The sequence below is a fragment of the Archangium violaceum genome (assembly GCF_016859125.1).
In the GTDB taxonomy this organism is placed as follows: domain Bacteria; phylum Myxococcota; class Myxococcia; order Myxococcales; family Myxococcaceae; genus Archangium; species Archangium violaceum_A.
Genome location: NZ_CP069338.1, coordinates 115,343 through 229,354, shown reverse-complemented (window position 1 = coordinate 229,354; position 114,012 = coordinate 115,343). Strand labels below are relative to the sequence as shown.

General features: G+C 68.6%; 97 protein-coding genes and 1 pseudogene (2 of these 98 only partly in view). 50 read left to right on the top strand and 48 right to left on the bottom strand.

The genetic code is table 11. From position 1 onward, the window contains the following. Together add and JQX13_RS00910 are read left to right on the top strand one after the other, a co-directional pair. Positions 1-66: the end of an adenosine deaminase gene (gene add, locus JQX13_RS00915; protein WP_203407190.1), read on the top strand. It extends 1,095 nt beyond the left edge of the window; only the last 66 of its 1,161 coding nucleotides appear in the window; its start codon lies off the left edge, out of view; its stop codon occupies positions 64-66. Positions 67-635: 569 nt separating this feature from the next. After that, the gene (locus JQX13_RS00910) at positions 636-1,091 is read left to right on the top strand and encodes a hypothetical protein (protein WP_203407189.1); all 456 of its coding nucleotides are present in this window, start codon (positions 636-638) and stop codon (positions 1,089-1,091) included. A 66-nt stretch (positions 1,092-1,157) separates the two neighbouring features. Here JQX13_RS00910 and glgC read toward each other — a convergent pair whose 3' ends face one another. Beyond that, positions 1,158-2,387 carry a glucose-1-phosphate adenylyltransferase gene (glgC, locus tag JQX13_RS00905; RefSeq protein WP_203407188.1) on the bottom strand — a complete coding sequence of 410 codons (1,230 nt, stop codon included), beginning with the start codon at positions 2,385-2,387 and terminating at the stop codon, positions 1,158-1,160. A gap of 132 nt (positions 2,388-2,519) precedes the next feature. Here glgC and JQX13_RS00900 point away from each other — a divergent pair, with 132 nt between their 5' ends. After that, positions 2,520-3,404, top strand: a complete 885-nt coding sequence (locus tag JQX13_RS00900; RefSeq protein ID WP_203407187.1) for a GGDEF domain-containing protein — start codon at positions 2,520-2,522, stop codon at positions 3,402-3,404. 141 nt (positions 3,405-3,545) lie between these two features. Here JQX13_RS00900 and JQX13_RS00895 read toward each other — a convergent pair whose 3' ends face one another. The 5 genes from JQX13_RS00895 to JQX13_RS00875 all read right to left on the bottom strand — a co-directional run bounded on the left by JQX13_RS00895 (position 3,546) and on the right by JQX13_RS00875 (position 12,534). Then, positions 3,546-4,574, bottom strand: a complete 1,029-nt coding sequence (locus JQX13_RS00895) for an NAD-dependent epimerase/dehydratase family protein (protein ID WP_203407186.1) — start codon at positions 4,572-4,574, stop codon at positions 3,546-3,548. Further along, positions 4,571-8,974 carry an AMP-binding protein gene (locus JQX13_RS00890; RefSeq protein WP_203407185.1) on the bottom strand — a complete coding sequence of 1,468 codons (4,404 nt, stop codon included), beginning with the start codon at positions 8,972-8,974 and terminating at the stop codon, positions 4,571-4,573. The genes JQX13_RS00895 and JQX13_RS00890 overlap by 4 nt, the downstream gene beginning before the upstream one ends. A gap of 19 nt (positions 8,975-8,993) precedes the next feature. Continuing rightward, a complete protein-coding gene (locus JQX13_RS00885) occupies positions 8,994-10,607 on the bottom strand; it encodes a lactate racemase domain-containing protein (RefSeq protein ID WP_203407184.1) in 1,614 nt (537 codons plus the stop codon). Between the two features lie 18 nt (positions 10,608-10,625). Then, positions 10,626-11,291, bottom strand: coding sequence for an HAD family hydrolase (locus JQX13_RS00880; protein WP_203407183.1), 666 nt, complete (start codon positions 11,289-11,291; stop codon positions 10,626-10,628). A 265-nt stretch (positions 11,292-11,556) separates the two neighbouring features. Beyond that, positions 11,557-12,534 (bottom strand): NAD-dependent epimerase/dehydratase family protein, encoded by a 978-nt coding sequence (locus tag JQX13_RS00875; RefSeq protein ID WP_203411817.1) that lies wholly within the window; start codon positions 12,532-12,534, stop codon positions 11,557-11,559. Between the two features lie 199 nt (positions 12,535-12,733). On the opposite strand from JQX13_RS00875, the gene JQX13_RS00870 reads away from it, so the two are divergent. The 6 genes from JQX13_RS00870 to hemH all read left to right on the top strand — a co-directional run bounded on the left by JQX13_RS00870 (position 12,734) and on the right by hemH (position 21,086). Next, positions 12,734-13,072 carry an SWIB/MDM2 domain-containing protein gene (locus JQX13_RS00870; RefSeq protein WP_203407182.1) on the top strand — a complete coding sequence of 113 codons (339 nt, stop codon included), beginning with the start codon at positions 12,734-12,736 and terminating at the stop codon, positions 13,070-13,072. Between the two features lie 199 nt (positions 13,073-13,271). Then, positions 13,272-16,319: a malto-oligosyltrehalose synthase gene (gene treY / locus JQX13_RS00865; protein ID WP_239014452.1), complete on the top strand. Its 3,048-nt coding sequence runs from the start codon at positions 13,272-13,274 to the stop codon at positions 16,317-16,319. After that, positions 16,316-18,454, top strand: coding sequence for a glycogen debranching protein GlgX (glgX, locus tag JQX13_RS00860; RefSeq protein ID WP_203407180.1), 2,139 nt, complete (start codon positions 16,316-16,318; stop codon positions 18,452-18,454). Before treY ends, glgX begins: the two co-directional genes overlap by 4 nt. A 102-nt stretch (positions 18,455-18,556) precedes the next feature. Next, positions 18,557-19,546, top strand: coding sequence for a TerC family protein (locus tag JQX13_RS00855; protein ID WP_203407179.1), 990 nt, complete (start codon positions 18,557-18,559; stop codon positions 19,544-19,546). Between the two features lie 61 nt (positions 19,547-19,607). Continuing rightward, positions 19,608-19,991 carry a Co2+/Mg2+ efflux protein ApaG gene (gene apaG / locus JQX13_RS00850; RefSeq protein ID WP_203407178.1) on the top strand — a complete coding sequence of 128 codons (384 nt, stop codon included), beginning with the start codon at positions 19,608-19,610 and terminating at the stop codon, positions 19,989-19,991. A gap of 6 nt (positions 19,992-19,997) precedes the next feature. Continuing rightward, positions 19,998-21,086, top strand: a complete 1,089-nt coding sequence (hemH, locus tag JQX13_RS00845) for a ferrochelatase (protein WP_203407177.1) — start codon at positions 19,998-20,000, stop codon at positions 21,084-21,086. Here hemH and JQX13_RS00840 read toward each other — a convergent pair. Together JQX13_RS00840 and JQX13_RS00835 are read right to left on the bottom strand one after the other, a co-directional pair. Continuing rightward, positions 21,031-22,020 carry a hypothetical protein gene (locus tag JQX13_RS00840; protein WP_203407176.1) on the bottom strand — a complete coding sequence of 330 codons (990 nt, stop codon included), beginning with the start codon at positions 22,018-22,020 and terminating at the stop codon, positions 21,031-21,033. The genes hemH and JQX13_RS00840 overlap by 56 nt on opposite strands. Positions 22,021-22,138: 118 nt before the next feature. Continuing rightward, entirely contained in the window at positions 22,139-23,080 is a 942-nt protein-coding gene (locus JQX13_RS00835; RefSeq protein WP_430384144.1) for an L-threonylcarbamoyladenylate synthase, read from the bottom strand. Positions 23,081-23,145: 65 nt separating this feature from the next. On the opposite strand from JQX13_RS00835, the gene JQX13_RS00830 reads away from it, so the two are divergent. Genes JQX13_RS00830 through JQX13_RS00810 form a run of 5 tightly spaced genes read left to right on the top strand, consistent with a single transcriptional unit; the run spans position 23,146 to position 29,009 of the window. After that, a complete protein-coding gene (locus tag JQX13_RS00830) occupies positions 23,146-24,576 on the top strand; it encodes a TIGR01777 family oxidoreductase (protein ID WP_203411816.1) in 1,431 nt (476 codons plus the stop codon). Continuing rightward, positions 24,573-25,505: an ABC transporter ATP-binding protein gene (locus JQX13_RS00825; RefSeq protein WP_203407174.1), complete on the top strand. Its 933-nt coding sequence runs from the start codon at positions 24,573-24,575 to the stop codon at positions 25,503-25,505. Before JQX13_RS00830 ends, JQX13_RS00825 begins: the two co-directional genes overlap by 4 nt. Beyond that, entirely contained in the window at positions 25,502-26,227 is a 726-nt protein-coding gene (locus tag JQX13_RS00820; RefSeq protein WP_239014451.1) for an ABC transporter permease, read from the top strand. The genes JQX13_RS00825 and JQX13_RS00820 overlap by 4 nt, the downstream gene beginning before the upstream one ends. Continuing rightward, positions 26,224-28,065, top strand: coding sequence for a Gldg family protein (locus JQX13_RS00815; protein ID WP_239014450.1), 1,842 nt, complete (start codon positions 26,224-26,226; stop codon positions 28,063-28,065). The genes JQX13_RS00820 and JQX13_RS00815 overlap by 4 nt, the downstream gene beginning before the upstream one ends. Next, positions 28,062-29,009, top strand: coding sequence for a hypothetical protein (locus JQX13_RS00810; RefSeq protein WP_203407173.1), 948 nt, complete (start codon positions 28,062-28,064; stop codon positions 29,007-29,009). The genes JQX13_RS00815 and JQX13_RS00810 overlap by 4 nt, the downstream gene beginning before the upstream one ends. A 26-nt stretch (positions 29,010-29,035) precedes the next feature. Here JQX13_RS00810 and JQX13_RS00805 read toward each other — a convergent pair whose 3' ends face one another. The 3 genes from JQX13_RS00805 to JQX13_RS00795 all read right to left on the bottom strand — a co-directional run bounded on the left by JQX13_RS00805 (position 29,036) and on the right by JQX13_RS00795 (position 31,633). Next, a complete protein-coding gene (locus JQX13_RS00805) occupies positions 29,036-29,773 on the bottom strand; it encodes a MerR family transcriptional regulator (RefSeq protein ID WP_203407172.1) in 738 nt (245 codons plus the stop codon). Between the two features lie 136 nt (positions 29,774-29,909). Further along, positions 29,910-30,317 (bottom strand): response regulator, encoded by a 408-nt coding sequence (locus JQX13_RS00800; protein ID WP_203407171.1) that lies wholly within the window; start codon positions 30,315-30,317, stop codon positions 29,910-29,912. Further along, the gene (locus tag JQX13_RS00795) at positions 30,314-31,633 is read right to left on the bottom strand and encodes a sensor histidine kinase (RefSeq protein WP_239014449.1); all 1,320 of its coding nucleotides are present in this window, start codon (positions 31,631-31,633) and stop codon (positions 30,314-30,316) included. The genes JQX13_RS00800 and JQX13_RS00795 overlap by 4 nt, the downstream gene beginning before the upstream one ends. 222 nt (positions 31,634-31,855) lie before the next feature. Here JQX13_RS00795 and JQX13_RS00790 point away from each other — a divergent pair, with 222 nt between their 5' ends. The 3 genes and pseudogenes from JQX13_RS00790 (at position 31,856) to sitI6 (JQX13_RS00780) (ending at position 34,669) form a co-directional block, all read left to right on the top strand. After that, positions 31,856-33,364, top strand: a complete 1,509-nt coding sequence (locus tag JQX13_RS00790) for an FAD-dependent oxidoreductase (protein WP_203407169.1) — start codon at positions 31,856-31,858, stop codon at positions 33,362-33,364. Positions 33,365-33,513: 149 nt separating this feature from the next. Beyond that, positions 33,514-33,924, top strand: a pseudogene (gene sitA6 / locus JQX13_RS00785) (SitA6 family polymorphic toxin lipoprotein); the annotation flags it as partial. Between the two features lie 22 nt (positions 33,925-33,946). Then, positions 33,947-34,669, top strand: a complete 723-nt coding sequence (gene sitI6 / locus JQX13_RS00780) for a SitI6 family double-CXXCG motif immunity protein (protein WP_203407167.1) — start codon at positions 33,947-33,949, stop codon at positions 34,667-34,669. Positions 34,670-34,881: 212 nt separating this feature from the next. On the opposite strand, the gene JQX13_RS00775 is transcribed toward sitI6 (JQX13_RS00780), so the two are convergent. After that, on the bottom strand, positions 34,882-36,555 hold the full coding sequence (locus tag JQX13_RS00775; RefSeq protein WP_239014448.1) for a family 43 glycosylhydrolase: 1,674 nt from the start codon (positions 36,553-36,555) through the stop codon (positions 34,882-34,884). A 380-nt stretch (positions 36,556-36,935) separates the two neighbouring features. Here JQX13_RS00775 and sitA6 (JQX13_RS00770) point away from each other — a divergent pair, with 380 nt between their 5' ends. Genes sitA6 (JQX13_RS00770) through JQX13_RS00760 form a run of 3 tightly spaced genes read left to right on the top strand, consistent with a single transcriptional unit; the run spans position 36,936 to position 39,157 of the window. Then, a complete protein-coding gene (gene sitA6 / locus JQX13_RS00770; RefSeq protein WP_239014447.1) occupies positions 36,936-37,658 on the top strand; it encodes a SitA6 family polymorphic toxin lipoprotein in 723 nt (240 codons plus the stop codon). Between the two features lie 12 nt (positions 37,659-37,670). Next, the gene (sitI6, locus tag JQX13_RS00765) at positions 37,671-38,387 is read left to right on the top strand and encodes a SitI6 family double-CXXCG motif immunity protein (protein WP_203407165.1); all 717 of its coding nucleotides are present in this window, start codon (positions 37,671-37,673) and stop codon (positions 38,385-38,387) included. A gap of 50 nt (positions 38,388-38,437) precedes the next feature. Next, complete coding sequence (locus JQX13_RS00760; RefSeq protein ID WP_203407164.1) at positions 38,438-39,157, top strand: DNA-3-methyladenine glycosylase family protein; 720 nt, start codon at positions 38,438-38,440, stop codon at positions 39,155-39,157. Between the two features lie 32 nt (positions 39,158-39,189). Here JQX13_RS00760 and JQX13_RS00755 read toward each other — a convergent pair whose 3' ends face one another. Further along, complete coding sequence (locus JQX13_RS00755; RefSeq protein WP_203407163.1) at positions 39,190-39,906, bottom strand: phosphoribosyltransferase; 717 nt, start codon at positions 39,904-39,906, stop codon at positions 39,190-39,192. A 149-nt stretch (positions 39,907-40,055) separates the two neighbouring features. Between JQX13_RS00755 and JQX13_RS00750 the strand changes: the two genes are divergently transcribed. Beyond that, complete coding sequence (locus tag JQX13_RS00750; protein ID WP_203407162.1) at positions 40,056-42,473, top strand: DEAD/DEAH box helicase; 2,418 nt, start codon at positions 40,056-40,058, stop codon at positions 42,471-42,473. A 12-nt stretch (positions 42,474-42,485) separates the two neighbouring features. Continuing rightward, a complete protein-coding gene (locus JQX13_RS00745; RefSeq protein WP_203407161.1) occupies positions 42,486-43,916 on the top strand; it encodes a ribonuclease H-like domain-containing protein in 1,431 nt (476 codons plus the stop codon). Between the two features lie 135 nt (positions 43,917-44,051). On the opposite strand, the gene JQX13_RS00740 is transcribed toward JQX13_RS00745, so the two are convergent. The 4 genes from JQX13_RS00740 to JQX13_RS00725 form a co-directional block, all read right to left on the bottom strand. Continuing rightward, positions 44,052-45,764 (bottom strand): glycoside hydrolase family 71/99-like protein, encoded by a 1,713-nt coding sequence (locus tag JQX13_RS00740; protein ID WP_203407160.1) that lies wholly within the window; start codon positions 45,762-45,764, stop codon positions 44,052-44,054. A 207-nt stretch (positions 45,765-45,971) separates the two neighbouring features. After that, a complete protein-coding gene (locus JQX13_RS00735; RefSeq protein WP_203407159.1) occupies positions 45,972-48,101 on the bottom strand; it encodes an FUSC family protein in 2,130 nt (709 codons plus the stop codon). A gap of 64 nt (positions 48,102-48,165) precedes the next feature. Then, complete coding sequence (locus tag JQX13_RS00730) at positions 48,166-49,065, bottom strand: dihydrodipicolinate synthase family protein (RefSeq protein ID WP_203407158.1); 900 nt, start codon at positions 49,063-49,065, stop codon at positions 48,166-48,168. A 1-nt stretch (position 49,066) separates the two neighbouring features. After that, positions 49,067-49,576, bottom strand: coding sequence for a cupin domain-containing protein (locus JQX13_RS00725; RefSeq protein WP_203407157.1), 510 nt, complete (start codon positions 49,574-49,576; stop codon positions 49,067-49,069). 83 nt (positions 49,577-49,659) lie between these two features. On the opposite strand from JQX13_RS00725, the gene JQX13_RS00720 reads away from it, so the two are divergent. After that, entirely contained in the window at positions 49,660-51,135 is a 1,476-nt protein-coding gene (locus JQX13_RS00720; protein WP_239014446.1) for a PLP-dependent aminotransferase family protein, read from the top strand. A 7-nt stretch (positions 51,136-51,142) separates the two neighbouring features. Here JQX13_RS00720 and JQX13_RS00715 read toward each other — a convergent pair whose 3' ends face one another. Further along, positions 51,143-52,408 (bottom strand): pyridoxal phosphate-dependent aminotransferase, encoded by a 1,266-nt coding sequence (locus tag JQX13_RS00715; protein ID WP_203407156.1) that lies wholly within the window; start codon positions 52,406-52,408, stop codon positions 51,143-51,145. 376 nt (positions 52,409-52,784) lie between these two features. Between JQX13_RS00715 and JQX13_RS00710 the strand changes: the two genes are divergently transcribed. Genes JQX13_RS00710 through JQX13_RS00700 form a run of 3 tightly spaced genes read left to right on the top strand, consistent with a single transcriptional unit; the run spans position 52,785 to position 56,851 of the window. Further along, positions 52,785-53,246 (top strand): response regulator, encoded by a 462-nt coding sequence (locus JQX13_RS00710; RefSeq protein ID WP_203407155.1) that lies wholly within the window; start codon positions 52,785-52,787, stop codon positions 53,244-53,246. A gap of 32 nt (positions 53,247-53,278) precedes the next feature. Continuing rightward, positions 53,279-54,787, top strand: a complete 1,509-nt coding sequence (locus JQX13_RS00705; protein WP_239014445.1) for a sensor histidine kinase — start codon at positions 53,279-53,281, stop codon at positions 54,785-54,787. Positions 54,788-54,799: 12 nt separating this feature from the next. Then, on the top strand, positions 54,800-56,851 hold the full coding sequence (locus JQX13_RS00700; RefSeq protein WP_203407154.1) for a PAS domain-containing sensor histidine kinase: 2,052 nt from the start codon (positions 54,800-54,802) through the stop codon (positions 56,849-56,851). A 465-nt stretch (positions 56,852-57,316) separates the two neighbouring features. Here the strand turns inward: JQX13_RS00700 and JQX13_RS00695 are convergent, their stop codons facing one another. Together JQX13_RS00695 and JQX13_RS00690 are read right to left on the bottom strand one after the other, a co-directional pair. Beyond that, entirely contained in the window at positions 57,317-58,363 is a 1,047-nt protein-coding gene (locus JQX13_RS00695; protein WP_203405123.1) for an ISAs1 family transposase, read from the bottom strand. Beyond that, complete coding sequence (locus JQX13_RS00690) at positions 58,330-58,629, bottom strand: hypothetical protein (protein ID WP_203407153.1); 300 nt, start codon at positions 58,627-58,629, stop codon at positions 58,330-58,332. The genes JQX13_RS00695 and JQX13_RS00690 overlap by 34 nt, the downstream gene beginning before the upstream one ends. A gap of 279 nt (positions 58,630-58,908) precedes the next feature. Between JQX13_RS00690 and JQX13_RS00685 the strand changes: the two genes are divergently transcribed. Then, on the top strand, positions 58,909-59,391 hold the full coding sequence (locus JQX13_RS00685) for a hypothetical protein (RefSeq protein ID WP_239014444.1): 483 nt from the start codon (positions 58,909-58,911) through the stop codon (positions 59,389-59,391). A 78-nt stretch (positions 59,392-59,469) separates the two neighbouring features. Continuing rightward, complete coding sequence (locus tag JQX13_RS00680) at positions 59,470-59,898, top strand: hypothetical protein (RefSeq protein ID WP_203407151.1); 429 nt, start codon at positions 59,470-59,472, stop codon at positions 59,896-59,898. 36 nt (positions 59,899-59,934) lie between these two features. On the opposite strand, the gene JQX13_RS00675 is transcribed toward JQX13_RS00680, so the two are convergent. The 5 genes from JQX13_RS00675 to JQX13_RS00655 are packed head-to-tail and all read right to left on the bottom strand — an operon-like array spanning position 59,935 to position 63,891. Continuing rightward, positions 59,935-60,834, bottom strand: coding sequence for an alpha/beta fold hydrolase (locus JQX13_RS00675; protein ID WP_203407150.1), 900 nt, complete (start codon positions 60,832-60,834; stop codon positions 59,935-59,937). Continuing rightward, positions 60,831-61,967, bottom strand: a complete 1,137-nt coding sequence (locus JQX13_RS00670) for an alpha/beta fold hydrolase (protein WP_239014443.1) — start codon at positions 61,965-61,967, stop codon at positions 60,831-60,833. Before JQX13_RS00670 ends, JQX13_RS00675 begins: the two co-directional genes overlap by 4 nt. Positions 61,968-62,004: 37 nt before the next feature. Continuing rightward, positions 62,005-62,601: a TetR/AcrR family transcriptional regulator gene (locus JQX13_RS00665; RefSeq protein ID WP_203407149.1), complete on the bottom strand. Its 597-nt coding sequence runs from the start codon at positions 62,599-62,601 to the stop codon at positions 62,005-62,007. A gap of 26 nt (positions 62,602-62,627) precedes the next feature. Next, positions 62,628-63,059 carry a hypothetical protein gene (locus tag JQX13_RS00660; protein ID WP_203407148.1) on the bottom strand — a complete coding sequence of 144 codons (432 nt, stop codon included), beginning with the start codon at positions 63,057-63,059 and terminating at the stop codon, positions 62,628-62,630. A 22-nt stretch (positions 63,060-63,081) separates the two neighbouring features. Further along, a complete protein-coding gene (locus JQX13_RS00655) occupies positions 63,082-63,891 on the bottom strand; it encodes a hypothetical protein (protein WP_203407147.1) in 810 nt (269 codons plus the stop codon). A gap of 217 nt (positions 63,892-64,108) precedes the next feature. On the opposite strand from JQX13_RS00655, the gene JQX13_RS00650 reads away from it, so the two are divergent. After that, on the top strand, positions 64,109-64,921 hold the full coding sequence (locus JQX13_RS00650) for a glutathione S-transferase family protein (protein ID WP_203407146.1): 813 nt from the start codon (positions 64,109-64,111) through the stop codon (positions 64,919-64,921). 12 nt (positions 64,922-64,933) lie between these two features. Here the strand turns inward: JQX13_RS00650 and chrA are convergent, their stop codons facing one another. Further along, positions 64,934-66,088 carry a chromate efflux transporter gene (gene chrA, locus JQX13_RS00645; protein ID WP_203407145.1) on the bottom strand — a complete coding sequence of 385 codons (1,155 nt, stop codon included), beginning with the start codon at positions 66,086-66,088 and terminating at the stop codon, positions 64,934-64,936. Continuing rightward, positions 66,085-66,528 (bottom strand): DoxX family protein, encoded by a 444-nt coding sequence (locus tag JQX13_RS00640; protein ID WP_239014442.1) that lies wholly within the window; start codon positions 66,526-66,528, stop codon positions 66,085-66,087. Before JQX13_RS00640 ends, chrA begins: the two co-directional genes overlap by 4 nt. A gap of 237 nt (positions 66,529-66,765) precedes the next feature. Between JQX13_RS00640 and JQX13_RS00635 the strand changes: the two genes are divergently transcribed. The 3 genes from JQX13_RS00635 to JQX13_RS00625 all read left to right on the top strand — a co-directional run bounded on the left by JQX13_RS00635 (position 66,766) and on the right by JQX13_RS00625 (position 71,679). Then, a complete protein-coding gene (locus JQX13_RS00635) occupies positions 66,766-68,862 on the top strand; it encodes a M13 family metallopeptidase (RefSeq protein ID WP_203407143.1) in 2,097 nt (698 codons plus the stop codon). Positions 68,863-68,959: 97 nt separating this feature from the next. Next, positions 68,960-71,188, top strand: coding sequence for a prolyl oligopeptidase family serine peptidase (locus tag JQX13_RS00630; protein WP_203407142.1), 2,229 nt, complete (start codon positions 68,960-68,962; stop codon positions 71,186-71,188). Between the two features lie 116 nt (positions 71,189-71,304). Beyond that, on the top strand, positions 71,305-71,679 hold the full coding sequence (locus JQX13_RS00625) for a hypothetical protein (protein ID WP_203407141.1): 375 nt from the start codon (positions 71,305-71,307) through the stop codon (positions 71,677-71,679). 63 nt (positions 71,680-71,742) lie between these two features. Here the strand turns inward: JQX13_RS00625 and dps are convergent, their stop codons facing one another. The 3 genes from dps to JQX13_RS00610 form a co-directional block, all read right to left on the bottom strand. Next, a complete protein-coding gene (dps, locus tag JQX13_RS00620; RefSeq protein WP_203407140.1) occupies positions 71,743-72,219 on the bottom strand; it encodes a DNA starvation/stationary phase protection protein Dps in 477 nt (158 codons plus the stop codon). Positions 72,220-72,336: 117 nt separating this feature from the next. Further along, positions 72,337-72,864: a carboxymuconolactone decarboxylase family protein gene (locus tag JQX13_RS00615; protein WP_203407139.1), complete on the bottom strand. Its 528-nt coding sequence runs from the start codon at positions 72,862-72,864 to the stop codon at positions 72,337-72,339. 6 nt (positions 72,865-72,870) lie between these two features. Next, entirely contained in the window at positions 72,871-73,425 is a 555-nt protein-coding gene (locus JQX13_RS00610) for a peroxiredoxin (protein ID WP_203407138.1), read from the bottom strand. Between the two features lie 225 nt (positions 73,426-73,650). On the opposite strand from JQX13_RS00610, the gene JQX13_RS00605 reads away from it, so the two are divergent. Continuing rightward, positions 73,651-75,231, top strand: a complete 1,581-nt coding sequence (locus JQX13_RS00605; RefSeq protein WP_203407137.1) for a sigma 54-interacting transcriptional regulator — start codon at positions 73,651-73,653, stop codon at positions 75,229-75,231. Between the two features lie 20 nt (positions 75,232-75,251). Then, positions 75,252-76,085 (top strand): DUF3014 domain-containing protein, encoded by an 834-nt coding sequence (locus JQX13_RS00600; protein WP_203407136.1) that lies wholly within the window; start codon positions 75,252-75,254, stop codon positions 76,083-76,085. 6 nt (positions 76,086-76,091) lie between these two features. On the opposite strand, the gene JQX13_RS00595 is transcribed toward JQX13_RS00600, so the two are convergent. Further along, positions 76,092-76,898: a GNAT family N-acetyltransferase gene (locus JQX13_RS00595; protein WP_203407135.1), complete on the bottom strand. Its 807-nt coding sequence runs from the start codon at positions 76,896-76,898 to the stop codon at positions 76,092-76,094. Between the two features lie 8 nt (positions 76,899-76,906). Next, positions 76,907-79,297, bottom strand: coding sequence for a transglycosylase SLT domain-containing protein (locus JQX13_RS00590; RefSeq protein WP_203407134.1), 2,391 nt, complete (start codon positions 79,295-79,297; stop codon positions 76,907-76,909). Between the two features lie 492 nt (positions 79,298-79,789). On the opposite strand from JQX13_RS00590, the gene JQX13_RS00585 reads away from it, so the two are divergent. Together JQX13_RS00585 and JQX13_RS00580 are read left to right on the top strand one after the other, a co-directional pair. Beyond that, on the top strand, positions 79,790-80,899 hold the full coding sequence (locus tag JQX13_RS00585) for an AAA family ATPase (RefSeq protein ID WP_203407133.1): 1,110 nt from the start codon (positions 79,790-79,792) through the stop codon (positions 80,897-80,899). Positions 80,900-80,983: 84 nt separating this feature from the next. Next, positions 80,984-82,063, top strand: coding sequence for a M24 family metallopeptidase (locus JQX13_RS00580; protein WP_203407132.1), 1,080 nt, complete (start codon positions 80,984-80,986; stop codon positions 82,061-82,063). A gap of 98 nt (positions 82,064-82,161) precedes the next feature. Here the strand turns inward: JQX13_RS00580 and galE are convergent, their stop codons facing one another. From galE to JQX13_RS00550, 6 genes are all read right to left on the bottom strand, one after another. Next, the gene (gene galE / locus JQX13_RS00575) at positions 82,162-83,133 is read right to left on the bottom strand and encodes a UDP-glucose 4-epimerase GalE (protein ID WP_203407131.1); all 972 of its coding nucleotides are present in this window, start codon (positions 83,131-83,133) and stop codon (positions 82,162-82,164) included. Next, complete coding sequence (locus JQX13_RS00570; RefSeq protein WP_203407130.1) at positions 83,060-85,411, bottom strand: family 1 glycosylhydrolase; 2,352 nt, start codon at positions 85,409-85,411, stop codon at positions 83,060-83,062. The genes galE and JQX13_RS00570 overlap by 74 nt, the downstream gene beginning before the upstream one ends. Continuing rightward, a complete protein-coding gene (gene glf, locus JQX13_RS00565; RefSeq protein WP_203407129.1) occupies positions 85,408-86,541 on the bottom strand; it encodes a UDP-galactopyranose mutase in 1,134 nt (377 codons plus the stop codon). Before glf ends, JQX13_RS00570 begins: the two co-directional genes overlap by 4 nt. A 41-nt stretch (positions 86,542-86,582) precedes the next feature. Beyond that, positions 86,583-87,776 (bottom strand): glycosyltransferase family 1 protein, encoded by a 1,194-nt coding sequence (locus JQX13_RS00560; protein ID WP_203407128.1) that lies wholly within the window; start codon positions 87,774-87,776, stop codon positions 86,583-86,585. Between the two features lie 124 nt (positions 87,777-87,900). Continuing rightward, a complete protein-coding gene (galK, locus tag JQX13_RS00555; protein WP_203407127.1) occupies positions 87,901-89,031 on the bottom strand; it encodes a galactokinase in 1,131 nt (376 codons plus the stop codon). An 18-nt stretch (positions 89,032-89,049) separates the two neighbouring features. Further along, a complete protein-coding gene (locus JQX13_RS00550) occupies positions 89,050-90,756 on the bottom strand; it encodes a glycoside hydrolase family 2 protein (protein WP_239014441.1) in 1,707 nt (568 codons plus the stop codon). Between the two features lie 493 nt (positions 90,757-91,249). Here JQX13_RS00550 and JQX13_RS00545 point away from each other — a divergent pair, with 493 nt between their 5' ends. Beyond that, a complete protein-coding gene (locus JQX13_RS00545) occupies positions 91,250-92,380 on the top strand; it encodes a UTP--glucose-1-phosphate uridylyltransferase (RefSeq protein WP_239014440.1) in 1,131 nt (376 codons plus the stop codon). A 34-nt stretch (positions 92,381-92,414) separates the two neighbouring features. On the opposite strand, the gene JQX13_RS00540 is transcribed toward JQX13_RS00545, so the two are convergent. Next, positions 92,415-93,143 (bottom strand): alpha/beta hydrolase, encoded by a 729-nt coding sequence (locus JQX13_RS00540; RefSeq protein ID WP_203407126.1) that lies wholly within the window; start codon positions 93,141-93,143, stop codon positions 92,415-92,417. A gap of 107 nt (positions 93,144-93,250) precedes the next feature. Between JQX13_RS00540 and JQX13_RS00535 the strand changes: the two genes are divergently transcribed. Next, the gene (locus tag JQX13_RS00535) at positions 93,251-94,147 is read left to right on the top strand and encodes a cyanophycinase (RefSeq protein WP_203407125.1); all 897 of its coding nucleotides are present in this window, start codon (positions 93,251-93,253) and stop codon (positions 94,145-94,147) included. A gap of 36 nt (positions 94,148-94,183) precedes the next feature. On the opposite strand, the gene JQX13_RS00530 is transcribed toward JQX13_RS00535, so the two are convergent. Beyond that, complete coding sequence (locus tag JQX13_RS00530; protein ID WP_203407124.1) at positions 94,184-94,369, bottom strand: hypothetical protein; 186 nt, start codon at positions 94,367-94,369, stop codon at positions 94,184-94,186. A 216-nt stretch (positions 94,370-94,585) separates the two neighbouring features. Between JQX13_RS00530 and JQX13_RS00525 the strand changes: the two genes are divergently transcribed. From JQX13_RS00525 to JQX13_RS00505, 5 genes are all read left to right on the top strand, one after another. Beyond that, on the top strand, positions 94,586-95,263 hold the full coding sequence (locus tag JQX13_RS00525; RefSeq protein WP_203407123.1) for a DUF2231 domain-containing protein: 678 nt from the start codon (positions 94,586-94,588) through the stop codon (positions 95,261-95,263). A 30-nt stretch (positions 95,264-95,293) separates the two neighbouring features. Further along, the gene (locus JQX13_RS00520) at positions 95,294-95,473 is read left to right on the top strand and encodes a hypothetical protein (RefSeq protein WP_203407122.1); all 180 of its coding nucleotides are present in this window, start codon (positions 95,294-95,296) and stop codon (positions 95,471-95,473) included. Positions 95,474-95,646: 173 nt separating this feature from the next. Next, complete coding sequence (locus JQX13_RS00515; protein WP_239014439.1) at positions 95,647-96,816, top strand: cyanophycin synthetase family protein; 1,170 nt, start codon at positions 95,647-95,649, stop codon at positions 96,814-96,816. 17 nt (positions 96,817-96,833) lie between these two features. Next, positions 96,834-97,949: an amidohydrolase family protein gene (locus JQX13_RS56060; protein WP_203407121.1), complete on the top strand. Its 1,116-nt coding sequence runs from the start codon at positions 96,834-96,836 to the stop codon at positions 97,947-97,949. Beyond that, positions 97,946-98,794 carry a cyanophycinase gene (locus JQX13_RS00505; RefSeq protein WP_203407120.1) on the top strand — a complete coding sequence of 283 codons (849 nt, stop codon included), beginning with the start codon at positions 97,946-97,948 and terminating at the stop codon, positions 98,792-98,794. Before JQX13_RS56060 ends, JQX13_RS00505 begins: the two co-directional genes overlap by 4 nt. 45 nt (positions 98,795-98,839) lie before the next feature. On the opposite strand, the gene JQX13_RS00500 is transcribed toward JQX13_RS00505, so the two are convergent. Further along, on the bottom strand, positions 98,840-99,841 hold the full coding sequence (locus tag JQX13_RS00500) for an SDR family oxidoreductase (RefSeq protein WP_203407119.1): 1,002 nt from the start codon (positions 99,839-99,841) through the stop codon (positions 98,840-98,842). A 203-nt stretch (positions 99,842-100,044) separates the two neighbouring features. Between JQX13_RS00500 and JQX13_RS00495 the strand changes: the two genes are divergently transcribed. Continuing rightward, positions 100,045-100,497 (top strand): hypothetical protein, encoded by a 453-nt coding sequence (locus JQX13_RS00495; protein WP_203407118.1) that lies wholly within the window; start codon positions 100,045-100,047, stop codon positions 100,495-100,497. Between the two features lie 218 nt (positions 100,498-100,715). After that, positions 100,716-101,639 carry a JmjC domain-containing protein gene (locus JQX13_RS00490; RefSeq protein ID WP_239014438.1) on the top strand — a complete coding sequence of 308 codons (924 nt, stop codon included), beginning with the start codon at positions 100,716-100,718 and terminating at the stop codon, positions 101,637-101,639. 87 nt (positions 101,640-101,726) lie between these two features. Here JQX13_RS00490 and JQX13_RS00485 read toward each other — a convergent pair whose 3' ends face one another. The 3 genes from JQX13_RS00485 to JQX13_RS00475 form a co-directional block, all read right to left on the bottom strand. Continuing rightward, on the bottom strand, positions 101,727-102,038 hold the full coding sequence (locus JQX13_RS00485) for a hypothetical protein (protein ID WP_203407117.1): 312 nt from the start codon (positions 102,036-102,038) through the stop codon (positions 101,727-101,729). Then, positions 102,035-102,793 carry an alpha/beta fold hydrolase gene (locus JQX13_RS00480; RefSeq protein WP_203407116.1) on the bottom strand — a complete coding sequence of 253 codons (759 nt, stop codon included), beginning with the start codon at positions 102,791-102,793 and terminating at the stop codon, positions 102,035-102,037. Before JQX13_RS00480 ends, JQX13_RS00485 begins: the two co-directional genes overlap by 4 nt. Positions 102,794-103,057: 264 nt before the next feature. Next, entirely contained in the window at positions 103,058-103,546 is a 489-nt protein-coding gene (locus tag JQX13_RS00475) for a hypothetical protein (RefSeq protein WP_203407115.1), read from the bottom strand. 186 nt (positions 103,547-103,732) lie between these two features. On the opposite strand from JQX13_RS00475, the gene JQX13_RS00470 reads away from it, so the two are divergent. Next, positions 103,733-105,400 (top strand): R3H domain-containing nucleic acid-binding protein, encoded by a 1,668-nt coding sequence (locus JQX13_RS00470; protein WP_203407114.1) that lies wholly within the window; start codon positions 103,733-103,735, stop codon positions 105,398-105,400. 39 nt (positions 105,401-105,439) lie between these two features. On the opposite strand, the gene JQX13_RS00465 is transcribed toward JQX13_RS00470, so the two are convergent. From JQX13_RS00465 to JQX13_RS00450, 4 genes are all read right to left on the bottom strand, one after another. Further along, the gene (locus JQX13_RS00465; protein WP_203407113.1) at positions 105,440-105,967 is read right to left on the bottom strand and encodes a BON domain-containing protein; all 528 of its coding nucleotides are present in this window, start codon (positions 105,965-105,967) and stop codon (positions 105,440-105,442) included. A gap of 84 nt (positions 105,968-106,051) precedes the next feature. After that, entirely contained in the window at positions 106,052-107,131 is a 1,080-nt protein-coding gene (locus tag JQX13_RS00460; protein WP_203407112.1) for a BON domain-containing protein, read from the bottom strand. A 175-nt stretch (positions 107,132-107,306) separates the two neighbouring features. Beyond that, on the bottom strand, positions 107,307-107,684 hold the full coding sequence (locus tag JQX13_RS00455; RefSeq protein ID WP_203407111.1) for a DUF2304 domain-containing protein: 378 nt from the start codon (positions 107,682-107,684) through the stop codon (positions 107,307-107,309). A 2-nt stretch (positions 107,685-107,686) separates the two neighbouring features. Next, positions 107,687-108,382, bottom strand: coding sequence for a glycosyltransferase family 2 protein (locus tag JQX13_RS00450; RefSeq protein ID WP_203407110.1), 696 nt, complete (start codon positions 108,380-108,382; stop codon positions 107,687-107,689). Between the two features lie 92 nt (positions 108,383-108,474). Here JQX13_RS00450 and JQX13_RS00445 point away from each other — a divergent pair, with 92 nt between their 5' ends. The 4 genes from JQX13_RS00445 to JQX13_RS00430 form a co-directional block, all read left to right on the top strand. Next, the gene (locus JQX13_RS00445; RefSeq protein WP_203407109.1) at positions 108,475-110,286 is read left to right on the top strand and encodes a hypothetical protein; all 1,812 of its coding nucleotides are present in this window, start codon (positions 108,475-108,477) and stop codon (positions 110,284-110,286) included. 72 nt (positions 110,287-110,358) lie between these two features. Then, complete coding sequence (locus tag JQX13_RS00440) at positions 110,359-111,999, top strand: AMP-binding protein (protein ID WP_203407108.1); 1,641 nt, start codon at positions 110,359-110,361, stop codon at positions 111,997-111,999. Positions 112,000-112,036: 37 nt separating this feature from the next. Beyond that, entirely contained in the window at positions 112,037-112,630 is a 594-nt protein-coding gene (locus JQX13_RS00435; RefSeq protein ID WP_203407107.1) for a DUF2378 family protein, read from the top strand. A gap of 145 nt (positions 112,631-112,775) precedes the next feature. Next, positions 112,776-114,012: the 5' portion of a hypothetical protein gene (locus tag JQX13_RS00430; RefSeq protein WP_203407106.1), read on the top strand. 26 nt of this gene lie beyond the right edge of the window; only the first 1,237 of its 1,263 coding nucleotides appear in the window; the start codon lies at positions 112,776-112,778; its stop codon lies beyond the right edge, outside the window.

Here is a 114,012-nt window from a genome sequence, read left to right as displayed (position 1 = left end):
CAGGAGATCGCCCGGACGCTGGCGGACTTCGAGAAGCGGCCGCAGGCGGTGAAGCAGTCGGCCTGAGCCGCATGTCTCAAGGCGCGGGGGGCTGGCCGGTGGCGCGCGCGTCGGCCGCGCCCTCCACCCAGATGCGGCCGCCGTGGTGCTCGACGATGTCCCGGGCTCGCGGAACCGCTCCGGGTGCTGGACCTGGGTGAGCGCGTACTCGAGCATCTTCTCGCCTTCCCTCCGTCGCCCCGGCATGGAATCCGACCGTGCGTGGCCCACCTGTCCGGGCCACCCTCCGCCAGGCATCCAGCACCCGGTCGAGATCCTCCGGGCACACGAGCCGGTGGGGACGAAGCCCCGTGTCTTCCACTCCTCCAGGGAGTGGCCCAGGGCGCGCAGGAGGGGGAGGAGGGCTCAGGCCCGCGGCCTACAAGTCCATTGGCCCGGTGGTGGCCTCGCAGGTGGAGGCCGGCATCGTCCGGGAGGTGGCGCGGATGGCCCCGCTGATGACCTTCGAGGCCCGAGAGGGGTGGGGGGAGCGTCAATTCTCTGGCGCTCCGCCCCTCGTCCGGGTGGAATCCGCTGGCGCGTGGGCCCCTGGGCTCGCGACTGCTCTTCATCCACCTACGACAGGGGAAACGCACATGGAGAATCGTCCTGAGGACTTCCCGGGCATGCCGGGACCAACGAACACGGCCGCGGCCCGGGAGGCTGTGTCCATGCCAGCCATCCTGCTGATGGTGACGGGGGCCCTGGGCCTGGTGGGAGCGTTGATCGGACTGGTTTCGTCGGGGATGGGAGGCGGGGACATTCCTCCCGAGCTGTTCGAGGCCAATCCGCAGATGGAGCAGTTCCGCCCGTGGCTGGAGCGCTCGCGGTCCTTCGGGGCCTTTGGAAACGTGATCACCCTGGCGCTGAGCGGCGTGACGTTCTTCGGTGGCCTGAAGATGAAGAACCTGGAGAACTTCGGCCTGGCCATGGCCGCCTCCATCATCGCCATCCTCCCCTGCTTCGGGCCGTGCTGCTGCATCGGCATCCCGGTGGGAATCTGGTCGCTGGTGGTCATCAACAAGCCGGAAGTGAAGTCGGCCTTCCGCTGAGCGGACGTCCCCTCGATGGCCAGGGCGGCCCGGAGCACTCGGCTCGGGGCCTCCCGGAGGGGTGGCTCAGGCGACCTTCATCCCCTTGGGGATGACGACCACGCCACCCGGCGTGACGTGGAAGCGGCGCCGGTCCTCTTCCAGGTCGTACCCGATGGTCATCCCGGGGGGGATTTCCACGTTCTTGTCGATGATGGCGCGGCGGATGCGGCAGCGCCGCCCGATGGTGACGTTCTCGAAGAGGATGGAGTCCTGCACCTCGGAGAACGAGTTGACGCGCACCTTGGGTGAGAGCACCGAGCGGTGCACGTGGCCGCCGGAGATGATGCAGCCCTCGCTCACCAGCGAGTCCGTGGAGTGGCCCACCCGGTGGTTCTCCCGGTCGGCGAAGACGAACTTGGCCGGCGGGAAGTTGTTGGGCTGGGTGTAGATGGGCCAGCGGTCATTGTAGAGGTTGAAGATGGGGTCCACCTCCACCAGGTCCATGTTGGACTGGTAGTAGGTGTCGATGTTCCCCACGTCCCGCCAGTAGCCGCGCTCCTTCTCCTCCTGGCCGACGACGACGTTGCGCGCGAAGTCGTACACGTACACCGGCTCGCGCTTGTACAGCTCGCTGATGATGGACTTGCCGAAATCATGGGCGCTCGACTCGTCCGCGGCGTCGCGCACCACCTCCTTCACCAGCAGGTCGGTGGAGAAGAGGTAGTTGCCCATGGAGGCCAGGCACATCTTCGGGTTGCCGGGCATGGGCGGGGGATTCTTGGGCTTCTCCACGAAGCCCTTCATCCGTCCGTCCGGGCCCACGTCGATGATGCCGAAGTCCTTGCCCTCCTCGATGGGCACGGGGATGGCCGCCACGGTGCAGGTCGCCTTCCGGTCGATGTGGAAGTCCAGCATCTGCTGGCAGTCCATCCGGTAGACGTGGTCCGCGCCGAAGGCGAAGATGTAGTCCGGCTCCTCGTCGGTGATGATGTTGAGGTTCTGGTAGATGGCGTCGACGCTGCCCTTGTACCAGTCCATGCCGGTCCGCATCTGGGCCGGGACGGTTTCCACGTAGTGGCCCAGGAAGGCCGTCATCCGCCAGGCCCGGGACAGGTGCTTGTTGAGCGAGTCACTCTTGTACTGCGTCAGCACCTTCATCCGGTAGATGCCGGAATTGGCGAAGTTGGAGAGGACGAAGTCGATGATGCGGTAGCGCCCGCCGAAGGGAACAGCCGGCTTGGCGCGTTCACGGGTGAGGGGTTCCAGCCGGGTTCCGGCGCCCCCTGCGAGGATCATTGCCAGCAGTTTGGCCATAGGAGACGCAAGTTACCCGGGGGCAAGCGTCCTTCAAGGCCGCTCGGAAGCGTTCGTTGAGTACCCAAACCGAGGGGGGGTGGTGGGCCCTCGTGGCTTCCACCGGGGGAGCCGTGCTATGTCTCGGAGGCGATGGCTGGCGACGAAACCCGAGTAACCAAGATCTCCTCGATCAAGGAGCTGGCGACCCCGGTCGAGGCGGAATGCTGCCTCGTGCAGATCCACGGGCCGGAGTTGGGGAAGAAGTACGCGCTCCAGGAGACCGAGTTCACCATCGGGCGTGAAGAGGGCAACCACATCGTGGTGGACCTCGACAACGTCTCGCGCAAGCACGCGCGCATCCTCCGCAGGCAGGGGCGGATGTTCGTGCAGGACCTGGCCTCCACCAACGGCACCTACCTGAACGACCAGGAGGTGACGCAGGAGACCCCCCTGCGCAGCGGCGACCTCATCAAGGTGGGTGGCTCCATCTTCAAGTTCCTCACCGGGGACAACGTGGAGCTGCAGTACCACGAGACCATCTACACGCTGACGATCGTGGATGGCCTGACCGGGGTGAACAACAAGCGCTACTTCCTCGAGTACCTGGAGAGGGAGATGGGGCGGTGCCACCGCTACGGGCGCCCGCTGACGCTGATGATGTTCGACATCGACTTCTTCAAGAAGATCAACGATGTCCACGGGCACCTTGCGGGTGACTACGTGCTGCGCGAGCTGGCGCAGACCATCAAGCGGATGGTGCGCAAGGAGCAGTGCTTCGCGCGCTACGGCGGCGAGGAGTTCGCGCTCGTCATCCCCGAGGACGGGGCGGACAAGGCGCGCATCTTCGCGGAGAAGATCCGCCAGACCATCGAGAAGAAGCACTTCTCCTTCGAGAACCAGGACATTCCGGTCACCCTGTCGCTGGGGGTGGCGGACATGACGCCGGAGATGATGGAGCCGCTGCAGTTCATCAAGGTGGCGGACGCCAACCTGTACAAGGCGAAGAAGTCCGGGCGGAACCGGGTGGTCGGCTAGTGACGGACGGTCGTCCTTCGTTGTTGCTCCGGGGCCTGCTGGTGCTGGGTGGCCTCGGAATGTTGGCGGCGGGCGTCGCGTCGGGCTGACGGGCAACGCGCGGTTGAAGCTGCGGGCCCTGCTGAAGTAGCCCGCAGCCCCTCAGGTCCCCTCGCGCAGCTCCTCGAGCCGGCCCTTGGTGCCCGGGAGGTGACCCGGCGCCATCCGCGTGTACAGGTACTGCACCGTGTCGTGCAGCGTCTCGTGGACGTCGCGCGCCTTGAAGCCCAGCTCGCGCTCGGCCTTCGAGGAGTCCAGCCAGAACCAGTGCTCGCCGATGTCCACTTCCTGCGGATCCAACGTGGGCTTCGTCCCGCGCCACTTCGCCACCTGCTCGAGCACCTTGGCCCCGAGCACGTTCACTCGCGGAGGCAGTCGCAGCCGGGGCGCGGCCACGCCCGACAGGCGCTCGAGCCGCTGGAAGAAGTCCGACATGGACAGGTTCACGCCCATCAGGTGGCGGCCGTACACCTCGCCCTGCGTCAGCGCGTTCACGAAGGCGTCCGCCAGGTCGCGCACGTCCACGAAGGACATGCCGCCACCGGGCATGGCGGGAATCTCGCCCTGCAGGAACTTCAGCACCGTCCACGTGGAGGACAGCCGCTCGTCCCCCGGGCCCATCAGCAGGCTGGGGTTGAGCACCACGAGGGGAAGGGCGTGCTTGCGGCAGTACTCCAGCGCGAGCTTCTCCTCATAGATTTTCGACAGGTAGTACGGCCAGCGTCCCACCACCTCGATGGGGTAGGCGTCGTCCTCCGTCCCGACGCGCGCCTCCTTGGACACGGCGATGGTGCCCGAGGTGGAGGCGAGGATGACGCGCTGGACGCTGGACTCGCGCACGTCCTTGAGCAGCTCGCGCGTGGAGTCCACGTGCAGCTCGTACATCTTCCGCGCGTCCTTGTCCTGGAAGGAGACGAGCCCCGCCAGGTGGTAGAGGGCCTGCACGCCCTCGAGTGAGCGCCGGACCGCGTCGCGGTTCTTCAGGTCGCCCTGGACGTACTCCACCTTCTCGAAGCCCGGGCCCACCGGCTTGGAGCGGCCGATGATGCGCACCTCATGGCCCGCGGCGACGAGCCGCGGCACCAGGTGCGAGCCCAGGAAACCGGTGCCTCCGGTGACGAGCAGCTTCACGACTCACTCCCTCCCGAGGACAGCGCGAGCCGCTGCTCCTCGATCGTCGCGGATTCATCGAAGTTCAGCACGCGGCCGGCGGCCAGCGCCTGGATGGAGTCCTCCGCCAGCTTCGTGGCGTAGCGGTAGCTCTCCGAGCGCGCCATGCCCTGCGTCTTGACGCGCAGCATCTCGTACGTCAGCGCGGGCCCGATATGGGCCTCCAGCTCGCGTGACTTGGGGAGCATGCGGCCCTTGGGCAGCGCCTCGTAGGTGCCCTTCAGGTAGATGGGCAACACGTCCACCTGGTAGGTGAGCGCCAGGTAGCCGAGGGTGGGCTTGAACTCGAGCAGCTCCCCCGTCGTCGAGCGCGTGCCCTCGGGGAAGATGAGCAGGTTGAAGCCCTGGCGCAGGGCGTTGCCGGCCAGCCGCAGGGACTCGCGCAGCGAGCCGTGCCGGTCCATGGGGAGCAGGTCCGTGAAGTTCTCGAAGTACGCGCGCTTGAGCGGCGTATCGAAGAAGTAGTCGCGCGCCGCCAGTGTGGTGAGCCGCTGCCCCTGCTCGCCGAGCACCACCTTGACGAGTCCCATGTCCAGGTGGCTCGTGTGGTTGGCGATGACGAGGAAGTTGCGGTTCATCGGGATGAAGGGCTTGCCCGTCACCTTCACATCGAACAGGCCGCCGAAGATGGCCTGCTGACCGAGCCGTACCAACTGCCGGCCCACCGTGACGAGCGGCTCCGGCACCGGAATCTCCACCTCCTCGGAACTCGTCACCTCCCGGGAGATTTCCCTGGCGCGCGTCTCCACGGCGGGGCGGCGGCCGCTGGACACCACGAGCTTGCGCAGGTCCTCCACCGTCTGCACGTGCGTCAGGTCGTTCACCGCGGGCAGCGGCACGCCGGCCTGCTCCAGCGCCACGGACAGCTCGGTGAGCATCAGCGAGTCCAGGCCCAGGTCCACGGAGAGGCGGGCCTCGGGGCGGATGTCCGCGAGGGGCTTGTTCACCACCTCGGCGATGAGCGGGTAGAGCCAGTCGGACACACCACCGGTGCTCAGCACCTTCTCGCGGGCCTTCTCACCCGAGGAGGCCAGCCGCTCCAGCCGCTTGAGCTCCTCCACCACCACCTTGCGCTTCACCTTGCGTGACGAGGTGCGCGGCAGCTCTCCGTCCCAGAAGCGCAGCACCTTCACGCGACGGTAGAAGGGCATCTCCATGCCCACCTTGCGGAAGTGCTCCTCCAGCTCGCGCCGCACCTCCTCGCGCGGCCGGTCCTTGTAGTCCGGCACGCAAAGGCAGGCGACCTTCTCCCCGCCGGCCTCGTCGGGCAGGCCGACGATGGACAGCTCCTTGATGTGCGAGTGGGTGCTGTACGTGTCCTCGAGCTCGTCCGGGTACACGTTCTTCCCGTTGGCATCGATGATGACGTCCTTCTTGCGGCCCACCAGGTACAGCCGGCCCTCGGCGTCGATGCGCCCGAGGTCACCCGTGTACAGCCAGCCCTCCTTGAGGACGGCGTCGGTGGACTCCTTGTCCCCGAAGTAGCCGGCCATGACGTTGGGGCCGCGGGCGATCACCTCGCCGATGCCCTCGGTGTCCGGGTCGAGGATGCGCAGCTCGATGCCGGGCAGCGCCTTGCCCACCGTGCCCGCCTGACGCTTGTTGACGCGCGTCTCGGACACCGTCAGCACCGGGGCCGCCTCGGTGAGGCCATAGCCCTCGATGATGTTGAAGCCCAGCTGGTGGAAGGCCTTGTGCACGTCGTCCGGCAGCGCCGAGCCACCCGACACCAGGAACTTGATCTTCCCTCCGAACTTGCGGTGCACCGGCCAGAAGAGCAGCTTGCCCAGGTTGAGGCTGCTGCGGTTGCGCAGCTCGCCGTGCGCCGACATGAGCGACTTGATGGCCTGCTCCACCATGGGCGGCCGGCTGGCCATCTCCTGCGTCACCTTGCGGTGCAGGAGTTGCCAGAGCGCGGGCACACCAATCATCGCCGTCACGCGGCCCGTCTCGAACACCTCGCCCAGCCGGTCCGAGGTGAGCTCGTCGATGTACGTGATCTCCGTGCCGCGCGAGAAGGGCGTGAGGAAGCCGGCGGAGAACTCGAAGGTGTGGTGCAGCGGCAGCACGGAGAGGACGGCGTCACCCATGCCCACGTTGAAGGCGCCCGCCAGCTTCGCGATGAGGGAGGCGAAGTTGCGGTGGGTGAGCATCACGCCCTTGGGCGTGCCCGTGGTGCCCGAGGTGAAGATGAGGCTGGCCACGTCGTCCGCGGCGGCCGTGCGGCGCACAGGCCCGATGTTGTCCGGGTACGCGGGGTCACCGCTCATCGCCTCGGCGATGCTGACCACTCGTGTGGACAGACCCGCCCCGGTCAGCGCCGCCTCCAGGCCCGGCAGCTCCTCGGCGGCCTTCTCCGAGAGCAGCAGCACCTTCGCCTCGGAGCGGCGCGCGATGTTGACGACCTCGGCCTCGGTGAGGCTCGAGTCCACGGGGACGGCGGTGGCGCCCGCGCGGAGGATGCCGAAGTAGGAGACGGGCCACTCGGGCCGGTTCTCCGAGAGGATCATCACCCGCTCGCCGCGCTTGACGCCTTCCTTCATCAGGAAGCTGCCCACGCGGTTGGCGTAGCGGTTCACCTCGCCGTAGGTGAGGCGCTCCTCCTTCTCGTTGGCGGCGTAGCGGAAGGCCACCCGGTGGCGCCACGCGTTGACGCTGGCCTCGAGCATCTCCAGCAGGTCGCGGTGCGCGGGGATGACGGTGCGCCGCTTCGTCTCCTCCTCCATGCCCGGGAACACCCACTTCTCCAGGCCGGGCAGGTGGGTGTCGAGGAAGTAGGTGCGCCAGTCGATGGCCTCCGGCGCCCAGGGGATGAGGGCCCGGTCATGGGGAGCCATGCGCGCGTACACCGAGCGGGTGTTGTCGCAGCGGAAGACGTAGCGGTTGTCGTAGAGGAAGGGGAGGAAGAGCTCGATGAGCCCCACCAGGCTCTGCGCCTGGTTCTCCACCTCGTCCAGCGTCTCGCGGGCCTTCTCCAGCACGGCCTGCACGTTGGGCGCGCCCCAGGTGGGCTTCACCTCGTCGATGACCTGGCGCAGGAAGCGCGCGCCCTTGACGAACATGGGGGCGCTGAGGTTCTCGAAGACCTGGCGGCTCACGGGCACGGGCTCGACGCGCGAGCGCACCTGGTTCATGAGCGAGTTGCCCGTCTCCTTGTGGCGGTAGTAGCGGCGGCGGTACAGGCCCACCAGCTCGATGGAGCGGCTGGCGTAGAACGGGTTCACGTCACCCGAGGCCAGGTTGTAGACGCGCCGCTCCTCCACCTGCATGCAGTGCGCGGTGATGCCGATGGTGGCGCCGGCCACGTGGTCCACGGGAATCATGTCCAGGATGGCGCGATCGCCCGCGGGGATGTTGCGGTGGCCCTTGATGCCGGCGAAGGCCAGCGGCGCCGAGGTGGTGAAGCCCTCGTTCCACCCGGGGAAGGGGAAGTGCTGGGCGGACTCGACGATGGAGGGCCGGACGATGGCGTAGCGCAGGCCCGGCGTGCTGGCCATCACCTGCTCGCCCAGGCTCTTGGTGTACGTGTATGTGTTGGGCCAGCCCCAGTGCTTCGCCCGCTCCATGCCGGCGCGCACCAGCTCGCCGGTGAGCCACAGCTTGCGCTCGCGGCCCATGGCCAGCCGCAGCGTCTTGTCGTCCGTGGCGTCGCGGCCCTCCTGCTCCAGCCGCTCCAGCGCCTTCTTGCGGAAGAGGGACGCCAGGGCCTTGTCATCCGCCTGCTCGCGCAGCCGGGCGACGATCTTCTCCGCGTCCGCGAGCTCCTGCTCCAGGCTGAAGTCGCGCCCGTCCAGCTCGTCGCGGCGGGGGAAGTAGCCCACCACCTCCTCGTCCTCGAAGACGAGCCCGCTGCGGTTGCCGGCCACGAAGGCGGTGGACATGTGCACCAGCGGCACGCCCCACTTCAGCGCCAGCTCCACGGTGTACTTCACGCCGTGGGTGTTGACGTTGAGGCCCACCTCCAGCGACGGGTTGAAGGACACCAGGCCCGCGCAGTTGACGATGGCGTGCACCTTGCCCGTGAGCGCGTCCGCCTGCTCCGGGGTGAGGCCCATGAGCGGATCCGTGATGTCGCCGTCGAGCACCTCGCACTTGCGGCGGATGTACTCGAGCGCGCCCTCCTCGCCGTGGAGGTCACGCAGTGGCTGGAAGGGCTCGCTGGTGGCCACCTTGTCGAAGAAGCGCTGCTCGGCGGACTTCGCATTGCCCTTGCGCACCAGCACGTAGAGCTTGTCCAGCGCCTCGCCGTAGCGGGTGAGGAGCATGGACAGGGTGACCTTGCCCACGAAGCCGGTGGAGCCCGCGAAGAGCAGGCGCTTGCCGGAGAAGACCTGGGAGACGTTCAGCTCGGAGACACTCATCGTGGGGAACTCGGGGGGCTTACTTCACGTCGACCATGACGGTGGGGGCGATGCGCAGCAGGCTGATGCTGGCCGAGCGGCCCATGAAGCCGCGCGCTTCCTCGATGGCCTCGGTGAGGGTGTCGGTGCGGTCCCAGCCGAGCAGCGCCGGGACGTGGTTGTTCTCCGCGCCCGCGACGATGACCTTGCCCACGTGCTGGCGGCCGTTCTCGCCCCAGTACCACATGTAGAGCGGGTGCACGCCGTGGTAGGCGTTGCCCTTGCGGTACAGGTGCACGTAGCTGGGGTTCTCCGCGAACTCGCGCTCGTACTTCTGCTCGATTTGAACCGCGTCGCGCGTCTCGGGCAGCACCCGGTTGAAGAACTCGATGTAGCTGGGGTGCTGCACCGGGTCGAACTCGTCGAAGGCCGGGTGGGTGAGGATGAGCACGCCGCCCTTCTTCACCAGCGGCACGCCGCGGTTGAGGTTGAAGAAGTAGCCCAGCCCCATCACCTGCACCAGCAGCGGGTTGAGGATGGAGTTGACGCTGTAGGGCGAGATGAACGGGATGGGGAAGATGACGATGTCGCTCTGCCCCTGCACCGGCACCACGTACTGCTGCCAGCTCTTCTCCAGCGTCTTGGCGTGGGTGGGCTCGGTGGCGCCGGCGAACACGCCCGTCACGTCGTAGGGCGCGGGGATGGAGTTGAGCACCTTGCGCGCCGCGGCCCGCGGCATCTTCGACAGCGCGTAGCGCATGGCATGGAACTTCAGCCGATCCGCCTCGGTGTAGTCCTCCTCCCTCTTGTGGAGGAACTCCACGCCGGGGCCGAACATGCGGTTGTTCAGCGCCGTCTCGATGTGGAACACCTTGAGGTGCTTGTCGATGGCCTTGCCGATCCGCTCGTTGCGCCGGTACAGCTCGCTGTGCCCCGGCTCCATGTAGCTCTTGGACTCGCGGATCGTCTTCGGGTTGTGGTGCGCCTTGAGGCTGGCGTAGTTGGCCACGCCGGTGCCCATGGACTTGTGCCCGCCGTTCATGGGCACGAAGTTGACGTTGACGTAGACGATGAGGTCGCTCTCGGCCACGCGCCGGTTGACGGCCACCACGTGCGAGCCGCACGGCGTGCGCTCCAGCTCCACCATGCCGTCGGGATCCTCGGCGTCATGGTTGTAGTAGCGGTCCGGGTAGTAGGCGTCGAAGATCTTCTGGCCCACCATGCGCCGCATCTCGCCCTCCGTCATGCGGCGGTGCAGGGCGTTGGCGATGATCAGGTGGACGTCGTCCACGCCCGAGTCGGCGCACAGCTCCAGCACCACCTCGAGGATGGACTGGCGCACGTCCGGCGTCGCCATGGGCGGCAGCGGGACGGAGATGTCGTCGATGACGCAGGTGAGCCGCATGCCCGGGCGCAGCAGGGCGTGCAGGGGCTCCATGCCCTCGGGGTGGTTGATGGCCCAGCGGATGGCGGCCTTGACGTTGGGCACGCCGGCCATGGCCGGCCGGGGGAAGATGACCCGGGTGCCCACGGGCAGGTCCTCGAGGAGGAAGTTCTCCCCGGAGAAGAGCGCCCGTGGCGGGCTGCCCTTCTCGGTGATGACCACCTGGCTTTCCTCGTCGTAGAGCTTCTGGAGCGTCTTGAGCGGGCGCATGTCGAGCGGAGTCTTCCGTTACTTGAGGTCGAGGATGGGCCAGTTGTAGGCCCGGGCGATGGAACGCAGGCGCATGTCCGGGTTGACGGCCGTGGGCCGCCCCACCACGGACAGCATGGCGTAGTCGGAGGCGCTGTCGGAGTAGCCGTGACACTGGTCGAGCGCCAGGCCCTCGCGGACGCAGTAGGAGCGTATGGCGTTGGCCTTGTTCGCCCCTTCGATGATGGGGGGAATCACCTTGCCCGTGGCCTTACCACCAACGAACTGCATCTTGTTGGCGATCATGTCGTCCGCGCCCAGGTAGCGGGCCAGCGGGCGCATGCTGAAGTCCAGGGCTCCGGTGACGAGCACGATGCGGCAGCCGACGCGGCGCGCCTGGTCGATGAGGTCTCGCGTCTGCTCGTAGATGGCGGGCTTGAGCACGTCCTCGAACATGTCCTCGGCGACGGTCACCAGTCGGTCCTCGGACAGTCCGGCGTAGTACCGGTAGAAGAACTCGTTGAAGGCCTTGCGGTTCACCGCGTCCATGGCGGCGAACAGGGGCGCACTGGCCGCGGTGGCCAGGGTCCTCCCGGCAATGCCCAGGAGCGAGCCCCGGTTCATCGCGTAGTAGGCGTAGACGTGGACGACGTTGGTCTTCACCAGCGTCCCGTCGACATCGTAGAAGGCAGCTTTCGCGGGCATGGGCAAGGCGGGCTTCCTGACACCGGAGTCAGGCGTGTGTCAACCTCGCGTAGCAGCCGTGAATTCGTCCCGAGAGGGGCAGGGAAGCGTCGAGACGGTCGGGTCATGTGTTCGCGCTGCCTCGGGTGTCGAGAGAGGCGGCTCGGTGAGCACGGAGACAGCCGACCAGCGCATGCGCTCGGCGCGCGGAAGCGAGCGACGCTCGTTCCGTCTTCCTCTTTATCCTACATATTGAGGTCCCTTCAGGAGTTGCCCGGCGCGGCGCTCACAGCCAGCCCCGTTGCTTGTACCAATGGGCGCTGCGGCGGATGGAGTCGGTCACGTCCCGCGTGGCCCGGAAGCCCAGAATCCGCTCGGCCTTGGCGCTCGAGCACGTCCAGGCCGGCGCCAGGAGTTGACGTGCGAACTTCCGGTTGAGGGGCAGGCGTCGGCCCGTCAGCCGCGTCACCCCGTCCGCCACGGTGGCCAGTGTCGTCAGCACGGAGGGGGCCACGCGCACCGTGCGGGGTTGGACCCCCAGTGCCCCGGCGGCGATGTCCTGGAACTCCTCCAGCGAGAGCGGCCGCGGTGTGCCCACGAAGAAGGCCTGTCCCAGGGCCTCGTCCCGCTCGGCCACCCGCAGGAGCAGGTCCACCACGTCCTCCACGTCCACGAGGGTCAGCGGCCGGGGGCCCCCGCCCAGCTCCAGCCTCAGGCCCCTGGCCACCAGCTTGAACAGGAGGAGGTTCTCGTGATCCCCGGGCCCCACGATGCGGGGTGGGCGCACCACCGTCACCGGGAGCCGGTCCGCGAACGAGAGGGCGATGCGCTCGGCTTCGGCCTTGCTCTCGCCATACCACTCCACGGGTTGGAAGGGGTCCTCCTCCACCTTGGGCCTCCCGGGGGTGGAGGGCCCCGAGGCGCCCAGCGAGCCGGCCAGCACCAGCCGGGGCCGCGCACCGGTGGCCACCAGGGCCTCGCACAGCAGGCGCGTCCCCTCGGCGTTGACGCGCATGAAGTCCTCCCGGGTGGCGGCACGGCGGATGCCCGCCAGGTGGAAGACCACGTCCCGGCCCTCCACCGCCCGGGCCAGTCCGGACGCGTCCGTCACGTCCCCCTCCACCGTCTCGTACTCGCGGCCCACCAGACCCGAGAAGTCACTTCCGGGCCGCAGCAGACAGGCCACTTTCAGGCCCCGCGAGGAGAGCGCTCGCACCAGCCAGGAGCCGAGGAAACCGTTCGCGCCGGTGACGAGGATGTTCAACATGGTGTGTTTCTCCTGAGAAAACACTCTTCCCTTCCGAGGGAGAAACACTATTTTCCCCTCGGCCCTCAGAGGGAAAAATGCAGCGGAGGGCTGTTTTTCGGCCTCGGGCGTGCTACTAGGCGCTCGACGGCTCTGGGTGTGAACAAGCCGTGCAACGCCCCCGGACACGCGAACAGGGGGAGGAGATCCGAACAGAATGGCCGCCAAGAAGACCACCGCCGCGAAGAAGGCTCCCGCCGCGAAGAAGGCCCCTGCCGCCAAGAAGTCCGCTGCTGGGGGCAAGAGGAAGCCGAACGCGGCGTTCATGAAGGAGATGACTCCGTCCGCCGCCCTGGCGGAGATCGTCGGGAGCAAGCCGCTGCCGCGCACCCAGGTCGTCAGCAAGATCTGGGACTACATCAAGAAGAACAACCTCCAGGACGCGAAGAACAAGCGGCAGATCAACGCCGATGACAAGCTCAAGCCCATCTTCGGTGGGAAGAAGTCCGTCACCATGTTCGAGATGACGGCTCTGGTGAACAAGAACCTGAGCTGAGCCGGATTCCCCGCTCGCACGGGGTGTTGTCATCGGAGGGCTCGCCACCAGGTGGCGGGCCCTCTGCACTTTCGAGGGACGAGCGGCCAGGAGCGTTGGGTAGCGTGCGGATGGGCGTCTCGGTGGTGGTCAGAAGGGCCTATCGATCCTACGACTGGGGCATATGCGACTCGAGGGTACAGTTGTGTCGGGAGGAGAGATGGGGCAGGCGGGCGTGGAGACCCTGGCCGGGGCGCTGTACGGGCGGGTACGGGATGAGTTGTTGGCGCGAGCCACGCCGCTCTCCACCTATCGTTTGCAATTGCACAAGGGCTTTCCCTTCACCGCGGCGCGGGAGGTGGTGCCCTATCTGGCCCGGTTGGGGCTGACGGACGTGTACTGCTCGCCCTACCTCAGGGCGACGCCGGGCAGCACCCACGGCTACGACTGCGTGGATCACAAGCAGCTCAACCCCGAGGTGGGCTCGCCCGAGGAGCACGCGGCCTTCTGCTCCGCCGTGCGCGCGCATGGACTCGGTCAGGTGCTGGACGTGGTGCCCAACCACATGGGCATCGAAGCCTTCAACCCGCTGTGGTTCGACGTGTTGGAGAACGGCCCGTCGTCCCTGTACGCGCGCTTCTTCGACATCGATTGGAGCCCGGTGAAGGACGAGCTGGAGGGCAAGGTGCTCCTTCCGGTGCTGGGGGACCAGTACGGCGTGGTGCTGGAGCGGGGGGAGCTGAAGCTGGGCTTCCGGGATGGGGCCTTCTTCGTCCACTACTACGACCGCACCCTGCCCGTGGCCCCCCGGCAGTACGGGCGGGTGTTGCGGCGCGGCCTGGAGGAGCTGGAGGGCCGGTTGGGGGCGGAGAACACGCACCTCCTCGAGCTGCACTCCATCCTCACCGCCATCGGCCACCTGCCTTCTCGCACGGAGACCGATCGCGCCAAGGTCGTCGAGCGCAACCGCGAGAAGGAGGTCATCAAGCGCCGCCTGGCCGCCCTGGCCGAGGCCTGCCCCGAGGTGGCGGACCATATCTCCGCCAACGTGGCGGCCTTCAACGGCACTCCGGGCAACCCCCGCTCCTTCGACGAGCTGGGCGAGCTGCTCGAGGGGTGCAGCTACCGGCTGGCCCACTGGCGCGTGGCGGGGGAGGAGATCAACTACCGTCGATTCTTCGACATCAACGGGCTGGCCGCCATCCGGGTGGAGGATCCGGATGTGTTCGCCGAGGCCCACCAGCGCATCTTCGACTGGCTGCGTCAGGGGTGCGTCACCGGGCTGCGCATCGATCACCCGGACGGGCTCTATGATCCAACGGCCTACTTCCTCAACCTGCAGGAGCAGTACTTCGTGGAGCGGGCGCGAGCCGTCTTCGAGGCCGAGCACGCCGAGCGGGCGGAGCTGTGGCCAGAGGTGGAGCGGCGGCTGCGCGAGCGCTGGCAGGGCGAGGCGGGGGCCCGCGTGGACTCGCCGCTGCGCAAGGCGCTCTACGTGGCGGTGGAGAAGATCCAGGGAGGCCGCGAGCGCATCCCGGAGGCCTGGGCGGTGCATGGCACCACGGGCTACCGCTTCGCCAACGCGGTGGGGGGCGTCTTCGTGCGGCCGGACGCCGAGGCGCCGCTGACGGAGACGTATCACCGCTTCATCGAGGAGGCGCCGGACTTCGAGGAGCTGGTCTACGACAAGAAGCGCCTCATCCTGCGCGACTTCATGTCGAGCGAGCTGAACATGCTCGCCCACCGGCTCAACCGCATCTCGGAGATGAACCGGCGCACGAGGGACTTCACGCTCAACAGCCTGCGGCGGGCGTTGGCGGAGTTCATCGCGCTCTTCCCCGTCTACCGCACCTACGTGGACGACTGGCGGCCGGAGCTGGACGAGCGCGACGTGCGCTACATCCGGGACACCCTGCGCCACGCCAAGGCGCGCAACGCCACCCTCAACGCCAGCATCTTCGACTTCCTGGGGGACGTGCTGTTGCGGCGCTACCCGGAGCACCTGGGGCCGCACGAGCGGGCGGAGATGCTGGCCTTCGCCATGAAGGTGCAGCAGGTGACGGGCCCGGTGATGGCCAAGGGCCTGGAGGACACCGTCTTCTACGTCTACCACCGGCTCGTGTCCCTCAACGAGGTGGGGGGGGAGCCGGAGCAGTTCGGCACCTCCGCCGAGGTGTTCCACTCCCGCAACCAGGAGCGCGCGGAGCACTGGCCCGCGAGCATGCTCACCACCAGCACGCACGACACCAAGCGCAGCGAGGACGTGCGCGCGCGCATCAACGTCCTCACCGAGCTGCCCGAGGAGTGGCGTCAGCGGGTGGATCGCTGGTCCCAGCTGACGCGGGCCCACCGCACGGAGCTGCCCCATGGCGTCGCTCCGTCTCTCAATGACGAGTACCTCTTCTACCAGACGGTGGTGGGGGCCTGGCCCATGGGGCCGTCCCTCTCCTCGGAGGAGTTGGCGGGCTTCCGCAACCGCATCCGCGACTACATGCTCAAGGCCATCAAGGAGGCCAAGGTCCACACCTCGTGGACCAACCCGGACCCCGCCTACGAGGAGGGGGTGTCGCGCTACGTGGAGGCCTGCCTGGACGAGAGCCGCAGCCGCGTCTTCCTCGAGGATCTCCAGGCCTTCAAGCGCCGCATCGAGCGGGCCGGGCAGCACAACGCGCTCGGGCAGTTGCTGTTGAAGGCGATATCCCCCGGCGTGGTGGACACCTACCAGGGCTGCGAGTTGTGGGATCTGTCCCTGGTGGACCCCGACAACCGCCGGCCGGTGGACTACGGCCTGAGGGCCCGGCTGCTGGAGGCGCTGGACCGGGAGGCGGAGCACAACCGGCCCGGGCTGTGCTCCCAGCTGGCGGCGGACATGGACGACGGCCGCATCAAGCTCTTCGTCCTGGCCGAGTCCCTGCGCCTGCGCCGGCGCCAGGCGGCCCTCTTCCACCACGGGGGCTACCGGGCCCTGAACCTGGTGGGCCCGCGCGCGGACGCGGTGGTGGCCTTCTCCCGCGAGCACGAGCGCTCCGTCGTCATCGCCGCCGCACCGCGTTACACCCTCTCCGCCCTGGAGTCCCCCGGGGGGCTCACGGGGGCCTATGAAGAAACGTCCCTGGATCTGCCCGAGTCCTATGCCAGCATGACGTTCCGGGACGTGTTCACCGGGCGGGAAGTCCGGCCGGGGCGTCAGGCGGGTAGCGTGGTGCTGCCCCTGGCTCCTCTGCTGGCGGGCTTCCCGCTGGTGCTGTTGGAGAGGAGCGATGGATGAAGCGGGCCGAGGTGCTTCCGGGCAAGCCGTATCCCCTGGGCGCCACGTACCTTGGTAATGGAGTCAACTTCGCCGTCTTCAGCGAGCATGCGCGGAAGGTGGAGGTGTGCATCTTCGATCCGGAGCAGCCCTCGCGGGAGCTGCGCCGCTACGTCCTGCCGGAGCAGACGCAGCACGTGTGGCACGGCTTCATCCCGGGGCTGCAGACGGGCACCCTCTACGGCTTGCGCGCCCACGGCGCCTACGAGCCCCGGCGCGGTCTGCGTTTCAACCCGCATAAGCTGCTGGTGGACCCCTACGCCCGTGCCCTGCACGGGCAGGTGGACTTCTCCGCCCCCGTCTACGCCTACACGCTCGGGGAGTCGGAGCAGGATCTCAGCTTCGACACGCGCGACAGTGCCGCCGGCGTGCCCAAGGCCGTGGTGATCACCGACGACTACGACTGGGAGGGGGACAGGCTTCCCTCCGTGCCGTGGAACCGGACGCTCATCTACGAGGCCCATGTGAAGGGCCTCACGAAGCTGCACCCGGCCATCCCCGAGCACCTGCGTGGCACCTACGCGGCCATGGGCCACCCGGCCATCCTCGAGCACCTCACGAAGCTGGGTGTCACCGCGGTGGAGCTGCTGCCCATCCACGCCCACGTGGATGAACCCTTCCTCGTCAACAAGGGCCTCACCAACTACTGGGGTTACAGTACCCTGGGCTATTTCTCCCCGGACGCGCGCTTCAGCTCCTCCGGCTCGCGCGGCGGCCAGGTCGTCGAGTTCAAGTCCATGGTGAAGGCGCTCCACCGCGCCGGCATCGAGGTCATCCTCGACGTCGTCTACAACCACACCTGCGAGGGCAACCACCTCGGGCCCACCCTGTCCTTCAAGGGCCTGGACAACGCCGCCTACTACCGGCTGCTGGACAAGGATCCGCGCTACTACCAGGACTTCACCGGCACCGGGAACTCGTGGAACGCCACCCACCCCTACGCGCTCAAGCTCGTCATGGACAGCCTGCGCTACTGGGTGCAGGTGATGCACGTGGATGGCTTCCGCTTCGACCTGGCCACCACCCTGGGACGCGACCGGTACGGCTACGACACCCGCGCCGCCTTCTTCCAGATGGTGCACCAGGATCCGGTGCTCAGCCGCGTGAAGCTCATCGCCGAGCCCTGGGACGTGGGCGACTTCGGCTACCAGGTGGGCAACTTCCCCGTGGTGTGGAGCGAGTGGAACGGCAAGTACCGCGACACCATCCGCCGCTACTGGAAGGGGGATGACCGGCAGGCGGCGGAGATCGGCTACCGGCTCACCGGCTCGTCGGACCTGTACGCGCTGAGCGGCCGCAAGCCCACCGCGAGCGTCAACTTCATCACCGCCCACGACGGCTTCACCCTGCACGACCTCGTCACCTACAGCCAGAAGCACAACGAGGCCAACCTGGAGGAGAACCGGGACGGGGCCAACGACAACCACTCGTGGAACTGCGGCGTGGAGGGCGAGACGGCGGACCCCGTCGTCAACGAGCTGCGCGAGCAGCAGAAGCGCAACTTCCTCGCCTCGCTCTTCCTGTCCCAGGGCGTGCCCATGCTGCTGGCCGGTGACGAGATGGGCCGGACCCAGCGCGGCAACAACAACGCCTACTGCCAGGACAACGCGATCTCCTGGGTGGACTGGAACCTCTCCGAGTCCCAGCGCAAGCTGCTGGACTTCACCTGCCTCCTGAGCCGGCTGCGCCGCGAGCAGCCGGTGCTCACCAAGCGCAAGTTCTTCCGCGGCTCCCATATCTGGGACAGCGAGCTGAAGGATCTGGCCTGGTTCCGTCCGGACGGGCAGGAGATGAAGAAGGAGGACTGGGAGAAGCCCTACGTGCGCTCCATCTCCTTCCTGCTGGGCGGAGATGCGATCGCCTCCCCGGACGACGAGGGCCAGCGCATCGTCGGGGACACACTCCTGGTGCTGATGAACGCCCACCACGAGCCCATCACCTTCCAGCTCCCGGCCATCGAGTGGGGCGCGGACTGGGAAGAGGTGGTGGACACCGGCCAGTCCCGCGTGTCCCTGCACACCCATACGCCCGCCGGTGGCGCCGTGGTGGTGGCGGGCCGGGCCCTGGTGGTGCTACGCCGCCCGGCGACGGAATAGCCGTCTCGCCGGAGCAAGCCGCTCAAGGTTGTCGACGTCGGGTCTCCCGCCCCGGTATGAGGGGGCAGCCCGGCGTCTCCGGCCGGATCAGGGAAACACACCGTGAACACACAAACCGCGCTCTGGGTGGGATTCAACGTCTTCGTCCTGGCCATGCTGGCCCTGGACCTGGGCCTCTTCCACCGCAAGGAGCACGTGGTGTCGCCCAAGGAGGCGGGCGGGTGGACGGTGGTGTGGATCGTCCTCAGCCTGCTCTTCTGCGGAGGCCTCTGGTACTCGGGCTTCTGGACGACGTCCCAGGCCACCGAATGGGTGACGGCCTACGTCATCGAGTACGCGCTCTCGGTGGACAACCTCTTCGTCTTCCTCATGGTGTTCGCCTACTTCCGGGTGGCGCCAGAGGTGCAGCACCGGGTGCTCTTCTGGGGAATCATGGGCGCGTTCGTCATGCGCGCCGCCCTCATCCTGGCCGGCACCGCGCTCGTCCAGCGCTTCCACTGGCTGCTCTACATCTTCGGCGCCTTCCTCGTCTTCACCGCGGCGAAGATGGCCTTCTCCAAGGAAGACGACGACGCCGCGGACCCCGAGCAGACGGCCATCGTGAAGCTGTCGCGGCGCATGCTGCCGGTGGCTCGCCAGGGCGAGGGCAGCCACTTCTTCACCATCGAGGACGGCCGGCGCAAGGTGACGCCCCTCTTCCTGGTGCTGATGGTGGTGGAGGCCACGGACCTGCTCTTCGCCCTGGACTCGATCCCCGCCGTGCTGGGCATCAGCCAGAACGCCTTCATCGTCTACACGTCCAACGTGTGCGCCATCCTCGGCCTGCGCTCGCTCTTCTTCGTGGTGTCGAGCCTCATGGACAAGTTCCACCTGCTCAAGATGGGACTGGCCGCCATCCTCGGCTTCGTGGGCATGAAGATGCTCATCGTCTTCTTCGACATCCACGTCCCCATCGGGCTGTCGCTGGGCATCATCGGCGGGGTGTTGGTGGCCTCCATCGTGGCCTCGCTCATCTGGCCCAAGGTGGAGGCTCCCGAGCCGCCCGCCCAGCCAGCGCAGCCGGGGCGGGACCGGGAAGGGGCCAACTCCTGAGCCCCTGAGTGGCTGGTTCGTTTGGCTTGCGTCCGGGCGCCGAGCCAGCCAATTGTGTGCCATGTCCTCCGTTACCACCGAAGGCATTCGCGTCACCGTCAAGCCCAGCTACTGGCCGGAGCGGAGCGCCCCCGAGTCCCACCAGTACGCCTTCATGTACACGGTGGAGATCATCAACACGGGCCAGGATGTGGCGCAGTTGCGCAGCCGCCATTGGATCATCACCGACGCCACCGGAAAGGTGGAAGAGGTGAAGGGCGAGGGCGTGGTGGGCAAGCAGCCTCGTCTGGGTCCCGGGGAGCGCTTCGAGTACACGAGCTGGGCGCAGCTGCGCACGCCCTTTGGCTCCATGCGCGGCTCCTACACCATGGAGCGCGCGGACGGACGCCAGTTCGAGGCGCGCATCGGTGAGTTCGCCCTCACCCAACCCCACTCCCTGCACTGACCGGCCATGACTCCCGCACGCAAGGGGTTGCTGCTCATCAACCTGGGTACGCCGGATGCCCCTGAAACCGGCGCCGTGCGCCGCTACCTCCGCGAGTTCCTCGGTGATCCGCGCGTGGTGGACATCCACCCGGTGGGCCGCTGGTTCCTGCTCAACTTCATCATCCTTCCCTTCCGCTCGCCCAAGAGCGCGCACGCCTACCGCACCATCTGGACGGAGCAGGGCTCGCCGCTGATGGTGCACTCGCGCGCCCTGGAGAAGGCGGTGGCCGAGCGGCTCGCCGGTGAGTACGAGGTGGAACTGGCCATGCGCTACGGCAACCCCTCGCTGCCGGACGCGGTGGCGCGGCTGCGGGCGCGGGGCGTGGCGGACTTCACCGTGCTGCCGCTCTATCCGCAGGAGGCCCCGTCCTCCTCGGGCTCCTCGCTGGCGCGCACCTACGAGGTGCTGTCCGAGCCCTGGGACGTGCCCAACGTGCGGGCGGTGCCCGCCTTCCACGGGCACCCGGCGTTCCTGGACGCCTTCGCGGAGGTGGCGCGCCCCGTCATCTCCGACGCGCGGGCGGAGCACGTCCTCTTCAGCTTCCACGGTGTGCCCGAGCGCCATGTGCGCCGCACCGATGCCTCGGGCTCGCACTGCCTGGCCTCCGCGGGGTGCTGTGACGCCCTCACGGAGGCCAACCGCCACTGCTACCGGGCCCAGTGCTTCGCCACGGCGCGGGGACTGGCGAAGCGGCTGGGGCTCTCGCCCGACGGGTGGAGCGTGTCCTTCCAGTCCCGCCTGGGGCGTACCCCGTGGGTTCAGCCCTACACGGACGTGGTGCTGCCGGAGCTGGCCGCGCGCGGGGTGAAACGCCTGGCGGTGATGTGCCCCGCCTTCGTCGCCGACTGCCTGGAGACGGTGGAAGAGGTGGCCATTCGCGGGCGAGAGCAGTTCCTCGCGAGCGGGGGCGAGTCGCTCACCCTCGTCCCCTCGCTCAACTCGCACCCCGCATGGGTGGACGCCGTGGTCCAGCTCGTGCGCGAGTCGGAGGCAGTGGCTACTTCTTCGCCTGCGGCTGCAGCAGCTCCTGCGGTACCGAATCGAGCGGGGTGAGGCGCATCACGCGCTCGCCATTGGCCAGGCCGGGCACGGTGGTGCCCTCGGTGCTCGTGGTGAGCGTGGCCTCCCAGGAGCGCCAGCGGCCCGCCTTCACGAGGAACTCGCCCCGGCCCTTCACCCGCACCTCGGCGGAGGCGTCCTGGAGGCCCGCTGCCGACGAGGCCTCGCCCTCGTGTTCGCCCTCGCCGTCCTTCCCGGTGGCCGCCGCGGGCTTCTTCTTGAAGGGCGAGCGGATGGGGCGCAGCTGCCCGGCGATGTGCTCGGAGAGTTCGTACTCGAGTGTCGCCACCTGCTCTCCGTTCTCGGCCGGGGTGAGCGCGGTGAGCTTCACCTGGTTGCGCCGCTCGGCCTTCTTCTCCATGAAGCCAGGGATGGAGCTCGGGTCCACCAGGTTCGTCCCGAGCATCCAGGTGGTGTCTGGGCCCACCGCGTCTCGCGGCAGCTCCAGCACCAGCACCGCCGTGTTGCGCAGCGGCCCGGCGAGCCCGTCCAGCACGAAGCCGCGCTCACTCATGGTGCCCTGATCCGCCTCGCCGCCCGGCCCCTGCGGGACGATGCGGAAGGCGTAGTCGCCGGACTCGGTCTGCCGCAGGACGAAGATGGAGGACGTCTCGCTCTCCTTCACCGAGGGGGACTCGGCCGCCTTGCCCTTCCTGCCCTTGGCGGCCGGAGGCGGCGGCGCGGACTCGGAGGCGGTGGTGGTGAGGCGGAAGGCGGTGGGGGCGTCGAGCTTCCAACGCAGCACCACCTTGGAGGGATCCGGGGGCGGCTCGGGCGCGGGGGCCGGCTTCGGGGCCGTGGCCTGCTTCGCCGGGGCGGCGGGCGTGCCGGGCGGGCGGGGGATGGGCTCCATCTTGCCGACGGGCTCATCCTTGCATGCGGAGGTCAGGGAAAGGGCGGCGAGCAGGCCGAGGAGGCGCCGGTTCACGAAGAGGCTCCTGGTAGGGAGGCTGGAGGGATTCCGGACTTCAGGTGTTCGAGAGTCTACGGCAGTGTTCCGGTGGGTGCACGCGGGGTCTGGTTTCCCAGACCCTGAGTACTTCCCGTCAGGTACCGGGGGGCCGGGGCGCGGCGGCTCGGGCGAGCCGATCCCTCACGGCGATGCCGAGGCCCTCGGCGCGAGGCAGGCAGGCCACCAGGACGTCATGGCCCTGGAGATCCGCCTCGCGCAGCCGGGTGTAGAGGACGCGTGCCGCGCCGGCCGGATCTTCCGGCACGTCGTAGCGGGGCACTCCCTGGGGCAGCGTGAGGCTCGCCGGGCCCATCACTCCGACGCTCCGGCCCTGGGCGCGCAGGGCCTCCACGCGAGCCACGACGTCCGCGGGCTCGGAGAGCACCACCCCCGCCCGGGGCGCGTAGTGCGAGGCGAGGCTGCCCGAGACGCGCACCGTGGCCGAGGTCCGCACCGGCACCTCGCGCCCCAGGACGCGCTCGAGCTCCTCCACCGCCAGGCCTCCGGGGCGCAGCACCGCCGGCTCCTTGCCGCTCAAATCGACGATGGTGGACTCCACGCCCACCGTGCACGGGCCTCCGTCGAGGATGAGGTCCACCTCGTCCCCCAGGTCCGCCCGCACGTGCTCCGCGGTGGTGGGGCTCACCCTGCCGAAGCGGTTGGCGCTCGGAGCGGCCACGCCGCCGCCCAGGGCGTCCAGCACGGCCAGGGCCACGGGGTGGTGGGGGACGCGGACCGCCACCGTGTCCTGGCCACCCGTCACGGCATCCGTGGCGCGCGAGGTGCGAGGGAGCACCAGGGTGAGGGGCCCCGGCCAGAAGGCCCTGGCCAGAAGCCAGGCCTCCTCGGGGACGTGGCGGGCCCAGGAGGGTAGCTCCTCGGCGCGGGCCACGTGGACGATGAGCGGGTGGGTGGCGGGGCGTCCCTTGATGGCGAAGACGCGGCGCACGGCCAGCTCGTCCTCGCAATTGGCCGCCAGCCCATAGACCGTCTCCGTGGGCAGGGCGATGACGCCGCCGCGCCGGAGTGTTTCCACTGCGCGTGTGAGGATGTCCGGGGTAATCATGCCTGTCGGCCGCAATCTGGCTCTCGGAGGGGATGATGGGCAAGTCGCAGCTATTCGAAGCTCGCAGCCAGATGCCCGTGGATGCCGAGGCGGTCTTCGCCTGGCACGCCCGCGAGGGAGCCTTCCAGCGTCTGACGCCCCCCTGGGAGCCCGTGGAGGTGGTGGAGAAGCAGGGCGATGGCATCCGCGAGGGTACGCGCTTGGTGTTGCGCATGCGCGTGGGGCCGGTGCCCCTGCAGTGGACGGCGAGGCACACCCGCTACATTCCCGGCTCGCTCTTCCAGGACATGCAGGAGTCGGGGCCCTTCGCCCGGTGGGTCCACACGCATCGCATGTGGAACGAGGCCGCGGGGGGCGCGGTGCTGGAGGACGACGTGGAGTACGCGCTGCCGGTGGGGACGCTCGGGCGCGTGTTTGGCGGCGGCTACGCGCGGCACCGGTTGGAGCGGATGTTCGCGTATCGCCACGCGGTGACCCGGGAGGATCTGCGGCGCCACGCGGCCTTCGCCGGGCACGAGTCGCTGACGGTGGCGGTGAGCGGCGCGTCGGGGCTGGTGGGGAGCGCGCTGGTGCCCTTCCTCACCACGGGAGGCCACCGGGTGCGGCGGCTGGTGCGGGGCCAACCGGGAGCCGGGGAGATCGTTTGGGCACCGGGCCAGGGTGAGATGGATCTGATCGCGCTGGAGGGCGTGGACGCGGTGGTGCACCTGGCCGGGGCGCCCATCGCCGAGAGCCGCTGGACGCCGGAGTACAAGGCCCTCATCCGCCGCAGCCGCATCGATGGCACCCGGGTGCTGTGCGAGTCGCTCGCGCGTCTGGCGCGTCCGCCGCGGGTCCTGGTGAGCGCGTCGGCCATGGGCTTCTACGGCAGCCGGGGCGACGAGGTGCTCACCGAGTCCAGCTCGTCCGGGGAGGGGTTCCTCGCCGACGTCACCCGGGAGTGGGAGGCGGCCACGGCCCCCGCGGAGCAGGCCGGCATTCGCGTGGTGCACCTGCGCCTGGGCGTGGTGCTGAGCGCCCGGGGCGGCGCGTTGGCGAAGATGCTGCACGCCTTCCAGGCCGGAGGCGGAGGACGCCTCGGGAACGGCAAGCAGTGGATGAGCTGGGTGTCCCTCGAGGACGTCATCGGCCTCGTCCACTTCGCCCTGTTCTCCGAGGGAATGCGAGGGCCCGTCAACGCGGTGGCGCCAAACCCCGTGCGGCAGGAGGAGCTCGCCTGGACGCTTGGCCAGGTGCTCTCCCGGCCGGCGCTCTTCCCGCTGCCGGCCACCGCCGTGCGGGCCCTCTTCGGGGAGATGGGCCAGGAGACGCTCCTCGTCAGCTCGCGCGTCCGCCCCGAGGTGGCCGAGAATCAGGGCTTCACCTTCCTCCATCCCTCGCTGGAGCAGGCCCTGCGCTTCACACTCGGGAAGACGACGGAGGGGCCGCGTTTCCGCCATGGGCTGACAAGGAGTCCGCTTGGATGATCGACGTCGAGGGGCTGACCCGGTACTACGGCGGCCACGCGGCCATCCGCGAGCTCTCCTTCCGCATCGGCCGGGGCGAGGTCATCGGCTTCCTGGGACTCAACGGCGCGGGCAAGACGACCACCTTGAAGATTCTCGGATGCGTGCTGCTGCCCACCTCGGGGCGGGCCGTCATCGATGGCTACGACGTGGTGAGCCATCCCCACGAGGTGCGCCAGCGCATCGGCTACCTCCCGGACACGCCGCCGCTGTACGACGAGATGGAGGTGGGGGAGTTCCTCGCCTTCGTGGCGAGGCTGCGCGGCGTGTCCTCGCGCGAGGTGTCCGCCCGTGTGGCCGAGGCCGAGGAGAAGACGGGACTGCGTGACGTGCACGACGCGCCCATCTCCTCGCTGAGCCACGGGTACCGGCAGCGTGTGGGCGTGGCGCAGGCGCTCGTCCATCGTCCGGCGCTGCTCATCCTCGACGAGCCGGGCAGCGGCCTGGATCCGCGGCAGATGGTGGAGATGCGCTCGCTCATCCGCGGGCTGCGGGGCGCGCACACGGTGCTCGTCTCCAGCCACCTGCTGCCGGAGATCAGCCAGACGTGTGATCGGCTCCTGGTCATCAAGGACGGGGAGCTCGTGGCCCAGGGCACCGAGGAGGAGCTGGGCCAGCGCCTGGGCGGCGGGGGGTTCATCGAGGTGGAGGTGCGGGGCGAACGGACGCGGGTGCTGGCGGCGCTCGAGGGAATGGGGCCGGTGCGCGTGATGGGCGAGGCGGAGGGCGTGGTGACGCTCCGGGTGGAGGCCCCGGCGGACCTGCGGCCGAAGGTGGCCCGGGCGGTGGTGGATGCGGGGCTGGAACTGCTCCGGTTGGACCGTGGGGTGGAGAAGCTCGAGTCCCTCTTCCTGCGGCTCACCCAGGCGGGGGAGGGGAGCGCAACATGATGCGGACGCTGCTCATCGCGCGCCGCGAACTCGCGGCCTACCTGCGCACCTTCCAGGGGTACATCATCATCGCCATGGTGCTGGCGGTGGATGGCCTGCTCTTCAACGCCTACGCGCTGGGCGGGGTGAGCAAGCGCTCCTCGGAGGTGCTCTCCCTCTTCTTCCTGTTCTCCAGCGGCACGACGATGGTGGCCTCGGTCTTCATCTCCATGCGGTTGCTGGCCGAGGAGCGGCAGGCGGGCACGCTGGCCCTGCTGTACTCCTCGCCGGTGAAGGACCATGAAATCGTCCTGGGCAAATTCCTCTCGGCGCTGGCCTTCCTGGCGCTGATGACACTGGCCACGCTCTTCATGCCGCTGCTGGTGATGGTGCACGGCAAGCTGTCCCTGGGCCATATCGCCGCTGGCTACCTGGGGTTGCTGCTGCTGGGGAGTGCCTCGCTGGCCATCGGCACGTTCGGCTCGGCATTGGCGCGCAACCAGGTGCTGGCCGCCGTGCTCTCCGGGTGCATGCTGGTGGCGCTGCTGACGTGCTGGCTGCTGGCGCGCATCACCGAGCAACCGCTCTCGGACGTCTTCAGCGCGCTGGCGCTGTGGAACCAGCACTTCCAGCCCTTCCAGGCGGGCGTGGTGCACGTGCGCGACGTCGTCTACTACCTGCTCGTCACCTACGTGGCCCTCTTCGCCGCCACGCGGGTGCTCGAGGCGCGGAGGTGGCGGTGAGCCTCCGTCCCAACCCCTGGGTGTCCGTGCTGTACGTGGTGGGCCTGGTGGCCCTCTTCCTCGGCGAGCGCGTGGTGGGCGCTGGCTCGATGAGGCTCGTGCTGAGCGGGTCAGGCCTGACGCTGGTGGGGCTCGCGGTCGCGTGGCGCGTGTCGCGGGTGGTGCGGACCTCGGGAGTTGCGCGCGTGCTGGAGCGCTGGCTGCTCGGCCTCTTCTTGCTGGGCGGGCTCGGCTTGTCGCTCTACTTCCTCCAGTCGGATGCGGCGGCGTTCCTCGTGCCAGTCGCTTCGTTGAAGCGGCGGGTTCCGGAGCTGACGGGGGTGCTGCGGGCGCTCTTCCCCGCGCTGCTGGTGACGGCGCTGTTTCCGCTCGCGCTGGTGGAGCTGGCGGCCGCGTCCATGGCGCGTGGGCCCGTGCTGGTACCAGGCCGGTTGCGCGCCGCGCTCCACTCGGGGCTGGGGATGGCCTTCGCGCTCATCTTCGCCTTCTCGACCCTGTACGTGGCCACGCGGGCGGACGTCTCGTGGGACCTGGCGTACTTCCGCACCGCGAGGCCGGGCGATGCCACGCGCCTGCTGGTGCGCCGTCTTCCCGAGCCGGTGGAGGTGACGCTCTTCTTCCCGCCCGCCAACGATGTGCGGCAGGCCCTGGAGCAGTACTTCCGGGAGCTGGCCCGGGAGTCCGGGTATCTCGAGGTGGAGGTGCTGGACCAGGCGGTGGAGCTCTCGCGGGCGAGGGAGCTGGGAGTAGGGGAGAACGGCTCCGTGGTGTTCAGCCGGGGCCAGCGCATCGAACGGCTGAAGGTGCCGCTCGAGCTCGACAGGGCCCGAGGGCAGTTGCAGCGGCTGGACGAGGACGTGTACCGGCGGCTGCGGGTGGTGTCGCGTCCCCGCCGGGTGCTGTACCTCACGGCGGGCCATGGTGAGCGGGGCCTGCTGCCCCAGGCCGCCACGGCGCTGGAGAAGGCACGGCCCGGCCTGTCGCAGCTCGAGGAGTGGTTGCGCGTGCTGAACGTGGAGGTACGCACGCTGGGCATGGCCGAGGGGCTGGGGACGGAGGTGCCGCGCGATGCCTCGGTGGTGGCCATCGTGGGGCCCGGGCGCGACTTCTCCCCGGAGGAGCTCGCCGCGGTGCTCCGGTACGTGGAGCGCGGTGGGCGGCTGTGGCTCGCGCTGGAGCCGGACGGGCCCGGTCTCGAGCCGCTGTTGGAGCCGTTGGGCTTGAAGCTGCTGCGCGTGCCCCTGGCGAATGATCAGCGCTTCCTGCTCATGAGCCACCAGCGGAGCGATCGAGGCAACCTGGTGACGGCGAGCTTCTCCTCGCACGCTTCCGTGGGGACGCTGGCCTCGTTGGGAAGCGACGCGGCGCTCGTCTTCGCTGGCGCGGCGGCGCTGGAGCCCGTGCAGCCCCTGCCCAGGGGCGTGGCCCAGGACGTCTCGGTGCGAGCTCCCGCGGAGACGTTCCAGGACGGCGACCAGGACTTCACCGCGGACGAGGGAGAGCCCCGGCGGGCCTGGCCCCTGGTGGTGGCGGTGGAGAAGGCCGGCGTCTCGGGCGCTTCGCCCTCGCGCGTGGTGGCCATGGGTGACTCGGACGTGATGACGGACTCCGGCCCACGTGGCTATGGCAACCCGTACCTGCTGGTGGACACGGTGCTCTGGCTCCTGGGTGAGGAGGAACTGGCGGGCGTGGTGTCCAACGAGGAGGACGTGCCGCTGCAGCACACCCGCCAGCAGGACGTCCTCTGGTTCTACTCGGCCGTCTTCCTCGCTCCCTCGCTGGTGCTCGGGGCGGGCTTCCTCGTGACGCGGCGCCGGAGACGGCGAGGTGCGCGATGAGGGCGCGAGGTGTGGTGCTCCAGGGCGCGCTGGCGGCGGCGGGATTGATCGCGGCCTTCTTCGTCTGGCAGCGGGAGCCCGCCGGCGTTCCCGGTGAGGTGGTGGTGCTGGACGCGCCGAAGCAGACACTGGATCGCGTGCGCTACGAGGACGCATCCGGCTGGGTGGAGCTGTTCCGCGAGGCGTCGGAAGATGGTGCGTTGTGGTTGCGGCTGGGGACGAAGGCGCTTCCGAGGGAGCTGCGCGCCAACGAGACGGCGGAGAAGCTCTTCATCCGTTTCGCGCCGCTGAAGGCCACGCGGAGCCTGGGCGTGCTGGATGCGGAGACACTGGCCGAAGTCGGGTTGAAGGACAGTCCCCGGAGGCTGGCGGTGAAGCTGACCAGCGGAGAGCACGTCTTCACGCTGGCCTCTTCTTCGATTGGATGGGGCAGCCCGTACCTGCGGCGGGAGACGGACGGGCGGGTCTTCCTCCTCCCGCCGTCGCTGCTGCCCGATCTGGAGAACGCCGCCAACCGACTGGTGGACCGGACGCTGCACGCCTTTGGCGCCGGCGAGTACGACGTCCTCACCGTCACCTCCGGGGGCTCCTCGCGAACCTTCCTCGTGCGTGCGCGGGCGCAGCGCCCGGCGGAGCTCGTGCCTCGGGATGCACCGGACTCAGCGGATGAAATGGCTCGCAAGTGGCACGAGCGGGTCTGGCTGCTCGCGCCGGCGCAGGCGGACTTCCTCGGCCGGGGAGAGGCGCCGCCCGGAGGCGAGCCCCATGAGGTGTTCCGCGTGGAGTACCGGCATGGGGACGCGCGCCTCGGCTGGCTCTCCGTGGCGCGGGGGGCGGGAGGCGAACTCCATGCCCGCACCGAGCACACCGCTGGCTGGGCGAAGCTGCCCCCCTGGGCGGACTCCCTCGTTCAAGATGCCGAGAAGGTCGCCGCGGGGCGCTGAGTGGCCCGTTCGTTCCGGCTGCTCGTCTACTCGGGCTTCTTCGCCGCTTCCATGGCGCGGTTCACGTAGGCGAAGAGCTGTGGGTCGAGCCCGAACCTGGCGCCCATGGCCGGCTCCTGCTGGTACATGGTGCCCAGCGACTTCTCGATGCCGGGGTTGCCGCCGGTGAAGGCGCGGACGAGCTCGCCCCAGCGCCGGGCGAGCTTCTGCACGGGCTCGCTGGCCGGGTCGGTGCCCTTCTCCATCTCGGCGCGCACCTTGGCGATGAGCTGGGGCCACTCCTCCTGGACCTGGCGGATGGCGTCCTCCCCCAGGGCCTGGCGGCGCGCCTCGAGCTCCTGGAGCTGCTCCGGGGTGTAGTACTTCTCGAACATGGTCATGACCTCGATGGTTTGAATGAGTTGATCGACGGAGGGCGTCTCCGCCGAGCGGAACTGCGTGGCGAGCGCCTCCAGGCGCCGGCACAGTTCCTGTTGGAGGGCGAGCTGCTCGCGAGCCCGCGCGAGGTGCAGCTCGAGCACCCGGATGGGCGAGAAGCCGGGCTCGTCGATGCAGCGTTTGATCTCCTCCAGCGAGAAGCCGAGCTGGCGGAGGGACAGGATGCGCTGCAACCGGGCGACATCCTCCGGGGTGTAGAGCCGGTAGCCGGACGCCGTGCGGAGTGATGGCGAGAGCAGGCCCAGCTCGTCGTAGTGGTGCAGGGTACGGATGGACAGCCCGGTCCGCCGGGCGAGCTCGCCTACCTTCAGGGGTTCGGGCTGCAAGGTGCACGCTCCTTTCGACCACACCGATGTGTGGCTGCCAGGATGGGTACACCCTCACGTCGCGTGAGGCTCAAGGGGAAAAGCGAGGCCTGCCTCCTCCCCGAGCCAGTGGGCGTCACGCGCCCCGGTTTCGTCGCTACGCGGCCGGGGACACGGTCGCGAGCACGCGCTGGACCTCCTGGACCAGCGCGTCCGGCAGGCACGGCTTGGTGACGTAGGCATCACAGCCGGCGTCCTCCGCCTCGCGCGAGTGCCCATCCAGGGCATGGCCGGTGAGCGCCACCACGGGGATGGAGCGCGTGCGGGGATCCTTTTTGAGGCGCCGGGTGGCCTCCCAGCCATCCATCACCGGCAGCGAGAGATCCATGAGGATGACGGACGGGCGCAGCGCGAAGGCCTTCTCCACGGCCTCCAGTCCATTGCGCGCCTCGGCCACGCGGAAGCCGGAGTACTCGAGGTACTCGGCGTACATTTCCCGGGCATCCTGGTAGTCGTCGACGATCAGTACGAGGGGCGAGATGTCGTTTCGAGCTGTGCTGTTCATGTCCGCCTCGTGCGGCGTGGAAGGTGCAGTGTGAAGGTCGAGCCCTGTCCCACCGCGCTCTTGAGCGAGATGCGTCCATCGAGCATGGCGGCCAGACGGCGGCAGATGGAGAGACCCAGGCCCGTGCCTCCATAGGCGCGCGTGGGGGAACTGTCCACCTGCTGGAAGTCCTCCCAGATCTTCTCCTGGTGACCGGGGTCGATGCCGATGCCGGTATCGGCCACTGCGATGTGGAGCGTGGCGGTGGCGACCTCGTACGAGGCCAGCACCTTGATGGAGCCCTCGTGGGTGAACTTCAGGGCGTTGGACAGGAGGTTGACGACGATCTGCTTCACCTTCTGCCGATCGCTGTTCACCGGGGGCAGGTTCGGGTCCACCGAGGTGCTCACCACCAGCTTCGAGCGCGCGATGATGGGATCCAACTCGGCCATGACCTCCTGGACGAGCTCGGGGATGCGGAACTCGGACAGGTGCAGCGGCATCCGGCCCGCCTCGATGCGGGTGATGTCGAGGATCTCGTTGATGATCTCCAACAGGTGACGGCCGTTGGAGTCGATGCGGGTGAGGCTGCGGCGCTGGGGCGCGGGGAGCTCCCCGTTGACGCCCTGCAGCAGCATGTTGGTGTAGCCGAGGATGGCGTTGAGCGGCGTGCGCAGCTCGTGGGACATGTTGGCGAGGAACTGCGACTTGGCGGCGCTCGCCTGCTCGAGCTGGATGGCCTGGCGGCGCAGCAGCTCGTTCTGGGTGGCCAGCTCCTCGGTGGCGGCGTTCACCCGGGCGGCCAGCTCGGAGGAGGCCTCCTCGAGCCGCGCGAGCTGGTGGCCCTTGTACAGGCGCGTCAGGTGCATGCCCAGGTGGCCGGCGAGCCACGAGGCCTGGGGAGACAACTCCGGCACGGGCGCGCCCACCAGCAGCAGCCCGGGGGCGGGCGAACCGGGAGCGGCCCTGCCCAGGGACAGGGTGAAGAGGCCCGTCCCCGCCAGTGGCAGCTCCGGGGGAAGCTGGCCGGGATGGAACCAACGGGGCTCGGTCCACTGGAGCGCCTCCACCAGCGGATGCTTCGGATCATGCAGGGCGAGCACGAAGTTCCCCGCGCAGGGCAGGCCGTACGAGGCGAGCGTCACGAGGCAGTGCGAGTCCGATTCGTCGGGCGCGAGACACAGCACCTGGTCCACGTGGGCGTGGTGGACGAGCCAGGCCACCGCGGCCTCGGCACAGGTCTTGGCATCGTCGCAGCCGAGTAGCAGCTCGGCGAACGCGAGTCGCGCCTCGGGGCCGGGCGCGGGCAGCGACGGCAGGGCGGCGGTGGATGGCAAGACGCGGCGCTCCGGTGTCCTCGGGGTACGGGTCGGGAACCACTCATCAGTGGAGCCGAGGCTTCCCATGGTTGTGCGTCACCCGGCGCGAATCGCCAACACCCCCCGGTCGGGGTTGTTGGCTCGTGTACATCCCGAGGCTCCAGTGGAGGACAGGCAGGCGAGCGGGGATGGCTGGTCGCTCGCCTTCCCGCCCCTCGGCCGCGTTCCTAGCCTTGGAACATGGTGGAAGAGCGCACGCACAAGTCGCTGTGGACGATGTCGGCCCCGGCGCGGCGCTATCCGGCGCTGCAAGGGGACCTGGAAGTGGACGTGGTGGTGATTGGCGGGGGGATCGCGGGCCTCACCACGGCGTACCTGCTCAAACAGGAGGGCAAGCGCGTGGCGGTGGTGGAGATGCACCGGCTGCTGACGGGGCAGACGGGGCAGACCACCGCGCACCTCACGGAACTGCTGGACACGCCCTATTACACACTGGTCTCGGACTTCGGGGAGAAGGGGGCGCGGATGGCCGCCGGATCCACCCGGGCCGCCATCGAGAAGATCGCCGGGCTGGTGGAGGGGCTGCGCATCTCCTGCGGCTTCCAGCGGCTGCCCGCGTTCCGCTACGCGGAGACGGAGCGTGAAGCGCGAGACCTGGAGCGCGAGGCGTCCGCGGCCCGGCAGGTGGGCCTGATGTGCTCGCTGACGAACGAAGTGCCGCTGCCCTACCCGGTGAAGCTGGCGCTGCGCGTGGAGGATCAGGCGCAGTTCCATCCGCGCGAGTACCTGCTGGCGCTCGCCGAGGGGATTCAAGGGGGCGGCAGCCACATCTTCGAGGAGACGCAGGCCACGGAGCTGCACGAGGGGGTGCCCTGCCGGGTGCACACCTCGCGGGGCATCATCACCTGCAGGGACGTGGTGGAGGCGACCACGACTCCGCTCAACCGCGTCTTCCTGCACACCAAGCTCTATCCGTACCGCACCTACTCGGTGGCGGGGCCTCTCGAGAGTCCGCTGGAGGCGGGGCTCTATTACGACAGTCAGGATCCGTATCACTACATCCGCACCCAGCGGGTGGAGGGCGTGGACTACGTGATTGTCGGGGGCGAGGACCACAAGGTGGGAACGGAGGAGGACACGGAGCGCCACTTCGAGGCGCTGGAGGCGTACACGCGGCGGCGCTTTCCGGTGACGCGAATCGATTACCGCTGGTCCGGACAGGTCATCGAGCCCGCGGACGGACTGGCGTACATCGGGCGCAACAGCAATTCGCGGCACGTGTGGGTGGCCACGGGCTTCTCGGGCACTGGCATGACGTTCGGGACGCTATCGGGGATGATTTTGACGGACCTGATCCTCGGGAGGCAGAACCCGTACGCGGCGCTCTACGACGCCACGCGGGTGAAGCCGAAGGCGGGGGTGAAGGACTTCATCCAGGAGAACGCGGAGGTGGCGTTCCACTTCGTGGCGGACCGGCTGGCGAAGCCGGAAGGGCACGACCTGTCCGAGGTGCCAGCCGGGGAGGGCCGCATCCTGGAGGTGGACGGGAAGAAGGTGGCCGTCTTCCGCGAGGAGGGTGGGGCGGTGCACGCGGTGAGTCCGGTGTGCACGCACCTGGGGTGCCACGTGCACTGGAACAAGGCCGAGCGCTCGTGGGACTGCCCGTGCCACGGAGCCCGCTACAGTCCGACGGGCGAGGTGCTCAACGGTCCCGCCGTGAAGGGCCTGCCGTCGAAGAAGATCCGCTGATCCGGGAGGCGCATTTCGAGGGCGGGAGGCTCACGCGGCGACCGTAGGATGGGCCGCATGAGCTTCTCGCGCTTCAGGATGGGCCGCCACGTGCGTGGTGCCGCTGTGCGACGAGGAGGCTGGTGGAGGGGCCCAGCGCGAGCCGCTGATGGGGACGTCCTCTCGCGGTGCCCACGGGGGTGGACCCCGTCTTCGAAATCCCCTGGCACAACTGGAAGACCCGGGAGTTGAGCGCGCCCAGGCTCTTCCGTCACCAGTGCCTCACCCCTCCACGCGAGCCCTTCGAGAAGCACCACATCTTCCCGCAGGAAGCAGCGTTGGCCAGATGGTTCAAGCGCAATGACATCGACATCCATGCCTTCACCATCCGCTTGCCCAGGAGCTTCCACCGATGGCTGCACAGCAATGGTTCCCAGGGTGGGCAATGGAATGAAGCATGGCGGCAATTCATGAATAAGAGTCGTGATATCGCCAATGCGGATGACATCTGGCGGTTCGCGGGCGAGCGCATGATGCGGTTTGGAGTGAATGGACCACTCGTTCCCTATTCTTGCGATTGAGTGGAAGGTGGCGAGCACTCGCATGCAATACTTCGTCGTTCATGAAGACAGGTCAGCGGGTTACACGGGCTTCATTGAAGCCGTGCATAAGTGGCTGCTTCCGGGCATCCGCAACTGTCCCGTTTGCAAGGCCACCTGGGGGGCCGGTTTCTCATATCCCTCCGTGGACCTGTCCCCGGTGGCGGCCCTGGCCGATTTCGAGGAGGCTCGAGCGGAGCCCATCGAAGAGTATGAGCGGCTGTGTGAGCTGGTACGTCCCTTGCTGCCCGCGGGAAGCGTGTTGAGACCCGGGTCGGACTTTGGCCCATTGGTTGGCAAGGCTCAGGGCAGCTTCGGGTCGTTCGTCATGAACTACTCCTGGATATTGCTGGTACAGCGCGAGGCGCTGGAAAGGCTCCAGGCCGAGGGACTCCGAGGACTCAAGGGCTGCCGCACCGAGTTGCGCTTCCGCCAGCGAAAGTCACCCGAGCTGCTCGAATTGGAAGTCCTCCCCGTAGGGCGTACGCACCCGGATTGTCTGCCCCCTGAGCGCAAGCCCCCGTGCCCTCGTTGTCATCGCCTTGGCCTCTCGCTACCCAAGGAACTGCTGTTGGACGCCAGCACGCTTCCCAACGAGCGGGATCTGTTCCGGCTGGAGGACTTCTCCGGAGTGATCGTCTGCACCGAGCGTTTCGTCGACGCCTGCCAGCGCCTGGGCCTGGACGGCGTTGCCTTCAAGCCTCTGCCGTCGAAGGAGAGCCTCTGAGCCGGGAGGCGCTTTTCGAGGAGGGATGTGCACGCGGCGACCGAAGGGTGGGCGCATGAGCATCTTGCGTCATCCACCTCCTGGCGGTGCCCTCGGACACCTCGGGAGGCGCACGAATTGAGGTGGAGCGGCTGGGAATGAAGCGCCTGGATGGCCTGGCCCTCCCCGGACGCAGGCTCCTGGCCCACGTCCGGAGAGCGCCTGCGTGAGGGCTACTGCGCGAAGATCTTCACCGACGACATCTTGTCGTTGGCGCCCTGCGGGATCAGCGGCGTATCCGCGGTGAACGTCCACATCGTCCCGGCGAAGTTGTCGTCCTGATAGACCTGCACCGTCCAGCCGGCGGGGACTCTGAGCGAGCTCATCCAATCGTTGGGGATGCCCGCCGCGTTGAGTTGCGCGAGCGTGTAGCTCCCGGGGTCCAGCGAGATCCCGAGACCGCCGTACCCGCCGTCCGCGTAGAAGATGGCTCCGGGAGGCTTGGTGGCCTTCACGTTGTCGAACGCGGCCGCGCTGTCATGGGCCCGGAGTCCGAGCGCCCCCGAGGCATACGTGGCATCGATGGCCGTGACGCTGGGGACCGTCGAATGGTTCAGATAGACCGAGATGCGGTCGCCGTTGGCCACGACCTTGAGGTGATAGGTGACGTTCGGATCGATCGCCGCGGTGGCGCTCGCGAGCTCGGTCCAGGTACCTGCGTTCGCCTTGCCCAGAATCACCCTGTCACTGCCCGCGGCGATGCCGGCGTAATAACCCTTGTAGGCGTCGAGCCCGGCTCCCGGGTTGCTCACCCGGAACATCAACCCGGCGTCCCCGGAGGCGCCCGGCGTGACATCCGCCTCATGGGTCAGCGCGGAGAAGTTCGTGTTCAGCAAGGCCTTGGCGTCGGGGCTCCGTTGGGTGACATAGCGGCCGTTCGACACGGTCCACGTCGCGCCGTAGGTGGTCCAGCCCAGCGCGTTGCCGTCGCAGAAGTTGTCCTGGCTGCTCATCTCCACCGGTTTGATCGTCCCGTCGCTATTGAAATACATGCGATCGTAGGCGAGCACGCGGTGATTCCCGTCCGTCTCTCCGAGCGGACGGCGGTGATAGAAGATGTACCAGTCGTCCGTTCCAGGGACGTTGACCACCGTGTTGTGACCCGAGCCGGTGGCGATGGCCGCGTTCTGGCTGAGGATCGTCCCCGCCTTGGGGAAGGGCCCGAGCGGCGAGTCGGCCATGCCATAGGACACGCGGTAGTCCGGCCCCGTCCATCCACCCTCGGACCACATCAGATAATACTTCCCGTTGCGCTTGAACATCAGCGCGCCCTCGACGTAGCCCGAAGGAGTGATCTCCTTGAAGGACGAGCTGTCCAGGCTGATCATGTCACTGTTGAGCCTGACGACGTTGCAGTGCCCCCAACCGCCGTAATAGAGGTAGGCTTGGCCGTCGTCGTCGATGAAGACGTTTTGATCAATCGGCTGCGCGCCGTTGATGAACGTGCTGATCAGGGGGCGGCCGATCGCGTCGACGTAGGGGCCACCGGGGTTGTTGGACTTCGCGACCCCGATACCGCCCAACTGTCCGTTGCTCTGGATGTCGTTGGCTCCGAAATACAGATAATAGGTGTTGTTGCGGAAGATGGGCGACGGAGCCCAGATCGCCCGGGTTGCCCAGGACACGTTCGCCTTGTCCAGCACCTTGGAGTGCTTCGTCCAGTGGATGAGATCGGAGGAGGAGAAGGCGTCCAGATAGGTCTGCTCATCATAAGGAGCGGAGTACGTCGGGTAGACCCAATACACGCCGTTGTAGAACTTGATATCCGGATCGGCGTACCAGCCGCTCACGAAGGGATTGCCGGAGGTTCCGGGCGAGCACTCCGGGGCCAGGGGCGCACCTGCCACCCCTTCGGGTCCAACGTCTGCTCCACCAACGCCGGGAGCTTGCGCATGCGACCCATTCTCGCCGCCGCCGGTGGTGTGGTGTGACGTCGTCCCGGCGCCGCAATGGACCGTGGCGGTCAGGAGCAGCGGCGCCAGCGCCAGGCGGCCCAGCCAGGGACGTTGCCACGCGGACCCTGGAGGCAATGACTCTCTATCCATGCGACGGCCTGCACATCCATCATCGAGCGTCGATTTCATGGCCCGCATCCTGCGTCGCGCAGTTCTTTCGTTCAAGGCTAATAATTCGTGGATATCTGTTCTGTCTGGTTGTTGCTGGGTCGCGCGGGTTGTGTAGGGATAGGTAAAGAAAATGGCGGCGCCTTGGCGGTAGGATGGGCCGCATGAGCTTCCTGCGCTCCGGAATTGGGCTCGCGCTGCTTGGCGTGCTGCTGAACGCCTGCGTCACCTCCGTGCCCGTGGTGCGTGAGGAGGCCGGGGCGCCCGAGGGCGTGTCCTCTGCATGGGAGGAGGCCCGAGCGGACGCCACGTGCGTGGTGCCGCTGTGCGATGGGGAGCGGTGCGCCATCTGGCGTTGCCAGGACGTGGTGGAGGCGGAGGCCCACCCCGTGCGGCTGGCGCAGGCGATGGTTCCGGCGCCCGCGCCGGCACCGATGTTCCGCGCGCCGCTGGTGGAGGGGCCCAGCGCGAGCCGCTGGTGGGGACATCCTCTCGCGGTGCCCACGGGGGTGGACCCCGTCTTCGAAATTCCCTGGCACAACTGGAAGACCCGGGAGTTGAGCGCGCCCAGGCTCTTCCGTCACCAGTGCCTCTCTCCTCCGCGCGAGCCCTTCGAGAAGCACCACATCTTCCCTCAGCAGCGAGTGCTGGCCATGTGGTTCAAGCTCAAGGGCATCGATATCCATGCCTTCACGATTCGCGTTCCCAAGAGCTTCCACCAGTGGCTGCATAGTGGCGGGCCCGAAGGTGGTCAGTGGAATGCGGCCTGGCGGCGGTTCAAGGATGAGAAGCCGGATGCCTCCCCGGATGAGACCTGGCGCTTCGCGGGTGAGCTCATGATGCGATTCGGAGTGAATGGCCCGTTTGTGCCCTACTCCTGCGAATAGAGGAGCTCACTGATGCGCCATTTCAGAATTACGGAAGACAGCTCCTCGGGATATACGGGCCACGTTGACGCTGTGCATAAATGGCTGCTTCCAGGCATCCTCACCTGCCCTGGATGCAGGACCACTTGGGGTGGGGGCTCCAAAGCCTACCCCTCGGTGGACTTGACCCCGGTGGTCTCCCTTGCGGATTTCGAGGAAGCCCGAGCCTCGCCCATCGAGGAGTACGAAAAGATGTGTGAACTGGTGCGTCTCCTGCTTCCCCCGGGCGCCCTGTTGGAGCCCGGGGCGGGTTTGGGACCGCTCGTTGGCAATGCTCGGGGCCGCTTCGGGCCGCTCGTGTCTCTTGACCGCTGGTGGCTCCTGGTGCAGCGCGAGGCTCTGGAGCGGCTTCAGTCCGAGGGCCTCCGAGGACTCAAGGGCTGCCGCACCGAGTTGCGCTTCCGCCAACGCAAGTCACCCGAGTTGCTCGAATTGGAAATCCTCCCCGTGGGGCGTACGCACCCGGATTGTCTGCCTCCTGAGCGCAAGCCCCCGTGCCCGCGTTGTCATCGCATGGGCCTGTCGCTACCCGAGGAACTGCTGCTGGATGCCAGCACGCTTCCCAGTGACCGGGACCTGTTCCGGCTGGAGGACTTCTCCGGAGTGATCGTCTGTACCAGGCGCTTCGTCGACGCCTGCCAGCGCCTGGGGTTGGACGGCGTTGCCTTCAAGCCGCTGCCGTCGAAGTAGAGGGCTCATCCGTTGCTGCGCGGGGCTCGCGTGGGTGGCACGATGGGCACATGCCCGCAGCGACCGCTCGTGTCCTTCCCACCGCCGATGCCGTTCCTCCCGCCGAGCGCCTCCTGCCCGAGGGCTTCACGCCCGCCGCGCGGAGGGCCCTGGCGAAAAAGGATCCGACGCTCGGCGCGCTGATGAAGCAGGTGGGGCCCTTCCGCATGAAGGTCAATTCGATCCAGAGCCCCTTCCTGGCGCTGGCGGAGTCCATCGTCTACCAGCAGCTCACGGGGAAGGCGGCGGCCACCATCTTCGGGCGCGTCTGCGAGCGCGTGGGCAAGGGGCGGCGTTTCACTCCGGAGGCGGTGCTCGCCCATCCGGTGGAGGGCCTGCGCGAGGCGGGGCTGTCCGGCGCCAAGACGGCGGCGCTCAGGGACCTGGCGACGAAGGCGTTGGAGGGCGAGGTGCCCACGCTGGCCCGGGCGCGGCGCATGAGCGACACGGAGCTGGTGGAGCACCTCACGAAGGTGCGTGGCATCGGGCAGTGGACGGTGGAGATGCTGCTCATGTTCCGGCTGGGCCGGCCGGACGTGTTGCCGGTGGACGACTACGGCATCCGCAAGGGCTTCATGCGCACGTACGGTCTCGAGGAGCTACCGCGCCCGAAGGAGCTGTTGGCGTACGGTGAGCGCTGGCGCCCGTGGCGTTCGGTGGCGAGCTGGTACCTGTGGCGCTCGCTGGAGCTCTCGAACGACCCCGCGTCTCCGGGAGGCGGGCGTGCATGACCGTGTATGTCCCCTCTCCCCCTGGGAGAGGGCTAGGGTGCGGGTCTGCCCGCCCCGAGCCCGAGTTCCCCCTTGCCCTTCTTCCGGGGCGCGTGTCCGCTCCACGCCCGAGTCAGCAACTCACGCACTTGCGCATTCGTGACGTCCGGGTAGCTCTCGTATCCATCCGACACGGAGACGAAGGGCTCGGGCTGGGAGCAGCAGACGACGTCCTCGAACTCGCTGGCGAGCAGGCGCAGTGCCTCCTCGGCGCCCACGGGGACGGCGGCGACCAGGGCCCGAGCCCCGGCCCTGCGAAGCAGCCCCGCCGCACGCCGGAGCGTCACGCCCGTGGCCGTGCCGTCATCCACGACGACCACGGTACGCCCCTCGAGCGAGGGCACGGGCGCGGCCGGCCGCATGGCGCGCACGCGCTGGCGCAGTTGCCGCCTGGCGCGGGAGAGGGCCTGTCCGAGCGCCTCGTCGGAGAGATCGAGCGCGTTGAGCGTGGCCTCGTGGAGCTGCAGCGCCGCGGGCGCGCCGAGCAGCCCGAGTGTCACGTCGCGCGGGGAGGGTCCCCTCGCGTGGAGGATGGGCTGGACGACGGCCAGGTCCAGCGGCGCATCGAGTGCACGGGCGACCTCGAAGGCCACGGGCACGCCGCCATGAGGCACGGCGAGCACCATGACGTCCTCGCGCCCGGCGAGGTGCGAGAGCGACCGGGCCAGCGTCCTACCGGCCTCGGTCCGGTGACGGAAGGGGACATTCATTTGCGCACAACGTGCGCCCCTCTCTCGGGTATCGCAATACGGGGAATCACCCTCGCGTCCAGGTCACGACGCTTGCCCGAGTCCCCGCCGGGAGGAAATGCGCTCACGCGTTGCCTCGCCGGGTGTACGTCTGTACAGTGCCCGACCCCATGAAGTCCGAGAAGGAAGAAGGGTCTTTCGCCGGGCCTCGGCGCAAGCCCTGGACGGGTCCCCGTGGTCTCGACGCCGTCCTGCGGGGTTGGCGTGATGACAAGCAGGTCTGGCCCAACATCGTCCTCGACGAGGTGACGCCGGCCCGGGCTGGAGCCTACGCGCCCATCCCCGAGGAGGTGTCGCCCCAGGTGCGCGAGGCCCTGAAGCGCCGAGGCATCGACCGGCTCTTCTCCCACCAGGCCGAGGCCTACCGGCTGGCGCGCTCGGGGCGCAGCCTGGTCATCGCCACGCCCACGGCCTCGGGCAAGAGCCTCTGCTACAACCTGCCGCTGCTGGACCAGTTCGCGCGGGAGCCGCAGGCGCGCGCCCTGTACCTCTTCCCCACCAAGGCGCTGTCGAGAGATCAGGAGGAGTCGCTGCGCGTCTTCATGCGCGAGGCGGGCCTGGAGCACGGCGCCATCACCTTCGACGGGGACACGCCGGGGGATGCCCGGCGGGCGGCTCGCGAGCGCAGCGGCGTGGTGCTCACCAACCCGGACATGCTGCATACGGGCATCCTCCCGCACCACGCGAACTGGGCGCGGCTCTTCTCCAACCTGCGCTACGTCGTCATCGACGAGCTGCACACGTACCGGGGCGTCTTCGGCTCGCACCTGGCCAACGTGTTGCGCCGGTTGCAGCGCGTGGCGGCCTTCCATGGCTCGTCGCCGGTGTTCATCCTGGCCTCGGCCACCATCGGCAACCCGAAGGCCCACGCCGAGCGGATGCTGGGCCGCGAGGTGTCGCTCGTCTCCGAGAGCGGAGCGCCCTCGGGTGAGCGCCGGATCATGGTCTACAACCCGCCGGTGGTGAACGCGGAGCTGGGCATCCGCGCCAGCTACCTCAAGAGCGCGGTGCGGCTGGTGGCGGACCTGGTGCGCGCCGAGGTGTCCACGCTGCTCTTCGGCCAGTCGCGCAACAACATCGAGGTGATGCTCAAGTACCTGAGGGACCGGTTCATCGAGGAGAAGATGGACCCGAATCTCATCCAGGGCTACCGCGGCGGCTACCTGCCGGGGACGCGCCGGGCCACCGAGGCGGCCATGCGCGCGGGTGAGGTGCGCTGTGTGGTGGCCACCAACGCGCTGGAGCTGGGCATCGACATCGGCTCGCTGGACGCGGTGGTGTGCGCGGGCTACCCGGGCTCGGTGGCGGCGTTGATGCAGCGCTTCGGACGCGCGGGTCGCCGGGGCGCGGGCAGCCTCGCGCTCCTCGTGACCTCGAGCTCGCCGTTGGATCAGTACTTCGCGGGGGATCCGAAGTCCCTCACGGGCGCTCCGGTGGAGCACGCGCGCATCGATCCGGACAACGTGGAGATCCTCGTCCAACATCTCAAGTGCGCGGCCTTCGAGCTGCCCTTCGAGGAGGGGGACACCTTCGGGGACGTGCCGGCCGAGTCCACCACGGACGCGCTCGGCTATCTCGCGCAGCACGAGGTGGTGCACCCCACGCCGGGCCCCCAGGGCAAGCGGATGTTCCACTGGTCCGCGGACGCGTACCCGGCCAACCACGTCTCGCTGCGCAGCGTGGGCTGGGACAACGTGGTCATCATCGAGCTGGGCACGGATCGCACACTGGCGGAGATGGACTTCCGCTCGGCGCACACGATGTTGCACGAGCAGGCCATCTACCAGCACGAGGCCGAGCAGTACCAGGTCGAGCGCTTCGACTACGAGAACCACAAGGCCTACGTGCGCAAGGTGGCGCCGGACTACTTCACCGACGCGATGACGTACGTGCGGGTGAACGTCATCCAGGAGGACCAGGGCGCCGCGCTCGGGCCGGACCTGCAGGCGGGCATGGGCGAGGTGAGCGTCATCGAGAAGGTGGTGGGCTACAAGAAGATCAAGTTCCACACCCACGAGAACGTGGGCTACGGGGACGTGAACCTGCCGGAGATGCAGATGCACACCACCTCGCTCTGGCTCACCGTGCCGGAGAGCGTGGTGCGCTCCATGGGCGCGCCGCGGCCCGCCGTCATCGATGCGCTCCGGGGAATAGCCAGCGCGCTGCGGACGGTGGCCTGCGTGGGGCTGATGATCGACCCGAGGGATATTGGCAAGACGCTCGGGAGCAAGGACGACGCGGACGGTCCGCCGCGCAAGGACGGAGGCGTGGGTTTCGATCCGACCATCTTCCTCTACGACAACATTCCGGGAGGGGTGGGGCTGGCCGCGCGTCTGTTCGACCAGCGAGAGGAGTTGTTGCGGCGCGCGCGGCGGCTGCTGGAGTCGTGCGGCTGCGAGGATGGGTGCCCCGCGTGCATCGGCCCCGCCGCGGGCGTCATGCCCGGCAGCGCGCCGGTGGACACCCACCCGCGCAAGCGGCTCGGGTTGGAGATTCTCTCGGCCCTGGGTGTCGTGGCCCTGCAGTAGGCGAGGTGCGCCGTGGACTTGAAACGCAAGCTGGCTCGGCTCGGCGGCGTGGGTCCCGGCGGCAAGCCGGGGGCGAAACCGTCTCCAGCTCCGCAGGCCCCGGAGGTGGAACCTGCGTCCGTCGCTCCGGCGGTGGAAGTCCCGCCCACGCAGGTGGAGGATCCTCCCTCCGAGGCGCCTCGGAACGAGCCGGATCCGCGCGTGGTTGCCTTGCGCCGGATGCTCGGGGATTGGGCCGAGCGTCGGGGCGCGGCGGTGGGTCGCCGGGGCACCTCCGCGGCGCCGCCTCCGGGTCCTCTGCCCGCGGAGCCCCGAAGCACACCGCACGGCGTCGTCCATGTCGCCGAGCGCGTGCTGCCACCGGACCACCACCACGGCAGCGCGCCGCTCGCGGAGGCGCTGGATGTGGAGTCACCGCTGGTGGCGAGCCTGGCGCTGCAGCCGGGGCTGGCGGGCGTGGACTTCCGGCGGATGCTCTTCCTGGACACGGAGACGACGGGGCTCGCGGGCGGTACGGGCACGGTGCCCTTCCTGGTGGGCCTGGCCTGGTTCGAGGGCCGCTCGCTGCGGGTGCATCAACTCTTCCTTCGCAAGCTGGGAGAGGAGGCGCCGATGCTGCGCGTGTTGGCCGAGCGCATGGCGGAGTCCTCCTGTCTGGTGACGTTCAACGGCAAGAGCTTCGACTGGCCGCTGCTGCGAACGCGCTTCGTGCTCAACCGCGTGACGCCTCCCGCCGAGCTGCCACACCTGGACCTGCTGCACTGCGCGCGCCGCGTCTTCAAATACCGCGGCTCCGGGACGCGGCTGGTGCACCTGGAGGAGCAGGTGCTCGGCTACCACCGGGTGGGGGACGTGGACGGCTCGTTGATTCCGGACCTCTACTTCCGCTTCCTGCGGGGCGCGGATGGCTCGGCCCTGACGCCGGTGCTGGAGCACAACGCGAACGATCTTCTGTTGCTGGCGGCGCTGCTGGGCGTGCTGGTGCGGCGCTTCCGGGCGAGCGGCGCCGAGGGGAAGGATGCACGCGACCTGCTGGGCTTCGCGAGCGTGGCGCTCCGGGCGCGGGACTATGAGCGGGCCCACGCCTTCGCCCGGGCCGCCGCGGCGGGAGACGGAGGTGCGGTGGGCGTCGAGGCGCTCGCGCTGGCCTCCCGCCTGTCACGCCGGGTGGGGGATGACCAGACGGCGGCGGCGAACCTCCAGCGGGCGCTCGCGTCGGCGCGGGCGGACCAGGCCGCGCCCCTCCACCTCTCGCTGGCCAAGCTGTACGAGCACGATCTCAAGGACCTCCCGCGTGCCCTGCACCACGCGCGGCTCGCCTCACCCGCCGAGAGTGGCGAGGCATTGCGGCGCCGCATCGAGCGTCTGGAGCGCAAGCTCTCCCGCGTGGCACGTGAGTACACGCTGGACTTCGGGGCCTCGCCGCCCCGGAGCGTGTCGTGAGCCGCGGGGTGTGCGCGGGAGCCGACGGAGCAATCCTCCCTCCAGAGCGAGCGCATCATTAGCGCATCATCGAGGGGATGCACCTGGGCACTTGACCCGCACCCGGGTGCTTCCCAACTGCGGCGGGCCTCGCGGCTACTGACGGATGACCTGCACGTCGTCCAGGTGGACGAAGCTGCTGCCGCTCGTGGCCTTGGTGTGGAGGCCGAACTCGAGGTAGCCCGCGGTCACGGCGATGGTCGGCGTCTCCAGCTGCGTCCAGTCGCCGTACGTGCCGAGCTCGGTGGCGGCCGGCGTGCATTCGGCGCAAATCTTGGCCTGGAGCCGGGAGAAGTGGAAGTCGCCGCCCTTCCGGACCCAGGCACGTACCCGGTAGTTGCCGTTGGGGATGTTGTTGAGCATCTGGTACGTCCACGTCTCGAAGGCCCCCGGGCTGTAGTGCGTCAGGTGGTAGGTGCTGTGGTGGCCCCCGTTGTAGGTCTCGGTGAGCGCGGCCCCGGCGGTGCCATCGGGCGACCAGGTGTTCCAGCCCGTCATACCGGACTCGAAGCCGGCGTTGACGACGGTGGGAGAGGTGGGCGGCGGCTGGGTGTCATTGAGGATGTTCGCGGCCTGATCGGGTTGCAGGGCCACGAGGTAGTTGAAGGCCTGGTCGAGCTGGGCCTGCTTGGATGCGTCGCCCGCGTACTGCTTGCGCTGCTCATGGAGCCTGGCGATGAGTTCCAGCTGGCTCTGCCCGTAGGACACACCGAGCTTCTGCTGCAGGGTGGTCAGGAAGCCATAGCCGAACTCGCGCGTCGGCTCGATCATCGTGCCTTCGCCGTAGTCGTTCCAGGTGGCGAGTTGGATCCAGTTCACGCCGCTGTTCTTGGCCATGTCCAACGTCTGGCCAAAGGTGCCGGTCCCATCGTAGGGCAGGCCCCACGTTGGACCGCCCCAGCCCCCCTCGGAGTAGAAGGTGTTGAAGCCCGGGTAGGCCACGCCGAACTTCACGTTCAGCGGACGGTTGTCATAGAAGTTTTGCAATCCGGTGATGAAGTCCGAGTAGATCCACGGGTACTCGCCCTGGGCGTTGGCCCCGGCATCACCGCTCTGGTACCAGAGCGTCAGGAAGGTCGGCTTGGGTGAGAGGGGCGAGAAGATGTTGCTCCAGTCGTCCGGCGACTTGAAGGTCTGCGGTCCGAAGTCCAGGAGCAGGGGCGCGTTGTTGACCTTGATGTAGTTGCTCCGCGAGAAGTAGTTGTCTCGCAGGTAGGCCATGTCGTTACGGGCCGCGGCGAGTTTGTCCGGAACGGAGCAGCCGTACGTGGGCGCCAGCGTCAGGTTGTGGTCCTCGTAGACGATGGCGAACTCGAGACCCACCGCGGCGGTCTTGTTGATGAAGGCCTCGGCGTTCTGCCTGTTCTTGGGGTAGTCCACGCAGTCGAGGGTGCCGGGCCAGTCGATGAGCACGCCATCCACGCCCGCGTACTTCATGAGCAGCAACTGGTACTCCACCACGTCCTTGTCGCCCGACGCGTAGGGACCGATCAGCGGATAATAATGTGAGGCGATCTGCCGCTTGCCCGTGGAGTCGACCACGTCGGGGTTCTTGGTGCTCATGGTCCAGTGGACTCCCCAGGTGCCGTTGCCCGAGGACTCCCTGGTCTCGAACCAGGGCATCAGGTGGACATAGACCTTCTTCGTGAAGGTCTTGCTCACGGAAACGGGGGCGGTGAGGGTGGCGGTGGGCTCCTTCTCCCCCGAAAGGGTGATGCTCTGGCTTTCGGGCGAGGCTAGACCACATCCCGTCAACATGAGCGCGGCGAACGCGCCCGCTCCTTCGGAAAGGAAACGACGATGTTCCATGACATTGATCTCCTTGAGGCCGAGAGTCCCACCACGCCGTGTCTGGAATGAGACGGTGATGAGACAAACGGCGCGGATGCGCGCCGCGCGGCAGTCACTAACACGCTATCGATGTCTCGGAAAGGATTATTGATATGTCAAAGAATATGGCGAAAACAAAACAGACGCGTGGCGGGCGGGGAGACCGCGTGACGTGAGAGGAAATACCTATGTCGACGCGAGTGGGTTCCGGGTCAGGGGACTCGAGGCCTTGGCGAGGACATTGAGCGTGTCGTCCACGCGTGCGAGCCAATGAAGGAAGATGGGAGGGCTCGCCGGACCGCGCCGCACGGTCTCCTCTCCGACGAGTGCTCTCCGGGCCTTTTCGAGCAGCGCGGCCGCGGGCTCGAGGGTGGGCTTTTCATCCTGGTCCAATGTCCGCGCGAGCGTGCGCGCATTGCTCGCGAGCCTGGCTGCCGCCTCGCGAATCAATTCGTGGACCTCGTCGTGTACCTGCAGGACGCCCTTGCCCAGAGCGAGGTGCCGGACGAAGACGACGAGCTCGGAGACCGAGTGCACCGTGCGCGCCGTTCGGGGTGCCAACCGTACGAGGGAGCCGGTGAGGGGACGCGCCACCGTCCTCAGCTCACGAAGCTTCGCATCGAGGGTTCTCGCCAGGTCGATCAACCGGGCCGGGTCCGACTCCGGCGAGCGATTCACCACGGCTTCCTCGAGGTAGTCGCACACCGCGGAAAGGACCTGCTTCGCGGTCGCGTGGATGTGCACCGTCGTCCGCTCCGGGAGGAGGAGGGTGGCGATGAGCACGCCGAGCCCGGCGCCGATCAGCGTCTCCTCGATGCGCAGGACGAGGAGGTCGGGGGAGAACCGGCCGAGCAGGCTGTAGAGGACCGACAACATCGTGGTGAACCAGAAGACCATCCACCCGTAGGAAATCCGTATCAGATAGAAGCCGAAGAAGACGCACACGAAGAGGCTCACGAGCTCGACGGTGCGGTGTCCGCTGACGACTCCCGCGAGCAACAACCCGGCGATGACTCCCAGGAAGGTGCCGAGCACCCGGGACCAGCCACGCAGCAGGGTGTCGCCGAGCGTCCGCGTCCTCGTGAAGGTGACGAACGCGGTGATGACGGCCCAGTACCAGCGCTCGGAGGACACCGCGTGGCCCACCACCATGGCGAGCACGCACGCCACGGTGACCTGGAGCGCCTGGCGCGTGGATGGATGGAGGCCGTTCTTCGGGGGCGCCCCCTGGGGGCCCGTGCCCGCCTTCACCGCGGTCGCCTGTCCTGGTGCGAGCCGGGGGAGCTCGCCCGGGAGGTTGGCGGCGGCCTCCACCAGGTCCGTGATGGAGGTGGCGAAGCGCCGGGCATCCGAACGGCCCTGCCCGGATTCGGGCGCGCCCGACACGGTTTCCTGGAGGTGTGCGAGGTGCTCCTGCATCACCTTTCGCGCAACCGGGTCTCGATTGCGCACGGAGGCGTGTGCGGCGAACAGGGCCTGCCGGAGCTCCTTGCGCGCCTCGAGGGGCAGCGAACCCGACTCCACCACCTGGCGGACGGCGGCGATCACTCGGTCGGCCGCGAGCTCGAGGTCGAAGATCCGCAGTCGCAGGGCGGGCTGGCAGCGGGTGAGCAGGTCCTCCACCGCGAGCGCCGCGTCGTTCAGGCGATCGGCTTCACGGCGGAGCCGACGCTGCATGGCGGGAGTCACCCGTCGCTGTTCGGGGAAGTCCGTGAGCTCCCAGAGTACGAGGGCGACCGTCTTCTGGAACGACCGGACGAAGCGCCGCAGGTCGAGGTCGGGACGGTCGCGGACGAGCACGAACCGCACCGCATAGGCGATGCAGATGGCGACAGCGATGGCGCCGACGAGGGCCGGTATCTGCGCCAGTTGCGCATGGAAGAAGAGCGCGTTGAAGAAGGCGAAGAAGCCAATCATCCCCATCGCGAGCCCCCTGGGCCCGAACCGGCGCACGTAGGTGGCGATGAAGATCGTCACCGCGAAGGCCGCCGCGCCGAGCACGGGGACTTGGGAGGCGAGCGTTCCCACGACGATCGAGACCATGGCCGGGAGTGCCAGGAGCAGGGTCGTGAGACGCTGCTCCCGGGGCTTGGGGTCCGTTGCGATCTGGGACCCCATCATCCCCATCATGGTGCCCACCATGGTGACGGTGGGTGGCTCGCCCAGCAGGCTGGCCAGCTGGGAGATGACGAGGGCGGACAGGCCCGCCCCCAGCATGGAGCGCAGGCCCATCCGCAGTCGGCCCAGGTCCGGGTCGGAGGTGACGAAGAGATCCCAGAGATGCGTCGGGTGTAGACGGCGCTTCAGACGTCCCAAGCAATTCCTCCCGGAGGAGGTTGCGAATGGGAGAGCGCGAATGCTCGCCCGGTTGCCCGGTCGCTCAGGGACGTGTTGGCCGAGCGGACGCGAGGATGCGCCGCAGTGCTTCCACTTCCGGCCTGGGGAGCGGGAGGAGGGGCGCGCGCAGGGGCCCCATCTCCGTCCCGAGCAGCTCCAGGCCCGCGGACACCGTGCGTGGCAGTCCTCCCTTCACGATGAACTGGAGGAGCGGGAGCTGCTGCTGGAACACCTTGCGTGCCTCCACGAGGTTGGCCTTCTCCACCACCTGCCGGTACAGCTCCAGGGTGAGCTCGGGGATGAGGTGCGCCGCGGCGGTGCACCAGCCCCGGGCTCCCGCCGCGAAGGCCGCGAGGGCGAGCGGGTTGGAGCCGTTGAAGAAGGCCACCTCCTCACCCGCCACCTGCCGCAGGCGGTGCATCCTCCCGACGTCTCCCGTGCTCTCCTTCACCATGGTGACGTTGGGAATCTCCAGCAGCCGCGCGAGGAACTCCGGCGTCATGTCCAGTCCGCCGGTGGCCGGGTTGTTGTAGGCCATGATGGGGAGGGAGATGGCTCGGGCCACCGTGTCGAAGTGCCGGAAGATTTCCTCCTCGGTGAGCTTCCAGTAGCTCATCGGGATGATCATCACGGCATCCGCGCCCACGCGCTCGGCGAAGCGGGCGTGGTGGAGGGTTCGCTCGGTGGTGAGGCTCGAGACGCCGACCATTACCGGGACTCGGCCACCCACGACCTTCACGGTCGCCTCGGCGACGGCCTCGCGCTCCTCGTCGTCCAGATAGGGCAGGCTGCCCGTGCTCCCGAGCGGGGCGATGGCATGGACGCCCGAGTCCACCATTCGCCCGGTGAGCGTCCGGAGCTTGTCGAGGTCCACCTTCCCGTCGGTGCGGAAGGGCGTGAGGGTGTAGCCGATGATGCCGCGCAGCGGAACGTGACGGTTCATGTCAGCCCTCCTCCTCGTCCTCGCGGACCGGCTTCTGACCCTTCTCCGGGACCTCCTCGCGCAGGGCGATGCCTCCCATGTTCTGGAGCATGGGCGCGTTCTCGCAGGCCAGGTAGCGCGCGCGTTGCGTGGGGTGGGTGTTGACGTGGTTGTGCCAGGCCCACACGGGGATGTAGAGCGCGTCGCCCTGCTTCCAGGGAATGCGCTTGCCCTGGATGTCCGAGTACCCCTCTCCCTCGAGCACGTAGAGGACCGTCTCGTACGTGTGGCGGTGCCTGTTGGAGGACTGGCCCGGCTCCAGCCAGCCGATCGTCATGCTGAGGGCGTGCGAGGGCAGGTCCACGAAGAAGACGGGGTGCTTGCGCTCCTTCGAGTAGCCCTCGTTCTGGCCTGCGCTCTCCACTGCGGGGTGGAAGAGCTTGTCGGGGATCACCACGCGCGGGCGTGGGGGCGTCTTGTCGAAATCGGCGGAGTGGTACCTCGTGCTCTGGGTGCTCACGGTCTGGCTCATGAATGGGCCTCCTTGTGTGCGGCGGAAGGTAGAGACCTACCGGCACCCTCGAAAGAGCCGGTTTGGCGAAGTAGATTGGGCCGGTGCTGCGTACCTGGAAGCTCACCCTGGAAGTCGATCCGTCCTCGCCCGTGCCGCTCTTCGTCCAGCTCGCGCGCGCGGTCATCCGAGACATCGAGCGGGGGCGGTTGTCCCCAGGAGATGCTCTCCCCGGGACGCGGGCACTGGCCGTCTCCCTGGGGATTCATCGCAACACGGTGGACGCCGCCTATCGCGAGCTCGTCCAACAGGGCTGGGCGTGCGCCGAGCCTTCCCGCGGCACCTTCATCTCCCAGGCGCTCCCCGTGGCGACGCCGAAGGGGTTCGGTGGCTCGCCCCGGCAGCGGATGCCCGCGCGGCCGGGCTTCTCCCTTCCGCGAGAGGAGCTGTCTCTCGAGTGGGCGTCACCCGCTCCCAAGGGGGTGCTGGTGTTCAACGATGGCGCCCCCGACGTGCGTCTGGCGCCAGCGGTGGCCCTGTCGCGTGCCTTCCGTCGGGTCCTCACGGGCCGCGCCCGAACGGCGCTGGGCGTGGGAGATGCGCGCGGAGAGCCCGGATTGCGCGAGGCGCTCGCGGGGATGCTCAGCCGCACACGGGGCCTCGCCGCGGGGGCGGATGACGTGCTCGTCACGCGGGGAAGCCAGATGGCGCTCTTCCTCGTGGCGCGTGCCCTCCTCCGCCCGGGAGATGCCGTGGCCGTGGAGGGGCTCGGGTATCGGCCCGCGTGGGACGCGCTGCGGCTGGCGGGCGCCCGGCTCGTGGGGCTCCCGGTGGATGCGCAGGGCATGAGGGTGGACGCGCTCCAGGCGTTGATGGCGAAGCAGCCGGTGCGTGCCGTCTATGTGACGCCCCATCACCAGTACCCCACCACCGTCACCCTCACCGCCGCTCGGAGGATGGAGTTGCTGCGCCTGGCCACCGAGGCGCGCGTGGCGGTGGTGGAGGACGACTATGACCACGAGTTCCACTACGAGGGCAGGCCCGTCCTTCCCCTGGCGAGCTCGGACCGGGCCGGGTGTGTCGTCTACGTGGGCTCGCTCTCCAAGCTGATCGCTCCGGGGTTGAGGCTTGGCTACGTGGTGGCTCCCGCGCCGCTGGTGCGTGCCCTGTCGGCCCTTCGGACGGTGGTGGATCGCCAGGGGGATGCGCCGCTGGAGCGGGCCCTGGTGGAGTTGCTGGAGGAGGGGGAGTTGCAGCGGCATGCCCGCAGGGCCCGCCGGGAGTACCACGCCCGGCGGGATGCGCTGGCGGAAGCGCTGCGCGAGGAGCTGGGAGGCTCCGTGGACTTCGAGGTGCCGGCGGGTGGGCTCGCGCTCTGGGCCCGGGTGGACGAGGCTCTCGATGTGAGCGCCTGGGCGGAGCGCGCGGCCTCGCGCGGTGTGCTCGTCACCCCGGGTCATGCCTTCGCGCTCGAGGGGAGGGGCCCGGCGGCCTTCCGCTTGGGCTTCGCCTCGCTGACGCCCCAGGAGTTGCGCGAGGGCGTGCGGCGCCTGGCCCTCGCCCGCCCGCGGCGGAGCTGAGCTCGTCCTACGCGCTCGTGTGGCGCAGCACCAGGGCCTCCAGCCGGCCCAGGGCCTTGTCCAGCACCTCCATGGAGGGGCCGAAGGACAGACGCACGTAGTTGCGGAATCGCGAGGGGCGGGCGCGGCGCTTGCCGGGGTTCACGTCGAAGAACTCGCCGGGGACGGTGATGATCTTCTGCTCGAGCGCGGCGCGGAAGAAGCCCATGCCATCATTGAGGGGCGGGGGCAGGCCGGACACGTTGCCCCAGATGTAGAAGGTGCCATCGGGAGTCCGGTCCGTGCGGATGCCGAGCCGCTCCAGACGCGAGTGGAAGCGGTCGCGCTTCTCTCGGAAGTGGTGGTTGATGGCGAGCGTCTCCTTCACCACGTGCTGCTCTTCCAGCAGGGGAATCGCGGCGCGCTGCAGGGGACGGCTGCCGCCACCATCGAGGAAGCTGCCCGCGCTGGACACGGCCTCGATGACCTGGCGGGGGCCCAACGTCCACGTCATGCGCCAGCCCGGGTAGCGCCAGTTCTTGGTGAAGCCGTCGAAGAGGACGAGGGGATCCTTGTTGACGTCCTCCACGTAGCGGGCGGCGCTCTCCACGGGGAGCTGACCGGGGCGGCCCGTCCAGATGTAGTGCGAGTAGAACTCGTCGATGAGCAGGGTGCACTCGAGCTCGCGGGCGACGGACACCCAGCGCGCCAGCTCGTCGCCCTGCACGAGCTTGCCGGTGGGATTGCAGGGGTTGGAGAAGAGGAGGGCGGAGAGGCCGCGGCCCTGCACCTCGCGGCGAAGGTCCTCGTGGGTGAAGGCGTAGCCGCGCTCGCCCTCGAGGAGGATGGGGATGGCGGTGAAGGCCTTGAAGACGTCCAGCAGCTCCTCGTAGGCGGTGTAGTCCGGGAGGAAGTGGCCGAGGTTGACGGAGCCGAGGCTGGCGGCGGCGCGGGTGAGGGCGGCGCGGCCACCGCCGGAGAGGGAGACGTTCTCCGCGCTGTACTGGCTCGGCAGGCCGCGCCGGTACAGCCGGTTGTAGAGGGCGGCGATGGTCTCTCGGACTTCCCAGAGGCCGGCCACGGGGGCGTACTCGAGGTCGTTCACGTCCACCGTGACGCTGCCGACGCGAGGGGGGGCGTTGGGCAGGTCCCCCGTCTCGGGTTGCCCCTGGCCGAGGTTGCACCATTCGGGGTCGCCGCCCCGGTAGCCCCGGCGCATGGCCTCGGCGGTGACGTAGATGACGCCCGTGCGCGGCACGGTGCGGAACGCTGGCAGGGAGAGGTCGTCGCTCACGGGCCAGACGCTAGCGGAGAACGCGCGTGGCCTTCATCCACTGAAATGACCTCCCATGAGGGCCCATGCGTCAGGCTTGCTCGCCGCCCTCGGGGCGAGGTGCTGAGCATGGGGTCATCAGAATCCCGGCCATACCGGTTGGCGCTCATGGCGGAGCGGACGCGAGCGGCTTTGTGTTGCTGGCAGTGCCCTCTCCGGGAATAGGCGGAACGGCCCAAAGGCGTCTTCAGCTTGACCTGCCCGGTTCGACGGGAGACAGAAGAACGGTCCCAAGTAGGGGAACGCCCGGCTGGGGTGTTGGCCAGTAAATCATTCGTGTCCACCTCCGGTATCCGGAGACCGGTATTTTTCCACCAATCGAGGTAGGGGAGAAACGATGACGGAGCTCAAGCGGGTGCTTCTCGTGGAGGACAGCCCCAATGACGCAGAGCTGACGTTGGAGGCATTCGCGGAGAGCGGGCTGGCTAACGAGGTGGTGTGGGTTCGGGATGGCCGGGAGGCGCTCGACTACCTCTACAAGGAAGGCACATTCGCCGAGCGACCCGACGGGCTACCGGCCGTGGTCCTGCTGGATTTGAAGATGCCCAAGGTGGATGGGCTGCAGGTGCTCGAGCAGATCAAGACGAACTCGCAGCTCAAGACGGTTCCGGTGGTGATGCTCACCAGCAGTCGGGAGGAGGCAGATCTGGCGCGCTCCTACGGTCTGGGCGTCAACGCCTACGTGGTGAAGCCAGTGGGTTTTCCTGAGTTCGTCAAGGCCTTGAAGGATCTGGGGCTGTTCTGGGCGGTGGTGAACGAGCCGCCTCCAGGCTCGCTCCGGAGGTCCAACCTTTCGTGAGGCCACGGGTCGCAGAAGCGCATCGTGCACAGGTGTGGGCACCAGGCCGCACGCTGTCCCTCCTCCTGGTGGAGGACAGCGTCCTTGATGCCGAGCTCATCGCCGCGCGCCTCGAGGAGGGCGGTCTGCTCTTCGAACTGACCCGCGTGGACAGCTACGAGCGCTTCAACGCGGCCCTGGCCGGGCGCCGCTTCGACCTCATCCTCAGCGACTACAGCATCCCCGGCTTCGACGGGCCGAGGGCCCTGGCCGCCTGCCAACTCGCATGCCCGGAGGTGCCCTTCCTCTTCGTCTCGGGGGCGCTGGGCGAGGAGCGGGCCATCGAGCTGCTCAAGCGCGGCGCCACCGACTACGTCCTCAAGGATAGGCTGGAGCGGCTGGTGCCGAGCGTCGAGCGCGCCCTGCGCGAGGCGCACGAGCGGAGGGAGCGCCACCTGGCCGAGGCGCGGCTGCAGGAGCGCGAGCACACCCTCTCCACCCTCATGGCCAACCTGCCGGGCATGGCCTTCCGACGCAAGGCGGGGGGAAGGCCGTGGCACCTCGAGTTCGCGAGCGACGGGTGCCTGGCGCTCACCGGCTGGCCCCCCGAGGCCTTTGCTGCCGGCGGAGCGCTCAGCTGGGATTGCCTCCTCCACCCGGAGGATCTGGAGCGGGTGGAGTCCGAGGCACGGTCCGCCTTCGCCGAGGGGCGCCAGCTCACGACCACCTACCGCATCCGCACCCGGGGAGGCGAGGAGCGCTGGTTGTGGAGCCGCTCCCTTCTCCGGCTCGGTCCGGATGGCACCCCGGAGTGCTCCGAGGGCTTCGTTACCGACATCACCCAGCAGAAGCTGGCCGAAGAAGAGGTGAAGCGGCGCATCGAGTTCGAGCAGCAGCTCATCGGCATCGTCTCGCACGACCTGCGCAACCCCCTCTTCGCCATTACCCTGGGGGCCTCCACGCTGCTCAAGCGCGAGGGGCTGGACGAGAAGGTCACCGGCTCGGTGCGGCGCATCCTCTCGAGCGCCGAGCGCGCGGGCCGCATGATTCGCGACCTGCTCGACTTCACCCAGGCGCGGCTGGGTGGCATCCCCGTGGTACGCACCCCGCTCTGCCTCCATGCCCAGGCGGGCCAGGTCCTCGATGAGCTCAGGCACACCCATCCCGAGCGCGGGTTGGAGCTCACCCAGGAGGGTGACACTCACGGGGAGTGGGATCCGGACCGCGTCGCGCAGGTCATCACCAACCTGGTGGGCAATGCCCTCAAGTACTCGCCTCCCGATAGCGTGGTGAGGGTGCGTATCCGTGGCGAGGAGCGCGCGGTTCTGCTCGAGGTCCACAACAGGGGCGAGCCGATTCCTCCCGAGCGCATTCCCCATCTGTTCAAGCCGCTGAGCCGTGGCACGGACAAGACGGACATGCAGACCCGCAGCATCGGGCTGGGGCTCTACATCGTCGACAGCATCGTGCGCGCGCACGGTGGCTCCATCCACGTGAGCTCCGCGGCCGCGGAGGGAACGCTCTTCTCCGTCCGGTTTCCGCGCAGCCCCTCTTCCTCCTAGAAGACCCCCCCCATGCATCCACTCGACTTTGGAGAGATCTTCCGGCTCTCTCCCAACCCCTACATGGTGCTCGACCGGCAGCTGCGCTACGTGGCCGCCAACGACGCCTACCTGCGCTCCACGGCGAGCCGGCTCGAGGACATCAAGGGCCGCTACCTCTTCGAGCTCTTTCCCCACGACCCGGACAACCCCAACAACGCGAGCATGGTGATGTTGCGCACCTCCCTGGAGCGCGTGCTTGCCTCGCGGGCACCGGACGTCCTGGCGCTCATCCCCTACCGCGTCCCCATGAATACCGAGACGGGCGTCGTGGTGAAGGAGCGCTTCTGGAGCGCCACCCACGTGCCCCTGCTCGATGAGCGCGGGGAGGTGGCCTACATCCTCCAGCACACGGTGGACGTGACGGAGCTGGAGCAGCTCAAGCAGGCCGCCAACGAGGCCAAGATGGAGTGGCGCGAGACCGCCACGTCCGCGGTCATGGAGGCGGGCGTACTGGGCCGGGCAAGGATGCTCCAGGAGACCAACCGGCTGCTCGACTCGGAGCGCCGCCACCTCCGGGGCCTCTTCGAGCAGGCTCCCAGCTTCATGTGCTTCCTGCGTGGGAAGGATCACGTCTTCGAGCTGGTCAACCCCGCCTACGCCCAGCTGGTGGGACAGCGGGAGCTGGTGGGCAAGCCCGTACGGGAGGCGCTGCCAGAGGTGGTGGATCAGGGCTTCATCGCGCTGCTCGATCGTGTCTTCACCACGGGTGAGCCCTTCATCGGTCGTGGAGTGGGTGTCTCCATTCAGCGGCGCGCGGGGGGGCCGCTGGAAGATGCGTACGTGGATTTCATCTACCAGCCCATCCAAGGGGTGGACGGTTCGGTGGCGGGCATTTTCGTCCAGGGGCACGACATCACCGAGCAGAAGCGCACGGAAGCCGCCCTCAAGGAGAGCGAAGCGCGCTTTCGGAACATGGCGGACCACGCCCCCGTCATACTGTGGGTGACGGACGCCTCGGCCTCCTGCACCTACCTCTCCAAGGTCTGGTACGACTTCACCGGGCAGACCGAAGGGATGGGGCTGGGAGAGGGCTGGCTCTCCGTCGTGCACCCCGACGACGCCCGCGCCGCCGCGGACGCGCTGCGCGCCGCCACGGAGAGGCGCGAGGCCTTCCGCAGGGAGATGCGGTTGCGGCGCCAGGATGGCGAGTACCGCTGGGTCCTCAACTCCGCCACCCCCCGCGTGAGCCCCACGGGCGAGTTCCTCGGGTTCATCGGCAGCGTCCTCGACATTACCGAGATCAAGCGAGCGGAAGAGGAGATGCGGCGCTTCAACCAGCAGCTCGAGCGGCGGGTGCAGGAGCGCACCGCGGCGCTGCTGGAGGCCAACAAGGAGTTGGAGTCCTTCAGCTACTCGGTGAGCCACGACCTGAGGGCTCCCTTGCGCCACATCATGGGCTTTGCCCAGTTGCTCGAGTCACGCTCGAGCGCGAACCTGGATGCCACGGCCCGTCGCCACGTGAAGACGATCGCCGACGCGGCCCGGCAGGGCGGCAAGCTGGTGGATGACCTGCTCGAGTTCAGCCGCATGGGCCGCACGGAGCTGAAGAAGGCGTCGGTGTCGCTGCGGGACCTCGTGGCGGAGGTGCAGCGCGAGCTCTCGCCCGAGATGGAGGGGCGCAAGGTGCAGTGGCGGGTGGGGACACTGCCGGAGGTTCAGGCGGACCCGGCGCTGTTGCGTCTGGTGCTCAAGAACCTGCTCGCCAATGCCCTGAAGTATTCGCGGCTTCGCGAGGAGGCGGTCATCGAGGTGGGGGCCAGCGAAGGGGAAGGCGAGACCGAGGTGTTCGTGCGCGACAACGGTGTGGGCTTTGAAATGCAGTACGTCGACAAGCTCTTCGGCGTCTTCCAGCGGCTGCACCGGCCCGAGCAGTTCGAGGGGACGGGGATCGGCCTGGCCAACGTGCGACGCATCATCGCCCGCCACGGTGGGCGGACCTGGGCCGAGGGCGCGGTGGATCAAGGCGCCACCTTCCACTTCACCCTGCCGCACGCGGAGGTGGCGCGGTCACTCTCCGCCTGATTTCCTCTCACTGGTTGGTGGCCTGTTGTCGGCAACGGGTGCTGGTGACTGCGGGGGCTCCGCGGGGGACTGCCCATGCCAATGAGGTGAAGGACCGTTCCTCCCTCGACCGTGCTGTGTTTGCATGGTAATCTTGAATAGGGTCTTCTTGACCGGCTGCGCGTAATCGTTTACGGAGCGAGCATGCTCAGGAGTTCCTGCTGGGCGATTGTGTTGTGGCTGATGAGTAGCACCTGTGGCTGCTCGACGCCCAACCCTCATGTCCCAGGATTGATCCAAAGTCCGTAGGAGAGGTTTTGAAGAGGCGGAGAGCAAGTCCAGACATTCACAGGCAAAGAGGGAGCATCCCTCCGGACGGCGCCTGAAAGAGGGGCGCCGTGGAAGGACAGGAGTGAAGGTACACAGGCCGAACAGCCAGGGGAGAAGAGGCGCGGGAAGGCCGGAGCGGGAGCAGCTGGCGGGCGCTCAGGCAAGTGTGGCCAGACTCTCGGGCAGCACGGCCAGACCCAACAGGCCCTGGTAGAGCACCTCCATGGTGCGTGCGAAGCTTTGGGGCCGTTTGTCGCGAGTCGGCAGGTGCGTGCGCACCAGGGCCAGCAGGTTGTAGGCCAGCAAACGCAGCCAGCTGAGCACCAGGGGTGCATTGCCTCGCAGGCTGGGCGAGGCGCTGTCCTCCTCCAGCACCACGTCCGCTGTCCAGTTGGGCCCGTTCTCAATCCCCCAGTGCCGGCGTACCAACGTCAGCATCCGCTCCGGGGACAGTTGCCCTGTGGGAATGGAGGTGAGGAACAGCCGCGTCTCCACCTTCGGCAGCTCGCCGTCTCTGGTTCGCGTCTGCCGCACCCATACCCATTGCTGGGCGCCGGGAAAGTCCTCCTCTGGCGGCTTGTCCACCACCCTCAACTCCCTCTCCACCCACTCCCCGCTCGTCCGCTCGCGCGTGCGCACCTTCACTGGCGCCACCGCCAGCGCCACCCACGCCTTGTCATGTAGCCGGTGGAAGTTCTCCTTGAGCGCCATCAGGTAGTGCTTGCCCGCCTCCCTCACCACCCGCGCATTGGCCGCGCTCGTCATTCCCGCGTCCACTGTCACGTACTCGAAATGCCGCCCGAACTTCTCCACCACCCGTTTGAACAACTCCGGGAACGCCGTCGCCTCTCCCTGCTTGCCTTCCAGCAACTTCTGGTCGAGCACCGGCTGGGCCGCGCTGCTGGTGAGACTGGCGCGCAGCGCGTACGGGTACCAGTACTCCCGCCCCTGCTCATCCTTCGTCGTGTGGCTCGGCTCGCACGGCGGCTGCCCCGGCGTGCTCTCCCCTGCCTTCCCGTCAATGCTGACGACGCCCCGGGCGAAGAGCTCATGGCGTATCAGCCCCACTTCCAGGCCTCGGTGCACCATCTGGTGCACCTCCTGCTCCAACCCCTCTGGCTCCAACTTCCCCAGCAGCCTATCCAACGTCGTGTCGGACACCGGCCGCTTCAGCCCCTCGGGCGCCGTGCCTTCGCGCAGCATGTCCTCCCCAGCGCCTCGGCATGCCTCAACACCCGCCGCCCCACCGCCAGCGCCTGCACCAGCAGCATCAACATCGCCGCCAGCGGATGCCTCTGTCCCCGGCGGGCCCGGGGGTCCTTTACCTCCTTGAATGTCAGCCCCAGGCTCGCCATCATCCTCTGCACGCGGGAGGGGGTTTCCTGCTCGTCCTTCTTCCCCTTCCCGTTTCCCGCTTGGGGTGTGGATGGCCCGCCAGTCCTCCCGCCCCGGTTTTTCTTCCCACTCATCCTTCTTCTCCCCGGACCTGTCCGGCCCGTCTCCGGCTCTGTGCTGGCGCTCCCCCTCGCGATCAGCCCGCGGCTGCTCGCCTCCGGTGGGCGCCTGTAGGCGGGACTATACTTCAGCCGTAGGCCTGGGTGGGATGACCTCTCCCGTGGGACTTTGAATCAAGCCTGACCCTCATGTCCGGGTGCGCCGCATGGAGGATGGATTACTCCAGGTGCAGGGCCCCACTGGCCGGACCGTTCAAGACGAGCGAGGAACTGGCCGCGAACGCATGTGAAATCATGACCCGCCAGCCCGGTGCGTCGAATGGTGCCTACGGGTTCGAGTACTGCGCGTTGCACTATTATTCCGGGATGAAGGATGCGTTCTTTCTCAGCTATCTCTCCGACATCGGAGGTAGCAAGGAGGGCGGAAAGAAGTATTGCGAACTTCCCAGGTCTCTTGACGATCCTGAGCACACGGACGCCATCATCCTGGGTGGAGCGCACTCTCATCCCAACAATCGACAGTTCTCGAGGGAAGATCTGAGCATCGATAGCCAATGGCGTCCGACACGGTTCTTGGATAAGCGCACTGGACGAATCTTCGACCGTGACTTGCTGATGCTCTACCGGGAGAGGAGTGGAGAATGCAGAGCGTATGGTTATAACAACACGTCACGTGTGGTCTCGGCTTTACGTGAAGGCAGATGGGCTCCCATTGGCCAGGTCATCAATGAAGATGGAGACATTCGGATGCTCGAGGGGCAAGGTTGGTTGCCCTGAGATGATGCCCGGAAGTGGAGCATGGCGGCGGATTGGCGCCATGAGCCGTTCTCACGATGTTCAGATCAATGAGACGTCATGAAATCGCTCGTACCCGTTGTGCTCTGCTTCTCCTGCTTCCTGACGGGTTGTTCTCTGCTGTCCCACTTTGGCTATTACAAGCGTCCCACGGCGGAGCGTGCGCCGTCCGAAGAGGCGGAGCAGGTGAGGTTTCCTGACTCCTTCGAGCCGGGGGTGCATCTGAATGGACAGCACATGGGGGCACTCAGGGTCGCGATGGATGACTTCCTTCCTCCCGGTTCGAAGGTGAAGGGAGACAACGAACGGATCGCCGAGTGTCTCTCTCGTTGGTCGACGTATGATACGTCTGTTCTGCGGGCCAACGACGACCTCTACTTCGTGAGCTTCCTGCCCCGGCTGTCCCGATGTGGCCTTGATGCCATTGTCCTCGACGCCGGAGCGACCTATGCCATTGATGGGAGGGGCCGCATCCTCGACGTGCGATAGCGCGGGCCCCTCACCGCATCGGAATCCTCTGGGTTGTCAGCCGCGCACCAGCGCGGCGAGGATGTCCTTCCAGTGGGAGTAGAGGGAGAAGTGCCCGCCTCCCTGCAGGAAGTGGGGTACCGTGTTCGGGATGCGCGCGTGCAGGTAGCGTCCCATCTGCAGCGGCACGATGGAGTCTCCCTCCCAGTACCAGAGGTGTACGGGGATGCGGATGTCCTCGAGTGGGAAGCCCCACGGGGAGGTGAGCAGCCGGGCCTCTTGAATCATCCCCTGTACGCCCTGGCGCGAGGCCTCGAAGCGGAAGCCCTTCACCTGGGCGGCGATGGCTGGATCCGACAGCAGCGCCCGGTCATCCGCCGAGCACTCCTTCATCAACGTCTCCAGCGCGCGCTCGGGCTTGCGGCGCACGGTCTGGTCGTGCAGCGACATCACCGGCAGCAGCAGCCAGCCCGGCCACATGGCCATGCTGTAGGCGGCGCGGTAGTCCCGGTTCACGCCCGCCATGGCCCCGGAGCGGTTGAAAGGCGCCGAGCCGGAGACGATGGCCGCGCCCGTGAGCCGCTCGCCCAGGCGGTACGCGCAGGCCGCCACGTAGGGGCCTCCCGCGGACACGCCCATGACGGCGAAGCGGCCCAGCCCCAGCGTGTTGGCCAGTTGCTCGACGTCCGCTGGCATGTCCAGCAGGGTGCGTCCCTTCTTGAAGTCCGACTTGCCGTAGCCCGGCCGGTCCGGGGTGATGAGCCGCACGCCCAGGCTCGCCGTGAGCCCGTCATCCGGGTGCCGCATGTAGCGGGAGCCCGGGTTGCCGTGCATGAAGATGACCGGCATGCCCTCGAGGTTTCCGGACTCGACGTAGGCCAGCGTGCGCCCGTCGCGCAGCCGGATGGCGCCCTCCCTCGAGTGCACCGCGTTCTCCCTTGCCCGCGCCTCGTTCATTCTCCTGCCTCCAGTACCCGCGAGCGCTGTCCCATCCAGGCGGAGATGCGGGGCCACACCCTCACCGGCGACTTGCTGGACGCCGACAGGCCGATGTGGCCCACCGGGAAGCGCATCGTCTCGCAGTCCTTCGTGCCCACCAGGTCCGGCAGCGGCTCGCTCATGGCCGGTGGGGCGATGTTGTCCTGCTCCGCGATGATGTTGAGCACGGGGCACTGGATGTTGCCCAGGTCCACGCGCTCGCCGCCCACCTCCATGCGGTTCTGACAGAAGAGGTTCTGCTGGTAGCAGTCGCGGATGTACTGCCGGTAGACCTCACCGGGGAAGGGGACGGCATCCGAGCCCCAGCGCTCCAGGGCGAGGAAGGTGGTGACGAAGCCCGGGTCGTCGATCTGCCGGCACACGTCGAGCCACTTGGTGATGCGCTGGACGGGGCCCGCCATGAAGAAGCCGCTCTCCAGCACGTAGGTGGGCACGTTGCCGTAGGCATCCACCAGCGAGTCCACGTCGAAGTGCCGCTGCTGCGTCCACAGCGAGTAGATGCCGCCCTTCGTGAAGTCCACGGGAGTCGCCTGGACCACCAGGTTGCGCACGCCCTCGGGGTAGAGCGAGGTGTAGGCCAGCGCCATGGTGCCACCCATGCAGTAGCCGTAGAGCGTCAGGTCCTCGCTGTCGCTCACGCGCAGCGTCCAGCGCACGGCGGAGCGCAGGTGTCCGCCCAGCAGCTCGCTCCACGTGAGGTTCTGCTCGTCCTGCCCGGCGACGCCCCAGTCGATGGCGTAGACGTCGTAGCCCTGGCGGGTGAGGTACTCGATGAGACTGCGGCCGGGCAGGAAGTCGAGGATGTACCAGCGGTTGATGAGCGAGTAGACGAAGAGGATGGGCGTGCGGAAGCGGCGCCGGGGCGAGGCGTAACGCAACAGACGCATGCTGCCGCGCGTGTACACCACCGAGTGCGGGGTGGGGCTGATGGGCGGCTCGCGGACGTTGGCGGCCTTCTCGATGAAGGGCTTGAGGTACGGATAGGGGTTGATGGAGCGGTCCTGCAGGGCCTGCGCGAGCGAGCGCGAGACGTCGACCTGGGACGAGACGAACGAGCGGATCCGCTGGATGGCTTGGGCGGGCCGATTCACGAGTGAGCTCCGGGTATCAGGTAGCCGCTACCATAGCTCAGGGCTTGAAGAGCCGCAGGACGGTGTCGGTCGAGGGAAATGGCGTGTCCCTCATCTGGGGGAAGAGCTGCGTCAGCGCGAGCCCCTGCACGGTGGCAATGAAGGTCCGCGCGAGCTCCTCGGCGGGGACGTCCACGATCTGCCCCGCCTTCTGTCCGGACGTGATGAGCTCCTCGAGGTTCCGGTTGAACTCGGTGCTGTAGCGGTCCAGGGCCTGCTCCACCGCGGCGGGGATACTCTCGCTGGCATGCGCCTGCACGAGGATGAGGGGGATGGCGGGCTGCTTCCGGATGCCCTCCAACATCTGGGTGCAGACGTAATGGAGTTGCTCCCAGGGCGTTCCGGGCCTTTGCCGCGCCGAGACGAGCAGCTCGATACCGCCCCGCACGGTCTCATCCACGAGTGCGGCGAACACGGACTCCTTGTCCGGGAAGTAGTGATAGACGAGCCCGTAGCTGATGCCCGCGGCGGCGGCGAGGTCCGTCATCTTGGTGGCCGCCAGTCCCCGGCGAGCGAAGACCTCGCGCGCCGCCTTCAGCAGCGCGCGCCGCCGCTCCTCCTTCAACCGTTGGTTCTGTTCTGCGGTCCGAGGCATGGGAGACCTCGCGGATGCCAGGAGCTCTACCTGGACGAGGGCGTCCGGCGACGGCGGGGCGCGGGGGTGGAGGAGGGGGCCGGCTGCTGCTCCTGGCGCTCCAGCAGCTCGACGACGTGCTCGAGCTGCGAGCCGAGCGCCTCGACCTGATCTCCCATGCGGCGCAGCTGGTCGCGAAGGGCATCGACCTCGGAGGCGGTGGGCACGCGCAGCGAGTGCAGCGTCTTCTCCATCATCGAGGTGCGGCGGATCTGCTGGGTGAAGCCACGGCGCATGAGGCCGCCGCTGACGCGCAGGAAGGTGGGGCTCTCGGCGAGGCGCGCGGCCACCTGGGTGAGACCCCGCTCGGCCTTGGCGAAGACCTGGCCCGAGCGGGTCTCCGGGCTGGTGAGCTGCCCGACCTTCTTCAGGGCACGGGCGAGCAGGCCAGGGGAGGGGCGGGAGTCTGGGGCGGTCATACCCCGGAATCCTACCTCGGACTCACCGGACGATGGGCACCGTCACCGGCTCCTTGTCGTCGATTTCGACCTCCACCTTGCCCACGCGCCACAACACTTCACTGAAGGTGACCTTCATCCGGCGGCCATCCGCGGTCGAGATGAGGGCCTCGCCCTTCTTGGGCAGGAACTCGCCCACCTCGTACTGCAGCTCGGAGAGGGTGATGTGATCCGTGCCCAGCGGCCCGGTCACCTCGGCGGGCCCGTCGAACACGAGCGTGGTGCCGCCGATGAGGGGCAGGCCATCCTCGCGCAGGCCCACCCGCCCGTTCACGCTGTAGCTGCTGCCGGCCCGGCCCGGGAGGGCGCCAGCGGCCTCGGTCCAGAAGCGCTTCTCGTCGCCGCAGGTGCCGTAGCCCACCTTGGCTTCGAGCGACTCGCCATCCACCTTCAGCCCGCGCAGATCGGCGAAGACGTCCATCCGCTCCTCGCCTCCCTGGTAGATGAAGGCGCTCTGGCCGGACACGGTGTGCCCGTTCACGGAGCAGTGGGCCTCGGGGAAGGAGAGCACCACCGCGTCCGAGGCGTCGCCCCGGGCCTCGGTGGTGGCGGTGACGCAGGCCACCTGAACCTGGATGCCATCGGTGACCTTGCCCACGAAGGTACGGCGGGGCTCGCCGCAGGTGTAGACGGGGAGGAGTCCGAGCAGCTCGAGCGCCGTGCGGGCCTGGTGCGCCGCGTGGACCGCGAGGTCCACCCGGGCCCTCGCGTCTTCGATCTCCTCCTTCGACGGTGGCTCCCGGCCGCAAGAGGTGGAGAGGAGGACGAGGGCGAGGCAGGTGGGAATTCGCATGGGGACATCTCCGCGGAGGGGGACCCGGCTGCTCGGGGTCCCGGACGGATGTCATGAGAGCAACCCGCGTGCCCTCCGTACAAACCCGCGAAGTCCCGAGGCCCGGTCCTGAGCCCGTGCAGGGGGTTGCACGGTCTGGGGGTGGATTCGTCACGCTCGGACGGTTGTACCGGGAGGACGGGGAACGGCATGCTCCCGGCAACCCGAGGCCCCCGACATGCCCCAGCCAGAGATCACCCTCTACCAAATCCCCATCTCGCACTACTGCGAGAAGACCCGCTGGAACCTCGATGCCAAGGGGCTCTCCTTTCGCATCGAGAACCTGATTCCCGGCCTGCACCGCCTGGTGACGAAGCGCCTGACGAAGGGCGGCCGAGGCACCGTGCCCGTGATGGTGGATGGGGGAAGCGTCGTCGCCGACTCGACCGACATCGCCCTGTACCTGGAGCGAGCCCATCCATCGACGCCCGCGCTGATACCGGCCGCGGGGCCCGAGCGCGAGCGGGTCCTCGAGCTGGAGGCCTGGTTCGACGAGGTGGCGGGCAAGCACGTGCGCCGCTGGGTGTACGCGAAGCTCTTCGCCAGTGACGCGGACATCAAGTCGTTCATGTTCAACGCGTTCACGCCGTCGCTGCGCCTGGTCGGGTCCGCGATGCTCCCCCTCATCAAGGCGGCCATCCGGCGCCAGTACACGCTGACGCCCGACAAGGTGGAGGAGTCGCGTGTGAAGATCCTGGAGGGGATCGATCGGCTGGAGCGGGAGATTCAGGGAGACCCCTCTCGCTATCTGGTGGGCGAGTCCCTGTCGATCGCGGACATCACCGCGGCGGCGCTCTACGGCCCGTTGATGGCGACGGAGGGTTCTCCGTATGCGGTGCGGCCCGGAGAGCTGGTTCCGCCGGAGATCGCCGAGCTGCGCGCGGCGATCCAGGCGAGGCCCGCGGGCCAGTGGTTGCTGCGGCGCTACAAGGAGGATCGTCGGCGACTGGCCCGTGGGTTTGGCGCGCGCTCCGAGGCGGCGAACGGCTGAGTCCGCCGTCGATCAGGGCACCCAGAGGCGCAGCAGTCCCACCGCCGCGCCTCCCAGCACGAGCCATGCGGAGTTGACGCGGTAGCGGATGAGCAGCACGGCGCTGGCGAGCGCGAGGCCCACGGTCCACACGTCCACCAGGGCGGCGCGCCCGAGCTGCCAGGTGACGGTGGCCATCAGCGCGAGCGAGGCCACGTTGACGCCGTCGAGGAAGGCACCGGCCACCCACGAGCGGCGCATGCGGGGCACGAGCGGTCCGCTCACCGCGACGAAGAAGAAGGCGGGCAGGAAGATGCCCACGGTGGCCACCACCGCGCCCGAGGGCCCTCCCAGCACGTAGCCGATGAAGGTCGCCGTGGTGAAGACGGGCCCGGGAGTCACCTGGCCCACCGCCACCGCGTCGAGCAGCTGGGCCTCGGTGAGCCAGCCCCAGCGCTCCACGAGGTCCGCGCGCAGGAAGGCGAGCAGCACGTAGCCACTGCCGTAGAGGATGGATCCCACCTTCAGGAAGAAGAGGAAGAGGCCGCCGAGGTTGAAGCCCGGAGCCGCCGTCGCCGCCATCACTCCGCCCAGCGGCAGGCCCGGGAGGAGCGCCTTCACGGATGGAGCCACCCCTCCACTCTCGCGCCTTCGGGCCACCAGACGGCACAGCGTCACGAAGCCGCCCGCCAGGACCAGCAGGAGCAGCTCGTTCACCCCGAGGAAGCCCAGCGCCGCGCAGGCCACGCCCACTCCGGCCAGCAGCTTCGTCTTCGCCGCCCCACGCGTCAGCCCCCAGATGGCCTGGAGCACCACGGCGATGATGACGGGCTTCACGCCGTAGAGGAGGTTCGCCACCTGCGGCAGCTGTCCGAAGCGCGTGTACACCCAGCCGATGGCCGACACGATGAGGAACGCCGGGAGGATGAAGCAGGTGCCCGCCACCACCAGTCCGCTCCAGCCCGCGCGCCGGTGGCCGATGTGGATGGCCAGCTCGGTCGAGTTCGGTCCGGGGATGAGGTTGGTGGCTCCCAGCAGATCCAGGAACTCCTCGCGCGTGAGCCATTGGCGGCGCCGGACGACCTCGTCCTCCATCATGGCGACGTGGGCCGCCGGGCCGCCGAAGGCCGTCGTCCCCAGCCGGAGGAAGAGCAGCGCCAGCTCCCGCAGCGCGCCGGGCTCGCTCATGTCCGGTTCCCCGTGCGACCCGAGAGCCGCGCGTCCACCGACAGGGGCCCCGCCCCGACGAGCAGCAGGAAGAGGGAGCCGAGCAACATCGAGAAGTCCGTCCGGGAGTCGTGCGCCATGTTCCAGAAGCCGCGCTGCAGCAGGATGGGCACCTTCGTGCTGGCGATGGCCACCAGCATGTCGATGATCAGTGGCACCGCCGCCAGCCGCGTCATCAGTCCGAGCAGCAGGAGTGTGCCCCCGACGATCTCCACCCCTCCGACGAAGGGCGCCAGCACCTCCGGAGCGGGAATGCCAATCTTCGTGAAGCGGCCGACCCCCAGCTCTCCGGGGAAGAGGAACTTCTGGATGCCCTCGGAAAGGAAGACCGCGCCCACCATCACCCGGATGAGGAGTGTGGCCGGTGGTGCCCCACTGTACAGAAGACGGTCGAAGCGCATGGTCATCCCCTCTCTGTCGCGGCGCATCATCTGCCACGGAGGGCGCCTGGAGAATGAAGAATCCATTACGACCTGGCGTGTCGGAAGGGGTTACTGGGGGCGGGTGGACGCCGCGCTCCCGGCCCGGGCAGCATGCGCGCCTCCGAAGGGGTGCGGAATCCCGGGCGTCCTGGGAATTCCCCGTCGCTTCCGGAGTTACCTTCCTTCGTCCCACCCGACACAGCACAGCGAGAGCGCATGAACAGCATGAAGTTCCTCCGTCATTCCTGGGCTAGCGGCACGCTCGGCGCCTGCCTCCTCCTGGGGTGCACGGCCACGACTCGCAGCACCCCGCAGGATGCGACCCTGCAGCAGTCCACGCCCGCCCAGACCGCGAAGCCCCGGGCGCTCGGTGTCGAGACGAAGTACTTCGACACCAGCGTGCGCCCGCAGGACGACTTCTTCCGCTACGTCAACGGCACGTGGCTGAAGACGGCGCAGATTCCCGCGGACAAGGGCCGCTATGGTTCCTTCATCGAGCTGCGCGACAAGAGCGAGGCCGCCCTTCGCGCCCTCATCGAGGAGGCCGCCGCCGCCCAGGACAAGAAGGCCGGCTCCGACCTGCAGAAGGTCGGCGACCTGTACCAGAGCTTCATGGACACGGCGCGCATCCAGTCGCTCGGCATCGAGCCGGTGCGTCCGGACCTCGCCCGTGTCGCCGCGCTCGAGGACAAGAAGGAACTGCCGGAGCTGTTCGGCACGCTGGCGCGTCTGGGTGTCCAGACGCCGTTCTCCACCTACGTGGGCCAGGACGCGAAGCAGGCGGACCGCTACATCGTCTACGCCAACCAGAGCGGCTTGGGCCTGCCGGATCGCGACTACTACTTCAAGCAGGAGCCGCGCTTCGTCGAGACGCGCTCCGCGTACCTCGCCTATATCGAGACGCTGCTGCGCCTGGCGGGTGAGAAGGATCCCTCGGGTGGGGCCAAGGCCATCCTGGCCCTGGAGACCTCGCTGGCGGAGAAGCACTGGGATCGCGTGCGCAACCGTGACCGCGAGGCCACCTACAACCTCAAGAGCGTCGCCGAGCTGGACAAGCTCACGCCGGGCTTCTCGTGGTCGCGCTTCCTCCAGGCCGCGGGCGAGGACAAGACGCCGGGCGTCATCATCCGCCAGCCGGACTACTTCCAGGCCCTGGCCTCGACGCTGGCCAGCACGCCGCTGCCCACGCTCAAGACGTACCTCTCCTTCAAGGTGCTCGACAGGTACGCGCCGCTGCTGAGCAGCCCCTTCGAGGAGGCCCACTTCGTCTTCTACGGCAAGACGCTCCAGGGCCTGCAGGAGAACCGCCCCCGGTGGAAGCGCGGCGTGGAGACGGTGGACGGCGCGCTGGGCGAGGTGCTCGGCAAGCTCTACGTGGAGCGCCACTTCAGCCCCGAGAGCAAGGTCCGCATGCAGGAGCTGGTGAAGAACCTGCGCGTGGCCTTCCAGAAGGGGATTGATCAGCTCGAGTGGATGAGCCCCGCCACCAAGGCGCAGGCCCAGGCCAAGCTGGCGAAGTTCAACGTGAAGATCGGCTACCCGGAGAAGTGGAAGGACTACTCCGCGCTCACCATCGACAAGGGCGACCTCGTCGGCAACGTGAGGCGCTCCAGCGAGGTCGAGTTCCGCCGCAACGTGGACAAGCTCGGCAAGCCCATCGACCGGCTCGAGTGGGGCATGACGCCGCAGACGGTGAATGCCTACTACAGCTCGACGATGAACGAGATCGTCTTCCCGGCCGCCATCCTCCAGCCGCCGTTCTTCAACCCCGAGGCGGATGACGCCACCAACTACGGCGCCATCGGCGGCGTCATCGGGCATGAGTTCAGCCACGGCTTCGACGACCAGGGCAGCCGCTCCGATGGTGACGGCAACCTGCGCGACTGGTGGACCGCGGAGGACAAGGCCGCCTTCCAGCAGCGCACCACCATGCTCGCCGACCAGTACAGCGCCTTCAGCCCGCTGCAGGGCCTGAACGTCAACGGCAAGCTGACGCTGGGCGAGAACATCGGCGACCTGAGCGGCCTGACCGTGGCCTACAAGGCCTACAAGCTGTCCCTGGGCGACCAGGGCGCTCCGGTCATCGAGGGCTTCACCGGGGATCAGCGCTTCTTCCTCGGCTGGGCCCAGGTGTGGCGCACGCTCAACCGCGACGATGCGCTCCGGCAGCAGCTGCTCACGGATCCGCACTCCCCGGGCGAGTACCGGGTGAACGGCGTGGTGCGCAACATGCCCGAGTTCTACTCGGCCTTCGGCGTGAAGGAAGGCGATGGCGCGTACCTGCCGCCCGACAAGCGCGTGAAGGTGTGGTGAGCGACACCTGAGGGCGCGCTCCCGGGGACGGCTCCGACGCGGCGAGTCATGGCCCGTCTCGGAAATACGTCCCCGGGCTGGTAGGTTCGCGCGCACCATGAAAATCCGCGCCTTCTCCGCCGTTGCGTGCGCTCTCTGGCTCACGCACTGCAGCCATGCCCCGACGCAGCTGGAGGCCCAGGCCCCCAGCGCGTCCCAGGGCACCGAATCCGGAGCCACCCCGTCCGCCACCGTCCAGGCGCCCGTGCGCCTGCGCTATCCGGCCGCGCGCAAGGACTCCGTGGTCGACAACTACCACGGGACCGAAGTGGCCGATCCGTACCGCTGGCTGGAGAACCCGGACTCCCCCGAGTCCCGCCAGTGGATCGAAGCCGAGAACCAGCTCACCTTCGGCTATCTGGAGAAGATCCCCGTCCGCGCCCGCCTCAAGCAGCGGATGACCGAGCTGTGGGACTACGAGAAATATAGCGTGCCCTGGCGTGAGGGCTCCCGCTACTTCTTCCACCGCAACAACGGCCTGCAGAACCAGTCCGTGCTCTACACGGCCGACTCGCTCGAGGCCGAGCCCCGGGTGTTGCTCGATCCGAACACGCTGTCCGCGGATGGCACCGTGGCCCTGGCCGGCCTGGACATCACCCAGGATGGCAACCTGATGGCGTACGGCGTGGCCTCCGCCGGCAGTGACTGGAAGGAGATCCGCGTGCGCGACGTGCGCACGGGCAAGGATCTGCCGGACGTCGTCAAGTGGGTGAAGTTCTCGAACCCCTCGTGGACGAAGGACGGCAAGGGCTTCTTCTACAGCCGCTATGACGAGCCCAAGGCCGGCGAGGCGCTCAGCGGGACCAACTACTACCAGAAGCTCTACTTCCACAAGCTGGGCACGGCGCAGAGCGAGGACACCCTCGTCTACGAGCGCAAGGACCAGAAGGAGTGGGGCATCGGCGGCTTCGTCACCGACGACGGGCGCTACCTCGTCATCGACATCACGCGCGGCACCGAGCGCAAGAACCTCGTCTTCTACAAGGACCTGAAGGATCCCAAGGCCAAGGTCGTCGAGTTCCTGCGCGATTGGGAGGCGGAGTACGAGTACATCGACAACGATGGCTCACTCTTCTGGTTCAAGACCGACCTGGATGCGCCGCGTGGCCGCGTCGTCGCCATCGACCTGCGCAAGCCGGAGCGCAAGAGCTGGAAGGAGGTCATCCCCCAGGGCACGGAGACGCTCTCCTCGGTGAACCTCATCAACGGCCAGTTCATCGTCGGCGTGATGAAGGATGCGCACTCGCAGGTGCGCCTGTACTCGCGTGACGGCAAGCTCGCGGGCGAGCTGCCGCTGCCGGGCCTGGGCACCGTCTACGGCCTCGGCGGCAAGCGCGAGGACACGGAGACCTTCTACGCCTACTCCAGCTACACCACGCCGACCACCATCTACCGCTATGACCTGAAGAAGGGCCAGAGCGAGGTGTTCAAGGCGCCGACGGTGAAGTTCGACCCGTCGCAATTCGAGACGACGCAGGTCTTCTACACGAGCAAGGATGGCACCCGCGTCCCCATGTTCCTCAGCCACAAGAAGGGGCTGAAGCTGGATGGGACGAACCCCACGCTGCTCTACGGCTACGGCGGCTTCAACGCGCCAATGACGCCGGGCTTCAACGTGGCCAACCTGGTGTGGATGGAGCAGGGCGGCGTCTACGCCGTGGCGAACCTGCGCGGCGGCGGTGAGTACGGCCGCGAGTGGCACGAGGCCGGCATGAAGCTCAAGAAGCAGAACGTCTTCGACGACTTCATCGCCGCGGCCGAGTGGCTCATCTCCCACAAGTACACCACCCCCCAGCGCCTGGCCATCAACGGCCGGTCCAACGGCGGCCTGCTGGTGGGCGCGGCGGTGACGCAGCGTCCGGACCTGTTCGGCGTGGCCCTGCCGGGCGTGGGCGTGATGGACATGCTGCGCTTCCACAAGTTCACCATCGGCTGGGCATGGACGAGCGACTACGGCTCCGCGGAGAACCCGGAGGAGTTCAAGGCGCTCCATGCGTACTCGCCGCTGCACAACCTGAAGCCGGCGCGCTACCCCGCCATGCTCGTCCACACCGCGGACCACGATGACCGCGTGGTGCCGGGCCACAGCTTCAAGTTCACGGCGGCCGCCCAGGCGGCGCAGACCGGCGAGGCCCCGGTGCTCATCCGCATCGAGACCAAGGCCGGCCATGGCGCGGGCAAGCCCACGAGCAAGATCATCGAGGAGTACACCGACCTGTGGGCCTTCTCGCTGGCGCAGATGGGTCTGGGCGGTGAGCAGCCCGTCGCGGGTGATCAGACCCGCTAGAGGCCGGTAGGGGCGAGCGGGCATCCGGGCCCTGCCTGGAACGCCCGCTCGTCGCCTTGCCTCCGACTGGAGGGCATCCACCTTGTTCGGGGACGACTCGGACAAGGAGATGCAACGTGAAGAAGCTTTCCATCCTGGCTGCCACCGCCGTGCTCGGCCTCTGGGGCTGTGCCAACACCTCGAAGGCGCGGGAAGCCGATGCGCCCACCATGGAGGAGATCATCAGCGAGGAGCAGGCGCGCGAGTCCCGCGAGGACGCGCCCACCGTCTATGACACCACGGTCTCCGGCGACAGTGGCACCCACAGCACGGTGACGACCCCCGACGGGCAGACGTGGGATGTCCAGGAGGAGCCCGGCGGCGACGAGCCGAGGACGCCGGCTGATGAGGCCACCGGTGGCTCCGGCGAGGTGGAGGCTGACTCCGAGGTCATCGACGAGGGGCCGACGGACGATGCGAAGCGCCAGACGGACGAGGCTCCGCGGCGGTAGGAAGCACCTGCTTCCAGGAGCCCGGGCCGGACTCGGCTCCTGGAGTGCGCGGGGTGTCCGGGCTCAGCTCTCCAGCGAGGCGCGCAGGAACCAGGCGTGCTTCTCGAACTCGGTGATGATGCCCGTGAGCAGGTCCACCGTGTCCGTGTCCTGGTGCTGCTCGGCCACCTTGCGGCTCTCACGTACGCCACTCAGGTACGCCTCGATGCGCTCGGCCAACAGCCGCACGTGCTCGAGGTCCTTCGTCGTGTCCTGCGGGTAGTCCGGGATGCGGCTCGTCTTCGCCACGTGCCGGGTGGTGCCATACGCCTTGCCTCCCAGCGTTACCGCGCGCTCGGCCACCGAGTCGTTGTGGGTCGCCAGGCTGACGGCGAAGGTCTCGAAGAGCGGATGGAGCGCCGCGAACTGCGGGCCCTTGATGTTCCAGTGGGCGACCTTGATCTGACTGTGCAGATCCAGACCATCGGCGAGTCGCTCGTTGAGGGTGGCGGAGACGGCGGAGCGGGTCTGCTCGGGAAGGGGGCTCGGGCTGCGGTACATGCGTTCGTTCCTTTCGTGTTCGTTTGCTTCTTTGGATGCGTGGACTCCAAAAGCGACGCGCCCCCCGGTGTTTCCACCGGAGGGCGCGTCTGATGTCAGCATGAAGCGGAACGCCTACTACGACTCGAGACCCACCGCCGCCGCGTGGATGACCGCGGCGATGCGGACGGCGTCGTGCACCTGGTCCTCGGAGAGACCGCCCTCGATGACGACCTTCTCGTGGGCCTGGATGCACGTCTCACAGCCGTTGATGGCGCTCACCGCCAGGCAGACGAGCTCGAAGTCCACCTTGTTGGTGAGCACCTGCACCAGCCGATTCATCCGCAGACCGGCCCGCTTGGTGGAGTAGGACTCCTTCCCCACCATGTGGCGGAACCGGTAGTAGATGTTGTTCATCCCCATCAGCGAGGCCGCGGCGCGCGCGTCCTCGATGACGTTCTCGGCCTTCTCGCCCAGCGCCTGACGGGCCTCGTTGAGCAGGGCCTTCTTGATCAGCTCGTTACGAGCCGCGTAGGCACTGCCCACCGCCACCCCCCAGCGCTGCTCGGGGGTGAGGCTGTTGTTCTCCAGCACCGACTGGAGGTTCAGCCGGGTGTCCCTGTGGGCATCCGCCAACTCACCACGAACGACTTCGAGCGACGCCATGGCGTATTACCCCGCCTTCGCCAGCTTCTTGGTGAGCGTCTCCTCGCCCTTCTGCCAGTTGCAGGGGCAGAGCTCGTCCGTCTGGAACGCGTCCAGCGTGCGGAGCACCTCGCTCACGTTGCGGCCCACCGACAGGTCGTTCACCGACACGTGCCGGATGATGCCCTGCGGGTCCACGATGAAGGTCGCGCGCAGCGCCACGCCCGCGTCCTTGTGCAGGATGCCCAGGGCCGCGCTCAGCTCACGCTTGATGTCCGCGAGCATCGGGAAGGGCAGGTTCTTCAGGTCCGGGTGGTGCGTGCGCCACGCGTGGTGCACGTACTCGCTGTCGGTGCTCAGGCCGAGCACCTGCGCGTTGCGGTCCTGGAAGTCCTTGTCGCGCTTACCGAACTCGGCGATCTCGGTCGGGCAGATGAAGGTGAAGTCCTTGGGCCAGGCGAAGAGGACCAGCCACTTCCCCTTGTAGGAGTCCTGGTTGATCTCCTTGAACTCCTTGCCCTTCTCCAGGCTCACGGTGGCAGTGAGGTTGAACGCGGGAAGCTTGTCGCCAACGGTCAGCATTTGGTTCGACTCCTTCGGGGTTGAGGCCCGCCTGCTGGCGGGCCGGACAGGTTCGTTTCGCGTACTACTTGGAGCAGCGTTCGTGCCAGGGAAACTCCACCAATGATTCCAAAGGGTTGACTCCTTCCCACTTCACGAACGGTGCCGCCGGTTCGGTACATACCGAAATATCGGTGTCAGACGCCACTGACATTTCGGTGTCGCCCCGGTTATTTAAGCTGACGCATGGCGGATGACATCGTTGCGCTGACACGGGCCGAACTTCGCAGGGAAGCCCGGGACCTGATCGAGCTGGCGACCTCGGAAGAGACGGTGGCGGAGCTGCTGCGCCGGGGCCTGGACTGGCTCACACGTGTGGTTCGCTTCGACCTGGCGACCCTCTTCTTGTTGCGAGAAGGAAAGCTGGTGGCGGTGGCGGCACGGGGGCCGTTGGCCTCGGAGCAGGTGCGGCGCCACGAGCTGAAGCTGACGGACTTCCCCACGCTGCGCCAGGCCCTGGAGACGCGCCGGGCCCGGGCCTTCACCCATGAGGACCACGCGCACGGGGACGGAGACCCCTTCGATGGGGTGTTGGATCTGCCGCCGGGGCACTCGTGCATGGTGGTGCCGTTGTGCGCGGGGGAGCGCTGCTACGGGCTGCTGACGTTGGACCGGACGGAGTGCGAGACGTACCCGCAGGCGGTGGTGGACCTGGTGGAGGTGTACGGACAGATGCTGGCCACGTCACTGCAGGAGACGGAGCAGAAGAGCACCTTCGAGCGGCTGCACCGGAGGGAGCACGAGCACGCGCGGCTGCTGGAGGCGCAGCTGGGTGGGGACGAGGTGGGGGTGCTGGAGACGTCGCGCAGCGCGGCGGTGCGCGAGCTGGCGCGGCGGGGGCGGCAGGTGGCGGAGACGGAGACGCCGGTGCTGGTGCTGGGCGAGACGGGCACGGGCAAGGAGCGGCTGGCGCGAGCGGTGCACCGCTGGAGCCCCCGGGCGGAGGGGCCCTTCGTGACGCTCAACTGCGCGGCCATCCCCGCGGGGCTGTTGGAAAGTGAGCTGTTCGGCCACGTGAAGGGGGCCTTCACGGGCGCCACGCGGGACAGGGCTGGCCGCTTCCAGATGGCACATGGGGGCACGCTCTTCCTGGACGAGGTGGGTGAGCTGCCGGTGGAGCTGCAGGCCAAGCTGCTGCGAGCCCTGCAGGAGAAGACCTTCGAGCCGGTGGGCAGCGACCGCACGGTGCGCGCGGACGTGCGGATCCTCGCGGCCACGCACGTGGACCTGCAGAAGGCCATCGCCGAGCGGCGCTTCCGGGAGGACCTGTACTACCGGCTGAGCGTCTTCCCGCTGCGGCTGCCTCCCTTGCGCGAGCGGCTCGAGGATCTGCCGCAGCTGTGCGCGTTCCTCCTGGAGGAGCAGGCCCGGCGCACCGGGCGGCGGGGGGTGAGGGTGACGCCGGAGGGGATCGCCCGCCTCGCGGCGTACGACTGGCCGGGCAACATCCGCGAGCTGGCCAACGCGCTGGAGCGCGCCACCATCCTGTCGCGCAAGCCGGAGCTGGGCGCCGAGGCGTTCGACCTGCCGCTGCGCGTGCCGGAGACGGTGGACGGCACGGTGGAGGCTCCGCCGCTGCAAGCAGGCGCGGTGCCCACACTGGAGGAGGTGCAGCGGCAGCACATCCTGCGTGTGCTGACGCTGACGCAGGGCCGCATCTACGGCCCGGGAGGCGCCGCGGCGTTGTTGGGTCTCAAACCCTCCACGCTGCAGAGTCGCATGAAGAAGCTGGGAATCGCCCGGTTGGAGCAATACGTGGCGAAATAGACACCCTTCCTGGAGGAATCATGAGCGATCCGCAGCCGCAGCAGCCTCGAGACGGCGCACCGAAGCCCGCTTCGTCGCGCACGCCCGTGTTCATCGCCCTCGGAGTCGTCGTGGTGGCCCTCCTGGGCATCGGTGGGTACCTGCTGTGGCGTGAGAAGGAAGTGCCGGCCGCCATCCCGCCTCCCGCGCAGCCCGTGGCCGAGGCCCCGTCCACTCCCGATGCCGGGTCCGATGCCGCGCCCGCCCAGCGCATGCCGCCCCTGGGGCAGAGCGATGTCCGCGTGCGCGAGCTCGTGGCGCTGCTGTCCCCCGAGCCCCTGTTGCAGAAGTGGCTCGCCTCCACCGAGGATCTGATCCGGCGCTTCACCTCGTCCGTCAGCAACATCGCCGAGGGCGAGAGTCCGCGCGCCGCCCTCTCGTTCATGGCGCCTCCGGGGGCCTTCCAGGTCATCGAGCGCGACGGCCGCACCGTCATCGCCCCCGAGAGCTTCGCCCGCTATGATCCCGTGGTGCGCGTCATCACCTCGCTCGACACGCAGATGAGCGCGCACACGTACAAGGCGCTCAAGCCGCTCATCGACGAGGCCTACGGGGAGATCAGCCGCCCCGGCCAGCGCTTCGACCAGACGCTCTCCCAGGCCATCCAGCGGATGCTCGACACGCCGGTGCCCGAGGGGGACCTGGAGGTGGTGGACACGCCGGGCGTGAACTTCACCTACGCGGCGCCGGAGCTGGAGCAGCTCAGCGCCGCCCAGAAGCACCTGCTGCGCATGGGGCCGGCCAACGCCCGGGCCCTCCAGGCGAAGCTGCGCGAGCTGCAGGGGGCGCTCGCGCTGCCCTCCGCCAGCCGCTGAGCCGGCTCACCCGCGCTGTGGGGGCTCCGCCATGTAGAAGTGGAAGCGCGTGACGGCCCGGTACCCCATGCGGCGGTACACGGGCAGTCCCGCCGGGGTGGCGTGCAGCACCGTGCGCTCGATTCCCCACGCCTGCTTCGCCTCGGCGAGCGCGTGGCGCATGACGGTCTCGGCGCAGCCGAGCTGCCGGTGCGAGGGCAGGGTGGCCACCATCGCGATGTAGGCCACGTCCCGCACCCGGATGACGGCGGCGCTGGTGGCGGCCTCTCCGTGGCGGTATCCGACGAAGCCCTTGCTGTCGCCCGAGAAGAGTCCCGGCACGTCGAAGGCCTCGCGTCCTACCGGGAGCGGCACGTCGTAGCAGAGGGAGTTGACGTCGGAGAGGTCGCTCCGCCCCCGCGAGTCCTCCGCCTGGCGCACCTCCATCACCGGCAGGGGCCGCATGGGCGGTGCGAGGCGCTCGGCCACCATGCCGGTGGCCACCAGGGACGGCTTCAATCCGTGTGGGGCGAAGAGCTGCCCGGCCCGCTCGCGCAGCCGGGGCGGCACCCAGTCCTCGCACAGGGCCAGCATCCACCCCCGCCCCTTGGGGAGGAAGAAGCTCGCGGCGGCGGCCGCGGCCCGCTCCAGCGCCTCCTCCGTCTCCACCGGGGCCGGAAGGAAGGCCGCGTTCATCATCGACCAGGAGACGTTGCTCGACGCGATGCACACCTCGGGCAGGTCGAGCACTTCTCCGGCGACGCTGTTCCTGGCGAAGAAGCGCCAGGACTCATGGAACTGGGTATTGGATTCGTGGATCTCGTCGATGGACATGCGGGGGCTCAGCGCGAGCCCGCATTATTGGAGCCTCGCTCCCCGAAGGCCAGCGTGGTGAAGGAGGAGGCGTAGAGCAGTTGGTAGGCGGCTGCGCTGCCGAGCACCCGCTTGACGTAGAGGCGCGTCTCCTCCACCGGAATCCGCTCCACCCACTCGTCCAGCTCGGAGTCGGGGAAGCGCGACAGCCAGCGGTCCACCGCACCAGGGCCCGCGTTGTAGCTGGCCACCGCGTAGGCCGGGTTGCCCGCGAAGCGTCGTTGCAGGCTGCCCAGGTACGCCGAGCCGAGGCGGATGTTCTCCCGGGGCTCGAGCAGCGCCGCGGGGGTGGCCAGTGGCACGTTGAGCTGGCGAGCCACCGCGAAGGCCGTGGCCGGCATGAGCTGGGACAGCCCCAGCGCTCCCGTGGGCGAGCGCGCCCTGGGGTTGAAGGCGCTCTCCTCGCGGATGAGGGCCTGCATGATGTCCGGGTGCACGCGCGCCGACCGGCTGTGCTGCACCACCAGGTTGCGGAAGGCGTGCGGGTAGGCCGCGGCGTAGATGAGGCGCGTCTCGGCCTCGGTGGGCGCGGCCAGCCCCTCGCGCCGCAGGGCCCACGCGATGCTGCGCGCGTACCGCTCGTAGCCGGACGAGTGGAGGATGTGGAAGAGCAGCCGGATGGACTCCTCGCCGCGGCCCTTGCGGTCCACGGCCAGCAGCTCCGCGGGCGCCTCGCGGTGCTCCAGCTTCAGCAGTTCGATGCCGGTGACGAAGTGCGGATCCTGCGCGAGGTTGCCCGCGTCCAGCGGCCAGACGTCCGCGTTGGCCAGGGGGCTGCGCAGCCGATCCAGGACGGCGCGGGCCCGCTCCGGCGCCTCGTGCGTCAGACGCGAGCGCGCCAGCAGCCCGTACCACGTGGCCGCGCCCTCGGCGGCCACCCGCTCCATCAGCGCGTGCGCCTCCACGGGACGGTTCAGCGACAGCAGCACGCGCGATCGCCAGTAGCGGGCCCGCTGCACCGACTCGTGCGTGGAGCCCTTGCCCTTGAGCTCCTCGATGCGCGAGAGCGCCTCGAGCGCCGCTTCGTTCTGTCCCTCTGCACGGTGCACCATGAAGCGCTGGAAGAGCGCCTCGGACGCGAAGTTGCCGTCCGGATGGTGGGCGATGAGCTGATCCAGGTAGCCCATGGCCGCCACCTTGTTGCCCAGCTCCAGCGACTTGTGCGCCGCGTAGAAGAGCGCGTCATCCGCGTACGGGTGCTGGGGATAGTCCTGCGCCAGCTTCAGGTAGGTGGGGATGGAGCTCTCCGGCTCCACCACCGACTCCGAGTAGCCCAGCACGTACAGAGCGCGCGGGCGGAGGTTCTCGTCCTGGCACTGCTCGACGACGGGCCGCAGCGCGCGGATGGCCAGCGAGTGCTTGCGCTCCTTGCGCAGGGCCGTGCCGTAGGCGAACTGTGCGCGGCAGGCGAGCGGATCCGGCAGCTCCATCTTCGGAAGCAGCCGCTCCAGGATGTCCATCGCCTCGTGGTTGTGGTGCAGGGAGAGCAGCGTCTCGGCGCGCGCCACCTTCCATTTGGGCACGTAGGGCAGGTCGCGCAGCCCCTTCACGGCCGCGGAGGCCTCCCTGGAGAAGGGATGGAGCGCCCACACCGCGAGGTGCGCCCGGTGCTCGCCGTTGTAGTCGGCCTGGTAGCGCGCCAGCCGGGCGATGGTCAGCCACGCCCTGGCCTGCGCGGGGTTGTTGGGCTTGGGCGAGTCCGTCTGGACGATGGGGGTGAGCGCCGCCACGGCCCCGGCGTAGTCCCGCTTCTTCTTCTCGAGGATGGACGCCATGCCGAAGCGGGCGTCCTCGTAGCGCCGCGCGCCCGGGGACACGGCTCCGTAGTGCTGGATGGCCTCGGTCCACTTGCGCATCCGCTCATGGGCGCGCGCCGCCTCGAAGTGGCAGTAGTCGCGCAGGGGCGGATGGGCCTCCGCCAGCGACGCGAACTCCTCGGCCGCCGTGGCCCACTGCCTCATGCGCAGCGCGCTCATCGCCCGGAGGTAGCGCACCGGCGGCGTGGCCTCCTGGGTCTCCAGCAACTGGCGCGCGGTGCGGTAGCGGCCCCGGTCATACGCGGCCTTCGCCTTCGCGAGCTCTCCCTCCGCGAAGTAGGACTTGATGTCCGAGCGCTCGAACTTGCGCACCCACTGGCGCTCACCGGGAGCCACCGGCTCCGCGGGCCCGATGGTGAACTCGGGTGGGGCCTCCTCACTTTCGCTGTCCAGCGAGGAGTCCAGCTGGGGCCGGGAGGAAGCGCTCTCGGCGAGATTGGAGATGTCTCCGTCCTTCTGCTGGACCGTGTTCTGCGGGCCAGGCGCCGGCTGCTCGGCTCGAGCGGGCGCCACCCAGAGGGCGGCGACGAGTGGCCAGCTCATCAGCGGGCTCGTGTGCCGCAGGATGCCTCGGAGCGTTGCGTGTTCCAGTCCCACGACCATTCCCCTTGTTCGAGGCACGCATATCGCGTGAGGGCCTAGAACTAGGGATGGCCCGCAGGCACCGGGAGTGTGGGAGGTTGGCGCTATGCGCGCGTGCGTTGTCTCGTGCACGGCTCACATCCCCACGGGAGGGCAGGCGAGCAGGCTGCACGACAGTGTCTCCGCGGGGCTCGTTCCCTCTCGAAATCTGGGAACGCGAGCGCTCAGGAGCCGTGGGTTTTCACGGGTGAAGCAGTGTCATCTCGTTGGCGTTGGCGCTGTGCGGCGAACGTCAATCGAGGAAGCGGCGCTCTCACCGCTTCATGTCCTCTTTGTTATCTCTCGGCCAGGGGCCCATGAGCCGGGTGGGCATCCCTCGACTTCCTCCTGGTGCGGTGCACTTCGACTGTAGTGGATTCCGGTGGGGTGGCTCGCGGCGTAAGGTGCGGTGCCATGGCCATCACCCAACTCGAGGTCGCCGGGTACCGCTCGGTGCGCGGTCTCGTGCTGCCCGTGGGTCCCCTCACCGTCATCGTGGGGCCCAATGGCAGTGGCAAGACGAACCTCTATCGCTCGCTCTTCCTCCTGTCCGCGGCGGCCGATGGCCGGTTGGCTCAGGTGCTCGCCGAAGAGGGCGGCGTGCCCAGCGTGCTGTGGGCGGGCTCGCGCGAGAAGAAGCCCGTGCGCATGACCGTTGGCGTCACCCTGGATGACCTGGCCTACGAGCTGAGCATCGGTCCCGTACCTCCCGCGGGTGGGAGGGACAAATACTCCCCCAGCCTCTTCAACCTCGATCCGGAGGTGAAGGAGGAGCACCTGTGGTCACTCGATGGCGGGCGGCGCGCGGTGCTCATGGAGCGCAAGAACCGCACGGCCTTCCTCCGGGACTCGGAGGGCAACCGGACCTCCTTCCCCGTGCAGCTCTGGGAGGGCGAGTCGGTGATGTCCCAGCTCGCCGAGCCGCACCGCTTCCCTCGCCTGTCCGAGTTGCAGCGCACGCTTCGGATGTGGCGCTTCTACCACCACTTCCGCACGGATCCGGAGGCGCCCCAGCGCTCGCCACAGGTGGGCGTGCGCACGCCCGTGCTGGCTCATGATGGGCGTGATCTGGCCGCCGCCCTCCAGACCATCATCGAGATCGGAGATGAGAAGGGGCTCGAGCGCGCTGTCTCGGATGCGTTCCCGGGCTCGCGGGTGGAGGTGCAGGCGCCGCAGGGGCGCTTCAGCCTGTTCCTCCACCAGCCGGGGCTGCTGCGTCCTCTCGCCGCGCGCGAGCTGTCGGACGGGACGCTGCGCTACCTCTGCCTCCTGGCGGCGCTGCTGAGTCCGCGACCTCCCGCGTTCCTCGCGCTCAACGAGCCGGAGACGAGCCTCCACCCGGAACTCCTGGCGCCGCTGGGGCGGCTCATCGTGGACGCCTCGCTTCACGGTCAAATCTGGGTCACGACCCATGCGGAGCCGCTGGCCCGGGCCATCGCGGAGCGCTCGGGGGTGGAGCCGGTGCGGCTGACAAAAGAACTCGGGGCAACAGTGCTGGAGGGAAATGAGGCGCCGGAGGAATAATCCCACTGTCCGGCCTCTCGCCTTGTGGCACTACTGCGCCGTGGTCATTTTCGCGACAACGATTGCCACCCCCATGAGGCTGTCATGAACGAATTGGCGACCAAGCTCGCATTGGTGCGAGAGAACATGAACGAGCACGGTCTGGGCGCAGTCCGCCTTCGCGGCGTGGACTGGTTCGCGTGGATGACGTGTGGTGGCTCCAACGTGGTGATCCTCTCGACGGAGGCGGGCGTCGCGGAGGTGCTCGTCACCGCGGACGGTGCCTGGGTGCTCACGGACAACATCGAGGCGGCTCGTCTGGAGCAGGAGGAGCTGCCTCCTGGGCTGCAGGTGTGGTCGCATCCGTGGCAGGACAGCGCTCAGCGCGAGGCCTTCGTGGCCGAGCGTCGCGGGTCTGGCTCCATCGCCTCGGATCGTCCCTCGGCGGGCGAGGTGCCGCTGCCCGAGCGCCTGACGCGTGCCCGCTGGTCGCTCCTTCCCGAGGAGCTCGATCGCTACCGCGCGCTCGGACGGGATGCGGCCGAGGCGATGACCGAGGTGCTGCTCGCCGCGAAGCCGGAATGGACGGGCTTCGAGCTGGCCGGCGCCGGGGCCGAGGCGCTCTGGGCGCGCGGCATCCATCCCACCCTGACCCTCGTCGGGGACGAGCGCCGCCTTCCCGTGCACCGGCATGCCACGGCCTCGAAGGATCGGCTCGGGGGCCGGGCGATGCTCGTCTTCTGTGGTCGCAGGCACGGCCTCTTCGCCAACCTCACCCGCTTCGTCTATTTCCGGCAGCCCTCGGCCGAGGAGCGCCGGCTCGCGAACGACGTGGCTCAGGTGGAGGCCGCCGCGTTGGAGGTGTGCCGCCCGGGCACCACGCTCGGCCAGGTCTACTCCGCGCTCGTCCAGGCCTACGCCGCGGCGGGGCATCCGGGAGGCGAGGCGTTCCACCACCAGGGAGGCTCCTGCGGCTACCTCTCCCGGGACGTGGTGGCGCGCCCTGGCTCGACGGTGGCGCTCGAGCTCTACAACGCGATGGCGTGGAACCCCTCCCTGCCCGGCGCGAAGATCGAGGACACGGTCGTGGTGTCCCCGGATGGCCTGGAGATCCTCACCGTGGACTCGCGCTGGCCCACGGTGCAGGTGGCGGGGCGCGCTCGGCCGGATCTCCTCGTGCGCTGAGCCCCTTCAGGTAGGTCCACGAAGGAGTGCCACTGGGAACAGGAGCTGACAACCGCAGCCAATTTCCCCTCTCCCAGAGGGAGAGGGGACACACTCCGTTAGCGCTGGCGCTGCATCCAGCGCCAGGCGGACTCCACGATGGCGTCGAGCTTCTGCTGCGTGGGCCGCCAGCCGAGCTCGCGCACGATGCGCGCGGAGCTGGCGATGAGCACCGCTGGATCTCCGGCCCGCCGCGGTCCCTTGCTCACGGGAATCTCCCGTCCCGTGACGCGGCGGGCACAGTCGATGACCTGCTTCACGCTATAGCCCTCACCGCCGCAGCCCAGGTTGTAGATGGAGCTCGGGTGCCCCTTGGCCAGTGCGTGCAGGGCGAGGATGTGCGCCTGCGCCAGGTCCACCACGTGGATGTAGTCACGCACGCAGGTGCCATCCGGGGTGGGGTAGTCGTCGCCGAAGACGGTGACCTCGGGCCGCTGGCCGGCCGCCGCCTGGAGGATGATCGGGATGAGGTGCGTCTCGGGATCATGGCGCTCGCCGCTGCGCTCGGTGGCACCCGCGGCGTTGAAGTAGCGCAGGCTCACGAAGCGCAGCCCGTGGGCCTCGTCGTACCAGCGCAGGGCCCGCTCGAAGGCGAGCTTCGTCTCGCCATACGGGTTGGTCGGCTGGGTGGGATCCGTCTCCTCGATGGGTTGCTTGGCTGGCTCGCCGTAGACGGCGGCGGTGGAGGAGAAGACGAGGTACTTCACCTCCGCCCCGAGCATGGCATCCAGCAGGCTGAGCCCCCCGAGGACGTTGTTGCGGTAGTACTTCGCCGGCACCTTCACCGACTCGCCCACCAGCGAGTCGGCTGCCATGTGCACCACCGCCTCGACCTTGTGGTGGGCGAGCGTCTCGCGCAGCAGCGCGGTGTCGAGCAGATCGCCCTTCACGAAGGTGGCGCCCTCCACCACCGCCTCCCGGTGACCCTTGTAGAGGCTGTCGTAGACGACGACTTCGTCACCCCCCCGCAGCAACTCCTCCGTCACCACGCTCCCGATGTAGCCCGCACCGCCCGTCACCATGACCTTCATCGACAGTCCCTCCACACTCCGCGCAGACCGCCCGGCCACCGCCGGCTGCCCGTTGCGCGGGCTTGTTTTCATTTTCCTCGAGGTAACGCTCGAGGGCCTTGGTGAGCGGGGGCATGAGTTGGGCGCGCTCGCTCGACAGGGCACTATAACGAGGCCTCGGTGCCGACCACCCGAATGATTCGAGGGGACGGCCCTCCACCCGCCGCGGGTTGAGTCCCATCAGGGAGGCGGCCTGGCGCGCGAGCTCCGCCCACGTCACCTCGCCCTCGTTGGTGAGGTGCCAGACGCCGCTCGCCTCGTCGAGGAGCAGATCCAGGCAGGTGTGCACCAGGTCTGGCACGTACGTGGGGGAGACGACCACGTCGTCCGCCGCCGCGAACCGATCCCCCTTCGCGAGCGTCCCGAGCGCGAGGGTGACGAAGTTGTGGCGATCCCACGGGCCGAAGAAGGCCCCCGTGCGCACCACCAACGCCTCGGGCATCCGCTCCAGCACCCTGCGTTCGGCCTCCACCTTGCTGCGGCCGTACTGGTTGAGCGGCTGTACCGGGCAGCTCTCCAGGTAGGCCGAGTTGCGTTCTCCTCCGAAGACGAGGTCCGAGGAGAACGTCACCAGCCGCACGCCCCGCGCACCGCAGGCGGTGGCGAGCACCTCTGGACCGAGGGCGTTCTCCCGGAAGCATCTCGCGGCGTCCAGCTCGGCATCGTCCACGCGCACGTAGCCCGCGGCGTTGATGAGGGCCCAGGGTTGGAAACGCTCGATCGCGCGCTCCACCGACTCCAGCGAGGCGATGTCCATGTCCTGACGCGAGAGAAGCTGGAAGGCGATTCCCCGATTCTTGCACAGCCGGGCGAAGGCCCGTCCCAGCGTTCCCGTCGCACCCGAGATGAGGACGGGCCGGGGGGCCTTGGACCTCGCGCGCCGAGCGGGCACATACGTCACGTAGGGCACCGGGCTGTCGCCATGGAGGCTGGCGGCGAAATTGACTTCCGGCCGCTCCTTCCTCCGCCACCAGCCCGGCGAGGCGAGGACCGGGTGCTCGAAGTCCCCGCGGGTGGCCAGCGCGTGCGTCATCCGGGCCAGCGCGGTGGGGCGTGGGCGCGGCGCGCGCATGTCGAAGACGCCGGGCTCGTAGAAGCCGCGGTCGGCCGTCACCAGCGTGTTCCAGTCGTAGGCCCCCAGCAGGCTCCACACCGTGAGGGCGCGCACGTCCACGCCCTCCGCGCGTAGCGAGCAGGCCGCCTCCCACGCCTCCGCCAGCCAGCGCAGCTGGTCCTCCCGCGTGCAGCCCAGGTGCACCTCGGTGAGGGCCACGGGCAGCCGGTAGCGCTCCCACGCCCAGGCGAGCACGTCCCGGTGGCCGGTGATGGCGTTCTTCCACACTCCGGCCACATGCACGTCCGCGTAGGCGTCCCGATGGTTTCCGCCGTGGGACCAGGCCGGGTAGTGCTCCATCCGCTCGTCGAGCAGCCGGTCACTGGTGATGTAGTAGTTGAGCCCCACCACGTCCGGGGGCATCGGGTTGTCGAGGAACCACCCGAGCTCCTTCTCGGAGACGCCCCATTGCAGCAGGTGGGGCCACAGCGGGTGGTAACGATCGATGCGCCCGCAGAGCAGATCCAGGCTCAGCCAACGCCGGTGGTTCTCGAACTCCGCCTGGTAGGCCAGATGCGGAGTGCTGTACGTGCGCCCCATGTCCTCCGTCTGGATGAGGCGGGCTCCGGGATTCACCTCGCGGATGGCGCGCATGGCCTCCACGATCGCGCGGCACTGCACCATCATCGTGCGCGCGAAGGTGGGGTAGTCCTTGCCGTGCGGATACCAGTGACCGTACAGCCCGCTGAAGCGCCCGGTGGTCAGCGGCTCGTTCACCGGGGTGTAGTCATCCACCCACGGGTAACGCTCGGCCACGGCCCGCGCGTACCGTGCGAGCTCGAAGGGGAAGGCCGGGTCCACCAGGCTGGTGTGCCGCGGTCCGCTGCCGTGGTGGACGAGCCCGACGATGGGCCTCACCCCCAACTTCCGCAGGCGTGCCAGTCGCGCGTCCGGCCAGGTCCAGTCCGCCCGCTCGGGACCGAGCGGGGCGAGCTGCTCCCACAGCACCGGGTAGCGCAGGGCCTTGATGCCGAGTGCCGCGATGAGGTCCAGATCCTCGATGCGCTCCCAGTGGCCGCTGCGCCGCATCTGGTCGAAGTACCGGTCACCCACCCGGTTGACCGTGCCCTCGACGCCTCCCCATATCTCGGGGAGGCCATTGGAGCTTCCGGAGGTCGCGCTCACGCGTGCCCCTCCACCTGCATGTCGAGCAGCTCCCGGCGGCGCATGCCGATGATCTTCGTGCACAAGGTGAGCGCCTGCGCCACCACCTGGTCCATGTTGTAGTACTTGTACGTGGCCAGCCGGCCCACGAAGTGCACACCCGGCGTGTCCTTCGCGAGCTGCTCGTACTTGCGGTACAGCTCGGCGTTCTCCGGGCGGGGCACCGGGTAGTACGGGTCACCCTCGGCGGTGGGGTACTCGTAGACGACGCTCGTCTTCGGGTGCTCCTGGCCGGTGAGGTACTTGAACTCGGTGCAGCGGGTGTACGGGTACTCGTTGGGAAAGTTCACCACCGGCGCCGCCTGGAAGCGCTCCGTGCTGTGCGTCTCGTGGCGGAACTTCAGCGAGCGGTAGGGCAGCTTGCCGTAGCAATAGTCGAAGTACTCGTCGACCGGGCCCGTGAAGATCATCTCCCGGTAGGGGATGATGTTCTTCACCTCGTGGTAGTCCGTGTTCAGCAGCACCTTGATGTTGGGATGATCGAGCATCCGCTCGAACATCCGGGTGTACCCGTGCAGCGGCATCACCTGGTACTTGTCGCTGAAGTAGCGGTCATCGCGGTTGGAGCGCACCGGGATGCGGGCGATGACGGTGGAGTCCAGCTCGCTCGGATCCAGGCCCCACTGCTTGCGCGTGTAGTTGCGGAAGAACTTCTCGTACAGCTCCTTGCCCACCTTGGTGATGATGACGTCCTCGGAGGTGCGGATCTTGTCGCGCTTCTCCGCGAGCTTCTGCAGGAACTCCTCCACCTGGAAGGCGGTGAGGTTGAGGCCGAAGTACTGGTTGATGGTGGTGAGGTTGATGGGGATGGGCATGAGCTGCCCGTCCACGCTCGCCAACACCCGGTGCTGATAGGGGCGCCACTCCGTGAAGCGGCTGAGATAGTCGAAGACGTCTTGCGAGTTGGTGTGGAAGATGTGCGGGCCGTACTTGTGCACGAGCAGCCCGTCATCGTTGTAGTGGTCGTAGGCGTTGCCGCCGATGTGCGGCCGCTTCTCCACGATGATGACCCGTTTGCCGTACACAGTTGCGAGCCGCTCGGCCATCACACTACCGGCGAAGCCCGCACCCACGATCATGTAGTCGAACATTTCGTCTTCCTCGCTCGGGGCGCCCGTCAGCGCCGGTTGTCTCAAACGGTGGCCATCTCCTCGGATGCCGCCGCGACCTCGGGTGTCACACCCACCTCGCGCCGCGCCGAGGCCGCGTCGAGCAGGGCCTTCATCCCGGACCAGGTGTTGTCCCAGGACATCTCCGCCAGGTACTCGTCCACACGGGGCAGCCACGCGGCGCGGTCCTCGGCCAGGGCCGCCTCGCAGGCGCGCACGAAGTCCTCCGGCGTGTCCGCGATGCGCACCAGGCCCAGCTCGCCGTAGGGACGCACCACGTCACGGATGGACGTGGACACCACGGGCTTTCCGGCCGCGAGGTACTCGGGCGTCTTGGTGGGCGAGATGAAGCGCGTGGACTCGTTGCGCGCGAACGGCAGCAGCGCCACGTCCCAGCCCGCGAGGTATGACGGCAGCTCGGTGTAGAGCTTGCCACCCAGGAAGTGGAGGTTGGGCCGGCGTGGCAGGGTCGCCGGGTCGATCTTCACCACCGGACCGATGATGACGAGCTGCCAGTCGGGGCGGGCGTCGGCCACCGCCTCGAGCAGCGCGAGGTCCATCCGCTCGTCCACCACGCCGAAGAAGCCGAGCCGGGGATGGGGAATGGATGCCTGGTCCGCGGGCTCTCGGAGCTCGCCGCGCGCGGTGGCGAAGTGCGCCACGTCCACGCTGCTGGGGAAGGCGTGCACGCTGTGGTGCCGGTCCCGCTTGGCCTCATAGAGGCTCTGGCCGCCGGTGAAGACCACGTGCGCGCGCTGGAGCAGCTCGAGCTCGTAGCGCAGCAGCGCGGGCGGCGCGCCCCGGAAGGCCGACAGCTCATCCATGCAGTCGTAGGCCACGGCCCGTGGCTGGAGGTGGCGCGTGAAGGGCAGCGCCATCGGGGTGTAGTACCAGCTCACGTAGTGGCGCACGGCGTGCTCGAGCAGGAGCTCGTCGAGCATCTCCTGTTGCAGGGCCACCACCCGCTCCGGGTCGAGACCCTCCGGCAGGTGGGGCACCGCCACCCAGACGCCCTCGGGAGAGCGGGTGACGTGCAGCCGCGGCCGGCCCTGCCCGAAGATGGGCTCCTCGTAGAAGAACACCCGGCGCTCACGCGCGAAGCGGCTGAGCAGGTGCTGGGGACGTTGGAAGACGAAGTTCCAGCGCAGATGCGAGAGGCAAACAAGATCCGGCAACTGCTGAGTTCCCACCACGGTGTTGCTCGACTGTGTCGTCATCCGCCCTCCTCCGTATCCGTACACGCCCTGGGGTACGGACAGAGGGTGGGCACCTCTCTCAGTCACTCCTACTGACCTGAGGTACAGAGGTGGTCCGCCCGGTCGCTCGCTCTCACCCCGCGGATCAGACCGAGGGGGCAGGCTGGGGAACGAGGACGGTGGCCTTGTGAGGCGCGCGCTCGCCGTAGCGGGTGGCGATGCGGAGCGCGGCCTCCGCGCCTTTTCCCGTCCGGGCGAGCATCACCACGGAGCCGCCGAAGCCGCCGCCGGTCAGCCGCGCCCCGAGGACGTCGGGCTCCTCGCGGGCGAGGTCCACCAGGAGATCGATCTCCGGGACGGACACCTCGTAGTCGTCCCGCTGCGAGGCGTGAGAGGCGTAGAGCAGGGGGCCCAGCGCGGCCAGGTCTCCCGCGCGCAGCGCCCGCACGGTGTCCAGCACGCGCGCGTTCTCGGTGAGGACATGGCGCACGCGCCGGCCGAGTGGCTCGGGCAGGGCGAGGGCACGCGGCAGCTCCGCGTCGGGCAGGTCGCGCAGTTGTTCGACACCGAGCAGCTTCGCGGCGCGCTCACACTCGGCACGGCGCACCCGGTAGTCGCCGCCCGCGTGGCTGTGCGTCACGCCCGAGTTGATGACGATGGGCTCCACCTGCGCGGGCAGTGGCACGCGCTCATATTGGAGACTGCGCGTATCCAGGAAGAGCGCCGCGCCCCCGTGCGCGAGGCTGGAGGCCATCTGGTCCATCACGCCCACCGGCGCGCCGACGAAGTCGCACTCCACCTTCTGGCCCAGCAGCGCGACGCGCACGTCATCCAGCTTCAGCCCGAAGCACTCCCGCAGGCCGCGCAGGAGCGCCACCTCGAGGGCGGCGCTCGAGGACAGGCCACTGCCGAGCGGTACGTCCGAGCGCAGCCACAGGTCGAAGCCTCCGAGCGCATGGCCCTCGTCGTGCAGCACGCGGGTGACGCCCTGCACGTAGTCGAGCCAGCCCCTACCGGCCTTCTCCTGTCCCAGCTCGTACGTGTCCACCTTCCCGGAGGCTCCGAGGTTGGCGCTGAAGGCGCGCACCTGTTGGTCCTCGCGCGGGGCCAGCACCACCTCGGTCTGCTGGGGAATGGCCATGGGCAGCACGAAGCCACCGTTGTAGTCGGTGTGCTCGCCAATGAGGTTCACCCGCCCGGGTGCCTGGGCCCGTACCTTCGGTGGCCGGCCGAAGAGCGCTTCGAACTGGGGGGCATCATCCTGGGGGGCTCGCATGGCCGTTCCTCTCGTGGCTCAGGCCCCCGCGGGCTCGGGCTCGCCCGTTTCGGTCGTGGGGCGGGGTCTCCCGGAGGGGGCGGGGGGCATGGGAATGTCGCTGAAGAAGCGCGGGCCTCGCGTGGCCTCCGCTATCCGCTCCAGGGGGAACTTGGGCGTGCGGTCCGAGTAGAGCAGCCCGTTCGCCTCCTGGTACGTGTCGGCGAACTGCGTGTAACAGAAGCCCGCGAACAGATCGAGCGAGCGCACCACCTCGAGCAGCGCGGTGTAGCGGCTCTCCAGTTCGTCCGGCCCCTTGCACTGGGTGTAGCCCCACTCCCGCTGGTCGCCCCTCGCCATCGAGATGCCGCCGAACTCGGAGAGCACGATGGGATGATCGGCATGAGGATGATCCGACAGGATGATCACCCGCCCACCCGGGCGCTCGCGCCGGAACAGGTGCGGGCGCACCTCGTGCGAGTGGTAGCGTTTGCCGATCTCCGCGGGGTCCGAGTCGTAGTCGTGGATGCCGATGATGTCGGTGGCCACGCTCTCCCAACCGTCGTTGCCGATGACCGGGCGTATCGGATCCAACGTGCGGGTGAGATGGAAGAGCGCCTGCACGTAGTGCCGCTCGGCGGCGTTGTCGGGCAGGTTGGGCACGCCCCAGGACTCGTTGAGCGGCACCCACGCCACGATGCACGGGTGGCTGTAGTCGCGCGCGAGCACCTCGAACCACTCGCGCGTGAGCCGCTCGACGGACTGGCGGGTGAAGCGGTAGGCGCTGGGCATCTCCTCCCAGACGATGAGCCCCAGGCGGTCCGCCCAGTAGAGGTAGCGCGGATCCTCGATCTTCTGGTGCTTGCGCACGCCGTTGAAGCCCATGGCCCGGGCGAGCTCCACGTCGCGCCGGAGCGCCGCGTCATCCGGCGCGGTGATGCCGGTGCCATCCCAGTAGCCCTGGTCGAGCACCAGCCGCAGCGGGTAGGGGCGTCCGTTGAGCACGAAGCGGTCGCCCTGTACCGAGACGGAGCGCAGCGCCGTGTAGCTGTCCACCGCGTCGAGCAACTGGCCGTTGGCGTCGCGCAGCTCGAGCCGGGCTTTGATGAGCGTGGGCGAGGAGGGACTCCACAGCAGCTCGTTGCGGAAGTCGTCGATGCCCGGATCCGAGAGGGCGATGCGGCGGTACACCTCGCCCAGCACCACCGTGTACGAGTCCTGGGCGAGCAGCGTGTCTCCCACGCTCAGCCGCACGTCCAACCGCAGCCCCTCGGGCCGCGTCCCCTCGATGTGGACCTCGAGCCCCAGCTCCCAGCGCGCGAGGTTGGGCGTCCAGCGCAGGCTCTCGATACGGGTGACGGGGACGCGCTCGAGCCACACCGTCTGCCAGATGCCGGTGGTGCGCGGGTACCAGATGGAGTGGGGCTGGAGCTGCCAGTCCTGCTTGCCTCGCGGCTTGGCGAGATCGGCCGGGTCGTCCTCCGCGCGCACGACGATCTCCTGGGGACCGTCGCGGTGGAGCAGGTCGGTGATGTCGACCTTGAAGGGCACGTAGCCGCCCTCGTGGTGGGCGCAGCGCGAGCCGTTGACCCAGACGGTGGCCGTGTGGTCCACCGCCCCGAAGTGCAGCACCAGGCGCTCCTGCGGACCCATCGTGGGCGGCTCGAAGGTGCGGCGGTACCAGCACGCGCGATAGAAGCCGGTGTCCCCCACGCCGCTGCGCTCCGTCTCCGGAGCGAAGGGCACGCGGATATGGGCGTTCCAGCCCACCTCGGCCGGGACCGACCACCGCCCGAGCGGATCCAGCGCGAAGTCCCATCGTCCATTGAGCGGGCACCAGGCCGCGCGCCTCAGCTGCGGGCGTGGGTAACCACGCGCCTCGGTGCCCCCATCCTCCTTCGCTCCCGCCCAGGGGGAGGGAACGGGTGTGGCCTCCGGTACAGTGGCCCCCGGTACAGCGGAAGTGTTTGCCGCACGCGTCGAGTCCTGGCTACCCATGCGGCAAGAGTAGGCACCGCGTGTGGATGAGCAGTGTGGGTGCCTTCCCCGCCCGGTCGCGGAGCATCCCGGCGGATGCGGCCGTCAGGGCGCGGGCGGCGGTGGAAGCGGTGAAATGGCTGGGGCGAGAGCCTTCAACTCGCGCCCTGACACCGCTCGGGTGGTTGAGCGTCCACCAACCCGGCGCGTCCTGTCCTGGAGGACAATGCGTACCGGGGGATGAGAGCTGAACCTTGTGCCCGTGACCTGCCAACCGATGGATACGGACCTCGATAATCCTCAATTCGCGCGCGATGGCTTCGACGCCGCGAGCTTCCGAGAACTGCTCGCCCGCTACCAACGCGGTGAGCTGGTCGAAGCTCCGCCGCTCGCGGGCTCCCTCCAGTCACTCGAGGAGGGTGACATCCGCGCGCTCCCTCCCGAGGGGTCTCTCGACTACGAGGCGTACCGGGCACGCGGTGAGGAGGCGTTCCGCCAGGGCCAGGTGGCCGCCCTCATCGTGGCCGGTGGCGCCGGCACGCGTTTCGGTGGTGGCGTGAAGGGGCTCGTGCCCGTGGTGGGGGAGCGCACCTTCCTCGACTTCAAGCTCGCGGAGGCGCGCCGGCTGGGCGAGCGCCTCGGGCGCCCGGTGCCCGTGGCGGTGATGACGTCCTTTCTCACCCATGACGAGATCGACGCGCACCTGACGCAACGGGGTCAGAAGGAAGGTGTGTTCCTCTTCCGACAGCGGATGCTTCCGCGGCTCACGCCAACGGGTGAACTGTTCCGAGGCCCGGACGGCAAGCTCTCGTTCGCTCCCTCGGGACATGGGGACGTCTTCCGGGCCTTGCACGAGAGCGGGGTGGGGGAGGAGCTGCGCCGGCGCGGCGTGCGCTGCGTGTACTTCTCCAATGTGGACAACCTGGCGGCGACGCTCGACCCGGTCGTCATCGGCATGCACCTGGCGTTGGGTAAGGCCATGACGGTGGAGGTGACGCCGCGGAAGAACCCCAGCGGGGCGCTCGACGCGGGCGCGGCGCCGGTGCGCTTGAACGGCCAGCTCCAACTCGTCGAGAAGGTGGACCCGGCCCAGCACGCCTTCATCTCGACCAACAACATCACCTTCGACCTGGAGGCCATCCTCGACAAGGAGATTCCCATTCCCTACCGGGTGGTCTCCAAGAAGGTGGAGGGACAGCCCGTGCTCCAGCTCGAGCAGGTAACGGCGGAGGCCAGCAGCCTCACCCGTCCGGATGGTCAGCCGCTCCTCCCCGTCGCCTTCATCGAGGTGAGCCGGACGGATCCGGTGACCAGCCGGTTCGAGCCGGTGAAGGCGCCCGATGACCTTCCGCGCGTGGCGAAGCGGCTCCGCCAGCGCCTCGTGTCTTCGTGAGGCACCTGCCTCGGAGCATGTCCAAGGGCCTCGGTCAGTGGACCGAGCCCTCCAGCCACCAGCGCACCGCCTCGCGCGTCACCTCCTCGGGGACGACGTGCGGGCCCTTGAACTCCACGTAGTGCACGTCCTGGCCCGCGCGCTCGAACACCTGCATCAGCCGGCGGCTGCACCGGTCGATGGGGAGCACCCGGTCATCCGTGCCGTGGCTCATGAAGATGCGCGGCGTGCCCTGCCGTCTGGGTGGTACGGCGAAGCCCGGGGAGAAGGCGATGATGTGCCGGAACAGGTCCCCATTCCCGATTCCGAGCGAGAGCGCGTACGACGCTCCGTCGGAGAATCCCCCGATGGCCACCCGCGCGGGGTCCACCGCGTACTGCTCGAAGACATGCGCGAGTGCCTGATCGATGAAGTGCACGTCCGGCCCGTAGTCGTCCACGATGACGTCCCAGGTGGGGCCTCGGGAGCCCGGTGCCAGGAGGATCACGTTCGCCTCATCGGCCCGGGCCAGGAGCAGCTCCAGTCCATGTTGGGCCGAGCCTCCGGCTCCATGAAGCATCACGGCGAGCGGCGCTGGCTGATCCGGCCGGTAGCCTGGCGGCACGTAGATGATTCCATCATGTCCGAGGCTCAAGCCCAGGGGGTGCAGGCCCAGAGCTCCTTCGATCCGAGGGGTTCCCGGCCGCGCATGCAGATGCCCCTGCCGGGCGGAACGCCAGGCTTCGTCCCGCTGTCCCGCTTCCACCTTCTCTCTACTCGTCATTGGCTCCACCATCCCGTGGACCACACACGCCGCGAGGCCATGGTCCTCACCCTGTTCAATCTGGGATGCGAGACCAATCCTTCCTGGAGGGGGAGAGAGCGGAGCGCATGGCACGAACGACCAGGACGAAGCGGGGTGGAAATAACGGGCACGGCAAGGCCAGACGCGAGAGCACGGCACAGAGCCGGACCCAGACGGAGCGGCCGAGCGATGGCTCCCTCCACCCTCCGGCGCGCACCCTGGCGCCTTCCGAAGCGCGACGGCCGGTTGCCGGCGGCTCATCATCAGAGGATTACCAGCGCACCTTTCGTGAACTGGGGTGCAAGGATGTCGTCCACCTGGGCATCGAACAGCGCGCGGACCTGCTGCTCGATCCACCGCTGGAGCTGCTCGAGGGGGCCGACGTCTTCTTCTTCACCGGCGGCGCGCAGTTGAAGATCACCACGCGCTTCGCGGGCACCCGGCTGTGCAGCGCGGTCGAGGAGTTCTACCGCCGGGGCGGCACGGTGGTGGGCACGTCGGCCGGCGCGTCCGTCATGGCCGATACGATGCTCGTGTCCGGCGTCAGCGCGGAGACCCACAAGATTGGCGAGACGTTGCAGATGGCTCCGGGGCTCGGGTTCATCCGGGATGTCATCATCGACCAGCACTTCGCCGAGCGTGGGCGCATCGGCCGGCTCCTGGGCGCGGTGGCCCAGAATCCGCGCTTCATCGGCCTGGGCATCGACGAGAACACGGCGATCATCGTCGAGCGGGAGGAGTCCTTCACCGTCGTGGGCTCCGGAGCCGTCTACGTCGCCGACGCCGAGGACGTGACCTACACCAACGTGGCGGAGGAAGAGCGTGAACGGACCCTCTCGCTCTTCAACGTCCGACTCCATGTCTTGAGTCAGGGCGACAGCTTCGACCTCCGGACCCGTCGCCCGTCGCATGAGTTCGCCAGGACGGTGGAGCAGAAGATCGACAGCTCCTCGCACCACCCGGGAAACGAAGTCCGGCACTGAGGTGGCCCGGGGAGCCGGGCCACCCCTCGTATGCACTCAGTCTGGCGGCTCCAGGTAGTTCCCGTCGCCGTCCGTGATGGTGTCCATCGCGCGGCCCTCGATCTGTTCGTCGGGGACCGCGTCCGATTCAGCCGAACGGCCCTCCTCCGACTGGACTCCCTCGAGAGGCTCCTCGGGTCCTGGTGGGGCCCCGGAGCCTCGTTCCTTCGCCGGCTCTTTCATGGTGTGAACCTCCCTGCTCGAGCTCTCTCCCGAATCTGCCCACGGGAAGTCCGTTGCGCCTGATGCTTCACATCGCGGATGCAGCCCGAGCAGGAGGACGAGCCTCGGGCAGGTCGCTCGGGAGGACGCAGGGAGTGGTGGGGGTGCCTACCTTCCAGGCATCACGGGGGCAGGTGCGGCCGTGCCGCGTGCCCTCGCAGCCATGGGGGAGACGCCATGAAGAAGAAGATGCTGCTTCACGAGTTGCACCCGTCCGTCGTCCACGCGCCGCTGGCCCTGTTGCCCACCGCGACGGTGGCCGACTTCATCGCGGTCGCGAGTGGAGACAAGGCCTGGGCGAAGGTGGGCCGGCGGTTGTGGGTGGCCGGTACGGTGAGCGCCCTCTTCTCGGGACTGGCGGGACTGGCCTCCTCCCAGGAGGTGCGGCTCGAGGAGCCCCGCGCTCGGGACATGGTGTTCCTCCACGGCCTGGGCAATGCCGTCGTCACGCTCGGCGCGGTCGGTGTGACGTTGTGGCGGCTGAGCCGTCCCCCCTCGCTCGGTCAGAGCCTCATCGGACTGGTCGCCAACTCCGTGGCGCTGTACACGGCGACGCTCGGCGGCAAGATGGTCTACGAGCTGGGCGTGGGCATCAACCCGATGCCGGCGGACGCCTCGACGGGGACGTTGAAGGGACCGCCGTTGCTGTCGCGTGAGGCGCCGGCGGCGCTCGTGCGCGATGGGCTCCAGGGCCTGCGCTGGCTGTTCGGCCGCGCGAGGAGCCTCTTGTCGGGGGCCCATCCCCTGCACTCGGGCGCCAAGGGCTTTGGCCGGGGCTACGAGGGACCCACGATTCCGGACGAGGCCATGGTGCCGGACTCCACCGAGTCGCTCCCCAACGCGCCGATGCTCTGACCAGATGCGTCAGGCCCGGTCGCGGCCACGGTGCCCGCTTCTCAATCTTCCCAGGTGGCCGAGCTTCCAGAAGGACTGCGCTATCTGCCTGGCTTTTCCCTCTACCTCATGGCCGGTGCCTCGCGCTCGCAGTGGCAGCACACCCTCTCACCCGTGAAGACGCTGCGTTATTCGCTGAGCTTCCGGACCGTGAAGCACGGGCCACATTGAACCCGAGGACAAGTGCCGGCCGGGAAGGGCAGGAATACCTCTAAAAGCAGTCAGACAGCCATGCGGCTCGTCTGGAATCATCTCGATCTGGAATCCTTCCCAATGACCTCCCACTGCGTGACGGTCCGCAGGGTCCAGGCCCTTCGGGTCCCAATCTCCATGCATACAAGCCCGTGCTGCGCATCGAACTGGACATCGGTCCGTTCGAGACGCGGCCGAGCAACTCCTTTCCGGGTTTCGTCGAGCGGCTGACGTCCTGGGTGCCCGGGCTCCACACGCACGAGTGCAGCGTGGGCAGACCGGGCGGTTTCGTGGAGCGGCTGAGGCGCGGCACGTACCTGGCCCACATCTGCGAGCACGTCACGCTCGCGCTCCAGAACGAGATGGGTTTCGACGTGGGCTATGGCCGCGCACGCGGCACGGGCGAGACCGGGGTGTACACCGTGGTGATCGCCTATGAAGAGGAGGAGCCCGCGCGCGAGGCCTTCAAGACGGCGCTGGAGATGACGCTCGCCGCCATGCTCGACGAGCCCTACGACGCCGCCGCGGCCATCGAGCGCCTGCGGGAGATCGCCGACGAGTACCGGCTCGGCCCGAGCACCCGCGCCATCGTCGACGCGGCGCGTCGCCGGAAGATCCCCGTGCGTCGGCTGACCCCCACCGGCAGCCTGGTGCAGCTCGGTTATGGCATCCACCAGAAGCGGATTCTCGCCTCGCAGACATCCGATACGTCCGCCCTGGCCGTGGAGATCTGCCAGGAGAAGCCGCTCACCAACCGGGTGCTGCGCAACGTGGCGCAGGGGCTCAACCCCGCCCTCATCGTGCGGGCGCTGACCACCTTCCGCTCGGACCACCGCATGGTACCGGGGCGCTTCAACGTACTGGGGCTGGCGGGACGGCAGGTCATCCTGGACTACGGGCACAACGTCGGGGCCATGCGAGCCATCGCCGAGGCGCTGCCCCGTGATACCCACCGCCGCACCCTCATGGTGATGGGCCTGCCCGGAGACCGCCGTGACGAGGACATCCTGGCCACCACCCAGGCGTCGCTCCCCTTCGTGGACGAGTACGTGTTCCATGATCTGAAGGATCGTCGCGGGCGCGCGGAGCTGGAGATCCCCCAGTTGATGCGCAGCTGCCTGGCTTCGGACACACCCCACCACTTCGCCGCGGACCAGCGCGAGGGCATCCTCCTCGGCTTCCAGCTCTCCCGGCCCGGGGACCGGCTGGTCATCATCGCGGACCTGGTGGAGGAGGCGCTGGAGGTGCTCGAGGCGCTCGCCGATGTGGAGGTGGGTGAGGAGGGCACCTGCGAGGCCCCGGTGTCGCGGAGCTTCGAGTAGGCGGAGCGGGGCGTCCGATGTTCACCCTCATCCGCAACGGAGTCCTCCATACGCCGGCACCGGTGGACGCCCGGTCGGTGCTGCTGGTCGGCGAGCGCGTGGCCCGGCTGGGAGAGGTGGACGAGGCCGCGCTGGCCGCGCTCGGGTTGCCCTTCGAGGTCGTCGATGCGCGGGGAGGCCTCGTCATCCCCGGCTTCGTGGACCCCCATCAGCACCTCATCGGGGCCGGTGGGGAGAAGGGCTTCGCCAGCCGCATGCCCGAGGTGTCCCTGGAGCAATTGCTGCTCGCGGGCATCACCACCGTGGTGGGGTGTCTGGGCACGGATGGCTCCACGCGGCACCTGGGCGCGCTGCTGGGCAAGGTGCGGCAGTTGGTAGCGCAGGGGGTGAGCGCCTTCCTTTATACGGGCGGTTTCCACCTCCCGCCCCTCACGCTCACCGGCTCCGTGACGGATGACCTGGTCTTCATCGACCGCGTGCTCGGCGTGGGCGAGCTGGCCATCTCCGACGTCCGCTCGAGCCATCCCACGTTGGACGAGCTGGCGCGGCTGGTGTCCGCGGCGATGGTGGGCGGGCGGACCGCGGGCAAGGCGGGCGTCACCCACTTCCACGTCGGGCCGGGCCGCACCCTGCTCGCGCCGCTCCACGCACTGCTCGACGGGTACGAGGTGGTGCCCGAGTGCCTCTACGTCACCCACGCCAACCGCTCCGACGCGTTGATGGACGACGCCATCGCCCTGTCACGCCGGGGCGCCTTCGTGGACGTGGACACGGTGGACCCCGGAGCGGGCCGGTGGATCCGCTACTATCTGGAGCACGGAGGCGTGCCCGAGCGGCTCACCGTGTCCTCGGATGCCCACACGGCGGGCGCGGAGCCGGCGAAGCTACACCAGGAATTCGTCGCCGCCGTGCGCGAGCACGGGCTCCCGCTCGAGCTGGTACTACCTTTCTTCACGGCCAATCCGGCCGCGGCGCTGAAGCTGCGTGGAAAGGGCAGGCTCGCACCGGAGTTGGATGGTGACGTGGTGGTGCTGGATGGGCGCTCGCTCGAGGTCGTCCACGTCTTCGCGCGGGGGCGGCAGCGGGTGCGGGATGGGCGGCTGCTCGCGGGGAGGCAAGGAGACGAGGCATGAAGAGGCAGCCGGGGGACCTGCTGATCATCGGAGGCAGCGAGGACAAGGAATCCGACGAGGAGCAGGCCATCCTGCGGCAGGCGGCGAAGAAGGCGATCACGGAGGATGGCGGGCACATCGTCCTGCTGACCGTGGCCACCATGGAGCCCGAGCAGACCGCGGAGACCTATCGCAAGGCCTTCGGCCGGTTGGGTGTGCGCCGCATGGAGGTGCTCGACATCCGCAACCGCGAGCAGGCCTATGAGCCGGCCAACGTGGAGAAGCTCTCGGGCGCCTCGGTGCTGTTCTTCTCCGGCGGCGACCAGTTGCGCATCACCAGCCAGATGGGAGGCTCGCCGCTGCTCGAGCGCATCTTCGCGCTGCACCAGGAGGGAGTGGTCATCGTCGGCACCTCGGCGGGCGCGGCGGCCATGTCCGGGACGATGCTCATCGGCGGCTCCGGCAGTGCCACCACCAACGGCAGCAACCCCTGCCTCTCTTCATTGGCCATGGCGCCGGGGCTCGGACTGCTCCGGGGCGTCATCGTGGACTCGCACTTCTCCGAGCGGGGCCGCTTCGCGCGGTTGATGGGCGCCGTCGCGCAGAATCCCCACAACCTGGGCATCGGCCTCGACGAGGACACCGCCGTCCTCGTGAGGAACAACGACGAGGAGTTCACCGTCCTCGGCTCGGGCGGTGTCTATGTCATCGATGGGCTGGGCATCCGCTTCACCAGCCTCTCGGACATGCACACCCAGGGCATCCTCACCGTCCACGATGCACGCGTCCACGTGCTGGCCCGTAACGATCGCTTCAGCTTGAAGGAGCGTCGTCCCCTCCCTCCCTCTGCTCCCTCTGTCCCGTAGGCCGTGCGCTTCCTCGCGCGGCCTGGAATCCTCACGGGTTGGCGCTCACGTGGCGCGGGCGAGCAGCCGGGGCCGCAACCACAGGAGTCCCAGTGCCGCCGGTACCAGGGCCAGGGTGCCACGCAGGGCGGCGCGGCCCACGCGCGCCATGCCGTGTGGCATCCATCCGCCATGCGCGTCCGTTCCCTCCGGCAGGGGTTGGAAGAGGTTGCCCGGCGTCGGCGCGGCGGGGACGTCCTTGTACAGGTGCTGCCTGTCGACCATGACGGCCATGAGGCGCTCGGCCAGGCCCGGGGCCACGTAGGACAGGAGATTGAACTGGCGGGCGGAGTTGCCCACGAACATCTCCCGTCTCGGCCGTTGGGCCATTCGCACCATGGCTCGCGCCACCCGCTCGGGAGGGTATACCGGGGGCATCGCCTTGGTGCTCCGGCCGGTGTAGTTGGCCGCGTGCTGGAAGAAGGGGGTGTCGATGGTGGCCGGCATCACGGTGCATACATGGATGTCCCGCGCCTTCTTCAGCTCCAGCTCCTGTCTCAGGCTCTGGGCCAGGCCGCGGATGCCGTGCTTGGAGATGACATAGGAGCTGACGTACGGCTCCGACAGCCGGGCCACCATGGAGGCGTTGTTGATGAGCACCCCGCTGCCCTGCTCGTGGAAATAGGGCAGTGCCGCCCGCGCTCCATGCACGTAGCCGAAGAGGTTGGTGTCGATGACGCGGCGGAAGACGTCCTGCGGTATGTCCTCGAACAGCCCGAAGGCGGTGACGGCCGCGTTGTTCACCCAGACGTCCAGACGACCGAACTCCTCCACGGCCCTCCGAGCCAGCGCCATCACCGCCGTCTCGTCCGTGACGTCCGTGGGAACCACCAGGGCCTTGCCGCCCGCCGCGATGCATTGAGCGGCCAGCTCGGCCAGCGGTTGCTCACGCCTGGCCGCGAGCACCACCTTCGCTCCCCGGCGGGCGAATTCGAGTGCCGTGGCGCGACCGATTCCACTGGACGCACCGGTGATGACCACGACCGAATCCTGAATCTTCCTGGGCATGCGTTCTCCTCGTTGCTCACAGGACGCTAGGACCGCGGGTGACGGCCGAGGAGCGCCGCCTTCCTTCGGGTGGGTGTGGCTCGTTCGCCACGCCGTCCGGCTGACGACCTCGGAGGGCGACTCGTCTTGGGGTCCAATGCTGCGCGAGGTGAACAGTACCTAACCTTCCCCATGTAGCCCTTTCACAGGAGGAGGACGAGTCAATGAGGCATCTCAAGGCTGTATTCGTGGGCGCGGCGGCGGCGGCACTTCTCTTGGGGGCGGGGTGCAGGGGCGGTGGACAGCAGGGGCAGCAAGGGCAGCAGGGGACGGGCGGAGCGGGAATGAACCAGGGCGGTTCCACGACCCAGGGTGGAGGCGCGACGGGCGGTGACATGGGTGGAGGTTCCGCCATCGGCGGCGATACTGGAGGAACGGGCGCGGGCGGCGGTGGCACGGGCGGCACGGGCGCGGGCGGCGTGGGTGGCGGCTCCGGTGGCACGGGTGATGACCTGGGCGGCACGGGCACGGGCGGCACGGGCACGGGCGGCACGGGCACGGGCGGCGTGGGTGGTGGCATGGGCGGTGGCACGGGCTCGGGCAGCGGCGGCGCGGGCGACGTGGGTGGTGGCACGGGCACAGGTGGTACGGGCTCGGGTGGCAGTACGGGCCGTTGAGGCCGGAAGGCCCGACGCGCGCTGACATCGCGTGCGGACAACGTGGGTGGGTCATCCTGGTTCCACGAGGGAGGCCACTTCGCCCCCCAGTGGTTCCCTCTCACGTGGGTTCCAGCGAGACCAGGGGAAGGTCCTCAAGGCCTCGCGCCTTGGGGATCTTTTCTTGGGTGGACGCCTGTCATTGTCCTCCAGGACAATGGCAGCAGGGGCTCCCGTCAGTGTCCAAAGGCCAATACATGCTCATCGACACGCTACTGGGCGATCTTCCGCGCTCGACCTTCTTCCAAGAGCACTATCTCCAGCAGCCGCTCGCACGGCCGTCCACGGCGGCATCCCTGGGGGAGCTGGCGACCTGGGCCACCGCCGAGCGGCTCATCGAGCACACCCCGTGCGATCTGCTGCTGGTCCGCGATGGCGAGGTGTGGTCGGGTCCCCGGCCCACGAGCGCCCGGGAGGCCCGCGCGCTCCACGCGGAGGGCTACTCGCTCGTCTTGCGGCACGCGGATCGTCATGACGCGGGCCTCGCGGTGCTGGGGCGCCGTCTGTCCGCCGAGCTGCAAGGCACGGTCAACCTGCAGCTCTATTGCACCCCGGCGGGGCACGGCAGCTTCGGGTGGCATTGCGACCCGGAGGAGGTCTTCATCTTCCAGACGCTGGGGGCCAAGCGCTACCTGCTGCGGCAGAACACGCTCAACCCGACGCCCGTCCACGAGACGCTCACCGACGCGCCGGACATCTCGCGCGAACGGACGCCGGTGCAGGAGTGCCGACTCGAAGCCGGTGACTGGCTCTACATTCCCGGTGGCTACTGGCACCACGTGACCGCGCCGGAGCAGGAGTCCATCTCCATCTCCGTGGGCCTCATGCCTCCGACGGCGCTCGACGTCCTGGACTACCTGCGCGCTCAATTGTTGCGCTCGCGGGACTGGCAGCGGCGGCTTCCCGTGCTGGGGCATGCCTCCCCGCTCTCGGACGCGGAGAAGGTGGAGGCCTACCGGACCTTGTTCCAGGAACTCGGGAGCGAGCTGCAGCGGATGCTGGCGGATCCTCGGCAGGCGCTCCGGTTCATGGCGCTCACCGCCAGCGCTGGTCTCAAATCCTCGGCGCTCGGCCTGGACGCCCCGCGCACACCGGAACGCTGAGCACCTTCCCCTAAGCCAGGAGAAGAAAGTCCTGTCAGGGGCTCCCTCGGAGCCAGCGCATTCGCACCCCGTGCGCCAGTCACGACCTCATCCCCGCTGCCCTCCGGCCGCATTTTCCTCCAACTTGTCCGACAGTCGGACAAGTTGCTGAAGACCGCGCCCGGAGGGGTCCCTGTCCCTCGCGCTTCGCCGACCTCCCGACCACGCCTTTCGCGAACCTGTCCGCCGCAAGCGCTGGTGGCTCGCGTCATCGCGGAGGTTGCGCTCGCCGATGTCGAGCGCCAGCGCGGCCATGTCGAGCGCCAGCGCGGCCACGTCCTCGCGCAGCGAGTCCGGGGTGACGTGGAGCCGGGTATCCCAAGAGGGAGCCTGCCACGGCCGCGGCTCGTGTTCCCTCATGTGAGCCTCCAGGTGCCTGTCTGGGGTGACGGAAGGGGGACGTCCACCGCTTCCTCGCGAGTGGCGAACGCGAGGACGGCCCGGGTGAACTCCCGTGAATCGGTGATGAGCCAGTCGTGGCTGCCGGCGCCCACGTACACCTGTGCCCGAGGCATTCGTTCGCGCAGACGGTCCGCGCAGGACAGGGGCATGGTGTGGTCCCTCCGGCCCCACGCGAGGAGGGTGGGGCTCTGGAGCTTGGGCGCATGGCGGAGCAGCACCGCCAGGCTCCCCACCTTCACCTGGTGGAAGAAGGAGCGCGGGTGGCGGAGCGCGTTGTAGACGATGTGCCACCAGGCGCGCAGGTTGAGCCCCCATTCGAGGAAGGCATCCACCGTACGCGCCCCCACCACGCGGGGAATGGAACGCTCGCGCCGGGCTCCGATGGTGTCCGTGAGCACGAGCCTGTCCACGTATCCGCCGTACCGGGCCGCCACCAGCAGCGCCACGCCTCCGCTGTTGGAGTGTCCCACCAGCAGCACGCGCCCGAGCCGCAGCTGCTCCACGAGGCGCGCGGTCCACCGGGCATGGGCCGAGAGCGTCCACGGCCTACGGACCCGGGCCGAGCGCCCGCAGCCCGGCAGCTCCACAGTGAGGACACGGAAATGTTTCGACAGCCGGCGGATGAGCGGCAGGTAGGTGCGGGCCCGCACCAGCATGCTCGAGAGCAGGAGCAGCACGGGTCCCTCTCCGGCCTCGAGCACCTGCGCGCGCACGCCGTCCACCTCCACCCAGCGTTGGACGGGGCGTGGGGACCACAGCCCGACGTGGCTCCGCCGATGCTCCTGTGCTGGCGCCTTCAGTGGAATCCTCCCTCGGCGCCCGTTTCCTCGGCGCTATCGCTCCGGCGAAGGTCCATGTGCGGAACGTGGGGGGCGGGAGGTCACGGTGGAAGGGGCTCCCACCAGCCGGGCGAGGCGCCCCTCCATGGCTGGCGGGACCCGAAGCCGCCGGGCGGCCGGTTACCCACCGGCCCTTGTTCAGGTGTCCTGGAGATCCTGCGTGTTCATGGGCGGGGCGTGGGTGCTCTCCTCGCCCGCCATCGTGGAGAGCTCCGAGCGCAGGTCATTCAGGAAGCTCTCCTGGTCCCTCGCGTCCATGGCCCCGAGGATCCTGGGAGCGATCATCCGCATCAGGCCGAGCTGCGCCTGGAAGGGAAGGTGGAAGATGTGCTCGACCACCTCGGTCAGCGACTCCCCGGTGCTCTGCTGCGGCGCGCCCATGCCGATAGGACCCATGCTCATCGTGTCCATGCCCATGCCGGTATGGCGCTTCGTCGTCTCGGTCCCATTTCCGAAGCCGTGCACCGGCGCCCCGCGCATGCCGGTCTCGACGGTTTGCTGCGACATCCCCATCTCCATCGCGGCGGCATCTCGGACGCTCATCTCGCCCTTGGGCTTGTCGGCGTGGTGCTTCTCGGTGAGAGGGGGGTTGATTTGAATGTCGGTGTCCTTGTCGTACCGGGCCATGGGGTCGCTCCTTGGGGATGGGGTCATCTCTGCCCCTCCCGCTGAGCTATGCAGGACATCGGGCCGTACCCAGCCACGAGAGAGCGGCGCGGCCCCCGGATGCCCGCTAGCATCGGGTGCCTCGTTGCCCCTCGGCCACGGGAACACGTGCAACCCGACTCGGAAGGATTCACCTTTAGACACGCCATGAGTCCACGCGACGCCATTGCCGTTCCTGTTCCTGATGACGACTTCCAGTCCCTCGTGGGCATCCTCCCCGAGCCGTTGCAGACCGCGGTCCGGGAGCTGCCCTCCGGGGAGATCCTCGAGGTGGTGATGGACCTGGGCCGCGTGCCCGAGGCCCGTCTCACCGGACGCGTGGTGCGCCTGTCCGGGTCCCCCGTCACCCGCAAGGACCTGGAGCATGTATTGGCCCAGGTGGGCACGGTGAGCGAGGACAACCGCGCCGGCATCGAGCGCACCCTCCACCGTGTCTCCGCCATCCGCAACCGCCAGGGCAAGGTGGTGGGGCTCACGTTGCGCGTGGGCCGCGCCATCTATGGCACCATCGACATGCTCAAGGATCTCATCGGCACCGGCCTGAACATCCTGCTGCTCGGCCGGCCCGGTGTGGGCAAGACGACGAAGCTGCGCGAGGTGGCGCGCGTGCTCTCGGATGACCTGGGCAAGCGCGTCATGGTGGTGGACACCTCCAACGAGATTGGTGGGGACGGCGATATTCCCCACCCGGGCATCGGCGGCGCGCGGCGCATGCAGGTGTCGCGGCCGGATCGCCAGCACGACGTGATGATCGAGGCGGTGGAGAACCACATGCCCGAGGCCATCATCGTGGATGAGATTGGCACCTCGGCCGAGGCCTCCGCGGCGCGCACCATCGCCGAGCGCGGCGTGCAGCTCGTGGCCACGGCCCACGGCAACACGCTGGAGAACCTGGTGCTCAACCCCACGCTGTCGGACCTGGTCGGCGGTGTGCACACCGTCACGCTCAGCGACGAGGAGGCGCGGCGCCGCCGCACGCAGAAGACGATCAGCGAGCGCCGGGCGCCGCCCACCTTCGACGTGGTGGTGGAGATGGTGACGCGCGACGAGGTGCTGGTGCATCGCGACACCGCTCAGTCGGTGGACCGGTTGCTGGCGGGAGAGAACGTGGGAGGCGAGCGGCGCCAGCTCGTCGGAGGCCAGGTGGAGGTGAAGGAGGAGCCCGAGGCGGTGGCCCCACTGCCCGCGAGGCCCACGCGGCCCGGACGGCCCGCCCCGACGGGCGAGGCCCCCGTGCGGGAGGGCGCGCCCACGCCGCGACGAGAGCCCGGCCTGCGCCAGGGCACCACGCGCGTCTACGCCCATGCGGCCAGCAGGGATCTGCTCGAGCGCGTGCTGCGCGACCTCGGGGCGGATGCGCGCGTGGTGGGCCGGCTGGAGAACGCGGACGTCGTCCTCACGCTGCGCTCGCGCGCCAATGATCCGAAGTTGCGCAAGGTGTCGGAGAAGACAGGGGCGCGGGTGCTGGCCATCAAGCGCAACAGCTCGTCGGAGATGCGGCGGGTGCTGCGCGACGTCTTCCTCATCGCCGAGGGCGTGGACGAGGACCAGATCCGCGAGGCGGTGGCCGAGGCCGAGCACGCCATCCAGCGCGTGTTGAGCGAGGGCGTGGTGGTGCCCCTGGCCCCGAGGCCTCCCCGGCTGCGCAAACTGCAGCACCGGCTCGTCTCGCGCTACCACCTGGAGACGGTGAGCCACGGCAGCGAGCCCCAGCGGCACCTCATCATCTATCCGCTCGGCGCGCTGGTGGACATGCCACAGGGCCGGGAGCTGGACCTGGATGGGGAGGAGGAGGGCGCGGGAGGCCTGGCCTGAGGCCGGGGCCCGCCGCACGCCCTCCCTCCCCGGTGAGGCTCAGGTGCCCATGTGGGGCTGGTCGCCGCGCTGCTCCCGAGGCCGCTCGTCGCGCAGCTCGGCCGCCTCGCGCGCCGCGGGCCTGTCCTCCGCGGGCCGCACGCGGACGCGGTTGTGGACGTCGTGCACCCCGCGCACGCTGGCGGCGATGTCCTCGATGGCGCGCTTCTCCCAGCGCTCCTCCACCGAGCCGCTCAGGGTCACCTCGCCGTCCTTGACGAGGACCTCCACGTCACCCACGTCGACGGGGCCCTCCATGAGCTGCTCGCAGACATCCTCGCGGATGCGGTCGTCCGAGCGTTGGTAGCCCTTCGGGGGCCGGACGGGTCCGCGACGGGCCTCCATCCGCTCCAGGAGCCGGTCGTAGCTGCCGGGCTGGTAGCCGCGCTCATAGGCGCCCAGGCCTCCGCGGCCACCCTGGTTGTAGGCGCGCTCGATGCCGGAACCGGCGGCGTAGCCCGGGCGGCCCGGCCCGCCGCGGTGGACGCCCTCGTCACGCACCGGGTGCTCCATCCGCCGTGCGCGCACGGGAAATCGGGACCCCTCATGGTTGTCTTGATCACGCTGTGCCATTCGTGGACTCCTCTCCTGTCGGATGCGTGGGGTGCCGTCTCACTGCAGCATCTGGTCCTGCCGCGCGCCCGGGTTCTCGTCCCGCCGTTCCTCCTGCTGCTGGGGGCGGGCGACGCGGATCTCGTTGTGGACGTCCTTCACCCCGAGGATGTCCTCGGCGAGATCCTCGATGGCGCGCTTCTCGTCCCGGCTCTTCACCGTGCCGGAGAGGGTGACCTCGCCCTTCTCCACCCGGACGTCCACGTCGTCGGCATCCATCCAGCCGCGCATCAGCCGTTCGCAGATGTCCTCGCGGATGCGTTCATCCGAGCGCTGGTAGTTGCGCGGCCCGCGGCCCTGACGGCGGGGCAGCTCGGGGGATTGCTCGTAGTAGGGATACGCGCCCTGCATGCCACCACGGCCGGCGCCGTGACCCATCTCCCGGTCCATGTCGCGCGTGGGGCTGGTGGCGTAGCCGGTGCGCGGGCGTTGCTCGATGAACGAGGACTGGATCCGGGGCGGCTGGTAGTCGTCGTCGCCGAAGCCACGGGTGCCGAAGGCGTTGTCGCGGCCCTGGTCCTGGCTCCAGCCCTGGCCCCAACCATAGCGACGCATGTCCTCGGGGTCCGCCGAGGCGCCCAGGGCGTATTGACCCTGGCCCCACTGGTCGGTGTCGTAGTGCTGGCTGCGCTGGGCGCCGCGGGCGCCGTAGCGATCGAAGTCACCCCGGGTCCGCTCGCGCGCCACCTCGCTCCAGAAGCCCTCGCCGAACTCCTCGCCCGGACCACCGGCGCGGCGCACCCCCGGGGTGCCCCGCATCAATCCACCCCGGTGGTACTCCTCGCGGCTGTCCTGGTCGAAGCGGCCCCGGTCCTCGTCACCACCGTACTCGTAGCCCCGGCCATAGCGGCCCACGTCTTGATCGCTGAAGCCGCTACCCCGCATGCCTCCGCCACCGCCGAAGCGGCCCCGATCCCGGTTCTCCTCGCGGGAGCCGCGGCCCGGTCCCCGGTCATCTCCTCGGAATTCCCGCATGCGTCCCATGTCCCGCCCGCGCTCCTTCACGTCTCGCCGGTTGCCGCGTTCCGGGTCCTGGCCCAGTCCCTGTCGCTCGATGCCATGCCGCCGCCTGTCGGCCATCACCGCCTCCTTGGGGTATGTGAGATCGATCTCAAGGTCTTGATCGGCTCGCACCCACGGCAAGGGGGCGGGGTGGGGGCGGCTGCTCGGCTACCCATCCCCGGAGAGGGAGACCGCCGTCGACCCGTCGATCCGTCGACCCGGGAGGGGCCCGGTCGCCCGGCGAGGAGGCGGGCTAATCCGCGGAGCCTGGCGTCTCCGGGGTGACACGCTCCGCCAGGGACGGGTGTTGCGCGGACAGCACGGCGAGCTCCTGCGCCAGCCGTTGGATCTGCTTGCGCTGCTCGGCCACCTGGAGGCTCAAGCGGAAGAGGAGCCAGAGCAGCCCGGCGCACACGATCGCGAAGAGCGCCGAGGGCGGATAGTAGATGCCCATCGCGCTGGAGAGGGCGTCGATGACATTGCGCCAGAGCGCCAGGCAGGCCGTCAGCACGGAGACGAGCAGCCAGCTGAAGGTGTGGTGCTCCGACGTGCGGCGGCGCCGCGCCGACAGCAGGACGGCCAGGGCGAACACGGCCGAGAAGATGAGGACGATGATGCTGGAACGGCTCATGCTCAGACCGCCCGGAAGCGCTCCATGAAGAGCGCGAACGACACCTTGGCCATGTAGAAGGTCGACCGCCAGGCGGTGAGGGAGCTCGCCCCCGCGCGCCGCGAGCGCATCCTCACGGGCACCTCCACGATGGGGAAGTGCTGCCGCGACGCCATCAGCACGCTCTCCGGTTCCGGGTAGTCATGTGGGAAGCGCGTGGAGAAGAAGCGCATGGCCCTGGGACCGAAGCCGCGGAAGCCCGACGTCGGGTCGGTGATGCGCTGCTTGCACAGCGACGAGAGCAGCCCGGAGATGAGCCTGCTGCCGAAGCGGCGCAGCCACGTGGAGCGGAAGCTGGCCACCCCGGCGAAGCGGCTCCCCACCACCAGCTCCGCGCCCTGCTCCAGGGCCTTCAGCATCGCGGGGACGCTGTGCGGATCATGCTGACCATCCCCATCCATGCGCACCGCGCGCGAGTACCCGTGGCGCAGCGCGTACAGCAGACCGGTGGCCTCGGCCGCCGCCACCCCGAGGTTGATGGGGTGACGCACCACGTGGGCTCCCGCCGCGTACGCCCGCTCCGACGTCTGGTCGCGCGAGCCGTCGTCCACCACGGCCACGTCGATGCCGGGCAGCTCCCGCCGGAGCTCGGCGACGACATCGGCGATGCAGGCCTCTTCGTTGTAGGCCAGCAGGATGATGAGGGTCCCCGCTTCCATGGCCACCTTCTCGCCGAGAAACTCCCCTCGGGCAATAGAGGGGATGCGCTCGGATGCTCGGACGTCATGTGCGTGAAGATGTGACACACCGAATGCCGCGGTGGTATAGGGCGCCGCCGGTGGACACCGTCGACGTGAAGCCCTCCTCCTCTCTTCCGGTACCACCCCGTGGGCTCGGCACGCTGTTCTTCCTGGCGCTCCTGTGGCTGCTGCCAGGAGCCCTGGCGGGCGTGTTCCGGGCGGCGCTGGGTCTGCCTCTGTGGGTGGGAGCCCTCGTGGGCGTGGCGGGTGTAGCCGGGCTCACGTGGAAGGTTGTCTCGCGGGAGCGACCCTGGCCCACGCACGTACCACTGGCGATCCTCCAGGCGCTCTACGTCGCCACGGCGTTGGGGCTGACGTGGCGGATGCTGGGCATCCCGGCCATGGAGGGACTGGTCTCGGTCGGGGGAGGGGACGCGGGCAACCACGTCGCGCTCCGGGCCGACTTCGTGTCCCATGAGCCCCACGTCTACCAGGGCTTCATCCTCTTCCACACGGTGACGTACGGGCTGGAGTGGCTCTTCGGCCTGGATGCGTTCACCAGCTTCCGCGCCGGTTTCTACCTCGTGCCCGCGGTCATCGCCGTGGCGCTCGCCGCGGGAGTCGAGTCCGTCGCCGGGCGGCTCTGGCGCTCGGGCCGCGCGCAGGTGGCGGCGCAGGTCGTCCTGTTGGTGGCCACCGCCGCGGCGTGGCCGTTCCTGCTGCTGCGGTTGCTGCACTACCACCAGGCGGATGGCTTCTATGGCCATCTCTTCGGGCTGGTGCCCCTCGTGCTGGCGTGGCTCGCCTATGGCCTTCCGCGCTCGGTCTGGGTGCGCTGCGGCGCGCTCGCCGTGTTCACGGTGTTCTATCGGTTCACCTACGGGCTGAACCTCGGGGACTTCCTCTTCACCTGCGGGGTGCTCGTCCTGGTGGAGGGGACCCGCTCGTTCGGCCCGAGGTACCGCTGGGGGGCCTGGCTCGTGGGGCTCGGGTTGCTCGGGGCCGCCGCGTACGCGTACTGGCGGCTCCTTCCCCTGGCGTCGCTCGTCGGCGGCATCCGGATCCACTCGCACGTGCGCGCGCTGCGGGTGCAGTGGTGGACGCTGGCGGGGCTCCTGGCGGTGCGCTTCCTCTCCCCTCGCGAGGACTCCGTCGAGCGGCGGCTGCTCGACTTCGCCCTGCTGTTCTGTGGGGTCAACGCGCTGGTGCAGTTCGCCTACAAGAAGGCGGGGCTGCCCCTCGAGTACTACTTCCTCAAGTACGGCCTGCACGGCGTGGTGCTGCTGCTGTGCGTGGCCCTGTTCGTCACCAGCATCCGGATGGGGGCGGTGTTCCAGAAGGGGCTGGCGCGCGCATGGCGCTGGGAGCTCGCACTGGCGGTGCTCGCCGCCATCGGGCTCTTCGAGGTGACGCGCGAGTGGGGCCGGGCCTACGAGGTCTACGAGCCGAGCTACTGGGAGCGCGTGCGCGGCGAGCCCCCCTTCCAGACGATGGAGGCGCTGGAGGACCGAGGAGCCACCGCGATCATCCGGCGGGTGCTGCGTGACGAGGGCAAGCGCTTCGGTGGACTGCTGACTCCCTCCTGGCCCCGGTCGAACTTCTCCAACGTCGCGTTGGGCTGGGTGCCAGATGACTGGTCCGCCAGCGGCGGACACTGGCCGCTGTTCAGCCAGGGGCAGGTGAGGGAGGGGCCGGGCCTCTGTGTCTTCTGGGAGGCCTCCGCGACGGATTGGGAGGGCTACCAGCGCGTCTCCGATGACAACCACACGCCGCTGGCGGACGTCGTCCGGAAGCTCCAGGCCCGGCCCGACAAGGTCTGCCGGGACTACGCCGCCCCGTGGGTGTCGAGCGGCTCTCGGACGCTCTGCTACCGCTGCGACTGACGCGCAAGAGTTGCGCGGTGCGTTGAAGGGGACGTGCTTGCGAGCCGGGCCGGCTCGCGAACATCATCGGCCATGCCTTCTCCTTCCTACGTCCACGGAACCAGCACCACCCCGTTGCTCGGGGAGACCATCGGCCAGAACCTGCGCCGCACCGTCGAGAGTCATGGTGAGCGCGAGGCGCTCGTCGTCGTCTCACAGGGCTACCGCGCCACGTGGAACCAGCTCTGGGAGCAGACGACGCGGGTGGCCCTGGGCCTGCTGGCGTTCGGCGTGGAGAAGGGGGACCGGGTGGGACTCTGGTCTCCCAATCGCTTCGAGTGGGTGGTGACCCAGTACGCCCTGGCCCGCATCGGCGCCATCCTGGTGAACCTCAACCCCGCCTACAAGTCGGCGGAGCTGGAGTACGCGCTCAAGCAGTCCGGCACCAGCGTGCTGCTGCTCTCGCGCGGCTTCCGCCAGACGGACTACCGGAAGATGCTCGAGGAGGTTCGCCCGCGCTGCCCCGAGCTGCGCGTCGCGCTGGTGATGGAGGATGACTGGGAGCTGCTGCTGAAGAACGGCACCCACGTGAGCGAGAGCCTGCTCGCGGCGCGCGAGGCCTCGCTCCAGTTCGACGAGCCCATCAACATCCAGTACACGTCCGGCACGACGGGCTTCCCCAAGGGCGCCACGCTCAGCCACCACAACGTCCTCAACAACGGCTTCTTCGTGGGCGAGGCGCTGCGCCTCGGGGCCGAGGACCGCGTCTGCATCCCCGTGCCCTTCTACCACTGCTTCGGCATGGTGATGGGCAACCTGGCCTGCACCTCCCACGGCTCGACCATGGTGATTCCGGCCGAGGCGTTCGAGCCGCTCGCGGTGATGCAGACGGTGGGCGCCGAGCGCTGCACCGCGCTCTACGGCGTGCCCACCATGTTCATCGCGGAGCTGGATCATCCGCGCTTCGGCGAGTTCGACTTCTCCTCGCTGCGCACCGGCATCATGGCGGGCTCGCCGTGCCCCATCGAGGTGATGAAGAAGGTGCAGTCGCGCATGAACATGCGGGAGGTCACCATCTGCTACGGCATGACGGAGACCTCGCCCGTGTCCACGCAGAGCTCGTTGGACGATCCCCTGGACAAGCGTGTCTCCACCGTGGGCCGGGTGCACCCGCACGTGGAGGTGAAGATCGTCGACCCCGCGACGGGCGCGGTGGTGCCTCGTGGCTCGCCCGGAGAGCTGTGCACGCGGGCCTACAGCGTGATGCTCGGCTACTGGAACAACCCCGAGGCCACCCGCAACTCCATCGACGCGGCCGGCTGGATGCACACCGGCGATCTCGCGACCATGGACGAGGACGGCTACGTGAGGATCGTCGGCCGCATCAAGGACATGATCATCCGCGGCGGTGAGAACGTGTACCCGCGCGAGATCGAGGAGTTCCTCCACACGCACCCGGGCGTCAGCGAGGCCCAGGTGATCGGCGTGCCCAGTGAGAAGTACGGCGAGGAGGTGATGGCCTGGGTGAAGACGAAGCCCGGGACCTCGCTCACCCAGGAGGAGCTCGTCCGCTTCTGCACGGGCCGCATCTCCACCTTCAAGATTCCCCGCTACTGGAAGTTCGTGGACGAATTCCCCATGACGGTAACTGGAAAAATCCAGAAATTCCGCATGAGGGAAGTAGCTGTGGTTGAGCTGGGGCTGGAGGGCGCGGCGTCCATCCGCACGGCATGACCCGGGGCGCGGGGTTTTGCGCTCTAATACTCCCATCGTGACCGGCGCCCCCATCCCCGCCCCCGGCCTGGAGCAACTGCTGACCCTGGCCACCCCCGCGGACACCTGCCGCGGCATGTTCTTCAACGGCCTGCTCGACGCGGTGAGCGCGCTCGGAGACGAGGAGGTCCGGAGGCAGTGCTTCGTGGCCGCCGGGGAGAAGCGGTTCGTGGACTTCTTCAGCTACCCGGTGACGGATCTGCTCAAGGCCGTCTTCACCGCCGCGGAGCTGCTCGGCCCGACACAGGGGGGGAGGGACGCCGTGCTGCGCCTGCTCGGGAGGCGGGCCACGGAGGACTTCTTCCAGTCCACCGTGGGCAAGACGATGTTGGCGCTCGCGGGAAATGATCCACAGCGGTTGCTCGCGAGCTTTCCCAACTCATTCCGGGCCTCGTTGAGCTACGGCGAGCGCACCGTGGAGCGGCTCGGGGAGAAGGAGGCTCGGCTGAAGGCGCGCCGGGACTTCATGCCCCTGGAGTACAACCTGGGCGTCCTCACCGCCGCGATGGAGCGTTCGACGGCCCAGGAGCTCGTGGTGGAGGGGCATCGTCTGGCGCCGCTCGACGTCGACTACCACTTCCGTTGGGAGTGAGGCCCTCCGAGCGCCCGTCCGGCTCCTCGCCCCCGGCTCTTCGCGCCACGGAAGCGTGGATTGCCGCGAGTTCCGAGACATATTCCCCGCACTCCACCCGTTGCGTTGAGATGGAGGCCCGGCCCGTGGGAGAGGAGTGGACGCGATGGGAGTGAAGCTGCTGCTGGCAGGCTGGTACGGAAGAGAGGAGCTCTTCAGTGCGCCCGAGGCTCCCCGGCCCTGGCTGCGGCGGGTGGAGCGCTGGATTCATGAGGCGGCGGGGGAGTTGCTGGAGGGCTCGCGCACGGTGGATGGCCCCCAGGGACCCATCCTGTTCCTGCGCCTGCACCCGGCCGCGGAGGACGTGGCCATCGTGGCCGCTGGGAAGGGGCGGGTCGTCGTCTCGGCCAATACCTCCATGGTGGGGCCCGGCTATCACCGCTACCTCTGCGATCTGCTCCATGCGCTGGGGGACGCGCTCCAGGTGGACTGGGCCGACCCGGCGCTCACCGTCGCGGGAGTGGGGGACCCCACGGGGTATTTCCACACGGGGGATGCGAGCGAGATCGCCCCGCGCATGCTCGCATGGCTGGGGAACATGGCCGGGCGGGCGCTGGAGTTCCGGAGACAGGGCCACTCGGGCGCGGCGCTCTCGCTGCGGGCCGGGCACGGCTTCGAGTACCCCGGTGCCCTGCTGACGCCGCTGGGACCGCGCAACGAGGAGTGGCTGCGCGCCGTGCACGAGGATCCCCGGCGCGGTCAGGACATCTTCCCGTGGTGGGAGCCGGGCCTGGGCGCTCCGACGAAGCTGGGCCGCGCGCTCAGCCGCATCTGGACGGAGATGGTGTGGCGCCCACCGTTGCTCGAGGAGGAGCGTCACCTCTTCCGGGACGTGGCGCGGCTGCTGGAGTCTGCGTGGAGGGAGGATCCGGAGCTGGCCTACCCGTGGCGCGAGTGGCAGCAGGTGTTGGGGTACCTCGGCATCGGGGGCACGTTGGCGGAGGAGGTCTCCCGGCGGGCCATCGCCGCGCCTCCGGGTCCGCTCATCGGGTACCGGCGTGGCGCGGTGCAGGTGACCCTGCCCGAGGGCTGGGAGATTCGCATCCCGGGCTCGTTGGCGGAGGAGCGCCTGGCGGACGGGAGCTGGGTGGCGAGGGATCACCGCCGCAGCGTGCGCTTCGTCCCGCTGGAGGACGTGAAGGGCATCGCGCCCGGTCCCGAGGAGAAGATGGCGTACGAGTTCCAGCACCAGGGAGAGCGGGTGCGAGGACGGGCCACGCTGCACGTGGAGCCGGGAGATTGCCGGCTCACGGCGTTGTGCGAATCCGGCAAGCACCGGGCGCTGTGTGTCGTCAGCTTCGACGACCCGGAGGAGCAGGACTGGGCGCTGGGCACCTGGCGCT

Coding starts and splice junctions, on each gene's coding strand:
- JQX13_RS00580 (WP_203407132.1), top strand. CDS start 80,984: ATGAACGAATTGGCGACCAAGCTCGCATTGGTGCGAGAGAACATGAAC.
- JQX13_RS00540 (WP_203407126.1), bottom strand. CDS start 93,143: ATGACGAGTAGAGAGAAGGTGGAAGCGGGACAGCGGGACGAAGCCTGG.
- JQX13_RS00800 (WP_203407171.1), bottom strand. CDS start 30,317: ATGAACAGCACAGCTCGAAACGACATCTCGCCCCTCGTACTGATCGTC.
- JQX13_RS00675 (WP_203407150.1), bottom strand. CDS start 60,834: ATGAACGAGGCGCGGGCAAGGGAGAACGCGGTGCACTCGAGGGAGGGC.
- JQX13_RS00890 (WP_203407185.1), bottom strand. CDS start 8,974: ATGAGTGTCTCCGAGCTGAACGTCTCCCAGGTCTTCTCCGGCAAGCGC.
- JQX13_RS00725 (WP_203407157.1), bottom strand. CDS start 49,576: ATGAGCCAGACCGTGAGCACCCAGAGCACGAGGTACCACTCCGCCGAT.
- glf (WP_203407129.1), bottom strand. CDS start 86,541: ATGTTCGACTACATGATCGTGGGTGCGGGCTTCGCCGGTAGTGTGATG.
- hemH (WP_203407177.1), top strand. CDS start 19,998: ATGACTCCCGCACGCAAGGGGTTGCTGCTCATCAACCTGGGTACGCCG.
- JQX13_RS00825 (WP_203407174.1), top strand. CDS start 24,573: ATGATCGACGTCGAGGGGCTGACCCGGTACTACGGCGGCCACGCGGCC.
- JQX13_RS00585 (WP_203407133.1), top strand. CDS start 79,790: ATGGCCATCACCCAACTCGAGGTCGCCGGGTACCGCTCGGTGCGCGGT.
- JQX13_RS00665 (WP_203407149.1), bottom strand. CDS start 62,601: ATGCCTCGGACCGCAGAACAGAACCAACGGTTGAAGGAGGAGCGGCGG.
- JQX13_RS00475 (WP_203407115.1), bottom strand. CDS start 103,546: ATGGCCCGGTACGACAAGGACACCGACATTCAAATCAACCCCCCTCTC.
- JQX13_RS00740 (WP_203407160.1), bottom strand. CDS start 45,764: ATGGAACATCGTCGTTTCCTTTCCGAAGGAGCGGGCGCGTTCGCCGCG.
- JQX13_RS00870 (WP_203407182.1), top strand. CDS start 12,734: ATGGCCGCCAAGAAGACCACCGCCGCGAAGAAGGCTCCCGCCGCGAAG.
- JQX13_RS00730 (WP_203407158.1), bottom strand. CDS start 49,065: ATGAACCGTCACGTTCCGCTGCGCGGCATCATCGGCTACACCCTCACG.
- glgX (WP_203407180.1), top strand. CDS start 16,316: ATGAAGCGGGCCGAGGTGCTTCCGGGCAAGCCGTATCCCCTGGGCGCC.
- JQX13_RS00710 (WP_203407155.1), top strand. CDS start 52,785: ATGACGGAGCTCAAGCGGGTGCTTCTCGTGGAGGACAGCCCCAATGAC.
- JQX13_RS00690 (WP_203407153.1), bottom strand. CDS start 58,629: ATGAGTGGGAAGAAAAACCGGGGCGGGAGGACTGGCGGGCCATCCACA.
- JQX13_RS00455 (WP_203407111.1), bottom strand. CDS start 107,684: ATGAGCCGTTCCAGCATCATCGTCCTCATCTTCTCGGCCGTGTTCGCC.
- JQX13_RS00595 (WP_203407135.1), bottom strand. CDS start 76,898: ATGTCCATCGACGAGATCCACGAATCCAATACCCAGTTCCATGAGTCC.
- JQX13_RS00830 (WP_203411816.1), top strand. CDS start 23,146: ATGGGCAAGTCGCAGCTATTCGAAGCTCGCAGCCAGATGCCCGTGGAT.
- treY (WP_239014452.1), top strand. CDS start 13,272: ATGGGGCAGGCGGGCGTGGAGACCCTGGCCGGGGCGCTGTACGGGCGG.
- chrA (WP_203407145.1), bottom strand. CDS start 66,088: ATGAGCGAGCCCGGCGCGCTGCGGGAGCTGGCGCTGCTCTTCCTCCGG.
- JQX13_RS00635 (WP_203407143.1), top strand. CDS start 66,766: ATGAACAGCATGAAGTTCCTCCGTCATTCCTGGGCTAGCGGCACGCTC.
- JQX13_RS00600 (WP_203407136.1), top strand. CDS start 75,252: ATGAGCGATCCGCAGCCGCAGCAGCCTCGAGACGGCGCACCGAAGCCC.
- JQX13_RS00495 (WP_203407118.1), top strand. CDS start 100,045: ATGAGGCATCTCAAGGCTGTATTCGTGGGCGCGGCGGCGGCGGCACTT.
- sitI6 (WP_203407167.1), top strand. CDS start 33,947: ATGCAATACTTCGTCGTTCATGAAGACAGGTCAGCGGGTTACACGGGC.
- JQX13_RS00560 (WP_203407128.1), bottom strand. CDS start 87,776: ATGACGACACAGTCGAGCAACACCGTGGTGGGAACTCAGCAGTTGCCG.
- JQX13_RS00460 (WP_203407112.1), bottom strand. CDS start 107,131: ATGGCCGACAGGCGGCGGCATGGCATCGAGCGACAGGGACTGGGCCAG.
- JQX13_RS00810 (WP_203407173.1), top strand. CDS start 28,062: ATGAGGGCGCGAGGTGTGGTGCTCCAGGGCGCGCTGGCGGCGGCGGGA.
- JQX13_RS00695 (WP_203405123.1), bottom strand. CDS start 58,363: ATGCTGCGCGAAGGCACGGCGCCCGAGGGGCTGAAGCGGCCGGTGTCC.
- JQX13_RS00615 (WP_203407139.1), bottom strand. CDS start 72,864: ATGGCGTCGCTCGAAGTCGTTCGTGGTGAGTTGGCGGATGCCCACAGG.
- JQX13_RS00750 (WP_203407162.1), top strand. CDS start 40,056: ATGAAGTCCGAGAAGGAAGAAGGGTCTTTCGCCGGGCCTCGGCGCAAG.
- JQX13_RS00445 (WP_203407109.1), top strand. CDS start 108,475: ATGCCGCGGTGGTATAGGGCGCCGCCGGTGGACACCGTCGACGTGAAG.
- JQX13_RS00470 (WP_203407114.1), top strand. CDS start 103,733: ATGAGTCCACGCGACGCCATTGCCGTTCCTGTTCCTGATGACGACTTC.
- JQX13_RS00650 (WP_203407146.1), top strand. CDS start 64,109: ATGCCCCAGCCAGAGATCACCCTCTACCAAATCCCCATCTCGCACTAC.
- JQX13_RS00880 (WP_203407183.1), bottom strand. CDS start 11,291: ATGCCCGCGAAAGCTGCCTTCTACGATGTCGACGGGACGCTGGTGAAG.
- JQX13_RS00590 (WP_203407134.1), bottom strand. CDS start 79,297: ATGAGCTGGCCACTCGTCGCCGCCCTCTGGGTGGCGCCCGCTCGAGCC.
- apaG (WP_203407178.1), top strand. CDS start 19,608: ATGTCCTCCGTTACCACCGAAGGCATTCGCGTCACCGTCAAGCCCAGC.
- JQX13_RS00500 (WP_203407119.1), bottom strand. CDS start 99,841: ATGCCCAGGAAGATTCAGGATTCGGTCGTGGTCATCACCGGTGCGTCC.
- JQX13_RS00685 (WP_239014444.1), top strand. CDS start 58,909: ATGACCCGCCAGCCCGGTGCGTCGAATGGTGCCTACGGGTTCGAGTAC.
- JQX13_RS00820 (WP_239014451.1), top strand. CDS start 25,502: ATGATGCGGACGCTGCTCATCGCGCGCCGCGAACTCGCGGCCTACCTG.
- JQX13_RS00755 (WP_203407163.1), bottom strand. CDS start 39,906: ATGAATGTCCCCTTCCGTCACCGGACCGAGGCCGGTAGGACGCTGGCC.
- JQX13_RS00485 (WP_203407117.1), bottom strand. CDS start 102,038: ATGAGGGAACACGAGCCGCGGCCGTGGCAGGCTCCCTCTTGGGATACC.
- JQX13_RS00655 (WP_203407147.1), bottom strand. CDS start 63,891: ATGCGAATTCCCACCTGCCTCGCCCTCGTCCTCCTCTCCACCTCTTGC.
- JQX13_RS56060 (WP_203407121.1), top strand. CDS start 96,834: ATGTTCACCCTCATCCGCAACGGAGTCCTCCATACGCCGGCACCGGTG.
- JQX13_RS00610 (WP_203407138.1), bottom strand. CDS start 73,425: ATGCTGACCGTTGGCGACAAGCTTCCCGCGTTCAACCTCACTGCCACC.
- JQX13_RS00525 (WP_203407123.1), top strand. CDS start 94,586: ATGAAGAAGAAGATGCTGCTTCACGAGTTGCACCCGTCCGTCGTCCAC.
- sitA6 (WP_239014447.1), top strand. CDS start 36,936: ATGAGCTTCCTGCGCTCCGGAATTGGGCTCGCGCTGCTTGGCGTGCTG.
- JQX13_RS00885 (WP_203407184.1), bottom strand. CDS start 10,607: ATGCGCCCGCTCAAGACGCTCCAGAAGCTCTACGACGAGGAAAGCCAG.
- JQX13_RS00535 (WP_203407125.1), top strand. CDS start 93,251: ATGGCACGAACGACCAGGACGAAGCGGGGTGGAAATAACGGGCACGGC.
- JQX13_RS00900 (WP_203407187.1), top strand. CDS start 2,520: ATGGCTGGCGACGAAACCCGAGTAACCAAGATCTCCTCGATCAAGGAG.
- JQX13_RS00700 (WP_203407154.1), top strand. CDS start 54,800: ATGCATCCACTCGACTTTGGAGAGATCTTCCGGCTCTCTCCCAACCCC.
- glgC (WP_203407188.1), bottom strand. CDS start 2,387: ATGGCCAAACTGCTGGCAATGATCCTCGCAGGGGGCGCCGGAACCCGG.
- JQX13_RS00660 (WP_203407148.1), bottom strand. CDS start 63,059: ATGACCGCCCCAGACTCCCGCCCCTCCCCTGGCCTGCTCGCCCGTGCC.
- JQX13_RS00630 (WP_203407142.1), top strand. CDS start 68,960: ATGAAAATCCGCGCCTTCTCCGCCGTTGCGTGCGCTCTCTGGCTCACG.
- JQX13_RS00530 (WP_203407124.1), bottom strand. CDS start 94,369: ATGAAAGAGCCGGCGAAGGAACGAGGCTCCGGGGCCCCACCAGGACCC.
- dps (WP_203407140.1), bottom strand. CDS start 72,219: ATGTACCGCAGCCCGAGCCCCCTTCCCGAGCAGACCCGCTCCGCCGTC.
- JQX13_RS00605 (WP_203407137.1), top strand. CDS start 73,651: ATGGCGGATGACATCGTTGCGCTGACACGGGCCGAACTTCGCAGGGAA.
- JQX13_RS00640 (WP_239014442.1), bottom strand. CDS start 66,528: ATGCGCTTCGACCGTCTTCTGTACAGTGGGGCACCACCGGCCACACTC.
- JQX13_RS00450 (WP_203407110.1), bottom strand. CDS start 108,382: ATGGAAGCGGGGACCCTCATCATCCTGCTGGCCTACAACGAAGAGGCC.
- JQX13_RS00680 (WP_203407151.1), top strand. CDS start 59,470: ATGAAATCGCTCGTACCCGTTGTGCTCTGCTTCTCCTGCTTCCTGACG.
- JQX13_RS00790 (WP_203407169.1), top strand. CDS start 31,856: ATGGTGGAAGAGCGCACGCACAAGTCGCTGTGGACGATGTCGGCCCCG.
- sitI6 (WP_203407165.1), top strand. CDS start 37,671: ATGCGCCATTTCAGAATTACGGAAGACAGCTCCTCGGGATATACGGGC.
- JQX13_RS00910 (WP_203407189.1), top strand. CDS start 636: ATGGAGAATCGTCCTGAGGACTTCCCGGGCATGCCGGGACCAACGAAC.
- JQX13_RS00440 (WP_203407108.1), top strand. CDS start 110,359: ATGCCTTCTCCTTCCTACGTCCACGGAACCAGCACCACCCCGTTGCTC.
- JQX13_RS00760 (WP_203407164.1), top strand. CDS start 38,438: ATGCCCGCAGCGACCGCTCGTGTCCTTCCCACCGCCGATGCCGTTCCT.
- JQX13_RS00505 (WP_203407120.1), top strand. CDS start 97,946: ATGAAGAGGCAGCCGGGGGACCTGCTGATCATCGGAGGCAGCGAGGAC.
- galK (WP_203407127.1), bottom strand. CDS start 89,031: ATGCGAGCCCCCCAGGATGATGCCCCCCAGTTCGAAGCGCTCTTCGGC.
- galE (WP_203407131.1), bottom strand. CDS start 83,133: ATGAAGGTCATGGTGACGGGCGGTGCGGGCTACATCGGGAGCGTGGTG.